Source organism: Sulfitobacter sp. M22 (assembly GCF_021736025.1).
Taxonomy (GTDB): Bacteria; Pseudomonadota; Alphaproteobacteria; order Rhodobacterales; family Rhodobacteraceae; genus Sulfitobacter; species Sulfitobacter litoralis.
The window spans coordinates 114,615-206,361 of sequence record NZ_WMEC01000002.1 but is presented as its reverse complement, the minus strand read 5'-3'; the positions used below and the strand labels follow the sequence as shown (position 1 = coordinate 206,361).

Annotated in this window: 91 protein-coding genes and 8 pseudogenes (1 of these 99 running past the window's edge); 41 read left to right on the top strand and 58 right to left on the bottom strand. The window is 58.6% G+C overall.

Annotation, left to right across the window (positions count from 1 at the left end):
- On the top strand, positions 1 to 1,075 hold a 1,075-nt coding region (tnpC, locus tag GLP52_RS16305; RefSeq protein WP_237273769.1), incomplete at its 5' end, for an IS66 family transposase.
- Between the two features lie 29 nt (positions 1,076 to 1,104).
- Here tnpC and GLP52_RS19545 read toward each other — a convergent pair.
- The 10 genes and pseudogenes from GLP52_RS19545 to GLP52_RS16260 form a co-directional block, all read right to left on the bottom strand.
- Positions 1,105 to 1,260: pseudogene (locus GLP52_RS19545) on the bottom strand (helix-turn-helix domain-containing protein); the annotation flags it as partial.
- Positions 1,261 to 1,571: 311 nt separating this feature from the next.
- On the bottom strand, positions 1,572 to 2,372 hold the full coding sequence (locus GLP52_RS16300) for an ATP-binding cassette domain-containing protein (RefSeq protein WP_237273768.1): 801 nt from the start codon (positions 2,370 to 2,372) through the stop codon (positions 1,572 to 1,574).
- A complete protein-coding gene (locus GLP52_RS16295) occupies positions 2,369 to 3,388 on the bottom strand; it encodes an ABC transporter ATP-binding protein (RefSeq protein ID WP_237273767.1) in 1,020 nt (339 codons plus the stop codon). The genes GLP52_RS16300 and GLP52_RS16295 overlap by 4 nt, the downstream gene beginning before the upstream one ends.
- The gene (locus GLP52_RS16290; RefSeq protein WP_237273766.1) at positions 3,385 to 4,215 is read right to left on the bottom strand and encodes an ABC transporter permease; all 831 of its coding nucleotides are present in this window, start codon (positions 4,213 to 4,215) and stop codon (positions 3,385 to 3,387) included. Before GLP52_RS16290 ends, GLP52_RS16295 begins: the two co-directional genes overlap by 4 nt.
- Before the next feature lie 2 nt (positions 4,216 to 4,217).
- Positions 4,218 to 5,228: an ABC transporter permease gene (locus GLP52_RS16285; RefSeq protein WP_272903640.1), complete on the bottom strand. Its 1,011-nt coding sequence runs from the start codon at positions 5,226 to 5,228 to the stop codon at positions 4,218 to 4,220.
- Between the two features lie 75 nt (positions 5,229 to 5,303).
- Complete coding sequence (locus tag GLP52_RS16280; protein WP_237273764.1) at positions 5,304 to 6,827, bottom strand: ABC transporter substrate-binding protein; 1,524 nt, start codon at positions 6,825 to 6,827, stop codon at positions 5,304 to 5,306.
- 114 nt (positions 6,828 to 6,941) lie between these two features.
- A complete protein-coding gene (locus GLP52_RS16275) occupies positions 6,942 to 8,363 on the bottom strand; it encodes a M20/M25/M40 family metallo-hydrolase (RefSeq protein ID WP_237273763.1) in 1,422 nt (473 codons plus the stop codon).
- Positions 8,364 to 8,371: 8 nt separating this feature from the next.
- Positions 8,372 to 9,193, bottom strand: a complete 822-nt coding sequence (locus tag GLP52_RS16270; protein ID WP_237273762.1) for a GntR family transcriptional regulator — start codon at positions 9,191 to 9,193, stop codon at positions 8,372 to 8,374.
- Positions 9,190 to 10,587 (bottom strand): amidase, encoded by a 1,398-nt coding sequence (locus GLP52_RS16265; protein WP_237273761.1) that lies wholly within the window; start codon positions 10,585 to 10,587, stop codon positions 9,190 to 9,192. The genes GLP52_RS16270 and GLP52_RS16265 overlap by 4 nt, the downstream gene beginning before the upstream one ends.
- A 1,230-nt stretch (positions 10,588 to 11,817) precedes the next feature.
- Positions 11,818 to 12,069: pseudogene (locus tag GLP52_RS16260) on the bottom strand (transposase); the annotation flags it as partial.
- Between GLP52_RS16260 and GLP52_RS16255 the strand changes: the two are divergent.
- Positions 12,050 to 13,186, top strand: a pseudogene (locus tag GLP52_RS16255) (transposase). The pseudogenes GLP52_RS16260 and GLP52_RS16255 sit on opposite strands and share 20 nt — an antisense overlap.
- Positions 13,187 to 13,486: 300 nt before the next feature.
- Here GLP52_RS16255 and GLP52_RS16250 read toward each other — a convergent pair.
- Positions 13,487 to 14,251, bottom strand: coding sequence for an IclR family transcriptional regulator domain-containing protein (locus GLP52_RS16250; RefSeq protein WP_237273760.1), 765 nt, complete (start codon positions 14,249 to 14,251; stop codon positions 13,487 to 13,489).
- 105 nt (positions 14,252 to 14,356) lie between these two features.
- Between GLP52_RS16250 and GLP52_RS16245 the strand changes: the two genes are divergently transcribed.
- Genes GLP52_RS16245 through pcaF form a run of 3 tightly spaced genes read left to right on the top strand, consistent with a single transcriptional unit; the run spans position 14,357 to position 16,967 of the window.
- Complete coding sequence (locus GLP52_RS16245; RefSeq protein WP_237273759.1) at positions 14,357 to 15,076, top strand: 3-oxoacid CoA-transferase subunit A; 720 nt, start codon at positions 14,357 to 14,359, stop codon at positions 15,074 to 15,076.
- A gap of 17 nt (positions 15,077 to 15,093) precedes the next feature.
- Entirely contained in the window at positions 15,094 to 15,771 is a 678-nt protein-coding gene (locus GLP52_RS16240) for a 3-oxoacid CoA-transferase subunit B (protein WP_443069453.1), read from the top strand.
- Positions 15,768 to 16,967, top strand: a complete 1,200-nt coding sequence (gene pcaF, locus GLP52_RS16235) for a 3-oxoadipyl-CoA thiolase (protein WP_237273758.1) — start codon at positions 15,768 to 15,770, stop codon at positions 16,965 to 16,967. The genes GLP52_RS16240 and pcaF overlap by 4 nt, the downstream gene beginning before the upstream one ends.
- 548 nt (positions 16,968 to 17,515) lie before the next feature.
- Here the strand turns inward: pcaF and GLP52_RS16230 are convergent.
- From GLP52_RS16230 to GLP52_RS16125, 22 genes and pseudogenes are all read right to left on the bottom strand, one after another.
- Positions 17,516 to 17,888 (bottom strand): annotated as a pseudogene (locus GLP52_RS16230) (IS6 family transposase); the annotation flags it as partial.
- A gap of 111 nt (positions 17,889 to 17,999) precedes the next feature.
- Positions 18,000 to 19,469: a sodium:solute symporter family protein gene (locus GLP52_RS16225; protein WP_237273757.1), complete on the bottom strand. Its 1,470-nt coding sequence runs from the start codon at positions 19,467 to 19,469 to the stop codon at positions 18,000 to 18,002.
- Positions 19,466 to 19,651, bottom strand: a complete 186-nt coding sequence (locus GLP52_RS16220; RefSeq protein ID WP_237273756.1) for a hypothetical protein — start codon at positions 19,649 to 19,651, stop codon at positions 19,466 to 19,468. Before GLP52_RS16220 ends, GLP52_RS16225 begins: the two co-directional genes overlap by 4 nt.
- A gap of 281 nt (positions 19,652 to 19,932) precedes the next feature.
- Entirely contained in the window at positions 19,933 to 20,856 is a 924-nt protein-coding gene (locus GLP52_RS16215) for a DMT family transporter (protein WP_237273755.1), read from the bottom strand.
- Positions 20,853 to 21,908 carry a 3-carboxy-cis,cis-muconate cycloisomerase gene (locus GLP52_RS16210; protein WP_237273754.1) on the bottom strand — a complete coding sequence of 352 codons (1,056 nt, stop codon included), beginning with the start codon at positions 21,906 to 21,908 and terminating at the stop codon, positions 20,853 to 20,855. Before GLP52_RS16210 ends, GLP52_RS16215 begins: the two co-directional genes overlap by 4 nt.
- Positions 21,905 to 22,690 carry a 3-oxoadipate enol-lactonase gene (pcaD, locus tag GLP52_RS16205; RefSeq protein WP_237273753.1) on the bottom strand — a complete coding sequence of 262 codons (786 nt, stop codon included), beginning with the start codon at positions 22,688 to 22,690 and terminating at the stop codon, positions 21,905 to 21,907. The genes GLP52_RS16210 and pcaD overlap by 4 nt, the downstream gene beginning before the upstream one ends.
- The gene (locus tag GLP52_RS16200; protein WP_237273752.1) at positions 22,675 to 23,304 is read right to left on the bottom strand and encodes a 3-keto-5-aminohexanoate cleavage protein; all 630 of its coding nucleotides are present in this window, start codon (positions 23,302 to 23,304) and stop codon (positions 22,675 to 22,677) included. Before GLP52_RS16200 ends, pcaD begins: the two co-directional genes overlap by 16 nt.
- 6 nt (positions 23,305 to 23,310) lie before the next feature.
- Positions 23,311 to 23,931: a protocatechuate 3,4-dioxygenase subunit alpha gene (gene pcaG, locus GLP52_RS16195; protein WP_237273751.1), complete on the bottom strand. Its 621-nt coding sequence runs from the start codon at positions 23,929 to 23,931 to the stop codon at positions 23,311 to 23,313.
- Between the two features lie 3 nt (positions 23,932 to 23,934).
- Entirely contained in the window at positions 23,935 to 24,663 is a 729-nt protein-coding gene (pcaH, locus tag GLP52_RS16190) for a protocatechuate 3,4-dioxygenase subunit beta (RefSeq protein WP_237273750.1), read from the bottom strand.
- Complete coding sequence (gene pcaC / locus GLP52_RS16185; protein ID WP_237273749.1) at positions 24,660 to 25,043, bottom strand: 4-carboxymuconolactone decarboxylase; 384 nt, start codon at positions 25,041 to 25,043, stop codon at positions 24,660 to 24,662. The genes pcaH and pcaC overlap by 4 nt, the downstream gene beginning before the upstream one ends.
- A gap of 57 nt (positions 25,044 to 25,100) precedes the next feature.
- Positions 25,101 to 26,381 (bottom strand): Rieske 2Fe-2S domain-containing protein, encoded by a 1,281-nt coding sequence (locus tag GLP52_RS16180; RefSeq protein ID WP_237273748.1) that lies wholly within the window; start codon positions 26,379 to 26,381, stop codon positions 25,101 to 25,103.
- Positions 26,382 to 26,472: 91 nt separating this feature from the next.
- Positions 26,473 to 26,709 (bottom strand): hypothetical protein, encoded by a 237-nt coding sequence (locus tag GLP52_RS16175; RefSeq protein WP_237273747.1) that lies wholly within the window; start codon positions 26,707 to 26,709, stop codon positions 26,473 to 26,475.
- Positions 26,710 to 26,780: 71 nt separating this feature from the next.
- The gene (locus tag GLP52_RS16170; RefSeq protein WP_237273746.1) at positions 26,781 to 28,685 is read right to left on the bottom strand and encodes a TRAP transporter permease; all 1,905 of its coding nucleotides are present in this window, start codon (positions 28,683 to 28,685) and stop codon (positions 26,781 to 26,783) included.
- Positions 28,682 to 29,665 carry a TAXI family TRAP transporter solute-binding subunit gene (locus GLP52_RS16165; protein WP_237273745.1) on the bottom strand — a complete coding sequence of 328 codons (984 nt, stop codon included), beginning with the start codon at positions 29,663 to 29,665 and terminating at the stop codon, positions 28,682 to 28,684. The genes GLP52_RS16170 and GLP52_RS16165 overlap by 4 nt, the downstream gene beginning before the upstream one ends.
- A 290-nt stretch (positions 29,666 to 29,955) precedes the next feature.
- Entirely contained in the window at positions 29,956 to 30,480 is a 525-nt protein-coding gene (locus GLP52_RS16160; RefSeq protein ID WP_237273744.1) for a MarR family winged helix-turn-helix transcriptional regulator, read from the bottom strand.
- Between the two features lie 120 nt (positions 30,481 to 30,600).
- Positions 30,601 to 32,361: a thiamine pyrophosphate-binding protein gene (locus tag GLP52_RS16155; RefSeq protein ID WP_237273743.1), complete on the bottom strand. Its 1,761-nt coding sequence runs from the start codon at positions 32,359 to 32,361 to the stop codon at positions 30,601 to 30,603.
- Between the two features lie 27 nt (positions 32,362 to 32,388).
- Positions 32,389 to 33,870 carry an aldehyde dehydrogenase family protein gene (locus tag GLP52_RS16150; protein WP_237273742.1) on the bottom strand — a complete coding sequence of 494 codons (1,482 nt, stop codon included), beginning with the start codon at positions 33,868 to 33,870 and terminating at the stop codon, positions 32,389 to 32,391.
- Between the two features lie 39 nt (positions 33,871 to 33,909).
- Positions 33,910 to 34,350 carry a hypothetical protein gene (locus tag GLP52_RS16145; protein WP_237273741.1) on the bottom strand — a complete coding sequence of 147 codons (441 nt, stop codon included), beginning with the start codon at positions 34,348 to 34,350 and terminating at the stop codon, positions 33,910 to 33,912.
- Between the two features lie 10 nt (positions 34,351 to 34,360).
- Positions 34,361 to 35,353 carry an ABC transporter substrate-binding protein gene (locus tag GLP52_RS16140; RefSeq protein ID WP_237273740.1) on the bottom strand — a complete coding sequence of 331 codons (993 nt, stop codon included), beginning with the start codon at positions 35,351 to 35,353 and terminating at the stop codon, positions 34,361 to 34,363.
- Positions 35,350 to 36,540, bottom strand: coding sequence for a Gfo/Idh/MocA family protein (locus tag GLP52_RS16135; protein ID WP_237273739.1), 1,191 nt, complete (start codon positions 36,538 to 36,540; stop codon positions 35,350 to 35,352). The genes GLP52_RS16140 and GLP52_RS16135 overlap by 4 nt, the downstream gene beginning before the upstream one ends.
- A complete protein-coding gene (locus tag GLP52_RS16130; RefSeq protein ID WP_237273738.1) occupies positions 36,530 to 37,471 on the bottom strand; it encodes a PDR/VanB family oxidoreductase in 942 nt (313 codons plus the stop codon). The genes GLP52_RS16135 and GLP52_RS16130 overlap by 11 nt, the downstream gene beginning before the upstream one ends.
- Positions 37,472 to 37,600: 129 nt before the next feature.
- Positions 37,601 to 37,812 (bottom strand): annotated as a pseudogene (locus GLP52_RS16125) (ATP-binding protein); the annotation flags it as partial.
- Between the two features lie 264 nt (positions 37,813 to 38,076).
- Here GLP52_RS16125 and GLP52_RS16120 point away from each other — a divergent pair.
- Together GLP52_RS16120 and GLP52_RS16115 are read left to right on the top strand one after the other, a co-directional pair.
- Positions 38,077 to 38,277 carry a hypothetical protein gene (locus GLP52_RS16120; protein WP_237273737.1) on the top strand — a complete coding sequence of 67 codons (201 nt, stop codon included), beginning with the start codon at positions 38,077 to 38,079 and terminating at the stop codon, positions 38,275 to 38,277.
- Between the two features lie 12 nt (positions 38,278 to 38,289).
- Entirely contained in the window at positions 38,290 to 39,456 is a 1,167-nt protein-coding gene (locus tag GLP52_RS16115) for a hypothetical protein (protein ID WP_237273736.1), read from the top strand.
- Positions 39,457 to 39,616: 160 nt separating this feature from the next.
- Here GLP52_RS16115 and GLP52_RS16110 read toward each other — a convergent pair whose 3' ends face one another.
- Positions 39,617 to 39,832 (bottom strand): hypothetical protein, encoded by a 216-nt coding sequence (locus GLP52_RS16110; protein ID WP_237273735.1) that lies wholly within the window; start codon positions 39,830 to 39,832, stop codon positions 39,617 to 39,619.
- A 49-nt stretch (positions 39,833 to 39,881) separates the two neighbouring features.
- Here GLP52_RS16110 and GLP52_RS16105 point away from each other — a divergent pair.
- A pseudogene (locus GLP52_RS16105) lies at positions 39,882 to 40,211 on the top strand (IS6 family transposase); the annotation flags it as partial.
- A gap of 66 nt (positions 40,212 to 40,277) precedes the next feature.
- On the opposite strand, the gene GLP52_RS16100 reads toward GLP52_RS16105, so the two are convergent.
- Positions 40,278 to 40,508, bottom strand: coding sequence for a hypothetical protein (locus GLP52_RS16100; RefSeq protein WP_237273734.1), 231 nt, complete (start codon positions 40,506 to 40,508; stop codon positions 40,278 to 40,280).
- Between the two features lie 123 nt (positions 40,509 to 40,631).
- Between GLP52_RS16100 and GLP52_RS19540 the strand changes: the two genes are divergently transcribed.
- The 14 genes and pseudogenes from GLP52_RS19540 (at position 40,632) to GLP52_RS16035 (ending at position 51,501) form a co-directional block, all read left to right on the top strand.
- Complete coding sequence (locus GLP52_RS19540) at positions 40,632 to 40,757, top strand: hypothetical protein (RefSeq protein ID WP_272903637.1); 126 nt, start codon at positions 40,632 to 40,634, stop codon at positions 40,755 to 40,757.
- Between the two features lie 160 nt (positions 40,758 to 40,917).
- Positions 40,918 to 41,982 (top strand): hypothetical protein, encoded by a 1,065-nt coding sequence (locus tag GLP52_RS16095; RefSeq protein WP_237273733.1) that lies wholly within the window; start codon positions 40,918 to 40,920, stop codon positions 41,980 to 41,982.
- Positions 41,983 to 42,002: 20 nt separating this feature from the next.
- Positions 42,003 to 42,359: a biotin/lipoyl-containing protein gene (locus GLP52_RS16090; RefSeq protein ID WP_237273732.1), complete on the top strand. Its 357-nt coding sequence runs from the start codon at positions 42,003 to 42,005 to the stop codon at positions 42,357 to 42,359.
- Positions 42,356 to 43,735 carry an acetyl-CoA carboxylase biotin carboxylase subunit gene (locus GLP52_RS16085; RefSeq protein ID WP_237273731.1) on the top strand — a complete coding sequence of 460 codons (1,380 nt, stop codon included), beginning with the start codon at positions 42,356 to 42,358 and terminating at the stop codon, positions 43,733 to 43,735. The genes GLP52_RS16090 and GLP52_RS16085 overlap by 4 nt, the downstream gene beginning before the upstream one ends.
- Before the next feature lie 5 nt (positions 43,736 to 43,740).
- Positions 43,741 to 44,217 (top strand): acetyl-CoA carboxylase biotin carboxyl carrier protein, encoded by a 477-nt coding sequence (locus tag GLP52_RS16080; RefSeq protein ID WP_237273730.1) that lies wholly within the window; start codon positions 43,741 to 43,743, stop codon positions 44,215 to 44,217.
- Between the two features lie 3 nt (positions 44,218 to 44,220).
- Entirely contained in the window at positions 44,221 to 45,702 is a 1,482-nt protein-coding gene (locus GLP52_RS16075) for a hypothetical protein (protein WP_237273729.1), read from the top strand.
- Positions 45,703 to 45,837: 135 nt separating this feature from the next.
- Positions 45,838 to 46,878, top strand: coding sequence for a C4-dicarboxylate TRAP transporter substrate-binding protein (locus GLP52_RS16070; protein ID WP_237273728.1), 1,041 nt, complete (start codon positions 45,838 to 45,840; stop codon positions 46,876 to 46,878).
- The gene (locus tag GLP52_RS16065) at positions 46,866 to 47,396 is read left to right on the top strand and encodes a TRAP transporter small permease (RefSeq protein ID WP_237273727.1); all 531 of its coding nucleotides are present in this window, start codon (positions 46,866 to 46,868) and stop codon (positions 47,394 to 47,396) included. The genes GLP52_RS16070 and GLP52_RS16065 overlap by 13 nt, the downstream gene beginning before the upstream one ends.
- Before the next feature lie 9 nt (positions 47,397 to 47,405).
- The gene (locus GLP52_RS16060; protein ID WP_237273726.1) at positions 47,406 to 48,740 is read left to right on the top strand and encodes a TRAP transporter large permease; all 1,335 of its coding nucleotides are present in this window, start codon (positions 47,406 to 47,408) and stop codon (positions 48,738 to 48,740) included.
- Positions 48,741 to 48,807: 67 nt separating this feature from the next.
- The gene (locus tag GLP52_RS16055; protein ID WP_336885947.1) at positions 48,808 to 49,578 is read left to right on the top strand and encodes a GntR family transcriptional regulator; all 771 of its coding nucleotides are present in this window, start codon (positions 48,808 to 48,810) and stop codon (positions 49,576 to 49,578) included.
- 264 nt (positions 49,579 to 49,842) lie between these two features.
- Positions 49,843 to 50,148: pseudogene (locus GLP52_RS16050) on the top strand (IS6 family transposase); the annotation flags it as partial.
- Positions 50,149 to 50,242: 94 nt separating this feature from the next.
- The gene (locus GLP52_RS16045) at positions 50,243 to 50,953 is read left to right on the top strand and encodes an IS6 family transposase (RefSeq protein WP_237273724.1); all 711 of its coding nucleotides are present in this window, start codon (positions 50,243 to 50,245) and stop codon (positions 50,951 to 50,953) included.
- Positions 50,954 to 50,996: 43 nt separating this feature from the next.
- Positions 50,997 to 51,335 (top strand): annotated as a pseudogene (locus GLP52_RS16040) (transposase domain-containing protein); the annotation flags it as partial.
- Positions 51,289 to 51,501 (top strand): hypothetical protein, encoded by a 213-nt coding sequence (locus tag GLP52_RS16035; protein ID WP_237273774.1) that lies wholly within the window; start codon positions 51,289 to 51,291, stop codon positions 51,499 to 51,501. The pseudogene GLP52_RS16040 and the gene GLP52_RS16035, both read left to right, overlap by 47 nt.
- Before the next feature lie 739 nt (positions 51,502 to 52,240).
- On the opposite strand, the gene GLP52_RS16030 is transcribed toward GLP52_RS16035, so the two are convergent.
- Complete coding sequence (locus tag GLP52_RS16030; RefSeq protein WP_237273723.1) at positions 52,241 to 52,702, bottom strand: Lrp/AsnC family transcriptional regulator; 462 nt, start codon at positions 52,700 to 52,702, stop codon at positions 52,241 to 52,243.
- Positions 52,703 to 52,803: 101 nt separating this feature from the next.
- On the opposite strand from GLP52_RS16030, the gene GLP52_RS16025 reads away from it, so the two are divergent.
- The 5 genes from GLP52_RS16025 to GLP52_RS16010 are packed head-to-tail and all read left to right on the top strand — an operon-like array spanning position 52,804 to position 55,212.
- Positions 52,804 to 53,523, top strand: a complete 720-nt coding sequence (locus tag GLP52_RS16025; RefSeq protein ID WP_237273722.1) for an AzlC family ABC transporter permease — start codon at positions 52,804 to 52,806, stop codon at positions 53,521 to 53,523.
- A complete protein-coding gene (locus tag GLP52_RS16020) occupies positions 53,520 to 53,807 on the top strand; it encodes an AzlD domain-containing protein (RefSeq protein ID WP_237273721.1) in 288 nt (95 codons plus the stop codon). Before GLP52_RS16025 ends, GLP52_RS16020 begins: the two co-directional genes overlap by 4 nt.
- 9 nt (positions 53,808 to 53,816) lie before the next feature.
- The gene (locus tag GLP52_RS16015; protein ID WP_237273720.1) at positions 53,817 to 54,527 is read left to right on the top strand and encodes an IS6 family transposase; all 711 of its coding nucleotides are present in this window, start codon (positions 53,817 to 53,819) and stop codon (positions 54,525 to 54,527) included.
- A 56-nt stretch (positions 54,528 to 54,583) separates the two neighbouring features.
- Positions 54,584 to 54,709 (top strand): hypothetical protein, encoded by a 126-nt coding sequence (locus tag GLP52_RS19535; protein ID WP_272903636.1) that lies wholly within the window; start codon positions 54,584 to 54,586, stop codon positions 54,707 to 54,709.
- Positions 54,706 to 55,212 carry a RidA family protein gene (locus GLP52_RS16010; RefSeq protein ID WP_237273719.1) on the top strand — a complete coding sequence of 169 codons (507 nt, stop codon included), beginning with the start codon at positions 54,706 to 54,708 and terminating at the stop codon, positions 55,210 to 55,212. The genes GLP52_RS19535 and GLP52_RS16010 overlap by 4 nt, the downstream gene beginning before the upstream one ends.
- Positions 55,213 to 55,299: 87 nt before the next feature.
- On the opposite strand, the gene GLP52_RS16005 is transcribed toward GLP52_RS16010, so the two are convergent.
- Together GLP52_RS16005 and GLP52_RS16000 are read right to left on the bottom strand one after the other, a co-directional pair.
- Positions 55,300 to 56,280: a glycine betaine ABC transporter substrate-binding protein gene (locus GLP52_RS16005; RefSeq protein ID WP_237273718.1), complete on the bottom strand. Its 981-nt coding sequence runs from the start codon at positions 56,278 to 56,280 to the stop codon at positions 55,300 to 55,302.
- Positions 56,281 to 56,905: 625 nt separating this feature from the next.
- Positions 56,906 to 57,547: an IS6 family transposase gene (locus GLP52_RS16000; protein ID WP_237273717.1), complete on the bottom strand. Its 642-nt coding sequence runs from the start codon at positions 57,545 to 57,547 to the stop codon at positions 56,906 to 56,908.
- A 230-nt stretch (positions 57,548 to 57,777) separates the two neighbouring features.
- Here GLP52_RS16000 and GLP52_RS15995 point away from each other — a divergent pair, with 230 nt between their 5' ends.
- The 7 genes from GLP52_RS15995 to GLP52_RS15965 all read left to right on the top strand — a co-directional run bounded on the left by GLP52_RS15995 (position 57,778) and on the right by GLP52_RS15965 (position 64,125).
- Positions 57,778 to 59,304, top strand: a complete 1,527-nt coding sequence (locus tag GLP52_RS15995) for an ABC transporter substrate-binding protein (protein ID WP_237273716.1) — start codon at positions 57,778 to 57,780, stop codon at positions 59,302 to 59,304.
- A gap of 66 nt (positions 59,305 to 59,370) precedes the next feature.
- Complete coding sequence (locus GLP52_RS15990; RefSeq protein WP_237273715.1) at positions 59,371 to 60,327, top strand: ABC transporter permease; 957 nt, start codon at positions 59,371 to 59,373, stop codon at positions 60,325 to 60,327.
- Complete coding sequence (locus GLP52_RS15985) at positions 60,324 to 61,163, top strand: ABC transporter permease (RefSeq protein ID WP_237273714.1); 840 nt, start codon at positions 60,324 to 60,326, stop codon at positions 61,161 to 61,163. The genes GLP52_RS15990 and GLP52_RS15985 overlap by 4 nt, the downstream gene beginning before the upstream one ends.
- Positions 61,163 to 61,972, top strand: a complete 810-nt coding sequence (locus GLP52_RS15980; protein ID WP_237273713.1) for an ATP-binding cassette domain-containing protein — start codon at positions 61,163 to 61,165, stop codon at positions 61,970 to 61,972. The genes GLP52_RS15985 and GLP52_RS15980 overlap by 1 nt, the downstream gene beginning before the upstream one ends.
- A complete protein-coding gene (locus tag GLP52_RS15975; RefSeq protein ID WP_237273712.1) occupies positions 61,969 to 62,721 on the top strand; it encodes an ABC transporter ATP-binding protein in 753 nt (250 codons plus the stop codon). Before GLP52_RS15980 ends, GLP52_RS15975 begins: the two co-directional genes overlap by 4 nt.
- A gap of 17 nt (positions 62,722 to 62,738) precedes the next feature.
- Entirely contained in the window at positions 62,739 to 63,521 is a 783-nt protein-coding gene (locus tag GLP52_RS15970; protein WP_237273711.1) for a DUF1684 domain-containing protein, read from the top strand.
- 157 nt (positions 63,522 to 63,678) lie between these two features.
- Entirely contained in the window at positions 63,679 to 64,125 is a 447-nt protein-coding gene (locus GLP52_RS15965; protein ID WP_237273710.1) for a hypothetical protein, read from the top strand.
- A gap of 39 nt (positions 64,126 to 64,164) precedes the next feature.
- Here GLP52_RS15965 and GLP52_RS15960 read toward each other — a convergent pair whose 3' ends face one another.
- From GLP52_RS15960 to GLP52_RS15930, 7 genes are all read right to left on the bottom strand, one after another.
- Entirely contained in the window at positions 64,165 to 65,880 is a 1,716-nt protein-coding gene (locus tag GLP52_RS15960; protein WP_237273709.1) for a peptide ABC transporter substrate-binding protein, read from the bottom strand.
- A gap of 822 nt (positions 65,881 to 66,702) precedes the next feature.
- Positions 66,703 to 67,311, bottom strand: coding sequence for an SMC-Scp complex subunit ScpB (gene scpB, locus GLP52_RS15955; protein WP_237273708.1), 609 nt, complete (start codon positions 67,309 to 67,311; stop codon positions 66,703 to 66,705).
- Between the two features lies 1 nt (position 67,312).
- A complete protein-coding gene (locus GLP52_RS15950; RefSeq protein WP_237273707.1) occupies positions 67,313 to 68,197 on the bottom strand; it encodes a DUF1403 family protein in 885 nt (294 codons plus the stop codon).
- A 715-nt stretch (positions 68,198 to 68,912) separates the two neighbouring features.
- Positions 68,913 to 69,248: a type II toxin-antitoxin system RelE/ParE family toxin gene (locus tag GLP52_RS15945; RefSeq protein WP_237273706.1), complete on the bottom strand. Its 336-nt coding sequence runs from the start codon at positions 69,246 to 69,248 to the stop codon at positions 68,913 to 68,915.
- Positions 69,245 to 69,502, bottom strand: a complete 258-nt coding sequence (locus GLP52_RS15940) for a type II toxin-antitoxin system ParD family antitoxin (protein WP_237273705.1) — start codon at positions 69,500 to 69,502, stop codon at positions 69,245 to 69,247. The genes GLP52_RS15945 and GLP52_RS15940 overlap by 4 nt, the downstream gene beginning before the upstream one ends.
- Positions 69,503 to 70,144: 642 nt before the next feature.
- Complete coding sequence (locus GLP52_RS15935) at positions 70,145 to 70,672, bottom strand: YcnI family copper-binding membrane protein (protein ID WP_237273704.1); 528 nt, start codon at positions 70,670 to 70,672, stop codon at positions 70,145 to 70,147.
- Between the two features lie 179 nt (positions 70,673 to 70,851).
- Positions 70,852 to 71,280 (bottom strand): DUF2946 family protein, encoded by a 429-nt coding sequence (locus GLP52_RS15930; protein ID WP_237273703.1) that lies wholly within the window; start codon positions 71,278 to 71,280, stop codon positions 70,852 to 70,854.
- Here GLP52_RS15930 and GLP52_RS15925 point away from each other — a divergent pair.
- Positions 71,264 to 71,473, top strand: coding sequence for a hypothetical protein (locus tag GLP52_RS15925; RefSeq protein ID WP_237273702.1), 210 nt, complete (start codon positions 71,264 to 71,266; stop codon positions 71,471 to 71,473). The two genes, GLP52_RS15930 and GLP52_RS15925, sit on opposite strands and share 17 nt — an antisense overlap.
- Positions 71,474 to 71,564: 91 nt before the next feature.
- On the opposite strand, the gene GLP52_RS15920 is transcribed toward GLP52_RS15925, so the two are convergent.
- From GLP52_RS15920 to GLP52_RS15890, 7 genes are all read right to left on the bottom strand, one after another.
- Complete coding sequence (locus tag GLP52_RS15920) at positions 71,565 to 73,061, bottom strand: AMP-binding protein (protein ID WP_237273701.1); 1,497 nt, start codon at positions 73,059 to 73,061, stop codon at positions 71,565 to 71,567.
- Positions 73,062 to 73,065: 4 nt separating this feature from the next.
- Positions 73,066 to 73,887: an enoyl-CoA hydratase gene (locus tag GLP52_RS15915; protein ID WP_237273700.1), complete on the bottom strand. Its 822-nt coding sequence runs from the start codon at positions 73,885 to 73,887 to the stop codon at positions 73,066 to 73,068.
- Positions 73,884 to 75,062: a CaiB/BaiF CoA transferase family protein gene (locus tag GLP52_RS15910; protein WP_237273699.1), complete on the bottom strand. Its 1,179-nt coding sequence runs from the start codon at positions 75,060 to 75,062 to the stop codon at positions 73,884 to 73,886. Before GLP52_RS15910 ends, GLP52_RS15915 begins: the two co-directional genes overlap by 4 nt.
- Positions 75,059 to 76,132 carry an ABC transporter ATP-binding protein gene (locus GLP52_RS15905; RefSeq protein WP_237273698.1) on the bottom strand — a complete coding sequence of 358 codons (1,074 nt, stop codon included), beginning with the start codon at positions 76,130 to 76,132 and terminating at the stop codon, positions 75,059 to 75,061. The genes GLP52_RS15910 and GLP52_RS15905 overlap by 4 nt, the downstream gene beginning before the upstream one ends.
- A gap of 1 nt (position 76,133) precedes the next feature.
- Positions 76,134 to 77,852, bottom strand: a complete 1,719-nt coding sequence (locus GLP52_RS19620; protein ID WP_237273697.1) for an ABC transporter permease — start codon at positions 77,850 to 77,852, stop codon at positions 76,134 to 76,136.
- A 2-nt stretch (positions 77,853 to 77,854) separates the two neighbouring features.
- Positions 77,855 to 78,892 (bottom strand): ABC transporter substrate-binding protein, encoded by a 1,038-nt coding sequence (locus tag GLP52_RS15895; RefSeq protein ID WP_237273696.1) that lies wholly within the window; start codon positions 78,890 to 78,892, stop codon positions 77,855 to 77,857.
- A gap of 113 nt (positions 78,893 to 79,005) precedes the next feature.
- Positions 79,006 to 79,674, bottom strand: coding sequence for a GntR family transcriptional regulator (locus GLP52_RS15890; RefSeq protein ID WP_237273695.1), 669 nt, complete (start codon positions 79,672 to 79,674; stop codon positions 79,006 to 79,008).
- A gap of 136 nt (positions 79,675 to 79,810) precedes the next feature.
- Between GLP52_RS15890 and GLP52_RS15885 the strand changes: the two genes are divergently transcribed.
- From GLP52_RS15885 to GLP52_RS15870, 4 genes are all read left to right on the top strand, one after another.
- Positions 79,811 to 80,794, top strand: coding sequence for a quinone oxidoreductase family protein (locus tag GLP52_RS15885; RefSeq protein WP_237273694.1), 984 nt, complete (start codon positions 79,811 to 79,813; stop codon positions 80,792 to 80,794).
- Positions 80,795 to 80,803: 9 nt separating this feature from the next.
- Positions 80,804 to 81,610, top strand: coding sequence for an enoyl-CoA hydratase-related protein (locus tag GLP52_RS15880; protein WP_237273693.1), 807 nt, complete (start codon positions 80,804 to 80,806; stop codon positions 81,608 to 81,610).
- Positions 81,610 to 82,332, top strand: a complete 723-nt coding sequence (locus tag GLP52_RS15875; protein ID WP_237273692.1) for a glutathione S-transferase family protein — start codon at positions 81,610 to 81,612, stop codon at positions 82,330 to 82,332. The genes GLP52_RS15880 and GLP52_RS15875 overlap by 1 nt, the downstream gene beginning before the upstream one ends.
- A gap of 229 nt (positions 82,333 to 82,561) precedes the next feature.
- On the top strand, positions 82,562 to 83,632 hold the full coding sequence (locus GLP52_RS15870; protein WP_237273691.1) for a tyrosine-type recombinase/integrase: 1,071 nt from the start codon (positions 82,562 to 82,564) through the stop codon (positions 83,630 to 83,632).
- Between the two features lie 83 nt (positions 83,633 to 83,715).
- Here the strand turns inward: GLP52_RS15870 and rfbA are convergent, their stop codons facing one another.
- The 6 genes from rfbA to GLP52_RS15840 form a co-directional block, all read right to left on the bottom strand.
- The gene (gene rfbA, locus GLP52_RS15865; RefSeq protein WP_237273690.1) at positions 83,716 to 84,609 is read right to left on the bottom strand and encodes a glucose-1-phosphate thymidylyltransferase RfbA; all 894 of its coding nucleotides are present in this window, start codon (positions 84,607 to 84,609) and stop codon (positions 83,716 to 83,718) included.
- Positions 84,610 to 84,615: 6 nt separating this feature from the next.
- Positions 84,616 to 85,482, bottom strand: coding sequence for a dTDP-4-dehydrorhamnose reductase (rfbD, locus tag GLP52_RS15860; protein ID WP_237273689.1), 867 nt, complete (start codon positions 85,480 to 85,482; stop codon positions 84,616 to 84,618).
- Positions 85,479 to 86,516, bottom strand: coding sequence for a dTDP-glucose 4,6-dehydratase (gene rfbB / locus GLP52_RS15855; RefSeq protein ID WP_237273688.1), 1,038 nt, complete (start codon positions 86,514 to 86,516; stop codon positions 85,479 to 85,481). The genes rfbD and rfbB overlap by 4 nt, the downstream gene beginning before the upstream one ends.
- A complete protein-coding gene (rfbC, locus tag GLP52_RS15850; protein WP_237273687.1) occupies positions 86,517 to 87,083 on the bottom strand; it encodes a dTDP-4-dehydrorhamnose 3,5-epimerase in 567 nt (188 codons plus the stop codon).
- 123 nt (positions 87,084 to 87,206) lie between these two features.
- Positions 87,207 to 88,253, bottom strand: a complete 1,047-nt coding sequence (locus GLP52_RS15845) for a ParB/RepB/Spo0J family partition protein (RefSeq protein ID WP_237273686.1) — start codon at positions 88,251 to 88,253, stop codon at positions 87,207 to 87,209.
- Between the two features lie 45 nt (positions 88,254 to 88,298).
- Positions 88,299 to 89,684 (bottom strand): AAA family ATPase, encoded by a 1,386-nt coding sequence (locus tag GLP52_RS15840; RefSeq protein WP_237273685.1) that lies wholly within the window; start codon positions 89,682 to 89,684, stop codon positions 88,299 to 88,301.
- A gap of 472 nt (positions 89,685 to 90,156) precedes the next feature.
- Here GLP52_RS15840 and GLP52_RS15835 point away from each other — a divergent pair, with 472 nt between their 5' ends.
- Together GLP52_RS15835 and GLP52_RS15830 are read left to right on the top strand one after the other, a co-directional pair.
- Positions 90,157 to 91,167 (top strand): replication initiator protein A, encoded by a 1,011-nt coding sequence (locus GLP52_RS15835; protein ID WP_237273684.1) that lies wholly within the window; start codon positions 90,157 to 90,159, stop codon positions 91,165 to 91,167.
- Between the two features lie 170 nt (positions 91,168 to 91,337).
- Positions 91,338 to 91,747, top strand: the beginning of a protein-coding gene (locus GLP52_RS15830) for an MraY family glycosyltransferase (RefSeq protein WP_237273683.1). It continues 706 nt past the right edge of the window; the window shows 410 of its 1,116 coding nt (coding positions 1-410); its start codon is at positions 91,338 to 91,340; the stop codon falls past the right edge of the window.

Genomic DNA, 91,747 nt, shown 5'->3' with positions numbered 1-91,747 from the left:
CCCGGGCAGCATGGCCGGGCCGAACCTCCTGGCGCATGTGCTGGTCTCGAAGTTCGACGACCATCTTCCTCTTTACCGCCAGCATGAAATCTTCGAGCGGATGGGGGCCGACATTCCCGAAAGCACACTCGTAGGTTGGTGCGGCCGCGCCATGAAGACACTATCGCCGCTGATCGAGCGGATCGATGCGGACATCCTGAGCAGCGACCTTCTACACGCGGACGATACCCCAATCCGGGTATTGGACCGTTCCCGAAGAGACAAAGGGTTGGGTAAAGGCGTGAAGCAAGGCCGGATCTGGGCCTACGTGCGTGACCAGCGCCCGTGGGCGGGAGCCGCGCCACCTGGCACTGTCTATCGGTTCGCGCCCAACTGGAAAGAAGAGCACGTTCTAAGCCATCTGGCCGATGCCCGCGGCATTCTGCAAGCAGACGGCTACAAGGGCTATGCCAAGCTCTACGCGCCTCAATCCGATGGCCCGCCGCGTTTGCGCGAGGCGGCCTGTTGGGCGCACCTACGACGAGACTTCCACGACTTTTGGACCTCAACCAAGTCCGAGATCGCGCACGAGGCGCTCGACCGGATCGGTAAGTTCTACGATATCGAGCGTGACATTAACGGCCAGTCCGCAGAGGCTCGCCTTGCGGCCCGTCAAAGGCTTAGCCGACCAAGGGTGGAGGCCTTCTTTGATTGGTCCGAACAACAGCTCATGCGCATTCCCGGCAAGAGCGATCTGGCCAAGGCCTTCCGCTATGGCCTCAGTCGAAGGGATGCCTTCAGCCTCTTCTTAACTGACGGTCGAGTGGCCATCGACAACAATCCAGCAGAGCGGGCTCTGCGCCCCATCGGTATTGGGCGAAAGAACTGGCTCTTTGCAGGGGCCGACACAGGTGCGGAAACCTTGGCCCGCGCTATGACTATTATCGAGACGGCAAAGCTAAATGGCCTCGATCCACAGGCCTATCTCGCGGACGTTCTCGACCGTATCCACGACCACAAGATCAACAAGCTGGATGAGCTGCTGCCGTGGAACTGGAAGGCGTTGCCACAAGAAGCCGACAATCAAGCCGCGTGAACCGCGGTATCAATGGCGTGGTTACTGTTTTCGTCCGAGAAATGGTTACGCTTTAGCTCGCGAAATATCGTTGATCTGCAGCGCTTCAGAACGCGCGCCATCTCGTCAACTGGGACCTTCGCGTGTCTCCAGCGTTCTATCTTGCGTCGTTCTGTGATACTCAGTTGCTCGTAAACGGCTCCCATACCGATTCCTCTCATTAGATAAACTACTGTTTTCTAACAAGAGTCGCACTTGAGGGTAGCGCGCGCCGCGACACAAGATTTGTACTTATAAGGTTAGTTATGTAATCGAAGAAAGATATTCTTAGGTTCGTCGTTTGGCCATCGGAAAAAGGACGGCTCTGTCACCTCAATCTGACCTACATCATCCGCAATCAAACTGCTTTGTTTCCGCAAAACTTAGCTAAGTGAGATCGACGGCACTTGCCTTTCGATGCGAGCCCGCAGGGCGCAAAGGATTGTTCCGGACCTGCCAATTGCTAGCCTGTGCAGAACTAATGGTGTAGACGCGGAACCGAGGAGATCAGTGAACGGGTGTAGCTGTCCTGCGGATTGTCCAGAACGTCCTGTGTACGCCCCCGCTCGACCGCCTGGCCTCTGTACATTACCATTACCGTATCGCAGAGATATTCTACGACAGAGATGTCGTGTGTAATGAATATGATCGACAGCCCGATCCGGTCGCGCAGATCTAACAGCATGTTCAAAATTTGCATCTGAACCGAGATGTCGAGAGCGGAAACCGCCTCGTCCGCAACCAAAAACGACGGTTCCATCACCAGGGCCCGCGCGATGCAGATGCGCTGCCGCTGACCGCCGGAAAACTGGAATGGGTGTTTCTGTGACGCATCCGGTGACAGCCCGACCAGCGACAGGGTCTCCGCCACCCGGTCGTCCCGTTCGGATTTCGCCGTGCCGGCAATCGCCAGTCCCTCAGCGATGGCCTCGCCAATGCGCATGCGCGGGTTGAGAGACGCATAGGGATCCTGGAATACCATCTGTATGCCGCGCCGCACCGGGGGTACACCCGAGACGCCGGGTCCGAACAGGTCGCGTCCGGCCAGCGATAGACTTCCGGCGTCAGGTTCCTCCAGACCTACAAGCACGCGGGCCAAGGTCGATTTTCCGCATCCGCTTTCGCCGACGATGCCGAAGATCTCTCCGGGTTGCACATCGAAACTAACTCCCTGCAGAGCCCTGGTCTCGGTCGGCGGGGCGAACCAGCCGTTGGAGCGGTGGAAGGTCTTCCGGATATCTCGGGCAGACATGGAGACGGTCGGACTGGTCTGTATCATTGAGAAGGCCTCAAGCATCTGGCGCACCATTGCGGGCTCAGCTCTTTGACGGGTATGGGAGCTTCGGTGCAGGCGGCATCTGCCTTGGCACAGCGGTCCCGGAACCGGCAGCCGACATCCCAGTCAAGGGGCGACGGAACGGTGCCGGGGATACCTTGCCGTCGTTTGCCATCGACCCGGCGCCCCGGCGCACAGTTCAGAAGCGCCTCGGTGTATGGATGCGCCGAACGGCCGATCACGTCTGTCTCAGTCCCAGTTTCCATCAGGACACCGCCGTACAACACCCCGACCCTATCCGTGTATTGATGTACTAGCGACAGGTCGTGCGAGATGAAGAGCACCGAGAGACCGTGTTTCTGGCGGAGCCTCTGGATGATCTCCATTACCTCGCGCTGAATGGTCACGTCCAGCGCGGTCGTCGGTTCGTCGGCGATCAGCAGCTTGGGATTGTTGGCCAGCGCCATCGCGATCATGGCGCGCTGGCGCATCCCGCCAGACAGTTCATGTGGAAACAGCCGCGCGATCTTGGCCGGGTCATCGAACCGCACCTCAGACAGCAACGTCTCGATTCGTTCGGCTCGCTGTTTCTTGGACTGCGTGCTGTGCAGTTCCAGCGTTTCCTCGATCTGGTGCCCGATCGGCATCAGCGGATTGAGCGAACTCATCGGCTCTTGGAAGATCATCGAGATCGCGCCGCCCCGCAGCCTGCGCATTCGCGACTCCGGCAAGGTGATAAGCGAGTCACCGCAGAAATCAAGTTCGCCCTCGATCTCCAGCAGTGACGACGGAAGCAGCCGCATGATTCCACGGGCGATCATCGTTTTGCCCGAACCGCTTTCCCCAACTAGAGAGAAAAACTCGCCCGCCTTGATGTCGAAGGACACGTCGGACACAATCTTGATCCGCTTGCGCCCCTCACGGACGAACAACGACAGGTTGCGCGCGGACAGTACCGGCGGATCGGTCCTGTTCGCGGCGCCCCGGGGGGCGGTTTGGGTGTTTGTATCTGGTATCATATCAGGTTCAGTGTCTTTTTCGGGTCATACTGGTCACGCAGCCAGTCCCCCAGAAGGTTCAGGGACAGCACGGTCATGAATATCCCCGCGCCGGGCATCACGGCCAACCACCAGGCTCGCGTGATGTAGGACCGGCCTTCGGCCAGCATGCCGCCCCAGGTGGCAATCTGCGGCGGGACACCCAGGCCGAGAAAGCTCAGCGAGGCCTCTGCCAGGATTGCGGTGGCCATGGAAAAGGTGCCGACGATGATCGCCGAAGCCATCAGGTTCGGCAGGATGTGCCGCCGGATGACCCACAAAAGCCCTCCCCCCATCACGCGGGATGATTCAACGTAGGCTAGTGACCGCAGGACCATCGCTTGCGCGCGGGCCATCCGCGAATAGGGAATCCACCGCTGGATCACGAGCGCGAAAATCACGTTAGTCAGGCTCTGCCCCAGGAAGGCGAGGATCGCGATGGCGAGCAGGATCGGCGGAAAGGCCCAGAAGGATTCCACGATTTTCTGCGTGACAAGATCCCATGCACCCCGCAGGTAGCCAGACAGCGCGCCGATGGTGACACCGACGACCCCCGAAATGACCACGACCGACGCCGCGATGGCGAGAGATACGCGGGCACCCGAGATCATGCGCGCCAGAATATCGCGGCCCAGGTGGTCGGTGCCCAAGAGATGCCCGTCCGTCAGTGGCGGCAGCAGCGAAGCCAGGAGGTTCTGCCGGTTGGCCCCGAAGGGCGTCAGCAGGTTTCCGAAGACCGCCAGGAACAGGATGAAGCCCAGCAGGAAGGCCCCGATGAGGAACTTGAGGTTGAAGAAATCGAACTTCATGGTCAGGCCTTGTTGTTGCGCAGGCGCGGGTCGATCAGGACGTAGAAGATGTCGATCAGCAGGTTCAGCGCGATGAACAGGATGGTGTAGGAAGCCACGACCCCGGTCGTCAGGGGCATGTCCCTCACGCTGATCGACTGGAACAGCAGGGTTCCGATGCCCGGCCACGAGAACACTACTTCGACGATGATGGACCCGCTGATCAGTGCGCCCAGTTCAAGCCCGATGATGGTGACGATCGGGATGGCCGCGTTCGGCATCAGGTGGCGCCGGACGATCGACCGCCGCTTCATGCCCTTGGCGACCGCGGTGAACACATGCTCTTCCTGACCCGCATCGATCACCGCAGCACGCGTGATCCGGGAAATTATCCCGATCATGGCAAGCGTCAGTGTCAGGGCGGGCAAGGCCAAGTATCGCAGCGCCTGGAAGCAGGTCTCGAAGGAGCCGGCCAATAGCGCATCAATGGTGACGAAGCCGGTCACCGTCGGCACGGAAACGCCATAGGGCAGCCGGCCGCTGGACGGGAACAGGTTCATGTATCCTGAGAAGAAGAGCACAAGAAGGATGCCGACCCAGAATGACGGTGCGCTTACCCCTGAAATGGACAGCACGGACACGATCGCATCGATCACCTTGCCCTTGTTCAGGGCCGCGAGCATACCAAGCGGCACGGCGATCACGATGGCCAGAAGCAGTGCGTAGAACGACAGTTCGAGCGTAGCGGGCAAGCGCTCTCCGATCAGTTCGAACACCGGCGCACGGTAGCGATAGGATTCACCCAAGTCGAACCGGGCAAGATTGCTTAAAAACTGACCGTATTGCACCCAAACCGGACGATCTAGGCCCCAGTCCTCGCGTGTTTCGGCGACCTGCTCCTCGGTCGCGTCGTCGGGCAGCAGCAATTCCGCCGCATCGCCCGGAGCCAACCTGAGAAGACCGAAGATGGCCATTGTCACAAGCAGGAGGACCGGGATCGCTCCGAGCAGCCTTGTCGTGATTAGGTGTAACAACCGTATGCTCCCAAATGTCGTTGCATGCCGACCCGCGACGATCTTGCCGCCGCGGGTCCTATGCAAGCCCATGGCTTACATTGACATTTTCACGTCGGACAGCCAGATTTCGCCGTCGGCGCTGGCATTCCACTCAATGCCCTTCTGCACTCCGTGCACTAGGCGGTGCGACCACATGAAGAACATCGGCACCTCTTCGGCGATTAGTTCGGCCGCCTGCCGGACGATCTGGCAGCGCTCTTCCGGATCCAGGGTCTGGCGTTCCTGCTGCAGCAGCGCGTCCAGCTCAAGGTTGGTGTAGCCGATCCGCTGCGTGATATCGGATTCAAGGTACTGCGACAGCGGCTCCGACGGGTCCAGAAACAGGCCCCGGCCGAGGTAGTACATCGGCAGTTCACCGGCGCGCATCGCGGCGGTCAGATTGGCGTATTCCGGCACCTGCAGATCAACTTCGAACCCGACTTCGGTCAACATCTGCGTCACGATTTCGGAAACCTGCCGGTCCGAGATGTAGCGGCCCGAAGCGGTCATGAACTCGATCGACGGTCCGCCGTCTTCGTACCCGGCCTCGACCAGAAGTTCTCGCGACTTCTCGGGATCATAGTCAATGACGAAATCGAGCGGCCCGGTGTAGCAGATCTGCTGTTCACCCAGGGGACCGTCCAGCTTGTCCGCAAGACCCATCAGGAACCGGTCGATGATCAGGTCCTTATTGATGGCATGAGCTGCCGCCTGGCGCACTCGCTTGTCGGTCCAGGGTTCGAACTTGGGGTTGAACGCCAAAAACATCTGTTCGATCGACGGGCTCTGCACTGTGTCGATGGACTCGCTCCCTTCGATCCGCGACACCAGCTGCGGCGGGATTAGGCGGGCGATCTGCACTTCGCCATTCATCAGCGCGGTCACACGCTGCTCCGCCTCGCGGATCTGCCGGTAAACGGCGATGTCGGGCGCGGTCTCGGCGATACCAGGGAAATCGTCGTTCTTCTCCAGCGCGATTTCTTGATCGAGCGTATAGGACGCGAGCTTGTACGGACCCCAGCCATAGGGCGCGTCCTCGTCCGGTGACGCGCTGTCCTCGGCCAGTTCGGCGCTGGTGATGATGAAACGGTCGAAGATGTAGGACAGCAGCGACGCCAGCGGCTTTGTCGTGACGATCTCGAAGGTGTGTTCGTCCACTTCGCGGATTGTCTTGACCTCGCTGAAGATGTTCTTCTGGGTGCTTGCCGGATCGTTCAGTACACGATGATAGGAATGCAGCACATCCGTCGTTGTCGGGCCGGGGCCACCATCGTGACGGACCAAACCCTCCCGCAGCTTGAAGCGCCAAGTGTTGTCGTCGACGATTTCCCAGGTTTCCACCAGGATGCCTTCATATTCTTTGGTGGCGTAGTTGTAGCGCCCCAGGCAGCCATAGGTCTGGCACCAGACCGAATACATCTGCGCGTTACTCTCGGCGTAAGGCGTCGGAGAGGTCATCGGGAAGGTGCTGGTCACCATCAGCAGCTTGTCGTCTTGGGCCGCGGCGGGAACCGCCGTACCGAGGACCGCAAGCGCGCTCATCGCTCCGGCAATCAGGCCGTTTCTGTTCGTCTTCATGTGGTTGTTCTCCCTTTTGGTTGTCGGATATGCCCCCATCTTGTGGGGGCCAAGATATACTTAGGCTTCTAAGTTTATGGAGATGAAAACCTGCTTGGGTCCCCTGCCCTGCGTTCACTTGTTTTTCAGTGGCTCGCGCTCGCTTTCCGCGACCTCGCCGATGTCCCAGAAGATCCCGGCCATCATGGCCAGCCCGTCATCGTACAGGTCAATCAGCCCATGTTCGTTCGGCCCGTGCTGGCCGCAGCCGCCATAGCTCTGAGGCAGCCACATGACCGGAACCCCGAGCGTCTGCTTGAAGAATTCCGACGGGCCTGAGGCACCAATGGTGGGAATTATGTTCGGATCATCGTCCATCGTCTGCGTCATCGACTTGGCGACCAGCTGCACCCAGGGATGCTCGGGATCGGTGCGCGACGGCGGAAACATGTCTCGTTCGGTGATCAGCTGCACCTCGACCTCGGAAAAGCCGTGCTCGTCCAGATGTTTGCGCAGCGCCGGAGCCACATCGTCGGCTTTCGTGTCGACCGTGTGTCGCAACTGGATGCGCGACTTGGCATAGCCGGGGACCGCGGGCACCGGGTTTTCCGGCTGGCCGCAGATCATGGACAGCACGATGGCGCTGTTCCAAGCATAGATACGTTCGGCCCGGCTCACCCCCGGCTCACCCCACCCTTCGTCCGGGGCGGGTGCGCCGGGCAGGTCCTTGACCTTCACCTTGCGGCTCGCCTCGCGTACAGACTGAGGAACTTTCTTGGGGCGCCATCCCTCAACCAGAATGCGGCCATCGCGAGAAATGATAGTGGAGATCGCATGGGCTAGGACCACCGCCGGATCCTTCAGAAGCCCGCCCCAGTGTCCAGAATGGTGGCTACCCTCGCGCAGGTTAACGACCAGATCGACACCTAGACCGCCACGTGTGCCCAGGGTGATATCGGCCACCTCCATACTCTGGCGCGGCCCGTCCAGCGCGATGAAGACATCCGCTGCCAGAATGTCCTTCTTGTCTTCTAAAAATTTTCGAAGCCCCGGCGATCCCGCCTCTTCGCCCATTTCGATCAGCACCGTGGCATTGAAACCAAGGGATCCGCGTTCCTCGATCACGGCGCGCAGGCCCTCAATTGCGATTAGGTGCTGGCCCTTATTGTCTACCGTACCCCGTCCGTAGACCCGCTTGCCCTCGACTTTTAAAACCCATGGGTCCAAGTCTTCGCGCCAGCGTTCGGGCATAGCGCGCACCACGTCGCCATGCCCGTAGACTAAGGTCGTCGGCAGGGCGGTATCCTCATGTCGACGCGCGACGAGAAAGGGGCCGTGCTGCGGCAGCGGGTTCTCGAAGATGTCGATCTTAAAGCCAAGGTTCTTCAGGTACGGGCCCATCACCTCGTGACAGTACCGTTCCAATTCGGGCTTGCGCGAGGGCGGATGGCTTTCGGTCTGCACCGCAACTAGCCTTCCAAGCGTGTCCAAGAACTCGCCAGAGGCCAAGTAATTCTTCGCTCTCGCGATGGTGCTATTTCGCGCGTCGACTACCATTGTCTTCTTCAGCCTTTCTTGCGGTCTTTTTTGGAGACGCGGGTATCTCGCCCAGAGGCCTTGCGATCCTCTATTATGCCGATGGCCCGGTCCTCTGCGCGCTTCAGATAACGGCAATAAGTATCGACCGCCGCGTTGGTCTCTCCGTCCGCCACAGATTGCGTGACCAACCGCAGAAGCCCGATGGTTATCCTGTGCTCATCCTGAGTTGTTGCGCGGAACAGCATGACCCGGACGTAATTTATCCGACTTCGAAGGGACTCCAAAATTTGCACGGCCATCGCATTTCCGCCACCGGTCCAGATCAGGTGGACAAACCGACTGATGAAGCTAGTGTAGTCTTTGCTGTTCTTTTCGGCCGCAACTAGGGCCTGGTCCAGCAGTCGGCTCATCTTTTCAGTATCTTCCTTGTTGGCCTTGGCGATGAATCGCCGCAAAAGGGTCGCTTCCAGGATGAGGCGCAAGTCGAAGATGTCGCGCACTTCGTCCGGCGACAGCTCGGTGACCACGAGGCCTCGGGAGTTTTCGCGTCGGACTAGCCCCTCGGCCTCCAGCAAGCGCAATGCCTCGCGAACCAGAGTCCGACTGACACCTGTCTCCTCACACAGGTGCCTTTCAATCAGCGCCTCGCCCGGCCGGTAATGAAGCGACATGATTGCTTCACGGATGGTGTTCGTCGCCTTGTCGCGAAATGTCTCGCTGTCGGCCCTCACGCGCATCTTCAAGTTCCAATTCCTCCTCCTCGTGAAATGCGGGGGCCGGTCCACCCGCACCTTCGACGCGCGCACTGGCAGACCGGCGCACACGGAGGAAGCAGGGGACAGGATCATACGACCGGCTCCATCTCGTCCCGAACCTTGACCTTCTCTAGGGCCACGAGGTCAGGAAGCGGACGAGCCGTCATCGGGTTGCGGGCCAGAAGCTGTTCCAGCGTGATCGCCGCGTGCATGACCCTCAGATCTTCGTTCCGGCGTCCGACGATCTGGATTCCGAAGGGCATGCCCTCGCGGTCGACGCCGCAGGGAATGGAAATGGCCGGATGGTTAAGCAGCGTGATCGCATAGGTCAGGCCGACATATTCGAAATAGTTCGCCATCGGACGGCCGTTGACGACCGAAGGATAGACCTCGTGCTTCGGCCAGGGTGACACGCCGACGGTTGGCGTGATCAACAGGTCAAATTCCCGGAAGAACAGCTGCGCGCGGCGGTACAGGTCCGTCTGGTCCGCCATCGCCTGGCCAACATCCGTGATCGAGAACTGCGAGGAATGTTCCAGGTTCTGGGCGACCAGCCGACCCCACTTGCCGGGGTGCTCCTGCTCCCGCTTGTTGTACATGCCGATATAGCTGACGGCCCGCAGCACTTCGTAGAGGTGATCGACATTCTCCATCTCAGGTGACGCATCCGCGACCTCGCGGAAGGCCGATCCGAACAGACCCAAGCGCTCGCGGAAGACCGCGCGCAGGCTGTCTTCGAGCGGGGCGAAGCCTAAGTCTTCCGACACGGCCACGCGCAGGCTCGACAGGTCGACGGGCCGGTCGTGCGAGTAATCCATGAATGAGGCCAGAGGATCCATTGGATCCGACGTCGCCATGGCCTTCAGCATGAACAGCGTGTCTTCTGCCGTCCGTGCCATTGGCCCCTGGACGGGAAAGTGCGTCGAACCGATCATCCGCTTGTCCGATGCAACGATGCCTGCTGTGGGACGCATCCCGACGACACCGCAAAAGGATGCCGGAATGCGAAGGCTTCCGGCATTGTCCGACCCATGGGCCAGCGGCATCATACCTGTCGCTAACGCCACGGCAGACCCGCCGGACGATCCGCCACAGGTACGCGAAGGAAAGAAGGGGTTGCCGCTGACGCCATAAACCGGGTTGAACGTGTTCCCCCCTGCCCCATGTTCCGGGGTGTTTGTCTTGGCAAAGATGTTGGCTCCCTTCGTCCGCAGGTTTGCCACAAGCGCCTCGTCCTTCTCGGGGACATTGTGGCGGAACATCTCGGAGCCATAGGTCGTGGTTAGTCCAGCGGTGTCCACGAGGTCCTTGATTCCAACCGGCAAGCCGTGCAGCGGCGGAAGGTCGTCCCCAGCCATAACCTGCGCCTCGGCTTCCTTGGCCCGGGCGCGGGCGGCTTCATAAGCTATCGCGACAACACCGGTGACCGGGGGGTTCACCGCCTCAATCCGCGCGAGACACGAATCCAGAAGTTCGACTGGAGACATGCCCTTATTGCCAATTAGCCTACGCGCTTCGACTGCGCTGAGATCGCAAGCCTGCATTTATGAATTTCCCTCAATCGACCCGGTGACTGACCGGGCATATAAGGCGCTCGGACCCAGGCGGAAGCCGACCCACCTTCCGTTTGCATACATCGACCATAAAATTAAACAGTGAGTTAGAGCAATAAAAAAGTTAGACTTCTACAATTATAAATTCTTGCGGACACAGAATCCGGGCAGGTTTCGCGCCTGGAACCTACTGAAATCCGTAAGGTTTCGTGGCAGCAAGGCGCCTCAAAACGGCCGAAAAGGATGCTCCGCGCGCGTCATGAAATTGCGGGCATCCGGGCGGGCAAAGCAATCCGAATCCGGGAATCGACCCGCGCTCAGCCGAGCGCGGCCGGTTCCGCCATCGTTAGCACCGAGTATACGGTGGAGGCGGGGGCCGCGCGCCGCGCGAAATATTAGCAGCAGGGCTGAGCGCCGCGCAGCCCTGAACATTTCGACCGATCCGATAATCGCCACCACGCTCGACTTAAGATTGTAGGTGAGTCAAGACTGCATCCGCTGACCGAAAAACACCGAGGTCAATGCGCTCATCTGCTACAGCGCCGTCAGCACGCGCCACCCTAACCGGGTGTTTGTATCGATCCGGATGCCTCGCAACAGATCGGGCAGCGGCCATAGCGGTGCGAAGATGCGCATATTTGTAGGCCTGCCCGCTGTCAATCGCCCAGCGTCTTAGCCGATACCCCACCCGCGTCTCTTGCGCTCCCCTCCCCAGATCACTACGATCGCACTCCCCCCCCCAAAAAATAAACTGGCCACGAAACCGACAGCGAGCGATACCCAAATTTGCTCGAATAGGATGGACAGGGATGCGGCGAACACCGAAATCAACCGCCGCATTAGGCCGATCTCGATCTCACGCACCAGTTTGACCGCACGGCCATTCCTGCGCTCGGAGACATTAGTTTTTCTGGGGAATGGGCGTATTTTGTTCTCTAATCTGTCAATGCGCTTTTCCAATTGCTGTCGATGTCTGAGGTTGCCTTTGTTCTTTTCGAGCTCCAGGGCTCAGGATGGGGTTGGCTGGAGGTAGGTCGGCAAGGTTGAAACCGCGATTTGGCCGAGGCCGCTGCTACAGAATACACGCTGTGTCCTACGCCCTCCCTCGGGCATCGTTCCCGCTGGGAACTGGTGTTTGGAATCCTCGCTTTGAACTTAGCAATTTCAGGCCGCTTTGAAGTTGGTTTGGTCTCGCATGATGGCATGAAGAATGACTGCGAGACGTCTGGCCAAAGCAACGCGCGCCTTTCGCATCGTAGACCGGGCGGCGATTGCCAGCGCCCATGATTTCAGCTTGAGCGGCGCGGCATATCTGGTCAGCATGACATTTGCTGCCTCGTAAAGGAGCGTCCGAACTTTGACATCACCTCGTTTCGAGATGCTCCCAGTGTAGTCGATCTCGCCAGAGGCGCAGCGGGCGCTGTTCTATGGGCTCTCGCTTGAGGATCATGTCCCGCAGGATCACCTCTTGCGCTTGATTGACCGGTTCGTGGATCTGTCCGGCATCCGCACCTATCTCGCCGATTTCTATAGCCACACCGGGCGTCCGTCAGTAGGCCCCGAATTGTTGATCCGGATGCTGCTGGCAGAACTCGACACCGAGGGAGGACTGGGACGCGGGGCTTATCAATCCGATCGATGCGCCCCGCGCGGTTCGAGAGTATCTCGACACGCTGGATGAGGCCTCTTTCGGCGCAGCCAGCGAGGTTGTGCCCAAGTTCACGTCGCTTTCCGACCCGGCCAGCCAGTGCCTCTCATGACCTTGCTGCGCAAGACACTGCCGGTAATAGACCGCGGCGCGCAAAGGACCGGCATTCTTCAGCTATTATGACAACTACCTGATCGATACGGATCACGGTGTGGTCGTCGCTGTTGGGACGACAATATCGATCCGACAAGCAGAGGTCGGCTCGACCAAAAACATGCTGGATCGGGTGAGGACTAGGTTCGACCTGCATCCCGAACGCCTGATCGCTGACACTGCCTATGGCACCGGGCCGATGCTGGGTTGGCTGGTCGAACGCAAGATTGCCCCGCACATTCCTGTCTTCGACAAGTCCGGACGCGCCGACGGCACCTGGAGCCGGGCGGACTTCGAGTGGGACGTGAGAACAACCAATACCTCTGCCTCAAGGGCCAGACACTGAAACAGTTCCGGCGAAACTACTCGGACCCGAACCGGGGGCCGAGCGGACAGGGCAGAACCAAATACCGTGCCCTAAAACTGACCTGCCAGGCCTGCCCGTCCAAGGCGAAATGCTGCCCGAACGCAGATGCAAGATCGATCACCCGCGAAGAACACGAAGACGCCCGCCAGATTGCCTGAGACATTGCGAAAACCAAGCAATACGACATACCCATGAAGCTTCGGAAGAAGGTCGAGATGCTCTTCGCGCGCCTCAAGCGCATCCTCGGTCTCGGAAGGCTCCGATTACGTGGCCCATGTGGCGCAAACGACGAATTCCTGCTCGCCGCAACCGCCCAAAACCTCCGGAAATTAGCCAAGATATTTCCCGTACCGCAGCAAGCGTGAAAAGCTTAACAGGAAAGGCGTTCGCGCCGCATTTGGAACAGCCATTTCTGCACTCGCAAACGTTAGTTTCCGCAGAATCGGCAGATCCCGGTCTTGCGCTGCACAAGCGGACCATTGATGCAGAAGGTCGAGAACCCAATATCAAACCTGCTCTCAGTGTTGCCGATATAGACTTTTCCGGGTCTAATATAGACTGTGGCCTATCTGCTCTGCGCGGGAAAGGGAGAGAACCATGCCTACTGGCCACGAAGGCCACTGTCGGCTATTGATCTGGGGGTGGGTAAAGATTTGTGGAGTGCCCTACCCAAGAATGCGCGCAATTCCAGCCTGAACCTTTAGCAGTGCGGGCAGGTAACCTTCAACCAATTCCTCCGGATCCGCCGGCTGCGTTGCTGCCATCCCGGTGTTCAGAGCGGCAACCACGGCACCCTTGCTGTTGAGCACTGGCACCGCGAGCGAGCGCAGGCTGATCTCAACCTCCTGATCGACCATTGCATAGCCGCGCCTCCGCGCCGTTTGTACCTGCGCCATGATTTCCTCCGGGTCCGTCAGACTGAACCGAGTACGCGGGGACAGATCGGACGCCTCAATGACGCGGCGCGCTTCCGCATCTGGCATCGCGGCCAACAGCACCCGCCCCATGGAGGTGCTATGTGCCGGCAGGCGTGATCCGGGCATCAGGCCAATCGACATGACCCGCCGCTGCGACGCGCGGGCGAGATAGACAATCTCGGTCTCGTCAAGAATGGCGACGGAGCAGCTTTGGCTGATTTGTTCGGTCAGTTGATCCAGCCACGGCTGCACGACCTGCGGCAGTTGCAAGCCACCAATGGCCCCGGTGCCAAGGCGCAGGCAGCGATGCGTCAGCGTAAAGAACTTCCCGTCATAGGCAGCGTAGCCTTCGGCATGGAGCGTCAACAGGCACCGGCGCGAGGTGGCACGGTCAAGCCCGGTCAGCGCCGCGACCTCGCTGATCGACAGCTTGGGGCGCTGTGCGTCGAAACATTCGATCACCCGAAGCCCCTTGGCGAGAGAGGAAATTGTGCTGCTGGATTTGTTCGTCATACGCACATGAAATTACGAATAGTGAACAAATGTCAACATACGCACAAATTTCTGGCTCTGCATACGCCTGACCGCTAGACCCTCGGCAACCTGAGGAGACCAGCAATGGACAAAGCACTTCCTGCCGTGGCCGAGGCCGTGGCCGATATCCCGGATGGGGCGACGGTGATGATCGGAGGGTTTGGCGGCTCTGGCGCGCCGATCGAACTGATCCACGCCCTTATCGACCGCTTCCGCGCCACCGGCAGCCCGACGGCCATCACTGTCATCAACAACAACGCGGGCAACGGCTATTGCGGCATCGCGGCGATGATCAAAGCTGGCATGGTCCGCAAGATGATCTGCTCTTTCCCGCGCAGCTCCAACGCCGAAGCCTTCAATGAAAAGTACCTCGCAGGCGAGATCGAGTTGGACCTCGTCCCCCAGGGGACATTGGCCGAGCGCATCCGCGCCGCCGGTGCCGGCATCCCCGCCTTCTACACGCCGACCTCCTTCGGCACGGAACTTGCCGAAGGCAAACCGACCGAGGAATTTGATGGCAAGATGTATGTCCGCGAAAGATGGCTGAAGGCGGATTACGCGCTGATCAAGGGTCAGGACGGGGATCGCACCGGCAACCTGACCTACCGCATGGCGGGACGCAACTTTAACCCGCTGATGGCCATGGCGGCAGCAAAAACCATCGCGCAGGTCAGCGTGCTGGGGGAGCCGGGCAGCATCGACCCGCAGGAGGTCATCACCCCGGGCATCTTCGTCGACGCCATCGTGGAAGTGGCAGAACCTCAACAGGAAGAAGTGCTTGTGCGCACAGGAGTGGTTTACTGATGGCGGAGTTCAACATCATGCAGGACAAGCTTTCGAATGCGCAGATCGCATGGCGCGCGGCGCAGGACATCGAAGACGGGTCTTACGTCAACCTCGGCATCGGCTTCCCCGAGATGATTGCCAAGTTCCAGCCCGAAGGCCGCGATGTGACCTATCACACCGAAAACGGGGTTTTGGGTTTCGGTCAGGCCCCGAAAGAGGGCGAAGAGGATTGGGATCTGATCAACGCTGGCAAGAAGCCCATCACACTCAAGCCCGGTGCCGCCTTTTTCCACCATGCCGACAGTTTCGCGATGGTCCGCGGTGGCCATCTCGATCTCGCCGTGCTGGGAGCCTATCAGGTGGCCCAGAATGGCGACCTAGCGAATTGGCGCGTCGGCACTAAAGGCGTGCCTGCTGTGGGCGGCGCGATGGACCTTGTACACGGCGCCAAACGCGTGGCCGTGGTCACCGATCATGTCACCAAGGATGGCGGCCCCAAACTGGTCGAGCGCTGCACCTTCCCGCTCACTGGCTTGGGATGTGTCACCCAAGTCTATACCTCGCTCGCGGTGATCGACATTGAGGACGGCAAACTCATCCTGCGAGAAAAAGTGCCGGGCTTAAGCATGGACGCTCTACAAGCCGTCACCGGAGCCACGCTGCACACCAAAGGCCATGTTGCCGATCTTATCGTACCGGAGGAACTGGCATGATCGACGTCTATATCTGTGACTACATTCGCACCCCCATTGGCCGATATGGCGGGTCGCTGTCCTCTGTCCGGGCCGATGATCTGGGCGCGGTGCCCCTCAAGGCGCTGATTGAACGCAACCCCTCTTTGGACCCTGCGGCGATTGACGAGGTGATTTTCGGCTGCGCCAATCAAGCGGGCGAAGACAACCGCAACGTCGCGCGCATGTCGTTGCTGCTGGCGGGCTACCCCGAGACCGTCCCCGGCACCACAATGAACCGGCTCTGCGGCTCTGGCATGGATGCGGTGATCACGGCCGCGCGGGCGATCAAGGCGGGAGAGGCCGAGGTGATCGTTGCGGGCGGGGTCGAGAGCATGACGCGCGCGCCCTTCGTGATGCCCAAGGCCGAGACCGCCTTTGCACGGAACAACGAGGTCTTTGACACCACCATCGGCTGGCGTTTCGTCAACAAGATGATGAAGGCACAATACGGAGTCGTTTCAATGCCTGAAACCGCCGAGAACGTGGCCGAGGATTTTAACATCGACCGTGCAGATCAGGATGCCTTCGCCCTGCGGTCCCAGCAAAAAGCGGGTGCCGCCATGGCAAGCGGACGACTGGCGCAAGAGATCGTGCCTGTATCTATCCCGCAGCGCCGGGGCGATCCCATCCTCGTGTCAGAAGATGAACACCCCCGCCCATCGACCACCTTGGAGGCGCTGCAAAAGCTCAAACCCTTCGTCAAAGCGGATGGCACGGTGACGGCGGGCAATGCCTCCGGCGTGAATGATGGTGCGGCCGCGTTGATCCTCGCCACGAAAGAGGCCGCAGAGAAACATGGGCTGACCCCCATCGCCAAGGTGCTCGGTGGCGCGACGGCCGGGGTCGCACCGCGCATCATGGGCTTTGGTCCGGCGCCTGCGTCCAAGAAGCTGATGGCGCGGCTCGGGCTGAAGCAAGAGGATTTTAGTGTCATCGAACTGAACGAGGCTTTCGCGTCACAAGGCCTCGCCACCTTGCGCGATTTGGGCATCGCTGACGACGATCCACGGGTCAACCCGAACGGCGGGGCTATCAGCCTTGGCCACCCGTTGGGCATGTCAGGGGCGAGGATCACCGGCACGGCGATGCTGGAATTGAAGCCCGGCGAGAGGTCTCTATCCACAATGTGCATCGGAGTCGGCCAGGGGATCGCAATTGCGTTGGAGGCCGTCTGAACCGCGGATGGTATTGCCTAAGCCTCTTTCGATACCACAGGTCATAGCTCAATCGTTCAATTGGTTTGCCATTCTCATGTTTATCGAAGGAACGCAGAGTGGTAACCACTGATCTGTGTTTCTTCGGGCTAGGCCGTAAGGGCAAGATCGATCTTTAAGCAGATTCCTGCTATCGATTTCATCTGTAGCGATGCGGTGCCAGTTCATTTTCAGGCCGATAAAATGGCAATTTGTGTCCGTACCCTCGGTTCGGTGACGCTCGTGACTATTTAGCCCATCCCGCAATAGAGTTTTTGAATTGCACTATTAGAGGGCTCATGCGGGGCGTCCACCATCCACGGAAAAGCTATGCCCCTCGTGATTCGGACATCATTACTCAGCCAGACGGCAACGCTCTGAGTGAACGGCACCGTAAAATTAACTTAAGTGAGCCAATACGTTATCCGTACCTGACGGCTAAACTGATCTGACCTGTGCGATTTCGCGCCCAGTTGGCGTCGCAAGTGATCTCATTTCACGGAAACCGATGGATGTCATTTCGTGGGGAAAAGCTGGAACAAGTTGGCAATCGGATCATGGATGGAAAGAAATCGTTGCAACTGTCTCTGGGATTTGTACCGCTTCATCGCCTTTCGCTGCTGCGTTGGCTGATGGGAATTCTCGGCTTATTATTCAGATCCTTGTGCGATGTTCGACACCGGGCATGATCTCTCGTTTTGCCGCCCCGTATGACCGCAATTTATTGGTGATCATGACACGCGGCGCCGATCCATGTCGCTTCCGAAGGTTGCGCATCAAGCGCTTGGCCGCCTTCGTATTGCGGCGGCTTTGCACCCAAATATTCAATACGAAACCATTTTGATCGACAGCGCGCCACAGCCAGTGCTTCTTGCAGCGCATCGTGATCACGACTTCATCGAGAAGTTACTTGCCATCGATCTGACCCGCCGAGCTGCGGCGGATTGACGGCCAAATTTCTCGACGCAAATTCTTTAATAGCTTCAGTTATCTGTTCGAGAGCTGTGACCTAGGCTAGAGTGTTTTCACAGGATCAAGTATTTCGTCAATGAACCCCGCAGTCACTGATGCGGCACTAGGCTTCGTGACAAGGCTGACCACAACGAACAAGAGAACCGACACTGGCAGGCCTAACACGCCGGCGTTTAGACCAAACAAGTTGTTGCCTGTCAGATACATGCAGACAACGAAGACCGCGCCCCCCACGATGGATGTCAACGCACCCATGGCTGTGCCACCAGTCCAGAAAAAGGCACCAACGATCGCTGGCACAACAACTACCAAGCCGGCCGAGGCAGCGACTGAGAGTACCACGATCATTGAGAATTCTGCTGCCGCGAACGTTAACGCTAAAATTGAGATTACTGGGATTACAAACTTGCCGATGATTAACTGGTGGTGGTCATTCTGCGATCCGCCCATGTTACCATACATGTCACGAGCGAAAATCGACGATAGCGTAAGCAGGATTGAGTCGATTGTCGAGACAGCGGCTGCCAGAATGCCCACCATCACGGTCACACCAAGAGCCGGGGGGACATAGTCCGACGCCAAGATGGTCGCGGTCGCAACGTCAGGCTGTTCGAGCATTGGAAAGGCCGCGAAGGCGGCAAACCCCCAGATAACTGACACGATCGTGTAAATCAGACCGAAGCACAAAAAGATTAGTACCATCCGGCGCAGCGCCACAAGGTTCGCCGGCATGAACAGACGTTGGCTGACCTGCGGGTTCGAAATTGAAAAAAAGAACCAAGGGATTGTTAGCCCGAGAAATGCCTTGAAGCTGAAAAGGCCGGGTCCGGGAACCTGCAACATCTCCGGCGCCCTTTCGGTGATCGTGCGAAACATGGCGGTGAAGCCGCCCAGCCCCTGCACAATCAAAACTGCCACCAGAACCGAGGCGATGATCATTACAAAAGCTTGAATGCTGTCAGTCCACGTCACGGATCGAATGCCAGCACTATAAGAGAAAGTGATCGCCAGCATGGTCGCAATGATGATTCCCGTCATAAAAGTTATTTTGCCATCGGTCATGCCCGAAAGAAGATAGCCAATCCCTGACAACTGTACGGCGGAATAGGGGATTAAGAACACAAGGCTTGTAGTCCCAGCTGCAATTGCGACGCTGCGTTCGCCATAGCGGTGGCCAAGTAGCTCTGACGGCGTGACGTAGCCGTACTTTTTCCCCACTCGCCAGAACCGCGGCCCGAATATTGCGACTAGAGAGACACCCGCGAAATAGACGATCTCGAATCCCAGTGCGCCAACGCCACCACGATAGGTCAATCCGGCTAGCCCAATCATCATGAAGGCGGAATAGGTTGTGGCCGAGTAACTGAGCGCAGATATAATTCCACCCATTGAGCGGTCACCAAGAAAGTAGCTTGACATTGAAGTCGCTTTTCCTTGCCGCGAGAACCAAACGGTGATCAGCGAGATGACTATATAGATGAAGATGCCAGTCACGATATAAGAGGTGGTCATTCGTCATCCTCAGTGAAAGCGGCCATGGCTGCGGCGTTGAGGAGGATGATGGCCAAACCAGCAAGACACCAAAACAGGAAACTGCCCGTCCAATCAGCGATCTGCCCCACAAAAAGATATGGCACGGCATAGCAAGCGATGATCATCACTCCGATCAACAGTAGCGCAACCTTCCGTAGCATATCCTCTCCCTTTAATATCTGGCGAGTAACGGTCTGTTTACAGTGCTACTTTTAGATTTTGTGTTCGAGAACTGCTTGATGTTATAGAGCATCTTAGTTTCTCTGACAGTGCAATAGATCTGGTTTGTGCGAAAGCGCCGCAACTTGGTTATTCAAGGAGATTGCGACAGATCCTGCGAACGAGCCCGAGCAGATAAACGAACTGCGCCGCGTGCTTGCCGAGGCCGCCGTTGGGAATACGGACCAGATCAATGTGAAGATCGCACCCGCGAACCGCGCCGTCAAACCAGCGCCAGCACCGAAACCCCTAGGAAGGCCAGCGCTGATGCCAGCGCGAAGGCGCCTCCGGGGCGCCGCTCCGTCCGAAAGACGAAGCCAGCCAGCCACGCTGCGAAGAACATCTCGACAGAGGCGACAATCGCCACCGTGGCCACGCCCGCGTATACCAATGCGAGGAAAAGCAGGATCTGCCCGATAGAAATCCCCGAAGCCGCCGCCAGTTGCCAGCCAGTTGGCCGCCGCCCTACTGCCGCCAGCTGCGCGGCGAAGCCCCGCGACACCAGCGCGGCCAAGCAGAAGAAAGCGATCCCCGCGCCAGCACCGATGGCGGTGCCCAGCATTGGGTCGGGCAGGCCCGCGATCCCAAGTTTACGCGCTACGTAGGCTCCGCCGTAGCTGGCGGCGGACACCACAGCCAGCGTGCGCCCGGTCATCCGCGCGACCGCGTCTCGCGCGCCTTCCGCCTCCCCAGCCATCGGCGGCGCTGATATCCATACGATCGCGATGCCTGCAAAAATCAGGGCGAAGGCCGCGAGGATCTGCGGGTTTAGCCGCTCGTCCAGCACGACCATGGCCAGCACCGTGGCAAAGACCGGGATCAGCCTGCGTAGCAGCGATGTCTCGATGACACCGGCTAGCTCGATCGAGCGAAAAAATGACACTCGTCCCAGCACCGTTGCCAGCAGTCCCGCCGTGCTAAACGCTGCGACACCGGTCCATAGCTGCGGCGACGCGGCGGGCAGCGGCGGGCCGACAAACAACCAAGCGCCCCCCGACAAGAGTGCGGTCAACAGCACCGAAAGCAGCACAGCCGTGCCGCGACCGCCATTGGCGCGCGCGTCTTTGGTGGCCGCGACCGACGCAAATGCATAGCAAAGCGCCGACAGCACGGCGAGAGCCACGCCCAGAGTAACGGTCGCGGTCATGCGTCGCCCATACTTTCGATTCCGTTAAAGAGCGCCTGCGCCGCGGTGACCGCCCGGCCGGTGGCCAGCGTCATCTGTGGCAACAGCGCCCATTCCAGCATCCACGCCGCACCTGAGCGTTCCTGTTCGTGAATAAGCGCATGCTGCATTCCCGAAAGTGACCCCGCGTTCAGCCGCGCCAGCGTCACCAGCAGTTCAGCCAGCACCGGGTTAGATTTGTGCGGCATGGCTGACGATCCGCCACCGCCCGCGATACGGATATCGTCGATCCCCTGCTGCGCCATCAGCGCGATGTCCTGCCCCACCTTGCCAAGCGCCCCCGAGAGGCCCGCGATACAAGCGGCATAATGAACGATACCGCCGCGGTCGCTGTGCCAAGCGTGATCTGGCGCCGACAGGCTCAGCCGCGTCGCCATGGCGTTGGCGATAGCCTGTCCTTGGTCGCCAAAGCCGTGTCGCGTGCCGACTGCGCCGCCCAGTTGCAGCCGCTCGACCCCCGCTCGGGCGGCGTCGAGCCGGTGCGCTTGGGCCGCCAGCGGTCCGCGCCAGCCGCGCAGGCGGTCCGTCACCCGGATGGACAGGGCCGCCTGCATCCGCGTCCGGCCCATTAGCGGTCGGTCCCCAAACCGAGCGTCAAGATCCCGAAGGGTGGCGTCCAAGCTGCGCAGCCGACGCGCCAGAAGATCCGAGACGGATCGGAGGGTCAGCGCCAGGGCGGTGTCCATCACATCCTGAGACGTCGCGCCGGTGTGGAGCGCGTCCTTGTGCGCGGGGTCGGCCGCGCGCCAGCGGCGCACCAGCGCGGGGATCGGCAAGCCGTCGCGAGCCACGTCCCCAGCAAGCGAAGCGGGGGCAATAATGCTGGTTTCAAGCGTCGCAGCGGCGGCGGCGCCGTGGCCCAGCGGCACCCGGCCCACGTCCTCCAGCGCGTGGGACAGCGCCATTTCGAAGGCGGTGTAATGGGCGAGCTGCACCTCGGGCGACCAGAGTGCTTGCACCTCTGGATCGCCGAAGAGGCTGCCCATCCAAGGATGGTTGAAGACATCGCTCATCCCAGCAGCCCGTGCATGCCCGACACCAGTTCCGCCACGCGGTCTGGCACTTCGAGGCACGGCAGATGCCCCACGCCTTCCAGTGTCACCAGGTCGGCGCCGGGAATTCGACGGGCCAGATCTGCGACGATACTGGGCAGAGTGACGGTGTCATCCGACCCGGTGATACACAAGACCGGGCAGCTCAAGCGCGGCAGCGCGGCCGCCAGGTCCGCGTCCCGGATCGCCGCGCAGGCGGCGCGATACCCTGCCTGAGGAGTGCGCGCCAGCATCATGCGCCAGCCCTCGGTATCGACTGGGTGCGCATCGCGGAACCCCGGCGACAGCCATCGCTCAATCACGCCGGCCGACATCGATGTCAAGCCTTGGATGTCAAGGTCGTCTATCCGCCTCTGCCACATCTCGGCGCTGCCGATCCTGTAGGACGTATTACTTAAAATCAGCCCGCCTACCAAGTCCGGGCGGGTGTCTGCCAGCTGCAGAGCGATCAGCCCGCCAATGGACAAACCCACCACCAGCGCGTCGGATAGCGCCAAGTGGTCCATGGTTTTGACCAGATCCTGCGCAAAATCTGCAATGCTATCGCTCTGCCCCGATGACAGGCCGTGCCCACATTTGTCGTGCCGTAGAATTGTGGCATCCACGGGCAGACCCGGCATCACCGCATCCCAGATCCGCAGGTCTGTGCCTAGGGAATTGAGAAAGACGATAGGCCGCGCACCATCGCCCGGCCGCAGATCAGTGTGCAGCACCTTCCCGCGCAGTCTCAGAAAACGGCGCATGGGGTCCTCCCCGGCTGCACGCGAGCCCTCACGCGACTGTGGGCCGCAGGCCCAGCAACGCGCGCGCTTCGGGCCTGGGTGGCCACGGGGCAACCGTTGGCCAAGCAGATTTCTGCTGTGCGCCTCACCAGCGCCGCGTTCGACGGCGCCAGTCGGTCTTTGTCCAGCCGCACGTCATCCTCGAGCCCCGTGCGCGCGTGACCGCCCGCGTCGATGGCCCATTCGTTGAGCGTCACCTGGTGCCGCCCAATGCCCGCCACGTACCACGGTGCGTCCTCGCCGAAGAGCCGCTTGAACATCTGCACGTAGAAATCGAACACGACGCCATCGACGGGCATGGCGTTCTGCACGCCCATGACGAACTGCACATAAGGCGACGCCTCGATCTCGGGTTTCACGTCGTATTCGACCATCTCAGCGGCCAGCCAGTCCACCAGATCTGGCGGGTTCTCGTCATCGTTGCGCACATGGGCGTGCAAGATGCTCGCACCGGCCTCAAATGCCTCATGTGTGTCTTCCACCTGTTCGGCCAGAGTAATCGGCACGGCGGGGTTGTTGGCCTTTCTTGGCAGCGAGCCGGTAATGGCAACGCAGGTGATGCAGGGTTTGGTCATGAAACCTCAGATGTCGAAGAATACGGTTTCGCCATCGCCCTGCAAGTGGACGTCGAAACGATAGACGGGGATTGGTCCGCTGTCGTCGCGGTTGGCAATCAGCGTTTCGCGTCGATGGGGCGGGTCAACACGTCCCAGCACTGGGTCGGCGTCGTTGGCAGCACGTTCATCGTCGAAATATAGCCGAGTGTTGAGACCGATATTGATGCCGCGGGCCACGATCCAAAGGCTGATATGAGGGGCCTGCACAGTACCACCCCGGCCTGGCACAGCGCCCGGCTTCACCGTCTCGAAGGACCATGCGCCACTTTCGAAATCGGCAATGACGCGGCCCCAACCGCGAAAGCCGTCTTCGACGTCACCGGAGCTTTCGGGGTGGGCGTAGACGCCAGCTGCGTTGGCCTGCCAGACCTCGATCAGCCCGTCCTTCAGGGTGGCACCGTTGCCGTCGATAAGAAGCCCCTCGATGCGGATGCGTTCGCCCGCGGCATTGGGCCCGGCGATGTGTCGGCCAAGCTCGTGATCGTAAATCTCGATGCCCGTGTCGCTGGGCAGCAGCCCGATATGGACGTAGGGCCCGGCGGTCTGGGACGCGGTTTCAGGCAGGTAGCTCTGCGGATAAAGCATGGCTCAGTTCCCCTCCAGACGGTTTTCGAACAGGGTCGACCGACGCCCGCGCAACACGATGTCGAAGCGGTAGGCGATGGCGTCGAACGGGATCGTCTGGTTCACGTCCAGGCGCGCCACCAGCCGGTCGATGGCGCTTGGGTCGGGGATGGTCAGCACGATGGGGCAGATCGGGATCAGCGGATCGCCTTCGAAATAGCACTGGGTTATCAGTCGCTGCGCGAAGGCACTGCCGAAGACCGAGAAATGCACATGGGCGGGCCGCCAGTTGTTCACCTGGTTGGGCCAAGGATAGGCACCCGGCTTGACCGTGCGAAAGAAGTAGTAGCCATCATCGTCGGTCACGGTCCGCCCACAGCCGCCGAAATTGGGGTCCATCGGCGCCAGGTAGTTGTCTTTTTTGTGCCGATAGCGTCCGCCCGCGTTTGCCTGCCAGACTTCTACCAACGTGTTGCGCACGGGCTTCGCGTCCTGATCCAGAACGCGGCCGTGCAGGATGATCCGCTCGCCGATGGCGGTTTCGCCGCAGGTGGCATAGTTCGTCAGCAAATCGTTGTCGCCGGGCGCGATGTCGGAATGGTCGAAACGGGGTCCGGTGATTTCCGACACAGTGTTTTCCAGAGAGATTAGCGCCTGTCGCGGGCTGCGCGCTACGGACGTCTTGTAGCCCGGCGCGTAGGCGGGCGGGTGCAGCCGGCGGTCACGCATGTAGTATTCGGCAGGTGTCTTCATTTGGTCTCGCCCTCCATCTCGGCAAAGGTGGCCTTAGCCAGCTTAATCGCGTGGTTGGCCTTTGGCACACCGGCATAGACTGCCACGTGCAGGAAGGCCTGCATCACCTCTTCCTTGCTTGCGCCGGTATTCCGCGTCGCGCGGATATGCATCGGGATTTCCTCGAAATTGCCGGTGGCAGCCAGCAGCGCGAGCGTCAGCATGGACCGTTCGCGGTGAGGGATCGTCGGATCAGACCAGAGTGTGCCCCAGGCGCCTTCATTGATCATTGTCTGGAACGGCACGTCGAACGCAGTCTTTCCGGCCTCGGCGCGGTCAACATGGGCGTCGCCCAGCACCTTGCGCCGGGTTGACATACCGTCATCGTATCGCTTGCTCACAATTCCCTCTCCCTAAACTTCGCCTCATGCGGGTGACGTTATATGATCATCGCGCGGTTACTCGGCCGCCTCGGTGGCGCCGCCCGGGGCTACCAGCGTGCGCCAATCGACCTCTTTCGGATAGACGCCCTCGTGCGACGCGATCTGCGCCTGCGGCACGTCCGAATCGGTCCCGATGGCGCGGCCGCCCTCGGCTACCTTAGCTGCCGCGTCGGCCATTAGGCGGCGGAACTCAACGATGGCCAGGTCAGATGCACCAAGTGTGTCGGTGTGGCGCTGTACTCGGCTGCCCATGGACACCCACATTATGATGTCCTCGTTCGGGATCCCGTTAACGCCGGTGAAATGACCTTCCTTCATTCGCTCGCGGTCTTGGTTGAAGTCGTTTTCAAGCGTGTTCTTGGTGCGCCATTTGTGATCCACGTCCTTGCCGGGCACCGCGTGGTTGAAAGCGCGCCATTCGTTGGTGGACGGCACGTTCGGGCCGCCGAAAGCCACGAAATGGAAAGCAGTTTCATCGTCGTTGATCGGCACGATGACGCTTGCCACCTTGTAGTTATTGTTGGGCGGGATCAGCGAATAGTAGGGCGCGATGAATTCCGTAACGCGTAGGTAATGATGCGTCTTGGCGTTCTTGATAGGTTTGCGAATTGCCGCGTAGTGGAATCCGTAGCTGGTGGTTTCCGTCTGCATGCGCGGCGATTTGTCGGTGGAAGGACGATACCACGATTTGTCGTCCGCCGATGCGCCCTCGACCCGAGCGGGCTTCATCGTCGACGAATGCAACGACGATGAATGAGCGCTGTCGATCTGGCCTTCGTGGATCTGCGCCCAGTTGGCGGGGACGCGGATCTTGAGGATGGCCACTGGCGTGTCCTTTTCCGGCGCGAAGGCAGGGGGCTGGAATTCGGGCATATCTTCCTTGTCGCCCAGCCACGCCCACACAAAGCCGCCCCATTCTTCAACCGGGTAAGACCGCGCCTTCACCTTGTCCATCAGCGGGCTGCCCTCGGGTTCGGACGACATAGCGACCACGTTGCCGTCTACGTCCATCTTCCATCCATGATAGAGACAGCGCAGACCGCAATCCTCATTCCGGCCATAGACAAGCGAAGCCTTGCGGTGGGGACAGAGCTCATCCAGCATACCCAGCCGGCCCTTGCTGTCGCGGAAGGCTACATAGTTTTCGCCCAGCACCTCAACGCGCAGGGGCTTGCCGTCGGGCTCAGCCACTTCTTCCCTCAGGCACACGGGCGTCCAGTGCTGGCGCATCAGCTGCGCCATGGGCGCATCCCCGGTGACGCGGGTTAGCAGTTCGTTTTCCTCAATCGTAAGCATTGCTTTCTCCTCGGGGGCGATACGAAATCAGTCGGCCCACACTTAGCTATCTAAGTTCTCTTCGTCAATAACGTGCTTGAACGCGCCGCGATCAGGTGTTGAGCCACCTATCCAACCGCCGATGCAGCGCGGGCAGGATCAGCCCGGTGGTCAGTGCAGTCAGGCAGGAAGCGATTAGGAATAGCGAAAGAAGAGCGGGCATGTCGTAAAACAGCGCCCGGAAAGCAAAGACCAACGCCACCAGCGGCGGATAGACTGCAACCATGCTGATCAGCCAGCGTTTCCAGAAAGCGGGTGCTTCCCGTCCTTGAGTGTTCTTGTCGGCCACGATGTACGGCTCCTGTGTTATTTGGATCATGCAGCCCGGCGAAGGAGTCTGCCTCGCCGCCGGGCTGCGCGTTACTCGGCTGTGGTCACGCCGGCGCCGCGACGCATGAGAAACGCGTACCGCAACCCGATGGCCAGGATCACCGCCATGCCGCAAAGCGATATCAGCGGTACTGGGAAGACCGCCGCCACAGCCGCCAGCGTCAGCGCGAACCGTTCCACCGTCTTCAACGCGATGCCCACCGATCCCTCGATTGAGATCGCGATGGCTGCGGTGGCCAACAACCCGCCGAGTAGCGCGAAGCCATTGGTCATCGTGTCGCCCAGCAACAAAAGGCCAGGGTTGAAGATGAACGCAAAGGGCAGAAGGAAGCCCACCGCAGCCAGCCGCACTGCCGAGAACGCGATCTTGAACGGATCCTCGTCGGCGATGGCCGCCGCGGCCAGCGCCGCGACCGCGATGGGGGGCGTAAGCGCCGACAACACCGCGTAATATAGCAGGAACATGTGACTTTGCAGGATTGGGTAGCCCAGTTTGGCCAGTGCCGGGCCCACCAGAACGGCGGCCAGGATATAGGCGCTTGGCGTCGGCATCCCGAGACCCAGGATGATCGTCACCACCGCCGCAATGATCAGCGTGACCGCCGGTTGTTCGCCGCTGATGGTCAGGATCACGTTGGCGGCCTTCATGCCCAACCCCGTCATCGACAGCCCGCCGATGACGAGACCAGCTGCCGCGCAAGCGCCCGCCACCGGTAGGATGCGAAGAGTCGTCTCGCCCAAGCCCTCGACTATCTGCCAGGGCGTGAGCCGCGTGGCGTCCAGAAGGGTGGCAGCCAGCACCGCGCCCATGACGCCAATGCCCGCCGTGAATGTCGGTGAATACCCAGCCATAAGAGCCGCGACGATGCCGATGATCGGGATCATGAAAACCCAGCCCACGCGGAACGTGCTGACGAGCGTCGGCACTTCGTCGTCGGACGGTCGCAAGTCCTCACGCACAGCGCGGAAATGCACCTGAAGGAAGACGCCGAGGTAATAGAGCAGCGCAGGGAGCAGCGCGGCAAGCACTACCTCCTGATAGGGAACGGCAGTATATTCCGCCAGAATGAACGCGGCAGATCCCATGATGGGTGGCATCGCGCTGCCCCCGGTGGATGCGGCGACTTCCACGGCGCCCGCGAAGCGGGGGGAATAGCCCAGGCGCTTCATCACCGGGATGGTGATTGAGCCTGTGGCCACCACGTCCGACGTCGGGCTGCCCGACATTGTGCCGTAAAGTCCCGACGAGATCACAGCGATCTTCGCAGGTCCCCCGCGCGACCGTCCCGTGAGCAGGGCGGCGAGGTTAAAGAAGAACTCGCCCCCGCCGGCCTTCGACAGGAAGGTACCAAACATCACGAAAAGGAACACGTAACTGGCGACTACTTGGATCGGCACACCAAATACGCCGTCGGTGGTGAAAACAAGGATATCCAGCAAGTAGCTGAATTCGTTGATGCCGTGGCCGAAGGGCGGCGGCAGCATCGAGCCGAACTGGTTATAAAGCAGAAACAGCACCACCACCCCGGTCAGCCCCATGCCGGTGGTGCGGCGGGTCGCTTCCAATGTCAGCAGCAACAGCGCAGTCCCGAAGATCAACTGTGCGGCGGTAAAAGGTTCAAGCAGGCTTATGCGGTCGGAAATCACGCCGGCGTTAACGAAGAAGAAGATGCCGCAGGCTAAGCTAAGAAGGCAAAGCGCCCAGTCATAGATCGGAATCTCGTCCCGGGCATTCGGCGTGGCTCCGATCGCGACAAACATGATGGAGTAGATGCCGCAAACGAAAAGGATCCCCAGAATCAGTGGGTCGGAGATCGTAAAGAGGTTCGCGTAGATGACCCAAGTGGCGAACACGGCCGCGACCGCTACCAGAGCCTTCTGCGAACCGGCCGCAAGCTTACGCCTGCGGCCCGTGGCAACGAGCGGTCCAATCAATTGATCAGTCCCGCGTCCCGATAGACAGCCGCCGCGCCGGGGTGGAACTCCAGCACGCTGGGAGTCGCCAGCAACTCGGGGCTGAGCGTGGCCATCGAGCTGTGCACGCCGCGCACCTCGTCGATATTGGCGATCAGCGACGATGCCAGCGACGACGCCACGTCGTCGGGCATTTCGGTGGTGGCGACCAATAGCGCACCCAGAGCCACGCTCGTCACATCTTCGGTCTGGTTGGAATAGCTGCCGCCGGGGATCACCATAGTGCCGGTGCCGAAGGCTTCATTGGTGGCATCAATCACTTCCCGCGGAACGCTCAGCAGCACCACATCGCTGTTCTGATCCACGGCCCGGAAGGACGAATGGTTGATGAAGATGCCATTGGTGATCATGTCGAGTCGCCCATCCTGGATTAGATCGGCCTGCTCGTTGGCGCCGGCGCGAACGAATTGCCCGCCGTTCCGGGAGATGACGTCGTCGGTCACACCCACTGCTTCCAGCATCGCCAGGGCGACGTTCGAGGTGATGTTGCCCGACCGGTTGATCCCAATCCGCAGCGGCGCGCCGCTTTCGGCGATGTCGGCTAAGCTCTGCAGGCCGTACTCCTCGGCGATGCCGCGATCCACGAAGAAATGCATAGGCGCCCAGTTATACATATAGCCGATGGCGCGCATGTTCTCGATGGGGGCTTTGAAGGGCTCGCCGCCCTGTAGGGCGATCTTGGCCTCGGCGTCGTGCAGAAGGCCCAGGTCGGTGCGATTGCCACCCAGGAGGCCGATATTGGCGAAGCCGCCGCCGGTGGCTTGGTAGGTAATGACCGAATCGCCGTCGTCGGCCTTTGCCGCGCGGTCAATGCCAGCGCCCAATAGTGACCACAATCCGCCGGGATTTCCGCCCGATAAGGTAAGATTCACCGGTTCCGCTATCGCCGCGCTGGACGACACGGCAATCCCCAGTGCCGCGATTAAAGCTGATAGTTTCATGCGTTCTCCTCCCAGATACGGGCCCGCCCTGTGAACGGGCTGTGACAGCCCACGCTCCCGCCAAGGGCAGAACGCCCACGCAAAGAACTTAGACATCTACATTGGTAGTGCGACGCATCATCGCAGTCAAGAAGTTAGATATCTTATTTCTTTAATTTGTCTTATGGCCAACCACCGGCGCCAATCTGCGCAATTTTCAACAACTCTGGAAGTATCAGGCCCCGCGCTGCCCCGTGCTCACTGAATGTGGCACGGAGCAGACGCATATCTGTCACCCTTTCGGGCTCAACTTAGCCATGCGAGCGGGTGGCGGGCACGCGTTGGCCCGCCGCGGCCGCGCGTTCCTCATCGCGTTCGAGGTTACGAATCACCGTGCTAAGCGCCCGGCGCAACAAAGCAACCTCGTTCTTGGTCAAACCGTCCACGGCCAAGTTGTTGGTCTCGATCGCCAAGGGCTCCAGCCGCTCCCGCAGCGCACGGCCCTTTTCGGTCATAAAAGCGTGCTGGCGGCGCTTGTTAGGGCCCACGCGGCGGCGTTCGATGAAGCCCAGCTCTTCCATGCGGATCAAGGCAGTGTGGGCTGTGGGCTCGGTCAAGTGGGCCTTCTCGCTTAGCTCGCGCTGCGACAGGCCATCATGATCCCACAGTATCCGCAAAAAAATCCATTGGCCGAAGGTTACCCCCTCTGTCGTCAATCGTAACTGCAAAGACCGGTTAAAGGACCGCGCAGCGAGCCGGATCAAACGCGCAAGACGTTCGTCCTGGTAGACATCATTGCCGGATTGCAGCCGGTCGGGATTTTTCTGTTCGTTCAAAGATCTGCCCTCTGCCAAGTCCATTTTCTGCGAAGACGCCACCACGTCGCGTGGTCCGGCGCCTTGACCCATAACAAGACAGACGCTGTTTGACGAACGCGCCCCGGAATTCGGCCCCCGTTACTCCTGCGTCATGCCCTCGGTCATCGCGGCACTGTAGCCTTGGGCGATGCGGACGTCGATCACTACCGTGCCGCCCGCGGCCACCCGATCGAGCGCCTGGGATAGAACGTCGTCCAGCGCTGCGTGCCCCTCGACCGGGCCGAAGGCAGTAGCGCCCTGCGCGCGAGCCATTGCCGCGATGTCGATGTCAGGCCCGGTGATCGCCTGGCCCACATGCTTGTTCTCTACCGGCCTATCGCGCATTCGCGCTACCCGTTCTTGGTGCACCTCATCGTTAAAATAGGACCGATTGTTGGCCACCACGATCAGCATCGGCACCGAATGGTGCACCGCCGTCCATATCGCCGTCGCCCCCATTAGGAAATCGCCATCGCCCAGCACTGCCACCGGTAGCCGGCCCGACCCTTGCAGCGCCAGCGCCGACCCCACTGCCATACCTGGCCCCGAGCCGATGCCTGCACCCCCATCATAGCCCAAGTAATCCAGCGGGCTGCGAAAGTCGCATTTGTCACCGTTCCAGCTGAGCGTCAGGCGCATCAGCGTTGCCTCATGCCCTACCAGCCGCGCGCTCAAATGATCGGCCAGCGCGTCGATGGTGACGGGCCCAGTTTGCGCCGCTGGATCGAACGCTGCCGCCGGGGCGGGTAACGAGGTTTTCCCCTGCCCCGAGATTCCGGCGACCTCGCACAGCGCCGCGATCACCGCGTCGGGATCGGCAAGCAACGAAAAGTCGCTTTGCGGCTGCGCTTGGTGATCCAGCGACCAGCCGTTCTGCAACAACGGCTCGAGCGTCACGTTCACGACTTTCGAGGAGGCGGCATCCACGCCGGCCTGTTTCATGGTTCCCGCCGGATCCACCCAATCGAAAAATACCAACAGATCGGCCTCCACGATGACCTTCGACGCCTCGGCCGAAAGGAAATAGCTGGGCGAACCCGCGTGCAGCGGGTGTTTCGTCGGAAAAGCGGCGGCAGTCTTGATGTCAGTCAAAACGCGCGCACCGAAAGCCTCGGCCAGACCTACGCGCCGATCCCAGTCGCCGCTGTCGCGTGAAACCCTTCCCATAAGGAAAACGGGTTGGTCCGCCTCTCGCAGCATCGCCAGTATGCGAGTCGCTTCGGTCTCAGTCACCTGGGGCAATTGTGGCACTGGGTGCTTCGCCGCATCAGGCAAAGGCGGCATCTCGTCAATCTTCTGCTCCTGCACGCTCACGTCGAAACATACATATGTGGGCGCTTTGGGTGCGGTTTGCGTGATTGTCGCCGCACGTTGCATTGACGCCAGCGATGCGGCCAGCGATGCGGGCTGGTCGTCCCATTTCACGTAAGGCCGCACGATGGCCGCTTGGTCACGCGAGGTATGCAGCCAATCGATCCAGGGCCGCCGCTTGTCGGCATCGACAGGCCCCGTCGCACCATAGACCAGCATCGGCACCCGGTCGCACCAAGCGTTGTAAAGCGCCATCGCCGCGTGCATCAGACCCACATTGGCGTGCAGAATCACCGCCAACGGCGTGCCAGTCACCTTGGCCCAGCCGTGTGCGATGGCGACTGCGTGTTCCTCGTGCAGGCACAACAACATCTGCGGGTTTCGGTTGCCCAAGTCGTTCACCAGGCTGTCATGTAGCCCTCGAAAGCTCGACCCCGGATTCAGCGCAACGAACGGCACGTTCAGGTGCCGCAACATCCGGCCGATGGCGTCGCTGCCGTAAAGCGTGGTGACGTCGCAGGCCACGGGCCGGTCCAGGTCATCGTGCATTTTCGCTGTCTCTCCTGTCGCCCGGTTTCATTGGCCGGACAGGTTGATGTGGACGTTCTTCTCGTGCGTGAAGGATAGCAATTCTCCGATGCCTTCCTCGCGGCCGATGCCCGACTGCTTGACCCCACCGAATGGCGCGCCCAGAAAATGGCGCCCCACCTCATTGATCCAGACGAAACCGGCCTCGACTCGCGCCGCAGTGCGATGCGCGGTGGCCAAGTCGCGGGTCCAGATCGCGCAGGTCAGGCCCACGTCCAGTCCGTTGACCTCGGCCAACATGTCAGCTTCATCAGACCAGCGGCGCACGGCCAGAACGGGGCCGAAGATCTCCTCGCGGGCGATACGCATGTCAGGCGTTACGCCAGCAAAGATCGTGGGCGCGATGAAATTGCCATTCGCCAGATCGCCGTCGATCACGGGGTGCCCTCCCGTGACCACGCGCGCGCCCTCCGCCTTGCCGCTGTCGATATAGGACATGACCCGGTCGAAATGTTCGCGCGAGACCAGCGCGCCCATAGTCGTAGCAGGGTCCGTTGGCAGGCCAGGGCGATAGCGCGCCACCGCATTAGGCAGCCGGTCCACCACCGCATCATACAGGTCGTCGTGCAGAAACGCCCGGCTGGTCGAACCGCAGGACTGCCCGCACCAGCCGAAATTCATTCCCGCCACGATAGCATCCGCCACCTTCGCGGGGTCGCTGTCGGGATAGGCGATAAACGCATTCTTGCCACCCAGTTCCAGCAATACAGGCTTCACGGTCGTGCTGGCGCTTCGCATCACCGCTTGCCCCGCGCCCACGGATCCGATCAGCGTGACCTTGGCAACGTCCTTGTGGCTGGCCAGCGCGGCGCCTGCCTCCGTTCCGCCGGGGAGCACGCTGAAAACACCCGCGGGCATCAGACCGTCCACCAGATCAGCAAGCCGCAGTGCCGAGAGCGGCGCTTGCACCGGCGGCTTGATGATGACGGCGTTGCCTGCAGCCAGCGGCGCGGCCATCTTGCCGCCGCAGAACATGAACGGGTGGTTGAAGGCCAAGATGCGGGCGACAACGCCCATAGGCTCGCGAACAGTCATGTTCACCCGGTCGGTGCCCATTGGTATCGTGTCGCCCTTCATCTCGGTCACAAGCCCTGCGAAGAACTCCATCTGCGCCGCCGCGATAGTCGCGTCGCCGCGCATTTCGGTATAAGGGTTGCCACAATTGGCCGCGTCGATCATAGCCAGCTCGTCGCCATGCACGCGTAGGAGCCAGGCGATTTCACGCAAAATGCGCGCCCGCTCCAACGGTGCAACGTCGCGCCACTCCAAATACCCGACCTGCGCGGCGGCCACAGCGGCATCCACGTCTTCGGCGCCCGCATCGGCGACGCTGGCCAGCACCGCGCCGGTGCCGGGGTTCAGCGTGTCGGCGCGGCGCCCCGACAGCGGGGCATGCCAGCCGCCACCCCTGTACAAGTTGGTCTGGACGGGGAGAACCCGCTGCGGATCGGGCGGGGCATCATGCTGCATCGTCGGTCCATCTGAATATCTGAGAATAAAAGGGGCGGCTCAGGCGTCCGACAACAGTGCAATTAGGCGTTGACCAGTCAGCACTTCGCGGATGGGCAAATTAGCGGCGGCGGCGTCCAGCTCGGTGTCATAACTTAAGCCCCGACCGTCCCAAAACCACCAGTAGACGGTATTGCCCTGCTTGTCGCGGATGGGCATACGGAAAGTCGGGAAATCACGATGATCCTCAGGGATCTCCGCCTGGCCGAGGTTCGTGTAAGGTGCCCCCACCCGCTCCAACGCGGTCTGCAGTGGGGTCATCGCCACGAATTTCGTGGCGCCCCCTGCCGCGACGGCCGCATCGACGGTGCCGCTGTCGTGCAGGCCCTCAATGGCGCGCACAACGGGCGGATAGCTCGGGTGCAGATGGGTCACCTGCACATGGGCTACGCGGCCCGAGACACCTATCTCAATCACATCGCCGGGTCTGAAGTCGGTCATGGTATCCTCCTCACAGGCTGTAAGCTTCACGGGTCGCGGAGTGGAACAGTTCGTCGACCGAGACGCGACGCGGCGACAGGCCCTGAGCGTGGTGATAGGACAGGAAACGGTCCAGCACGTGCTCATTGCCGGGCAGACCGTAGGTCCACGGGTCAGTCCCCATCAGAGCCTGTGCGCGGTTCAAATTGTCCTCGACGAAGGGCATGGTAACCTTGGTGGCCGAGGTGTCCTGCAACGCCTCCTGCGCCAGCGCTTTCGCCTGTGAAAACCCTTTCAGCAGCGCTCCGGGCAACCAGGGATGCGCGTCGGCGATTGACCGGCGGATACCCAGAACGTGCATGATTGGAAAGATCTTGGTTCGGGCATAGTAATCCTCTGCCGCGCCCACGCTGTCTGAGAACAGCCGCCCCACATTCGGATGGCCTTCAGCGAAGCAACGTGGCCAGCGCGGTCCGATAAAGCCGTCGATCTCGCCATCCGCCAACATCTGGTTCAACGTCGCGCCCTCCGGCGCGGCGAGCACTTCAACATTCGATGGCAGGTCGACTTTGATCTTTTCAGGGCGACCGGGCGTGTCCATGCCGCCGCGCACCCAAGTGACATCCGACGGCTTGACGCCGTAATCCTCCTCGAGGATGCCGCGCAACCAGACGTTAGCGGACAACTGGTATTCGGCGATGCCGATCCGCTTACCCTTCAGATCCTCTGGCTGATCAATACCCTTGTCGGTGCGGATATAGACCGAGGTGTGGCGGAACGCGCGACTCAAGAACACCGGGATCGCTACGTAATGCGCGTCGCCCCGTGCGACCGATATCGAATAAGATGACAGCGACAGTTCCGACACGTCGAAAGCTTGGTGCCGGAAGGCGCGGAAAAACATCTCTTCGGGCGACAGTAGCATCGGTATAGGATCGACGCCGTCGATCTTCACGCGGCCGTCGACGATGGCGCGGGTGCGGTCATAATTGCCCATGGCAATCGAAAGTGAAAGGTCTGTCAAAGCTGGGTCTCCTTGGTCTCGATTCCACATTGTTGGGTCAGTGTGACGGGTTGCCTGCGCGCGGCCGACGTCAGAATAGCATTACAGACCTCAAGGCTGGCGCGGCCCCAGCGTCCGGTCTGCGGGGGCGCGCTGTCATGGCGCACGGCCTCCACCAGCGCGTCGATGACTGGCTTGCGCGGCGCGGGGTCAAGCGGTGCCTCAACGAAGCTGCGGGCCTCGTCGCCGAACACTTCAACACCGCCCGGCGACAGGCGCAGATCGGCTCGGTCGCAGCTAATGATTATCGGCCCGAAATGCTCATTTTCTGTAGGTTGAGGCGGCTCAGCCCCGGCGCCATAGGTGCGGGTCTGTTTTAGTTGCGCTTCAGCATCAGGGTTCAGGTTGCGCAGCGCACGCCGGGCAGTGCCGTAGTTTGCCGGGTCCTTGCGCCCGCCCAGTTCAGCCACGTTATTCATCCATATGTCGCTATCGAAATGCGCGTAGCCCGAATAGGTGAGGCTGGCGAATGCGCCGCCCTCGAAATCTAGCATCGCGGTATAGGCGCCTTCGGTCGGTCGCTCCGGATCCCACGCGCCGGTCATGGCGTAAACGCTGCGCGCCAGCCCGCCGCAGAGCAGCCGCACGATGTCAATCTGATGCACCCCCTGGCTGAATAGAACGCCTCCACCTTCCTCGGTACGTAATTCCTCGGGGCGACGCGGCCGATAGAGAAAATCGGTATAGTTGAAGGCTTGGACCATCCGCACCTGGCCACAATCGCCTGACGCTATCATCTGGCGCGCCAGCGCTACCGGAGGGTCGAAACTGTGGCTCGGTCCCACGATCAGATGCACGCCAGCCGCGTCGGCGGCGGCCACCATGCGGTCGGCATCCTCCAAAGTGACAGCCAGCGGCTTGTCGACCAGAATATGCTTGCCTCCGGCAGCCAGGGCTTCCACGTGATCGGCATGCATCTGGTGTGGCGTGGCGATGTAAACGGCGTCGATCTCCGGGTCCGCCGCCAGCTCTTCCACCGACGCATAAGCGCGTCCGCCAAATTCGGCCACAAATGCGTCGCGGCTTTCGGCGCGGGGAGCCGCGGCGGCCACGAGCCGCACACGGTCGTCGTTGCGGAAGGTGGGCAGCATCAGCATGAAGGCGCGACCCAAACCAAGGACCCCAAGGCGGACGGGCTTATATGTCAAGAACCAACTCCTCGCCACCCTTGGATCGCGACACGCAAATCATGATCGTGTCCTCTTTTTCGTGATCCATCAGCACCATGTCGCGGTGGTCCACTTCGCCCGCAATGAGCTTGGTCTTGCAGGTGCCGCAGGTGCCGCTTTCGCATGAGCTCACAGTGGGCACTCCTGCGTCCCGGATCGCTTCCAAGATCGACCGGTCCTTGGGCACAGTAACGGTTTTGCCGGTCTTCTCCAGCTTAACGTCAAAGGGAACGTCGTCGTCACGCACGACTTCGACCGGCTTGAAATCCTCGAAAATCACACGACCCTCCGGCCAGTGGCCGGAAATTGCTTCTATTTCTTCCAGCATCGGCGCGGGACCGCAGCAATAAACCTTCATATTCTTCGGCTCTTCGAAATCGTCCCAGAAATCGAAAACCTCGTCGGGGTCACCGCCGTCATGGTGGATGGTCAGCTTATCGCCGAATAGGTCAGTCATTTCCCGCAGATATGCGGTGTCCTCGGCGCTGCGAGTGCAATAGATCACGCGATATGGCTTTCCCTCGCGCGCCAAATGTTGGCCCATGGCATAGATCGGCGTCACGCCGATGCCGCCCGCGATTAGCAGATAATCCTCAGCATCAGTTAACTCGAAGGTGTTTTCAGGGGGGCTTACGCGCAACTCTGTGCCTTCGGCCGCATCGTCATGCATTGAGGCCGATCCTCCGCGCGACTCGGCTTCGCGCTTCACTGCGATGACGTAGTGCGTTGGCGCGTCGCCATCATTGACAAGTGAGTAGCGACGCATGGCGCCCGACGGCGTCTCGATGGTCAAGTGCGCACCGGGACTGAATCCGAACAATTCTGTGCCATCGACAGGCTCCAACGTGAACTCGCAAATGTTGTCGGTCAGGGCGCGGCGGCCCGCGACCTTCATGTTCATATCGTCCATGCAATCCCCCTTGGCTCCTCCGGGACCCGCACGTGGTGGGCAGGTTCGGTATGCTACCCCTTTAATACTTAGGTCTCTAAGTTTTTGTCAAGTCCAAGTAACCTCAAATATCCGCGAGGCGCTTTCCGCCATTCTGGCCCACTTGCCAAAGCTTAAGTTGGTGGTGATGATCACGTTTGTGCGCTCGTAGTGTTTGCTGAGAAGATCGAACAGCATCGCACCGCCCGAGGCGCTGAACGGCTGGCATCCAGCTCGTCGAAGATCACCAATTCGCTCTTCACCGGTGCCTCGGAAATCTTACCGGTCTTTCTCTGCTCCAGCGTATTCACCAGTTCAACTGTCTAGAAGAAACGTTGAACCGCCCCGGTTTTGCCGGAGACTGTTAAGTTCTTCTCAAGCGACTTTATCGAGTGTGTTCATGTTTGCATAGAACGCCTCCTGAGCTTCTGTCGGTGTGATGTATCCGATAGGTTCAAGCAGGCGGCGGTTGTTGAACCAATCAACCTAAAGCAGCCGAATTTCGCTGCCGGACGCATCAACACTAACTGGCCCGAGGGCGTGACTGAGGCCTTCGTCGCCGCCGAGATCGTTTGAGGAAGGCTGAGATGGCCGAAGACGTCAAGATCATAGACACCACGCTGCGCGACGGGCAGCAGAGCCTCTGGGCGATGAACATGCGCACCGGCTGGATGCTCCCTGCGCTCGACCGCCTCGACCGGGCCGGCTACGAGGAAATGGAGTTCTTTGTGCCCGTGGTGCAGATCAAAAAGATGATCCGCGACCTTGAGGAGGACCCGTTCGAATAGCTACGCTTTGGCGTGGCGCGGGCGCAACAGACGCCGCTGCGGCTCCACGCGGGCTACCGAAGCTGGCTGGGCAAGGTGCCGGAATCGGCGTCCAAGCTGATGATGCAGAAGGTCATCGACAGCGGCATCGAACCGGCGCGGAATTCCGACCCCTGGAACGATTTCGAAACGCTCAAGGAAGAGCATGACGAGATGCGCCGCATGGGGATGGAATCGGTGGTCAATATCATCTACTCCGTCTCTCCGCGCCACACGACGGAGTATTTTGTCCAGCGCACTAGGGACGCGGCGTCGCTGAAGCCCTACCGGCTGTGCTTTAAGGACGTGGGCGGACTGCTGACGCCGTCCCGCCTGCGCGAGCTGTTGCCCAAAGTGCTGCAGGCAGCGGGGGACATTCCCGTAGAGTTCTACAACCACTGCAACAATGGTCTGGGCACCTTCAACGCGCATGAGGCTGTCGACCTCGGCATCCGGCACATCCATTCTGCCGTGCCGCCGCTGACGGACGGATCGTCACAGCCCTCAGTGCTTGACATCCTGCGCAACCTGCGTGCGCGGGGCCATGACGTGGCGCTCGACGAGGCTCCGCTGTCGGAGGTGTCGGAGTATCTCACCCGCATCGCACAGCGCGAGGGTCTCGCCATCGGACAGCCACGTGCCTACGACGAGACGCTCTATGCGCACCAGATCCCCGGCGGCATGATCTCCAACCTCGAGTACCAGCTCGAGAAGGTGGGCATGAAGGGCCGCATGGACCTGATCCGCGAGGAGGCCGCCAAGGTCCGGGCCGAGCTGGGTTATCCCATCATGGTGAGCCCGCTGTCGCAGTTCGACCGGAACGCGTTACAAGCAGGTGACGGACGAGACCATCCAGTACGCGCTCGGGCTCTGGGGCCGCGAGGCGCTGAAGCACATGGACCAGAACGTGCGCGACCCGATCCTCGACCGGCCCCGGGCGCGCGAGATCGCCGCGATGGAAACGCCCCAGCCCGATCTGGCCGAGGTGCGTCGCACGCTGGGGGCGGGCCTGACGGACGAAGAGCTGATCATACGCGCCTACGTGGACGAAACTGCGGTGCAGTTAGTCCGCCACCTGCCTCCGGTGCAGGAGGAGCCTGTTGGCCGGTCCCCGCTAGTGGAACTGATCGCCGGGCTCGCCTCCCAGGATGCGCAGCATGACGTTTCGGTCAGTATGGGCGACCTTAATGTCCGGCTGAGCAAAGGCTGAACGTCCAAAGATGCGCGCGGCGGCGCGGGGTACCCTGCCGCCGACATGAGAAGGCCCCGCCGGACCGGCCGGCGGGGCTTATTCTTTCTGCGTGCTCCGCAGAAGTGCCTGTCAGAACCAGAAGCTCGGCAGCCAGAGTGCAATCTGCAGGAACTGCATCAGAAACACGATTCCAAGCAGCGTTGGCAGGGCAAAGGCGATGGCCCCCCTTGCCGTGTCGCCAATCGCCAGGTCGGGAACCACCCTGCCCAGCACGAAAAGATTGAACCGCACCGGCAGCGTGATCGCGGCAATCTCGATCTGGATGGTGGCGATCGGCCTCGCCAACTTGTCGTCGCTTTTGATGGAGTTTAGGTGATCGTCATGAAAATATCAGCTGGAAGGCTACCGGTTCCCCCGCGAAGTCGTCGTTTATGCTGTCTGGGTCTACCACCGGTTTGCGCTGAGCACGGCGGATGTAGAGGATCTGCTCGCCGAGCGGGGCGTAATTGTCAGCCGGGAAACCGTTCGTAAATGGCTGAACCGGTTTGGCCGGCATTTCGCAGATTGCATCAAGCGCGACCGGTCCGCTGCATCAGATAGGTGGCACCTCGATGAAGTCGTCGTGCCGATCAACACCGTGAAGATATGGTCGTGGCGGGCCGTGGATGGGAACGCCAAGCGCCTGATACAAGGCAAAACCCGCCGCAGCTGCTTTGCCTTTAGGTCGGCGGGCAATGGCTGTGGGAAATAAGAATACTGTGTCACCTCCGGCCGTCCGTCGCGCACCGCATTATGCAGCGCGGTGGCCAGGGCCGCCAGCGGCGCACCGGTCAGCACATGGAACCGACCGGGTTGCAGATTGGCCCCGCCTGGGGGCGGCGCGGGCCAAGCGCAAAATACGCCCAATGTCGGCCACCGGCACCGCATCGGGCAGAAACCCCCGCTCCGAACGGCGATGCAGCAACAGCGCCACGGTATCCATCTTGGTCAAATTCTCGGTCATCTTCTCGGTCATCCCCATGAATATATCCTGTTTGGCCGCGCATGCTCCCCAAGGTGACGCCACCCGCCAAATCTTTGCGCCGCACCCCAACATCGCGCGCGGCGATATACTCCGTATTCGCAATGGCCCATGCGGACAACGGTGACACCGTCTTCCATCTGGCCCGACGGGGCAAATGCAGGCAACTTTGCCCTCGCACCGGGGGTGCCCATGGGCCTCTGGCCCCCTGATACCTATGTCACCTTTGCCTTGACGACGATCCGCTAACGCCGAGGCGCAAATAGGGCGTGCTTAAAAATGCATGCAAAAGATACACAAAAGGATTTACAGAAGGTCGGATATTCGTATATTGCATGCCAAACCTAATTGATAAAACCCCCGCGCGGCCCTAATCAAGCCGCAAGTGAACGTACCCAAGGAGCTTCTGATGGAATCAATCTCACGCTACGGCACGCCCAATACACGATTGATTTCTATGATGAAGTCATTTGAATACCCCTTTCGCAACGTCAAGGCCGGCGACAAATTTGCGATCTTTACGGACGACCAAATGGATCCGCTGATCTGGCAGGCGATGATGGCTTCTTTGCATGCAAAAGATGCCGAGGCCTGCCTTTGCCTTTACCCAAAGCGTGCATATCACTGCGCGGACCCCTCCGTGATGGCGGTTGGCGCGGCCAAAGAGGCGGACGTGGTTATCGCCCTAACCACAACGGCCCTAAACAGCGGCACGCCCGGCTTGCGCCAGATCCGATCTGAAGGGGGGGCCAAGGGAAAAACCCCGATCTGGCTGTGGGAAGAAATCAACCAAGAGATTCTGATCGACGGCGGCGGGTCGGCAACCGCCGCCGATGTCGAAGAAATGTGCGCGGTCCAAGCCCGAATGGGCGCGATCTGTGACGCTGGGTCGACGATCACCGTGACCACGCCAAGCGGCACAAACCTGACCGCGGACATCACCGGATATCCCGAAGGTGCGCTAGAAACCCGTTGGGGTGCCACCCCGTTTGAACGCGACCCCGAAACTGGCCGCTTTAGCCGCAGCCCGGGCACCTGGCCGTTTGGCGAATTCCATGTTGAACCAAAACAGGGGACCGCCAACGGTGTGGTGGTGTGGGAACACACAGGCCAACATCCGGCTGGGCACTGGAAGGACCCGGTTCGCGTCACCTTGAAGAACGGTCACGTCACCAGCATTGAAGGTGGCCACGAAGCCGCAATGATCCGCGAATACCTAAATACGCACGGCGATGACAATTCTTGGATTATGGGCGGAGAGATTTCGATCGGCACCAACAAATTGTGCCCGCCCTACACCGGCAATATGCGTAGCGAAAAGAAACGCTATGGCGCGATGCACCTTGGGATTGGCCATGGCGCGGATCGCGGCGATGTCGTCAGCAAACTGCGGTACGAGGCAATCGCCGACCGGGTCACCATGGTCGTTGATGACAAGCACGTTCTCGCCAAAGACGGGGTCATTCTGGTATGAGCTCTGCGCCCGAACCTACGTTGGGCAAGCATGAGATTGCCCAATTGATCAGTGCGTTCCGCACTTCGGGTGCGCAACGCCTGAAGGTGACCTCAGGCAATACGCATTTGTCGCTAGCGGTTCCGGCTGCGCCAAAACCTGCCCGCGGGGTTGCGCAGGTGTTATCGCCCTCTGTGGGCGTATTTACACCGCGGATCCGCCAGGGAAATCCCATCTCCTCAGGCGCTAAGATCGGCACGATAAAACGGCTGAACGCAGAGATCGACATAACTGCCGCGCAGGATGGAACGCTCCAGGCGATTTCACAGCCCGAGGGGGCATTTGTGGAATATGGCGCTCCGGTTTTCGAGATCGCATTGAACGAGACGGACAAATGAGCCTAAAAAAAGTATTCGTCGCCAATCGGGGTGAAATCGCGCTCCGGATCATTCGCGCTTGCGAAGCCGAGGGCATTGAAACCGTTCTGGGCGCTTCCGAGGCGGACCGGCACTCTCTTCCGGCGCGGCAGGCCACGCAAACGGTATGCATCGGCCCATCACAATCATCCGCCAGCTATCTGGACGTCGATGCGGTTGTGACCGCGGCAAAGGGAATGGGCTGTGACGCCCTGCACCCGGGATACGGTTTTCTAGCCGAAAATGCGGGCCTATCCGACAAATGCGCAGAGCACGGAATCATCTTTATCGGGCCTGATGGCGCAACGATTTCCAAGCTGGGTGATAAGATCAGCGCCCGGCGCATTGCCGACGCGGCGGGCGTCCCGGTGGTGCCTGGCCGCGATCAGGTAGAATCGTTCGAAGACGCGCAAGCCGCCGCAAAGGAGATCGGTTTTCCCGTTCTGTTAAAGGCCGCCTCGGGCGGCGGCGGGCGCGGCATGCAGGTTGTGCACGCCATGGACCACCTACGCACAGCCTATGACACAGCCCGCGCAGAAGCCCGCAATGCATTCGGTGATGACACGCTTTATATGGAACGTTTCATCGAAAAGGCCCGTCACGTCGAGGTGCAGATATTTGGCGATAGCAAGGGCAATATTGTGCACCTGGGTGAACGGGATTGCACCCTACAACGCAGACACCAAAAGGTGGTGGAAGAAGGCCCCGCCACGGCAGTCGCGCCCCAAACCATCGCCAAAATGCATACCGCCGCTGTGCGCCTTGCCCAATCCGTGGGATATCAAGGCGCCGGAACGGTAGAGTTCATTTACGACCAAACTTTAGAAGATTTCTTCTTTCTTGAGGTCAACACTCGCATTCAGGTTGAACACCCGGTGACCGAATTATTGACCGGTGTTGACCTGGTCCGGGAACAGCTGCGGGTTGCAGCAGGCGATCCCTTGTCCGTCACGCAGGATGACATTACACTGACGGGCCACGTCATAGAATGCCGGATCAACGCAGAAGACGCGCGTTCTGGTTTCCTCCCCTCGCCTGGTACCCTCGTCAACTGGCAAGCTCCAACTGGCGAAGGCATCCGTTTGGATAGCCATTGCCACCAGGGCTACGAAATCCCGCCATTCTACGACTCCATGTTGGCCAAACTTATCGTCAAGGCGGACAGCCGGGATGCCGCATTAACACGCATGGCCGAGGCGCTTGCTGTTTTTCAAATCGAAGGGGTCACAACAACGCTGCCCTTTCTAAAGACGCTCATCGCCCACGACGAATTCCGACGTGATGACGTCAGCACAAAATGGGTGGAGGCCGTCATGGACACTCCAGAATTCAACACGCAATTGGAGGCCGGATCGTGAGCAGCATGACCTATCAAGATGTTCTTTGGCTACTAGAGACAATTGACGCGAGCCAAGGCATTGATGTCGACCTCAAGATCGACGGGTTCGAAGTCAGTCTGAATTGGGCCAACGGTCAGGTGGCATTGGGCGCGGCGTCCCCCACCACCGGCCACGCACCAGCCGCCCAAGCGGCCAACGTCTCCAATACGGGCTCCGCCCCGGCGGCGCCGAAACCTGCCAGCGCAGCGACGGAAAACGACGTTGTTTCCCCAATGGGGGGCATGTTCTATGCCGCCCCTGCCCCCGGCAAACCGCCCTTTGTGTCCATAGGACAAACCGTTTCAGCGGGCGAACAAGTCGGGATTATCGAGGTGATGAAACTCTTTACCTCTGTCACCGCGCCGAAGGCCGGTACGATAAAGGCGATCCATGTGGAGGACCAACAGACGGTCGCCAAGGACGAAGTGCTCTTTTCCATTGAGCCCGGCAAGGGGGCGTGACGCGTGGCCAAGAAACGTAAAATCAAACTGCTCGACGAGACATTGCGCAATGCGCAGCAATCGCTTTGGGCGACACGCATGCGCACAGAAAGCATGCTGCCGATTGCCGGGGTGATCGGCGAAGCGGGTTTTGACACGGTTTGCGTCGGCGCCGGGGTCAGCTTTGAATCCGCCGCGATGTACCTTCAAGAAGACCAATGGGAACGGATGCGGCTGCTCAAAACGAAAATGCCGAAAATGCCCTTTGACGTGTTGGTCCGTGCCCGTAACCTCTGGGGATGGAAGGCACAACCATATGACGTGCAAACTCTCTTCCTCGAAGTGCTACAGCGCAATGGCGTTCAGGGGTTCAAACTGTTCGACGGGTTGAATGACCTGCGCAACATGCAGCACTTTCTTGACGAAGGGAACCGGTTGGGGTTCGCGGTCAAAGTGCTGCTGGGCTACAACGAAAGCCCCGCCCATACCGACGCCTATCTTGCTGACAAGGCGAAACAATTTGTCGATGCAGGGGCCAAGGCCATAATCTTGTCGGACAGCCCCGGTGTTATGCTACCTGATCGGGCGTTTTCATCCCTGGCTGCCGTGCGGAAGGCAATTGGCGACACTGAATTGCACTTTCACTGTCACACCAGTTCGGGCCAGGGCCGCGAAGCCTGCGCGGCGGCAATCCGTGCGGGAACCGACGTTTTCTGGACAGCTTCCCGCCCGCTTGCCTGGGGGTCCGCGCTCCCTGACGCGATGGCAATTGTTGATATGGCCGAAGACGCAGGTTGCGAAACCGACATGGACCGGGCGGCGCTCGCTGAGATTGCCGACTGGTTCTACTGGGTCGCTCACAAAGAGGGGCGCAAGGTTCCCGAAGACAAGCCATTTGATGCCGAATACCACCGGCGTTACTCCGGCCACCAAATTCCGGGGGGGATGATTTCGAACCTCATTCAACAGCTTGCCGACCGTGGCATGTCCAACCGGCTTGACGAGGTGCTAGAAGAGGCGGGACGCGTGCGGCGCGAACTAGGGTTCCCACATATGTCGACGCCCTTTTCACAATTCGTCGGCGTTCAATCACTGATGAATGTGGTTCAGGGCGAACGCTATGCCTCTCCGCCAGAAGCCTTGCAACTTTATGCACGCGGGGGATTTGGCGAAACAATCGCGCCGATGGACCCCGACGTAAAAGACAAGCTGTCTGGCGGACTGCCTGACCTCGACATGATGGAAGGTTTGGACGAACCGTTGTTGCCTAAAATACGCGCTGAATTTGGCCCCTTCGATTCCGACGAAGACCTGCTCACGTTTCTGTTTCTGCATCCTGCGGCCTATCAAGAGTTTCGCGCAAACCGCAAACCAATCGTAGATCGCCCGCGGCCCCATCCGGTGGCCTGTCTGATCGACGAGGTCGCCTCGAAACACAAAACCCTCAACAAGGTGAAGGTTCGGCAAAACGACGCCATCACCGTGGACTTTCAACGGACACAGTGAACCCAACATTGCATGCATTTAAAGAAAGATATGGAGATAATCGCGCGAAACGCTTAATTATAGCAAAAAATTCAGGTGATTTTTCTATAGACCAAAGTCAATGCATGCTAGAGATTGCAACCAGGGAGAAAGAAGATGAGTTTCATTAAACCACTAGGATTAAGTGTCGCGCTTTTGGCACCCATTGCCGCCCATTCGCAAAGCTTGACCTTCAGCGACTATGGCCCCAACCGCGGTGCACGCGCCGCAGCTTTGGAAACGTTCGGCGCAAATCTCGCAGAGCAAGGCATCGATCTGACGTTTTTCTGGGGCGGTTCATTGATCGGCGGACGCGGCACATTGCAGGGGCTTGCGGACAACGTGGCGGATATGGGGTCTGTGGTCGGGTTTTTCACCCCAGCCCAACTGCCGCTATACTCCATCGGGGACCTACCGGTTGAGAACAGCGACACCTGGATCGGCATGAGCGCGATGCATGAACTGGCCAAGACAAACGACGCCCTCAAGGCCGAGTTTGACGCCGCTGGCGTGCACTATGTATCGACCTATTCCACGTCACCTATCCAATTGATTTGCAGCGACAAAGTCGACAGCCTTGACGATATGAAAGGCCTCAGAGTCCGCGCATCTGGGCCCTATGGTGATGCGCTCACCGAACTGGGCGCAGAGGTCGTTCGGATGAGCCAGGCTGACGTGTATCAAGCATTGGATAGCGGTCTTTTGGACTGTAACCAAAACTACTATTACTCAATCGTCGCCTACAAACAGTACGAGGTTGCCAACCAAATTCTCGCGCTTGATTGGGGGCAGAACATGTCATTCGGCATCTTCATGGGCAAGGCCACATACGAAGGCCTGTCAGATGTGGCCAAGGCCGCAATTGACGCTGCCGGGGATGCGTTTATCGACATCTATTCTGAAAGCCTGATTGATGGTCTGAAATCCGACCGCGCCGCGCTGGAAGGCGAAATCGATGGCAACGCAATCGACATCACCGAATTGGCCGATGCCGATAAAAAGACACTGCGCGACGCCTCCAACACACAAATCGAAGCTTGGGTCGCACGTGTGGGCGAAACCGGTGGCGATGGCAAAGCCCTGCTGGCCGAGTATCATGAGATAATCGACCGGAAAAAAGCAGAGCTAGACAAACAGGGTTACCCATGGGCGCGGTAAACAACCACGCCACCCCTACGGGCAAAGACGACGCGTCTTTGCCCGAAATGCCCCTTGCGCCGCACGAACGCGTCTTGGAGGCCTTGGCGGTCATTTCCATCGGCGCCCTTTGCCTGACGATTTGCATTTCGATCTTATCGCGTGCCGCAGGCCGATCGATCATCCCCGACGAAGTGCAGTGGGTCGAATTGATGATGATTGTAATCATCACCGGGCCGCTTGCCGTGACCTTTGCCAAACGCATGTCAATTGGGGTTGAGGTCTTTACCGCCTGGGCGACCGGCAGTGCGTTAAGAATACTGGCCGTGCTGGGGCATGTAACCGGGCTTGGCTTTCTCAGTTTTCTTTTGTGGGCCGTTTGGCGGCTTTTGGCAAACGCATGGCAAACCGGAGAATATTACAAAGGCGTCGTAGATATCCCGAATTGGATCGGTGCCGCGTTGTTTTTGTTTTGCCTTGCTGTGGCTTGGGGTCGGCTCGCCCTGATGATTGTTCTCGACCTTAAGACAGAAAAGTAAACCCAATCCATGGACCCGATTACCCTCGCTATTCTTGCCTCTGGCGCAGCTTTTATCCTGCTCGTCTTGCGTGTTCCGATCGCTTTTTGCATCGGTATCGTCGCCTGTGTCGGGCTTTTGCTAAGGTTCTCTTGGGCACCGGGAACAGAAATGGACCTAGTCCGCGGCCTCCGGCCAACCTTGTCCATCATTGGGACAACTGCTTACGGATTTGTGTCGAACTATCCACTTAGCATGATCCCGATGTTCATCGCGCTTGGCCACGTGGCATTTGCCGCAGGTATTACCACAGATTTGTTCGACGTCCTGAACCGCCGCTTGCGGTTTCTACCTGGCGGGTTGGCTGTGGCCTCAGTAACGGGATGCAGCGGGTTTTCGGCGATTACCGGGTCTAGCGTCGCCTGCGCCGCCGCAATGGGCCGCATCGCGGTGCCCGAAATGGTGCGCCATGGGTATGACAAACGGCTTGCCACAGGGGCAGTTGCGGCGGGCGGCACATTGGGGTCCTTGATCCCACCAAGCCTGTTGTTCGTGATCTATTCGATTTTTACGGAACAGTCGGTTCGCGAACTGTTTGTTGCGGGCATCATTCCCGGCATTCTGTCATTGTTCGGGTTTCTTTTGACCATTTTCATCTGGTGCTGGCTAAAACCTTCGGCGGCCCCAAGGCTTGTCCAGCAAGACACCGCAAAAACTTCGGCAGCCCGCGATCTGATATCGCTCTGGCCCCTGTTTTTGCTGCTTGCCATCGTGATCGCAGGTATTGGTTATGGCTTTTTCACACCAACCGAAGCAGCCGCCGTTAGTTTGATGTCCGCCACGCTGATCGGCCTTGCACGTAAAAAACTGGATTGGCGCAATCTTACTGACGCGGCAAAAATCACGGTCCAACAAACCGCAATGATCTTTGCGGTTGCGATGGCGGCCAAGATATTTGCCACCTTTGTGTCCCTAACCCGCATTGTCCCGACGGTTCTGGACATGATCCAAGGCGTCGATCCGTCCATTTTTATCGTCATGGGGGCGATTGTTTTGCTCTACCTCGTGATCGGTATGTTTCTGGATTCAATCGGCATTTTGGTCCTGACATTGCCATTCACCGTGCCTCTGGTTGAAAGTATGGGTATGGACCTGATCTGGTTTGGCGTCATTGTGATCAAACTACTTGAAATCGGGCTGATAACCCCGCCAATCGGCCTAAATGCGTTTGTTATCAAATCAGTAGCCCCAAAAGACACCTCGCTTGGCGCGGTATTCCAGGGATGCGCCGCCTTTCTTGCGCTTGATTTCGTCGTCCTGGGTCTGTTGCTAGCATTCCCGGTGCTGTCTTTGATCCTCCTTTAAATTGGGCCGCGACGGGAAAAGGGTGGTCCGAATAGACTGGCCGCCGTAAAGTTGCGGATAGCACCGGATTACCGGCAGTCATTTAAGGAAGATCACCCTGTTACTTGTAGACGCAACGGCAGCATTAAGAAGCAAGATCCTTTCAGGGACATTTGATGTTGGCAAAAAGCTGCGTGAGGTCACGGTCGCCGAAGAACTTGACGTTTCCAGAACCATTGCACGGCTGGCAATGAGCACGTTGGAGCACGAAGGTTTGCTTGTCCGGGAACCAAACAGAGGCAGTTGGATACGCCTGTTTTCGATAGAAGAGATTGCCGACGCAATCGAAGTCCGAGGCGAACTAGAAGCCATGGCCGCCCGCAAAGTTGCCGAGCACGGGTTGAGCGACGAATCCATACGGACCTTTCAAGCCATCATTGACGACTCCGACACCTTGCTAAAAGCCGGGGTCAGAAGCGCCGCCGATCAAAGCACTTGGAGGGAGTTGAACGTCTCCTATCATGCCACGCTCATTTCCGCATCACAAAGCCGGGCTTTGCCGAACTCAATCGAACAAATCTCGCACCTGCCCTTGGTTTCAACTTCGGCAATCGTCTTTGACAAAACCGACGACGCCTTGGGTCAACACCAACTAGAGGACGCGTTTGCTGATCACGTCGAAATATTTGACGCCATGAAGGCCCGCCAGGGTATGCGAGCCGCCGACCGGATGCGTGAACATGCCTATAAGAACGCGCAAAACAAACGACGAAACCTGGCTGATCCCAAAGCAATGAAAGCCGCACGGGCCTTGCCTGGCGGCGCATTGATTGCACAATCGAACCACACCGAAACCTGATCCCCTGTAACGGGTGCTGCCCCTTGGCCCATCATGGGCCATGTGCATTCCCCAAGGATCACACACACAGGACCCATGCCCCGCCATATGGACCAAATCAATTGAACTGATCTCGCGTTGCTGGCACCTTGATGCCCGCCTCTAGTGCCAATTTTTCATCTTGTTCCAGATTGGTCAGAACACCAAGCAATGCCTTTCGCAGGGCCCGTTGCATTAACTTGGCGAAGCAGTACCCTATTCATCTTTTTCGTTGATGTGGCACCCATGACGCAGCGCACGAATCCGTTCAAACGACACCGGTTTCCTCGTGAGATCATTCTGACGGCGGTTCGCTGGTACTGTCGTTACCCACTGTCGTGCAGGGATGTGCGCGACATGCTGGCAGTGCGCGGAGTGACTGTCGATGCCTCCACGATCCATCGCTGGGTTTGCAAGTTCGGCCCCGAGATACGGAAACGGGCTTATGGCGCACACCGTTGGTGGCGCGGAATGCAGTGGCATGTCGACGAGACTTACATCCGGGTTGGCGGACGTTGGTGCTATCTATGGCGCGCCGTGGACCAGTTTGGTCTGTTGACTGTCACCGAGAACTGATGGGGTGGCTCTGTTGCATTAGCTTCTACGAAGCGCAACACTGTTCCGCACTGATGTAGGAGGAGGCCACATGTCGCGCCGAGATCCGTTTAAACAACACCGCTTTCCTAGAGATGTGATCCTCCTGGCGGTTCGCTGGTACTGCCGATACCCACTGTCGTACCGTGATGTGCGGGATCTTTTGGCCGAACGCGGGATCACGGCTGATGCGGCGACGATCTACCGGTGGGTTCAGAAATTTGGGCCAGAGATCCGGAAACGAGCCTACGGTGCGCATCGTTCCTGGCGCGGGCTGCAGTGGCATGTGGACGAGACCTACGTGCGGGTGAATGGCCGTTGGTGCTACCTGTGGCGGGCTGTCGATCAACACGGGCAGCTGATCGATTTTCGGCTCACCGCTCGCAGAAACGCCAACGCAGCAAGGGCATTCATGCGCCAGGCAAGTGAAACAGCGCGGTGCTACTCTCCCATGACAATCGTCACGGACAAGGCGCACAGCTATGCAAAAGTGATTGAGGAAATGAACTTCGGTAACGGGCCGGATGAAAGGATCCGGCACGTTGACCGGAAATACCTCAATAACCGGATCGAAGCTGATCATGCCGCGCTGAAACAGCTCCTGAGGCCGAAACGGAGCTTTAGAAAACTCACCGCCGCCAAGAACACGCTGAAAGGCATCGAAACCCATCGCGCAATCAAGAAAGGTCATTTTGCGAACAATGAGCCTGGCATCTTGAGCGAGATCGCCTTCGTTGCAAACCTGTTTGATGCGGCAGCTTGATAGGCCGGTTCAAATTTCTTGTACAACGCGGACTAATGCAACAGAGCCCTTCAGCCTGTTCCTGTCCGATGGTCGGGTTGCAATCGACAACAACCCAGCAGAGCGGGCTCTGCGCCCTATTGGTATTGGGCGAAAGAACTGGCTCTTTGCAGGGGCCGACACAGGTGCGGAAACCTTGGCTCGCGCCATGACCCTCATCGAAACAGCCACGCTAAACGGCATCGATCCCCAGGCCTATCTCGCGGACGTTCTCGACCGCATCCACGACCACAAGATCAACAAGCTGGATGAGCTTGCGGCTGGACGCCAACGACCATCACCCAAAAGGAGTCACGATGACACTGGAAACGCTGATCGTTATCTTTTTTGGCATCGCGGGTAGCGTTGGTGCAATCTACGTTGCTTGGCGCGCTCACAAGAATGCCTTTAAGCCAACGGGTCCAGATGAGGAGCTCGTAGAACGTTTTGTGGAGACCGCTCCCCTGCACCTTTTGCACGGCCTCACCGAGACCTCTGAGCCTCTGCCAGATCAACCCAAAGGCGTCTAAAATCCGGGAACGGGTTTTATGTTAAGCGATTTTCCGGTTGCGCTGATGCCTCATAGGTTGTGCAGTGGCGTTGCTTGCCACGGGTGTATGTGCGTCGATTATGCCCATCTTTATCGCTGTAACCGTCTGGATGCTCAGCCGAAGCTGAGCCCGAAATAGTCAGTCCATTACCGTGGTGTACGAGACCGAGACACACATAAGTACTGTCTTGGTTGACATGACGGCGACATTGAAGTCAGCCCGTCTAATCATAAATATGAACCTTTCAGCGCTCCGCATCAAGGCTTTGGAAGTATTGCTTATTTTATGTGGCCAAACTTCCCCACTCTTGGCGCTCGTAGGGCGAAGCACTGCGTGTGTAACGGCCTCGATGACCAGCTGCCGATAGATTACAGATACTTGCCTGTCGACTTAGAGCCACGAGCACTCGAGATTAACACTACTAGTAATACGGTTTCACACCACATTGTTTTGGCCGAACCTAAAAAGTGTTAAACTGCTTTCCACCGAGCCTTCGCGCACCATACAAAGGCGGTCGGATTTGAGCCAAAAGCGACAGCCTTTGGTGAGGATGGATTCCTCGTTGTCATATAGAAACACCTGTAGAGACCGGCCAGGAGCCGATATTCATGCAGTTTGCGGCGAAAGTCCGGTTTGAGCCCGTTTGGACCAGCGCCGCACGCAGCATGAGCGTCCGCATTAAGAGGGAGTCTGGCGTATAGGGTCAGATTTGGGCTATTCACATTCCCGCCGTAACCGGAACGTGAACCGAGGTTTTCACCCGACTGACGACAATGGACGAGCGGTAGTGTCGCACGTTTTCATCCTGAAAGAAACGTGCGGTGAACGTCTCGTAATCGTCCATGTCGCGTAGAATCGCGACCACCACGAAATCGCTGTCGCCAGCAACGCAGTAGCATTGCTGGACACGCGACTCGTCCAGAGCGCGGCGCTTGAACGCGTCCGTCCGGTCGGCACTATCACGTTCCAACTCAACCGTGATCAGAGCGGTTATGCTGAACCCTGACCGTCTGGGGTCGATTACAGCCACTTCGGCCTTGATCGTGCCGTCGGTTCGCATCCGCTTAAGCCGTCGCTGAACCGAGGCAGTCGACGCGCCGACCCGTTCTGCGAGATCGGCGATCGCGATGCGGGCATTGTGCTGCATGGCATCCAGTATGAGGCAATCGACGCGATCCATGATCTTCCACTTTCTATTTCAGCTTAAATTTGATCGTAGAAAATCGCCTATGGACCAAATACGATGCATGACTGTTATGATTTACTTCTATTTCTTACAGCATGTGGCACGGCGCAAGAAAAATCATTCCATTTGGTCTTGGAGCGGCGGCCTACGGGTTCGCGTTCGGCGTACTGGCGGCTCAGGTCGGGTTTCCGTTTTGGGGTGTCGGGCTGATGAGTGCAGCGACATTCGCTGGATCATCGCAGATCGTAGCGGTCGAGCGGTTTGCCGACGGAGGGTTGATCGCGGGTGCTGTCGTCGCGGGCATGGCGCTTAACCTGCGGTATATCGGCATTCTGGCCTCGCTCAGCGAGGTGCTGCGGCACACGCCGCTCCTCAAGCGCCTGCTTGCCGTTCACGTCACCAGCGATGAAAACTGGGCCCTCACTGTGGCCGAGCGCGCACGCGACCCGAATGTGGGCGACGACTTCCTGATCGGGTCCGGCCTAATGCAACTTGCCTTTTGGACCGCGTCCACCGCCCTCGGTGCATTGGTCGGCTCGGGCGTGCCGAACCTCGATGTGTTCGGGATCGGATTCGCCTTCACGGCCGCGTTCATCGCCATGGCGCGAGGCATCTGGCGCGGGCGGCAGGACCTGTTTCCGTTTGGGGTCAGCTTCAGCGCAACAATTCTGCTGGTGCTGTCCGGGTGGCAGGCCGCGTTTGCGATTCTCGGCGGTGCGGGCGCAGGCGTCACGGTCGCGACGATGCGGCGTGTGCTCTTTCAACGATCCGGTGTTCAAACGCCCCAGAACGATAGACCCGGAGCAGACGCATGACCGGCACGCAATGGACGCTGATCTCGGCGCTGGCCGTCGGCACATATGCAATCCGCTACATCGGTTTGCTTGCAGGAGATGCGATAGAACGTCGCCCGGCGTTGCGCGCCGTCCTGCGTGACCTCCCCGGTTGTCTTGTCGTCGCCCTTGTCGCGTCGTCGCTGGCCGGGGAGGAACCTGTCGTATGGCTGGCCGCTGCCATTGCCCTCGGGGTCGCGTCGTGGACGAACCATGTGATTGCGAGGGATCGTCAAGTTATTGCCCTCCGCAGGGCAGTTATGTAGCTCCGTGCGATGATCAGTCAGATTTCGGCACCGCGCCTGAAAGGCCACCGCTTTCCGCGCTCCATCATTTCCTACGCGGTCTGGGCGTATTATCGCTTCTCGCTTAGCCTGCGTGATGTCGAGGATCTGCTGGCCGAGCGCGGTATCGTGGTGAGCTATGAGGCGATCCGGGCATGGGTGGGGAAATTCGGGCCGCAGATCGCGAAACGGGTCCGCGCTACGCGCCCGCGGCCCACCGACAAATGGCACTTGGACGAGGTGGTGATCATGATCAACGGCGTGCGACACTGGCTGTGGCGCGCCGTGGACAGCAACGGCGAAGTTCTCGACATCTTCGTGCAAACGCGCCGCAATGCGCGGGCGGCGAAGCGTTTCATTTCACGGCTGATCGCCAGCTGGGGTGAGCCCCGCGTCATCGTGACGGACAAACTGCGCAGCTACGGCGCGGCCCTGCGGCGGCTCGGGCTGAACGTGGATCACCGGGCGCACAAGGGACTGAACAATCGTATTGAGGGATCGCACAGACCCACTCGAAAGCGCGAGAAAATCCAAGGCCGTTTCAAATCGGCAAGACAGGCGCAAAGGTTCCTCTGCGCCCACGATGAAACCGCAAACCTGTTCCGCCCTCGCCGCCACAAGATAACCGCCTCCAGATACCGTCAGAGCCTCGCCGCCGCGTTCGAGCGCTGGAACGACTGTGCGAAAAGCATGGCCGCGTGACAGAAGGTAGCGCACCCCCACTTTCGATCCCGGACAACAACTTGACGATCCCAGTATTGGCTATCACGGACTATATTCAGACGAACCTCGGCAATGACTATGAGGCCGATGGTACGCTCGACGCCGTGGCCGATGCCCGTCCCGTCGAACCAGTAGATCAGAACACGGAGGAACACGAATGATCCGCAAATTTATCTCCCCCTTCGCCGCTGTCGCAGCGCTTATGACCACGAGCGTATATGCGCAGGGTTCGGAAGTCGTTCGCCACGGCTTGCCGGATTCAGACTTCCCGATCTTGCAAGCAGTCAAAGTGCCCGCGGATGCAACCTTGGTTTACCTCAGTGGCACCGTGCCGACGGTCGCCGATGAGGCGGCCGAAAAGGGCTCACCCGAATACTTCGGCGATACAGCGACCCAAACCGCCAGTGTTCTCGCTTCAATTGAGAAAAAGCTTGCCGGGCTTGATCTTGATATGGGGGACGTCATCAAAATGCAGGCCTATCTTGTTGCTCCAGAGGGTGGCGATGGGATGGATTTCCAAGGCTTTATGGAGGGTTACATTCAATACTTTGGTACCGAAGAACAGCCTGAGCTCCCAACTCGCTCGGTCTTTGAGGTCGCAGGCTTAGCAAACCCCGCATGGCTGGTAGAGATTGAGGTAGTGGCTGTAAGACAGGGTTCTTGAATACCAGTTGTACCTTCTAAGATAAGGAAAAGCGGTGGCCCATATCGGCCCCCGCTTATTTTTTAACCGGTCGCTAATAGCTAACCCTCAATTCTTCTCCAAGACTGCGGATAGCTTCCGGCGTGCGTCTTCATTGAGCCAGTCACGCCAAACATCCTTATTATTCAATAAAAAATGCACAGCGGCTTCTTCCGTAGACGCGTTGTTCTCGTCCTTCCAAGCCAACAGCGCGCTCATTTCGGAAGTCTCGAAGCTAATATTGCTCATCAACTTAGCGACTTCCGGGTACTCATCGATAAACTCCGTAGTCGCGACCGTGTAAACCAAACTGGGAGGATAGGCGCTTGGCTTGGGGTCGGCGACATCAGCGTTCAAGTTAGCCTTGTGTGCATCTAGGTCTACACCCCCGATATCAACCATGGTCATATCAAAGCGCCCCATAAGAGCCGTAGGCTCCCAATAATACCCAAACCACGGCTCTTTGGCTTCATATGCTGAGGCAAGGGACGCGGCTAAAGTTTCGCCGCCTCCGTGATCAAACACTTCAATGCCAGCTTCCTCAAAGCCATATGCGCGAGCAATATTACGGTTAATCGTGCTGCAGACCCACCCTCCTGTAGGACAGTTGTTGAAGCGGTTCCCTACAAGCTCGGGGTTGTCCAATATGCCTTGGATCGTTTTGAGTTCTGGATGCTCTTCTGCAAGATAGGTGGGGATCCACCAAGCCTCGAGACCGCCTGGCTGCAACACCTGTGTCATGTCATTGATCACGTCATCCTGCTTAAGCTTGTCGTAAACGTTGCCTGCAGAGTTGACCCAAAGCTCAGTGACAATATCCGGCTCATTGTTTTCAGCGAGTGATGTAAGGGCGGGAATTGTATCAGAAGGTACCCGGGTGACGGTGCAACCATAGCCTTGCTCCATCAGAAATGTTGCAATCTCTGTCGTGATAATTGCAGAAGAGAACGTCATCTCGGTGATGCTGACCTCTCCGCATTCGGCTGCCGCAATATTGGGCGCGGTGACCGCGATCGCTGCGGCTGAAAGCCAAAGTTTCAGATTTTTCATTTTAGTATTCTCCCGTTTGTCTACACGTTCCCGGCAGGTGGTGCGCAAACCCTCGACCGGCCCGCTCTCTGCTCATTTTCGTTCTATCGCGCGGTTGGGTTTAACTATAACCTTATTGATCATTCAAAGAACAGCTATGCGTACCGATCCGACGCCCATTCCTATCATTGCAGGACACTTGGAGCATGAGAGCGCCTCCTTAAGGGCCCAACGATCTTGTGGGGTAAGTTTCGGAAACTGGTCCGCTCAGGGGCCATAGCCCTCGACCGATTGGTTATCTCATAGATCTTCAGTCTTTCCGGGACTACTAAAGGTTTGCTTTCCAGCGCGGCATATCTATCTATTAAAGGTGGGCAACAAAGCTGCCCATCTGTCCCGTGACCTCCTCCCCGTCACTAGACTGTACTGCGGCGGCCTGCACCATTTTCAGGTCGCCGCGAATTTTGAGCTATTTTCACTTTATCCACTATAAGTGGGGATCAAACTGTTAGTAACCTTGGTCAAGCGTTGTATTTAAAGGCAAATACGGGCTGCCTAAAATTTAGGCAAAGATTGTAGAGGTTCGCGCGGACGGTTCTGTCGCAAAGATTTCGCCTGGCAGAAGAGGAGTCTTCAGTGGACACAATTATGCTGCGAGGGCCGTGAACTGCTTGAATCCCAAGATGCCTGTTTGTGCTAGCTGGCCCTTACGGATCATATGCGCGGTTTCGATCCCAGCAAGCGTTGCTGCCGCAGAATGGAACGCTTTGAAGCCGAGCATCGACCGTGTGATCCGTTTGATGAAGCGATGATCCTGCTCGATGATATTGTTGATGTATTTGGATTGAACGGTGTTGATAATCCGTCCAACCTCCGTGAATTTGAGGATGACGTTTAGACTTTGCAGACCAGCTAAGTTGGCGCCGCTCTTTCGCTTGAAGAACCTTCGCGCGGCAGCTGTATCGCGGCGCTCAGACAGCATAAAATCAAGGGTTTGACCGTCCCGATCTACAGCACGGTACAGATAGGTCCACTTGCCGCGAACCTTGATGTAGGTCTCGTCCATCCGCCAAGAGATGGCTGTCGGCTTCTTTCTGGCCTGCGCGCTTGCAGCGATCAGCGGCGAGAATTTTACTACCCAGCGGTTCAGCGTCGCATGATCGATTTCAATACCGCGTTCGGCCATGATCTCAAGATCCCGATACGAGACACCATAGCGGACATAGAAAAACACAGCATAAAGGATCACGCTCTTTGGGAAATGGTTACCTTTGAAATCAATCGTCACAGTTGGGTGCTCGCTTCCAAATTCAAAAGTCCGCTCCTACCACGCGCGAGCCAGTCCAACCAACCGCGAAAACTTTGCGATAGAACCAGTGATTGTCCCAAAGTCTCTTTGTTATTCAATGCCTACTTGCGTTGTTTTCGCACCAACGCCGTGATTTCATAGACACGTTCGCGCCAAAGCTGCCACTTCTCTTTTGGCCGGATCAACAACATAGACGAATAGGGAACCACATGCTCACCACAAACAGCCACCCTCCCCGCCGCGCCTCACGGTCGCGTGCCGCCATTGCCGCGCTCACTATCACCTCGGCGCTCACCTTCTCGGCCTCTGCCGCGCTGGCACAGGACTATAACCCGACCGCTGTGATCAACATCGGGTCCCTCTACGAGCCACAGAACCTCGACAACACCGCGGGCGCAGGTCAGGGCATCAACGAAGCCTTCAACGGCAACGTCTATGAAGGGCTGTTTGTGCTGACTGATGCGGGTGACGTAGAGCCAAAGCTCGCTGAAAGCTACGAGATCAGCGACGACCAACTGACCTACACCTTCACGCTCAAAGACGGTGTGACCTTCCACTCGGGCAACCCGCTCACCTCCGCCGATGTCAAAAAATCGATCGAACGGGTCACCGCAGAAGATTCTGCCAGCTCGCGCAAGCGGACGCTGGCCAACATCGAAAGCATCGAGACCCCCGACAACAAAACGGTTGTGATCACACTCACAACGCCGTCGATCTCCCTGCCCTACAACCTCTCCTATGTCTGGATCGTCAACGACGAACCGGGCGACATCACAGCCAGCGAAGACGGCACTGGCCCCTACACCTTGCAGGAATGGCGTCGCGGCTCCGCACTCGCGATGGTGCCCTTTGAGGACTACTGGGGCGAGGCGCCGAGCAATGGCGGCGTTATGTTCCAGTATTTCACCGATGCAACCGCACAGAACAACGCGCTTCTGACTGGCGCTGTCGACATCATTACATCGGTGCAAAGCCCTGACGCCTTGTCGCTGTTCACCGACAACCCCGATTTCACCGTCGCCGAAGGTGCCTCCACAACCAAAGAACTGCTAGCCTACAACGACCGCATCGAACCCTTCAACAAGGTCGAAGTGCGTGCCGCTCTGGCACGTGCGGTGAACAGGGAGAAACTGCTCAAAGCAATCTGGGGTGACTACGGCACCCTGATCGGCTCCTTCGTGCCGCCCACGGACCCGTGGTATGTCGATCTGACCGATGTGAACGCCTATGACCCCGAAAGCGCGAAAGAAATGCTGACGAATGCCGGTTATCCCGACGGATTCTCCTTCACCCTCGACACGCCCGATTATGACCCACACCCCGTGGTGGCGCAATTCGTGCAAAACGAGCTGGCCAAGGTGGGCGTTGACGTGAAAATCAACATCATTACGGCTAACGAGTGGTATACTAAAATCTACAAGTCGCAGGATTTCAAGGCGACCTTGCAAGAACATGTGAACCACCGCGACATTGTTTTCTACGGCAACCCCAACTTCTACTGGGGCTATAACAACCCCGAGGTTGTGGAACTGATCGCAGGTTCCGAACGTGCAAGTTCGGTTGAGGAGCAAACCACGATGCTGACCGAGGCGAACAAGATCATCGCTGAGGATGCTGCAAGCATGTGGCTTTACCTCTACCCACAGATCGTCGTGTCCAAGTCGAACGTGACGGGCTATCCCCTGAACGGGCTGAACGCACAGTTCTTCGTCTCCGACATCAAGAAAGCTGAGTAAGGTCGCTTGTCATGGGGGCCGCGCGCCTTTGCGGGGCCCCATCACCTTTGGGAACCTGAACAGACTATGCTGGGATATATCATAAGGCGGCTGTTTATCCTGCTGCTGTCTCTTTTCGTTGCCGCGATTGTGCTTTTCGTGCTTTTGCGCCTGCTGCCGGGCGATCCCGCGAATGCGTTGGTCGGCGTGGGCGCCACGCCAGAGCAAATTGCCGCCGCGCGGACGCAACTTGGTTCGGACCAACCGCTGGGGATGCAGTTCCTGACCTATCTACGCGACCTCGCGCATTTCGACCTTGGCAATTCCTTTGTGTCTCGCGCCTCCGTTCTCGACGAAATTTCGCGCCGTTTGAGCGTCACCCTACCGCTGACCTTTGCCGCCTTCTTCCTTGCTCTAGTAATTGCCATCCCCTTGGGCATCCTCGCCGCCGTGAAAGCCGACCGCTGGTTCGGCCTGTTGCTCTCGGTCGTGTCACAAATTGGGATTGCGGTGCCCGTGTTCTGGCTGGGTATCCTTTTAGTCTATGAATTTTCGCTCAACCTGCGCCTCCTGCCCTCGGGGGGCTTTCCCTTACGCGGCTACGCTGACCCTATCCCCGCGATCAAGGCGATGATCCTCCCCATTCTCACCATTGCCATTGTCATGTCCGCCTCTCTCATGCGCTATGTGCGCGCCTCCACGCTCGACGTTCTCGGCTCCGATTTCCTGCGCACGGCCCGCGCATTGGGCGAAAGCCGCACTGAGGCCCTGATGCGCCACGGCATCCGCAACACCGCCGTGCCCGTGATCTCGGTCCTCGGCATTGAACTGTCCACCGCCTTTCTGGGAGCGGTCGTGGTCGAGCAGGTCTTTTCGCTTCCGGGCATGGGGTCCATGCTGCTTCTCGGCATTCAACAGCGTGACTATCCAAGCATTCAAGGCGTACTGATCGTCTCCACGCTTCTCGTGCTCATGACGGGATTTCTGGCCGATCTTTTGCAGCGCGTGCTTGACCCCCGCCTGCGTCAGGGAGGCCGCCGATGAGTAGCGACCCCCACCACACCCCCAAGCGCAAGAACATCACCTTCTGGCTCAGTCTCGTACTGGTTGGCGGCATTGCCTTGGCTGGCGTCCTGTCCTTCTTCTGGACCCCCTATGCTCTGTCGGACATGGTGGGCGGGCGACTTGAAGCGCCGAATGCCACCCATTGGGCGGGGACGGACAGGCTGGGACGTGACGTCTTTACCCAGTTGATGGTCGGCGCGCGTATTGCGCTGATCGTAGGGCTTGGCGCCGTGGCCATCGGGGCCGCGATTGGCGTTACAACGGGAATTCTGGCCGCCTTTGCCACGCGGTTCCTTGACGATGCTCTTGCCGCCTTTTTCGACATCCTGATTGCCTTTCCCACCCTACTGGTGGCGATGTTGGTCGTGGCCGCGCGTGAGGAATCCTCGCTAGACACAGCGATCCTTGCACTGGGCATCGGCCTGTCTCCCATCGTGGGGCGCATCACCCGCATCCTCACCAAACAGGTTCTGGGTCAGGACTACATCACCGCGGCGCGTGTCTCGGGCACCTCGTGGCTTTCGATTGTGTTCTGGCACATCCTCCCCAACATCGTGCCCTTCCTCGCGGTCAATCTGGCGCTGCAGTTCGGTCTGGCCGTGATGGCGGAAGCCTCCCTGTCCTATCTCGGGCTCGGTGCGCCGCCGCCGAATGCCTCGTGGGGTCGAATGCTGCAAGAGGCGCAGGGCACGGTCTATACCGCCCCGTGGGGAGCCATCTTCCCCGGACTGGCGCTTTTCGTCCTTGTCATCGGGATCAACCTGATGGCCGATGGCCTGCGTGACAGCTTTGACCCGAGCAAGAGGGGCGTGTGATGAGCAACCTGCTGACGGTGAACAATCTAACCCTCGCCACCGCCGACAAGGTGCTGGTCGAGGTTCTCTCCTTCTCCATCGCCCACGGTGAACGCTTCGGCCTCATCGGGGAGAGCGGGTCGGGAAAATCACTTACCTCGCTTGCCATTCTGGGCCTTTTGCCCCCCGCGATCCGTCCGATGGGCAGCATCACACTCGAAGGCGAAGAGATCGTCGGCGCGCCCGAGCGGCTCTTGGGCGGGCTGCGCGGCTCTGTTGTGGCCAGCGTGTTTCAGGAACCTCTGACGGCACTGGACCCGCTCATGCCCCTTGGCCGTCAGATCGCAGGGCCAGTCCGCCGCCGCCTCCAACGTGAAGGGCGCGACCGCGACCGCGCCACTGTGAAGGGCGAAGTGCATGACCTGCTCGACCAAGTGCGCCTGCCCGACCCCAAACGCCTCTACGGCTCCTACCCGCATGAGGTCTCGGGCGGGCAACGTCAGCGTGTGGCGATTGCAATGGCTTTGGCCTGTCAGCCACGTCTGTTGATTGCCGACGAGCCGACCACGGCGCTTGATGTCACGACACAGGTCGAAATCATCCGCCTGATCAACACGTTGGTCGAAGAGTTGGATATTGCGCTTTTGTTTATCAGCCACGATCTGGCCGTTGTAGGTCAGGTCGCCGAGCGCGTGATGGTCATGCGCCACGGCCGCGCCATCGAGACGGGCGACACACAACAGGTTCTGACACGCCCCCAAGACGATTACACGCGCAACCTCGTTACTGCCGCGCGTCGGTTTGACGACGCCTTGGAGGGACAAAAATGACCCTAATGACGGTTGAAAATGTCGGCTTTTCCTATGGCACGGGTCAGCGGGTGCTTAAGGACATCTCCTTCACCGTCCCGCGCGGCTCCAATGTGGGGCTTGTTGGCGAGAGCGGGTCGGGCAAATCAACGCTTCTGCGTCTGCTGCTCGGTCTGGAAAGCCCGCAATCGGGACGCATCCTCTTCGACGGAAAGCCGCTTGAGGCGAAAAACGCCCGCTACATGCGCGACTATCGCAAGTGTGTTCAGGCCGTGTTTCAAGACCCCTACTCCTCGCTCAATCCCGCGCACCACATCCGCCGCATCGTGACAGAGCCTTTACGCTCGCTCAACGTGCCCGGAGACCATCTTGAAATGGCGCGGGATGCGATTGCCGCCGTTGGCCTTTCCCCCGACACGCTGGGCCGCTACCCGCACCAGTTCTCTGGCGGTCAGCGCCAGCGCATTGCCATTGCCCGCGCCATTGTCGCACGCCCCGAACTTGTGCTGGCCGACGAAGCAGTCAGTGCGCTTGACCTGTCCACGCGGGTGCGGGTCGTTGATCTGTTCGAAGAAATCTCCGAGCGTATGACAATGATCTTTGTCTCGCATGACATGGGCGTGGTGGCGGCCCTGTGTGACCGGATCGTGGTGCTCGACCGTGGCCACATCGTCGAGGCGGGCGAGACCGAGACAATCCTCAAAGACCCGCAACACCCCTATACGCGCAGCCTATTGGCCAGCATCCCACGAATGCCCGCCACAACATGACAGATACAGGACCAAAGATGACAGCTTCCAAAGAGTTCCAAGACGCCCATGCCGAGTGGTTCGAAACACGCCTGAGCAAACTGAAAGCCCCCGAAGGCTGGCTCAATCTTCTTGGGCGCTGGTGGGTCACGAATGGCGCCTACACCATCGGCAGCGGCGCAGATAGCGACGTCATTCTTCCTGTCGGCCCGGAGCGCGTGGGAACACTGAATTTTAACGGTGATGACGCGGGCACCTTTACCCCAACCGACGGCGGGGCGGTGACGCTCGATAAGGCATCGGGCAAGATGTCATGGCGTTCGGGGCGCTTCCTGATGGAGATCACCGCACCGAACGAACGGCGCGCGCTGCGGGTCCGCGACACCGAATACGACACCGAGGCGGCATGCAAGCCGATCACCTTCTTTCCGCTAAACCCTTCGCTTCGCATTACCGCCCGCTGGGAGGCCCTGCCCGAGCCAATGACCATCGCCCTCGACACGGTGATCAGCGTGCCGACCAAAGTGACCGTCACCCATGTTGCCAAATTCGAATTGCGTGGGCAAGAAATGGCGATGCTGGCCACCTACGGCACGGCAGACAGACCGCAATTCGTGTTCCGCGACCTGACCTCTCTGGACGACACCTATGCTGATATGCGGTTTGTCTTCGGCGAAGAGGTGACAGAGGACAGCGTGGTGATCGACTTCAACCGTGCGATCAACCCGCCCTGTGCCTTCACCGACTACGCAATCTGCCCGCTTGCACCGCGCGAAAACCTCTTTCCCTTCCGGATAGAGGCAGGCGAAAAACGCCTTTGACCTGACCACTCAGGCGCGAGGGTCGACGCACTCGGCTTTCATGTCCCCTGATTTTTGGGTCGTGTCCCGCACCAAAAACATAGAGGCCTGTAAGCGGTGGTGTCACGTTAACGGGCCTGAGGTTGCGGGTTAATTGATCCGGGCGTAGGCGGCATTGATGCAGACACAAAAGATGGGACGGGGTTGTCCGCCATGGGTTGCCGGATTCCGACTTCCCGATCCTACAAGCAGTCGAGGTGCCAGCAGATGCGACCTTGGTCTATCTCAGCGGCACACCGTGCCAGAGGTCGCTGATGAAACGGCCGAGAAGGGCTCGCCTGAATATTTCGGGGACACGGCAACCCAAACTGCCAGCGTTCTGGCATCGATTGAGAAGAAACTCGCTTGGATTGACCTCGATATGGAGGATGTCATCAAAATGCAGGCCTATCTCGTCGCTCCCGAAGGCAACGATGGGATAGACTTTGAAGGCTTTATTGAGGGCTATACCCAATATTTCGGCACCGAGGAGCAACCCGAATTGCCAACCCGGCTTGGCTGGTTGAGATTGAAGTTGTGGCAGTCCGTTCTGGCCCTTAAAGTTTGGAGGCAGACAATCGTCTGAATGTTGAAGCGGTGGCCCGATAAGGGCCACCGCTTTTTTTCAGCCGTCGATGCGATACCAGTCCGCGACGTTCCAGAGGTCGCTGTCCCAAGCGTTCAGCTTCACACCACCGAGCGTGTTACCCTGTGCCGCCACCGCTGCGCGGTTGATTAGCGGCAGCATGGATTTGCTTTCGGTGGTAATAATGTCGTTCAGACGTTTCACCAGACGCGCCCGCTCTTCGATCTTACTGGTGCGAGAAAGCTCATCAAGAAGCGTGTCATATTCCTCATCGCAGAAGCGGTTGATATTCTCGCCCTGCCACTGTGTTGAGGGCTTTGGCTCATTCCCACAACGGCGTTGCGCAAGATAGGCTTGCGGGTCAGTGCCGTCATAGAGGTTCGCATACATTTCAACATCGGCGTAGAACTTGGGGAATGTGTCGGGGCTGCCGGGATCGCCGCCGAAGAAGACCGACGCGTCGATGTTACGCAACTCGACCTCAATACCGATCTGGTTCCACCAATCCTTGATCAGTGCCTGAAAGTCTTGACGCACGGCGTTGGTAGAGGTCTGAAACACGATCGACAGACGCATACCGTCTTTCTCGCGTACGCCGTCCCCGTCTTCGTCCAGCCAGCCTGCTTCATCCAAAAGTGCTTTCGCAGCTTCCAAATCCTGCGTCATACATTCTGTGTTGTCAGAGCTATAAATCGGCGGCGCGGGGACCAGATTGCAGGTTGGCCGACCTGCCTGACCGTAGCCGATTTCGTTGAGCAATTCGCGATCGATTGCCATGCTCATGGCTTGCCGAACGCGCCGGTCGATGAGAAAAGGATGCGGCTCCTCCACCGTGGCTCGCGTTTCCGGGGGCAGGTCCGGAGAAGGGTTCGTCATGTTGATTTCGATCCGCTCGACAAGGGGACCGAACTCAAAAATAGGCTTTCCCGTACCGCCCTCAGCGATTGTTTGCAGCACATCAGGTGCCATCAACAGATCCCACGCGTAATCAAACTCACCGGTTTCCATTACGGCGCGCGCGGCTGAAACGGCGTCTCCACCGCCTTTAAAGTTCAGCTTGGCAAAGGCGGGCTTGCTTGGATCGCGATAATTGTCGTTTGCAACAAGCTGGATAGAGTCATTTGGCCGAAAGTCCTTGACCACAAACGGGCCGCTGCCAATCGGATTAAAGTTTTCCTCGGTACAGCCCGGCGCCCGCGCACCGGTGCATTCAGCAAACTGTGCAGCCTGAACGATGGGCGAGGCCGCCCCGACAAAAGGCAGATACGGGTAAGGTTTCGGCTCATCGAAATGGATTGTTATTGTGCGATCATCAATAACTTCAACATTTTTGACGTCATTAAACTTTGACAGCTGGGCGCAACCGCCTGCGGGGTTCATGCAGTAATCTGCCGTGAATTTTACATCGTCGGCTGTTAAAGGCGTGCCATCTGACCAAGTCACCCCTTCTTTCAGTTTCCAAGTGATGGCCGTCAAGTCTTCGGTCATGCCTCCGTTCTCGACCGTTGGGATTTCGACCGCCAGTTTTGGGACGAGTTCGCCCTTTTCATCCGCGTTGGCCAAAGGTTCCAGCACCATGCTGGAGGCATCGCGCTCTTTCACACCGCCGGATAGATAGGGGTTCAAGATTGAGGGCGCTTGCCAATAGATAATGTTGAGTTGATCATCGCGACCGCGCTCGCTCTCTTGGGCAAACGCCATTGATGACAGCAAGGTCATCGAGGTTGCTCCGAGTAAATGTGCTATGAACCGCATGGTCTATCCTCTGGTCTGTTCGTGTTTAACGGGAATAATTATTTAACCAATCAAACAGATTCATACCGATTTGCAAGGCTGAGGACTTCCGGTGCCGAACGAACAGGCATCTTCCGGACAAAGCCACATCATTACCGAGAACCATTTAAGCCCGAATCCAAGGACATCACGAGTTCCACTTTAAATCACGGACCGTCTCAAACGCTATTTTGAGGGACAGTGAAAATGCGCAGGCAAGCCTGCCCCTATGGTTTCGGTGGCGGTGAATCGCGCGGAATATTCCCCGACAAGCTGCCCTGATACTGAGCCGACCGTCACCTATGAAGCGGCTGCCAGCCTCTACACGCACACCAAACGAAACTATCATACTAAGGTCTAAACTCACCGCGTGTACTTGTTTCGGCTCGCGCAGGCAGCGCAGTCTGCAGAAAAAGTGGCGACGACCCACCTGAGGTAAAAAGGGGAAAGGGTCGCCGCAGTTATTCGGTGCTACAGGGAGGATGCACCAGCGTGAATGAACCACAACTGTCATTCACAATTTGCATATATGTGCGCTGAAGGAAAAAGCGAATACGGTGGCAGGTTTTCACCGGTATGCCCAACCTGATACGCTGTGGGTACGGGAAGAAAGGCGACGACCCCCAAGAGCCAGGGAAGGGCTAGCGGCCGCCGCAGTTTTACCGCAGCCCATGGAAGTTCAAGCCGAAGTAGAATGGGGCGTCACCCGACACCCTACACCCTACACCCTACACCCTACACCCTACACCCTACAGTTGCTTAGGCCAAAACCATTCACAAGACAAACAGTTCAAGTAAATCTATTCACCCAGCTTCCGCGTTTTCTACGCTTAAACCGTCATCCAACAATTGTTCCTTGTCCGGAAGATCTCGTAAGCTAGCAAGATCAAACGCGACCAAAAACTGCTCTGTTGTCACAAAAGTGTAAGGTGCCCCTCTTTGAGGTGATCGTGGACCCGTTCCAATCAAATCGCGCGCATGTAAGCGGCCAATTAAATCGCGGCTGATCTCCTTGCCAAAAATATCCTTCAGCCCGTCACGTGTGATCGGTTGATGGTAAGCGATGGCCGCGAGCACCGCGAGGTCGAATTCATTCAGATCCAGCAGTTGTTTTCCGAGATCTGCAGCAGCGCGGATCGCAGAGGCATAGGCTGATCGTGTGCGCATCATCCAGCCGCCCGCCACCTTTGCGACTTCAAATGCGCGCCCCTCCAGATCGGCGGCCAGATCCTCGATGAGCAGATCGACTGACGCCTCTTTCCCCACCACCCGCGCCAAATCCTCGCGCGGCACAGGAGAGGCGGAGGCAAAGAGCACTGCCTCGATCCTGCGCATCCATTCCCGCCAGCGCAGCTCTGGCGGAAGGTCGGCCAACTCGCGGTCCAGCCCGGCTTCAGAGCGCTGTCTGGCCATACTATACTCCGTAGAGCCGGAACGTGTCGCGGCCTGTGAGCTCGCGAACGGCCCCCAGATCAACCAGCCGATCGCAAAGCCGCCGTGCCGCGCGCGGCGGTAGAGGCAACTCAGCCGCTGCCACAGCATCGTGTGTTAAAAACATTTCCACGGCTGCCCCGGCTCCTTTGGCGCGGAGCTTCGGCGCAACCGCTTTCACATGTTCTGCCCGCCGCGTGAGATCGGCCGCGAGGCGTGTCGTCTCGACCGCCGAAGCCACGACGGCGCGATGACAGGCGAGGCGAAGGTCGTCACCCTGTTTGCGCAGGTCCGCGCGTTTTAGGCCCGGGGCCAGCAATGGTACGACATGTTTCCATCTGAGCGACTGAGCGAGGGATGCCTCCGCCAAAACCAACGCCGGCACATCGGCACGCGGCGCTTCCCTCAGCACCGTCTCCAGCACCGTCGCGGCCCGGGGGACGGGAGTCCCCTGCCCCGTATTTAGCCACGTCGCAATCTGGCCCGGCTCGAAGGTCGGCAGGGCGCGGCCGAGAGCCTTGACCGACACCGCGCGTTCAGTCGCACGCCGCCAAGACAAGTAGATCTCACCCGCCGGTCCGGGCAGGTCGCCGGGGCGCAGCAGATGGAGCAAGTCGCGCAGTTCCCTGACCCGGTCCGGACGGCCAGAGAACGTTACACAGGCCTCGGTTGCACGCAGCGTCAAGCGGTCCCGAATCAAGGCGTGGGGCACGTCCTCGCGTCCCAACACAAGGTGCAAGTGGCTCAGCGCCGCGCCCGACAAAAACGCAACATCTTCAAGGGTTTCAGAACGCACGGAGGTGACCCAGGGGGGCATCCGGGGTAGTGTATCGAGGTCGCTGATGTGATCCGGTCGGGCAAACGGCATATCCAAAGCCTACACCTGCGCGGCGCTTTATTCCAGATAATAGCAAGCCAACCGCCCCACCTTGCCGTCTTACTTTATGTCCAATAGATTTGCATTATCGGACGTCAAAAAATATGCTCGGCGACATGTCAGTGTCATTTTAGTTTCATGGCCGGACTCGCCCTAAATCAGCTCTCTCGCCCGCGAAATTTCCACTCCATCGGTGGACCGAGTTCTTGCTCAATCTCTGGACTCGCAGCACCAGAGACAATTTGTTCAACAGAAACATCATATCCAATTTCCTCTGGCGTTTATGGGTTCGCAAACGCATCGACCCGCGGTCCCACCACCGAAGATGGCAGAATCCACTCATGAACTGTGAGTCCACCTATGACGCAAGAATGGGTATCGCAACAATTCAACACCTTAGAGTCCGGCCATGAAGCAAGAACGACAGCAGAAAACATGTCGCCAGTCTCACAAATACTGACTCGGTAGAACAGGCGCGCTTCTGGTAAGCCATTGAAATTAAAAGAACCGCAGTCTCATGAATTCTGGCAATCCGACAATCACGCTATAAGGCGGAAATCGGGTCTTCATCGACGAGCATGACGAGAAAGTCTCCGCATCCAAAGGCAGCTCGGACAAACCTCGGCTGAAATGACCCGTCGCTATCAACGCAGACGGAGCTGCCTCCGGGTGAACCGCACGCTGGCGCATGTGGTCGCGGCGTTGATCAGATACCTTCTTTCTTCAACGCCGTCAAAGCTATCACATGACGCGGGAGATCACTGCGGGAACGCATGATATCCACGATGATGACCTCGTCGGGCTTGTCCAGAAAAATCAGAAAATGCTCCCCTGCCCTTACGAACCGCAGGTCATCGGCCGCGTCCACGACGACTGCGCAACTCCGGCTATGCGCCTGCCCGCTCAGAATCCCCTCACAGCGGAATAGCAGTTCTGCCTCGTAAAGTTCTGCTTGGCGCAGCCCAAAATTCTCGATCGTCCATCTGGCGATTTCGGCAATGCTGGCTTCGGCACGACGGGTCAGCCGGAAGGATCGGCTCATGAACGAACGCGCGCAGTCTCAAAGGCCCTACGGATCGCATCTTTGCCGCTGCCTTCCGCAAGATCACCCGTTTTAGCCTGCGCCAGACCTTCAAGTAGACCCTTCCGGATCCCGGCCAGCTGTGCTTCTTCCTGCTCGAGCAGCCTCAGGCCAGCGCGCATCGCTTCGCTCACATTCTGGTAGCGCCCGGACTTCACCAATGCTTGGACCAGATGGTCTTGGGTTTCGGTCAGGACAACGTTGCGTGTCACCATGGTACATATCTCCTTTATTGGCAATATATGCCAATGCGCGATTTTGATCAATGGAATTTGTTCTTGGTCTGCAAACAGCCCATGATGCAGCCTCTTCTCTCGTCGCTATCAAACGGTTGTTTATTGATGATATCCAAAATTCCAAAAGGCCTGTTTTTATGCCATTGATAGGCTGCGCGCGCGTCTCAACCGAGGATCACCCCCCCCCCCGCCCCAGTCGCATGCTCTGAAGACTGCGGGTTGCGTCGAGATATTTGAGGAGAGGGGTGGTTCGGTTGATTTGCCGATTTCAGCCGCTTTGATGAGATTGCGCACCAACTGCGTCATGCTGGGCGTAAAGGCTTCGCCAAGGCTGGTTAAAAAGATCGCCGGATCATGGCCGCCCAAATCAAACTGCGGACGGATTTCATGCAGATATTTCTGCGCACCACGCAAGCGTCCGCGTCCCCCAACCGGCACCGTGCGTTTATATGAACGACAACGGCGGCAGCGCCATTTTATTGATGAGCAAGCCCAGGATCTGCCCCCGTCCCTCTAACCATCTCGACCCCTCCGCGCAGCACAGTCTGGCTGCACCCTTGCAACCAAACATCGCAAAACACGGGGCCTTGAATCATCTGCAAGGCCCCGCCTCATCGCCCCTTAGTGCCCGCTGTGACCCGGTGCCGTGATCTTCACGCCGGGTGCGGGATAGCGCAGATCATGCGGGTTCTGTCCTTCCGCCGGGATCTCGATCCAGCGGGCAGATCCATCAGCACAGTCCTGCAGGACCGGGAAAAACACGTTGCTGCCCACGGGCAGCGCATCCGTCAGACGAGCGCTGAAGACGAACTCGTCATACCAGGCATCCGGCAGATCACCGCCGGCCCAGATGATCTCCGTCACACCTTCGGTCACCGGCACTCCGTGATAACTGTAAGTCGTCTCATAGGTGCTGGTCACAGTCTCCAGTTCCCAGCCTGCCTTGGGCATCGGCTTTACCGCAATCACGCCCTCAGGGATCTGAACCCGCAGCGTGTTGGTTGCCTGACCGTCGCAGCCGTGACCGATGCGCACGACCGCTTTGTACGTCGATCCTTGAGCCGCTTCACCCTTTTCAAGTGAGGCATGTGCAAAAGCTTCAGGCGCGCTAAGGCTCAGCGCGGTGATTGCAAAAAGAATAGCTTTCATGTTCGTTCTCCAGTCGGGCAGAATAAATTGTTGGATCGTATGCCCAGCCGATCCGGCACGCGCGGCAAACAGCCGGGCGCACTACCAAAAATTGGTAAATCGGTGAAAGACCTGATGCCGCACAAGGATGCCGATCTGCAGCAATTGGCAGATGGATTGCACCAGTGGTCAGGCTGCGATCAGATCAAGGAAGGGGGCGCACGAGGCTGGTGCGCGGCGGAGACAGGCGCACGGACAACCCGCAAATTGCCTGCCTCAAGCTGGTAGGCCGCGTATCCGGCATCGAGCGGCACAGACGCAACCCAATAGGTCAGCGCGGCCATTGCCAGCATGAAATTCAGACATTTCGGGCCTGAATGTTCTTCTTCATGCGTCGGTTGATCCTCGTGGATTTCGCCATCGGCGGTCATCCAGAGTTCTTTGGGGCCATCAGGCGTACAGAGCACAAGCTCCATGCCATCGGCACGCGCCGTGCGCATCAGCCCCTGAGGCACCGTGCCGGCCACCATCAACGCGACCAGGAGCAGGACACGCAGCATCGTGCCAGCGACATCCGCTTTGCGCTGGCTCAGCGATTTACCGACAGGGACAATGGACGCACGCAACAAGATGATTTCTCCGAACGCGCGATCTCTAATCCTCCACGGCGACCATCACAAGCGCATGAATTCCTCGCAGTCAGAAACGACAGTTCTGAAGGTGATCAATCGCCCTGCCTACTCCGGCAAGCTCGACCGGCTGGTCGAAACTGGATTAGATGGACAACGTCAGCAAATTATATTGGCCGGCCCCAGTATTTAGATTACTTCATTCCAATGCCTTGGCAAATGAGGTCAGTACTTGAAAAATCGATCAGTAATGGGCGGCGAGAATGTAGAGCCACGCTTCAATCTCAAGGCGGGCTGGTAAGCTTTTGTTGCGAAGCGATGTCCCGTAGATCCTTCTTCATCACCTTACCCATGGCATTTCGAGGGAGGCCGCTGACGGTGATCATCTCTTTGGGAAGTTTGAATTTAGCGAGCGATTGCGCAAGGACTTTGCTCAATGCACCCTGATCAAGGGTATGTCCCGGTGCTTCAACGATCATCGCAATCACGCGCTCTCCAAAGTCGGGATCAGGCAGGCCAATAACCGCACTTTCATAAACGTCAGGCTGGGCATCGATGATGGTCTCAATCTCTTTCGGGTAGATGTTTAATCCTCCTGAAATGATCAGATCCTTGGAGCGACCGACGATCGTTATGTAGCCGTCCTCGTCGATTTCACCCAGGTCACCGGTGCGGAAGTAACCGTCTTCGGTGAAGGCTTCAGCAGTTTTATCTTTGAGACCCCAATAGCCCTTAAACACATTCGGCCCTTTGACTTCGATCTCTCCGGTCGTCTCATTATCGGTGGTCTCGATACGGACATCCACACCTGGAAGTGGCAGGCCGACAGTCCCCGATTTGCGCGGCCCAGTGAGCGGATTTGAGGTGTTCATCGACGTTTCGGTCAATCCATAGCGTTCAAGGATCCGGTGGCCGGTTAAAGCTTCGAATGCTTCATGTGTCTGCGCAAGCAAGGGCGCGCTGCCGGAAATGAATAGACGCATGGATTGACTGACCTCTCGGTCGAAACCATCGCATGCCAACAGACGCGTATAGAAAGTCGGCACGCCCATCATCACCGTGGAGCGCGGCAGTGCGTTGATCACATGATCGGGGTCAAATTTTTGCAGATAGATCATCTGCGCCCCGGCCAGAATGCTGACGTTGCACGCCACGAACAGCCCGTGGCTATGGTAGACGGGCAGGGCGTGCAGCAAGGTATCGGCGTCTGAAAAACCCCACAGATTAACCAGCGTACGTGCGTTCGAGAGCAGATTATCATGGCTCAACATGGCCCCTTTGGGCCGGCCGGTCGTTCCGGACGTATAAAGGATCGCGGCGAGGTCATCGCCTGTGCGGTCGGTGATGCGCGTTTGGGGGTCACCTGCTGTTTGCCAGTCACCTGTGCCGTCAGGTGCCATCGTCAGGATTTTCAGCGTGGAGCCCGAAAGACCTTGGCGCAATTGATCCGCCCGAGAGGGATCGCAGAAGAGGACTGAGGCAGCACAATCCTTGAGAAAGAACGCGACCTCATGATCGGTATAGGCGATATTCAACGGCAGAAAAACAGCGCCTACGCGCAGGCAAGCGGCATATAATGCGAGCGATGTCGGGGATTTTTCGACCTGTGCTGCCACACGGTCACCGGGCCTGATGCCTAAGGCTGCCAGCATTCCCGCCAAGGCGGCTGTGATCTGAGCAAATGATCGGTGGGTCAGGACGGTGTCATCGGGCAGGTGCAAAAAGGCGTGGTCAGACGTTTCATGCCGCGCAAAAAGCGCGTCATAGAGGTGGTTCGCCATGGATCTACCGGCCCTTGAATTCAGGTTTGCGCTTTTCAGAGAAAGCAGCCCGGCCTTCGGCATAGTCCTCGCTTTGGAAGCAGGCCGCGACGGCCTTTTCAATGCTTTGCAGCGTGGACGGATCAGATTGCTCGCGCACGCCCTGGATCGCCATTTTCACCGCCTTCATTGTCAGCGGGGCATTTTGCGCGATCGTTCTAAGGTAGGCATCTGCGGCGTCATCAAATCTTTCGATCGGCAGAATGCGGTTGATCATCCCCATGCGCAGCGCCTCGTCAGCATCATACTGTCGGGCAGAATAGAAAATCTCTGCTGCATTTGCGGGCCCGACAGTATCGACGAGCGTTTTGATCCCGGCATATCTGTAGCCCAGACCTAACTTTGCGGCCGGCACCGCAAAGCGGGTATCGGAGGACGCAATGCGCAGATCGCACCCAAGGGCGGTGCCAAGTCCACCGCCCACGCACCACGTGCGGATAACGGCAACCGTGGGTTTCGAAAGGCCTGCGATCGCTTCACCGGCGGCTTTGCCTGCGGCATCATAGGTTTCAACCTGCTCGGGCGTATTGCGCTTTTCGGCAAATTCACTGATGTCCGCACCGGAGATGAAGGACGAGGTGCCCTCACCCCGCAGTGCCACGACGCGCACGTCGGTGTCGCGCTCGAACTGACTGATGATCCCCGGTATCTGTTGCCACATATTGAAGGTCACGGCGTTGCGGCGGCGAGGGTTGGAAAAGATCATCCAGCCGATACCATTCTCGACCCGTGCTATGACCTGCGGGGTGTAGCCGTCTGCTTCAGCAATCGGTGAGACATCGTTCATATTACTTTCCTTTCCCTTAAATCCGCCAGCTCGGCATCTGAAAGGCCAAGTTCCTTAAGAATTGCGTCACTATGCTGACCTGCATCCGGTGTTGCAGAGTGCATGACGGGTGTGGCCCCGGACAAAATAATAGGCTGACCCAGAACCTTCTGGGTGCCGCGCTTGGGATGTTCAACCTCCACCACCATTCCAAGCTCGGCAACCTGCGGATCTTCGAACACTGCATCAATTTTGTTGATGGGTCCACATGGGATGCCCGACGCGATCAACGCCTCGGTGAGATCCTTGCTGGTCCGGGTTCGGGTAATTTCGAACAAAAGAGCATTCAGTTCGTCACGATGCCGGAGCCGCAGGCGCCCGGTGGCAAAGCGTTCATGATCCGCAAGATCAGGCCTTCCGATGATGGTGCAAAAGTCCTGCCACATGCGGTTGCCGGTCACGGCGATGTTCATGCTGCCGTCAGATGTCGGGTAAACGCCCATCGGCACCGCCGTTGGATGGTTGTTTCCAGCCTGTCCCGGAACCTCGCCGTCAATGAGCCAGCGGGCGGCCTGAAAGTCGAGCATTGCCACTTGGGCCTGCAGCAAACTGGATTGCACCCATTGGCCGACGCCGGTGCGTTCGCGGTCCAGCAAAGCCATCAAAATGCCGGTCGCACAGAACATGCCTGCAGTCAGATCCGCGACAGGTATGCCGACACGCACCGGCCCTTGTCCCGGCAAGCCGGTGACCGACATCAACCCGCCCATACCTTGGGCGACCTGATCAAAGCCGGGACGTTCCGCATAGGGACCGGTTTGGCCGAAACCAGAAATCGACCCCAAAACCAGTTTGGGGTTGCGCGCATGCAGAGTCTCCCAATCCAGCCCCAGCCGCTTTTTGACACCGGGGCGGAAGTTTTCGACCAGAACGTCAGCCTTATCGACAAGGCACATCAGAATATCGCGCCCTTCGCTGCTTTTGAGGTCGAGCGTCAGGCTGCGTTTATTGCGGTGCAGGTTCTGAAAATCGGAACTGTCCCGATCAGCATAACCACTATTGTCTTCGGGGGGTTCGATCTTGATGACGTCGGCCCCCCAATCCGCGAACTGCTTGACGCATGTGGGACCAGAACGGATGCGCGTCAGGTCGAGGACAAAGAAACGATCAAGCGGGCCTGTGATGGTACCGGTCATGCCGCGTTCTCGACCGGTACGATCCGATCCTCCTGGATGGAAATCCAGACGGGGGCATCCATATCAAAGACCTGCTCGGCGGGTGCCGCTGCACGCAAGTTCATCTTGCGGCCATCCAGCGATAGCCCATAGTCCCATCGTTCACCCAGAAAAACACGCTCATCAATGCGCGCAGGCAAATGCAGTTCACCTTTTATCGGCATGGGTGTCGTGCCATTTCGCGAGCTTAGCTTCAGGTTTTGTGGCCGGACTGATGCAAGCACATTGCCGCTTCTTGCTTCGGTTGGGGGAATGCTGAAGCCTTCGAAATGCATGCCGCTTGCGTCTGCCTGTCCTTCTATCAAATTGGTCCGCCCGATAAACTCAGCCGCGAAGCGGGTCTTTGGCCGTGCATACAGTTGATAGGGGTCGTCGATCTGTTCGATCCTTCCGGCTCTGATAACCGCGACGCGATCAGAGATGGCCATCGCCTCTGACTGATCATGCGTTACGTAGACGGTCGTGATGCCAAATTCGGTATGCATGCGCTTGATCTCGGTCCGCATTTCTTCACGCAGGTTTGCATCGAGGTTCGACAAGGGTTCATCCAGCAGCATCACTTTGGGCTGCACGGCGACAGCGCGCGCCAGTGCCACACGCTGCTGCTGCCCCCCCGAAAGCTCGGAGGGATACCGTTCGGCCAGATGATCAAGCTGCACCACGCAAAGGATCTCTCTCACCCGTTTCTTGATCTGATCGGAGGGCAGCTTTTTCATGCGAAGACCAAAGCCCACATTCTGCGCCACCGTCATGTTCGGCCAGATCGCATAGCTTTGGAAAATCATCGACATGTCACGGTTTTCGGGCGCTACAACGCCTTTTGGCGACGAGATTTCGCGGCCATCAAGTTCAATGCGGCCTTCAGTCGGCGTGATGAAACCCGCGATCATCCGCAGTGTCGTCGTCTTGCCGCAGCCCGAGGGGCCCAGAAGGGAAAGGAATTCACCGTCCGCTAGTGTCAGCGAAATGTTGTCGGCTGCCCGGAAGCCGCCGTAGTCCTTCACCAGTCCGTCAAGTATCAGTTTGGTCATTTCAATTCCTTCTCAGCATGAAGTCGCGGCCAAGCAGGCGCATGCCGATTGCGACGACTGTCGAGGTCACGACAAGCAGCACGACCCCCATGGCAGCCAGTGTTTCGTAGTCGCCCTGTTCGCTCATATCGAGCGTCAGGATCGAGATGACGCGGTTCTCGTGGCTGGTCAGGAACATCGCCGTAGAAAGCTCGCGCGAGCAGATGACAAAGACCAGGATCCAGATTCCCAAGAGCGATTTCTTGAGCACGGGTGCCACCACTTCGACCAGGGCGCGAAGCCTTGAGCCGCCATGAATGCGCACCGCTTCCTCCAGTTCAGGATTAAGGCTGCGGATGCCGGACGCGCAGGACACAAAGGCGATCGGCAGGAACCGGGTGATGAACGCAAGGATGATGATCGCGCTTGAGCCATAGAGCGAGAAGGGCGGGCCAGCGAAAGCGGCATAGAAGCAAATCGCCAGAACGATGCCGGGCACGGCGACAGGTGCGACGGCCAGGAACGCGAGGGCGGGCGAATAGGGTATCAGTTTTCGGATCACCACATAGGCGGTCAGAAAGCCGAGTATGGCGCAGGCAGTGGCCGAGGTCAGGGCAAAGAAGACCGTGTTGATCATTGAATCCCGGACCGTCGCCTGTTCGAACAAGATCGCATAGTAATTGTCCAAAGTCAGGTTCGACAACGTCGGCGCCTTGGCCCAGGCGATCTGAAACGAGGTCGACAGCAAAATGCCAGCGGGCAGGACAACAGCCAGCAAGGTGATGGCGAGACCATGGGCCAGAAAAAGCCACTTCCAGCGGCCGACACGCATGGGCGTGCGCGCACCGCCCTTGCCGCTGACAGCCACGTGGCCACCGCGCAAAAGCAGCCGTTGGGCACCAAGCAAAAGCACGGTGATCAAGACCAGCGGGACAGAGAACGCCATGGCGAGTTCGATCTTTGACGGATACTCAAAAAACGTCGTCAGCTGGGTGGTTGCGACGTTGAAACGCGCGGGGATGGCAATCAGCGCGGGCGTTCCATACAGCGCTATCGTCTCGAGAAACACCAACATGATCGCGCCAAGGATTGCAGGCAGTGCGAGCGGCAAGGTGATGATCCAGGTGGTACGCATCGGGCCGGCACCATGGATTGCGGCGGCCTCCTCCATCTCAGAGGAGATGAGATCAAGTGCGGACGTAGCAAAGATGAATATCAGCGGGAAAACATTGAGAGCGATGACAAAGGCAAGGCCCCAAAGGCTGAAGATATTGACAAGAGGATCTTCCAGCCCGGTGAGCGATGTCCAGATCTGGTTGATCCACCCGGCGTTCGGACCGGCCAGAAGGATCCAGCCGATTGCGCCCAGAAACGGCGGCATGATGAACGCGCCCAGTGTCCCGAAGTAAAACAGGGATCGCCCCGGAATATCGGTGCGTGAGACGACCCACGCCATCGGCAGGGCCATGAAGACAGACATGACCACGGTCACAAATGCCAGCTGAATGGTGTGCCAATAGGCCGTAAGGTAACGACTGCGTGTCGCAACATCGACGAAGTTTTGGAGTGTGAAGCGACCCGTTTCCGGATCGCTGAAGCTTTCGATAAACAGACGCGTCATCGGATAGACGACCAGACCTACAAGAATTGCGGTTAACAAGCCGAAGATGACCAATGACCAGTCAAAGCTTGGTCTGCGCGACGCCAGGCGCCGACCATCTGTGTTCGTTATATCGGTCACAATCAGATTCCGAACGTGTCGCGAAACTTTTCGGAAAGCTCGGGGATGTCATTCACAATCTGGTCGGACGTTGCCGTGATAACCTTGATCTCATCAAGTGCTGGAACCCCTGGCTGCAGCGCGACACCCGACCTGATCGGTGTGCCGAACTGAACTGCAATCACTTCGTTAAATTCTTCTCCCAACAGAAACTCCGAGAATAGCTTTGCAGCATTCGGGTGAGGGGCATTCGCGAGAATTCCGCTTGGGGAGGTGATGATAACGGTCCCGTCTGTTGGATAGACGTTTGCAATCGGGTTCCCCTTGGATGCGGCCGAGAGCGAAGATGCAGCAGGGCCGGCACCAACGATGGTTTCGCCGGAGACCGTAGTAGTTGTGACGTCGATGGATGACCGCCCGATGTAGGGGTCTTGATCGAGCATCTTTTCAAAGAATTCATAGCCGTAAAGCTCTTCCATCTTTACACCCCAAATGCCCACGTATCCCGAGAAGCCAGGGTGCCCGATCGCGACTTTGCCTTTCCACTTTGGGTCAAGAAGGTCTGGCCAGTTCTTGGGTGCATCAGCTTCTGCCACGTCATCAGTGTTGTAAACGATACACATCGGGCCTGCCGTCGTGACGTGAAACATGTCGTCCGCATCGAGGTTCTGAAACTCGGGGAAAACTTCGTTCTTTCGGATCGGGGCATATTGCATCAGCAGATCGCGTGATTTCAGATCGAGGGCGTGGGCAATGCTGGACGTCGTAAGAACATCGCAGTTTGCAACGCCGGAATCGATGTCCTGATTAAGCCTTTGAAACGCAACACTTGCGGTCGAACGAACGACGTTCACCGTGATACCCGGAAACAGCTCCGTGAACTTCTGGCCGACAATCTCGGCGCTTTCCGATGCCAGAGGCACGACATACCACGTGATTTCCCCTTCGGATTTCGCGGCTTCATAAAGCTGCTGAATGGCATCTTGAGACATCGCAAATCTTGGTGCCAGCGCCGAGGCGGCAAGTCCGGTAACGACAAAAGTTCTTCTGTTGATCGACATGGTATTCCTCCCAGAATAGTTGTTTTGCAACGAAGCCTGACCCAATCGGATAATGGCCGTGTTGCGTGATGCCTGTGCTGCCGATCAAATGATCTTTGTCGTTCGACCGGGTCTTATGCGGTGTCTTTGATCTCCTTGTTGTGGGTCATGGTCGCGACAAGATCAGCATAGACCCTGCCACCCGACAGGATGTGATCACGCATTGCTGCCTGCGCTTCGGTCGGGTCACCCTTCTCGATGGCACTGACGACCTTGCCGTGTTCGATCCACGATCTCTCTACGCGCGAGCGCTGGTAAAGGCTGGACGTGTGGTAATAAGCGAGACGGCTGCGGGTCTGCCGGATCAGATCGGCGATATAAGTGTTGCGCGCCCCGGCATAGATCAGTCCATGGAACTGTCCGTTGAATTCAATATATCGCTTGCTGTCGTTGCTGTGAGCGGCATCTTCGCTTTCCGCATGAACTTTGATCAGTTGGTCCAGCTCTTCCTGCCGGATCCGTTGTGCCGCCAGAGCCGCAGCTTCGGATTCCAGACAGGCAAGCGTTTCCAACATGGCAACCGCTTCGTCTGCGCTGAGCTCACTTACCACCGCACCATGACGGGGGCGCATCTGGACCAAGCCGGTGGCTGCCAGTTGCATGATGGCCTCACGCGCGGGCGTTCGGGACACCTGAAACCTTTCAGAGAGCATTTTCTCGTCGATCAGGTCACCCGGGCGCAGTTTGCCACGGCTGATTTCCTTCTCGATCAATCCTCTCACTGTATCACTGGCACGGGCCATACGATTCTCCCCTTGGCTATATGTATACGTATTGATCTTATATGTATTCAAGCTAAATCTTTACGCGTACCGATAGGCAGCGTATTAAGCAGCACTATAACGCTACGAGATAACTTTCACTATGAGGAACAGCGCCATGAAAGCACGAGCGATACGTATACATAAGCATGGCGGTCCAGACGTGATGCAATTGGATGAGGTTGATCTTGCTGGCCCTGAACCCGGGCAGGTGCGTGTGAAGAACACCTGCATCGGTGTAAACTACGCCGATATCTACGAGCGCGAAGGCGACCATGGCGGCCCGCATTCTGCCAAGGAGATGCCGATCACGATGGGGCATATGGCCGTTGGCGTCATTGATGCGATTGGTGAAGGTGTGTCGGGCCGGCGAAACGGTGAACGTGTCGGTTATATTGGACCGGACAGCTATGCCGACTATACCAACGTTCAGGCTGCACGGCTTTTCAGCCTGCCTGATGCCGTGTCGGATCTTGTGGCAGGCGGATATCTGCTGCGCGGGCTGACCGCGGAATACCTGTTGCGACGGCTTTATAAGGTAGGGCCCGGAACGACAGCATTGGTTCACGCGGCGGCAGGCGGCATGGGGCTTATCCTGGGGGAATGGGGCAGCCTGCTTGGCGCGCGCATGATCGGGACGGTCAGCAGCCCGGAAAAGGCAGAGGTTGCGCGCGCGCACGGCTATGAGACGGTCATCAACTATTCCTCGGAAGATTTCGCGGTCCGCACACTGGCTGAAACAAATGGCACAGGTGCAGATGTGATCTATGACGGCGTGGGTAAAATGGCCTTCCTGAAGTCGCTCGACTGCATTCGACCGCGCGGTATGGTGATCAGCTACGGGACTGCCTCGGGCAACGTGGGCGAGTTCGACTTGCAGCGGCTGCACTCGAAGTCGATCATCGTAACCCGACCCACCTTGCGAAGCTGGATCGCGGACCCTGAGGAGGCGGCGCTCGCATCCAAAGCTTTATTCGATGTGCTGTCAGGCGGGGAAATTCAAACGCCCATCGGCAAGCAGTTCTCGCTTGATCAAGCGGTGGAGGCGCATCGCCATCTTGAAAGCCGCAGCGCCACTGCACCAATCGTACTTATTCCGTGAGGATCCAATATGACTGAACCAAATTTTCCCCCGGGATGGGTGCCCGACCAGACATTCGGCGATGGTCGCATTGGCCTGACCCTGCGAGATGGCATTGCTGTTCTGGCAGTTCAGATCCCACATAAGATGAACGCGCTGGACGTGCAGGCGACCAAGGGTATGGTTGATGCACTTGACGCAGCACGCGCTGAGGCCCGAGTGCTGATCTTCACTGGCATCGGCGGCAAAGCGTTCATTTCGGGGGCCGATATCGGCGGCTTCGATACTGAGAGGGAACAGGGCAACAGCTTTCTGGACCGACAGCAGGTGTTGGCCAACTATCCGATCCCCACAATTGCGGTGATCCGTGGATATTGCATCGGTGGCGGACTGATGACTGCGTTGAACTGTGATTTCCGGCTTGCCGGCGAAGATGCAAGCTTTGGCATTCCTGCCGCCAAGCTCGGGATTGCCTATGGCTTTGAAGGGCTCTCCCGCCTTGTAGAAGTGGCTGGTCCCGCAAAAACCCGCTATCTGCTCTACAGCGGTGACAGAGTGTCAGCGCGCACCGCCCTAACGTGGGGGTTGGTCGAACAGGTCTACGGTGCCGAAACACTTTGGGATGAAGCGTTAGCGCTTGCCCGCAGGATCGCCGACAATGCACCGCTTTCCATCCGTGCAACCAATCAGACAGTGGCCCAGATCATGCGAGATCCGGAGGATCGCGATATGGAGGTGATTAAGGAGCTGTCGAGGCTCTGCCAAACCAGCGCCGACTTTCGCGAGGGCCGCGATGCCTTCCGCGAAAAGCGCGCCCCAAAGTTTACGGGTGAATAATGAACCTGATCCTTTATCACGCCTGGAAATCCAGTGCGTCCCGCCGGGTTCGCTTTTTTCTCGAGGAGAAGGGTCTGCATTATGAAGCGCATGAGATTGACCTCGCAAAGCAGGAACAACATCAACCTGCTTTCCTGAAGGTGAACCCCTTAGGGGTCGTTCCCGCGCTGATCCACAACGGTCGCGCGCTGCATGAAAGTGGGACGATCTGCGAGTATCTGGAGGCCGCATTTCCCGAGCCGCGCCTCTGCCCGACTGATCCTTATCATCTTGCACAGATGCGCAATTGGGTCCGTCATGTCGATGGCTTGATTGGCAACCTGATCCGCTACAACTGGCGATATACAATTCAGGACCGCGCAGCAAAACTCTCTGAAGCCGAGCTCGAAGCGCTTCTGGCCAAAATCCCCAGCGAAGAACGGCGCGAAGCCTGGCTCAGGGTCGCGCGCAATCCCTACACGGCAGCCGAACTCGATCAGGCACGCGATAATCTGATTGGGATGCTTGACCAAATGGAAACGATGATGGTAGATGGCTGGTTGATACGCGGGGGCTTTTCGCTCGCCGACATCGCGGTAGCCCCCTTTGTTCGTCGGGTGGGCGAAGAGATTGCCCCTGAGGAACTGTCACATATAAAGCGGCCAGCCGTAGCCCACTGGTGGGCGAGCATACAAGAGCGGCCGGGATATCAACGCGCGAAGTTCGATCCGTTTCTATCTTGAGAGACCTAGAAGCGGTCATTTTTCAGGGCTAGCCATCGGCAAGCGATTGGTTGCGCGGGTACAGTCAGTAAAGACAAGTCTGCGGGTGGTAGAGAGATCCGGCATACCCAAATGCGCCCAGATGGTGTTTTATGTCCGATAATTGGTCTGCCGTGACCGACTATAAAATATATTTTATTACTTAGCATCAAAAAGTTATAAAATAACCAATCAACCAAGGCAGCAAACCATGCCCTCAAAGTCGCCCGAAGAAATCAAGCAAGATGCCACAAACGGCCCTGAAAATGCTGGAGCGATCACCCTGCCAGCGCATCTCGTAGGCTCAGGCACACTTGACCGGCTGGTCGATGCCGCACGCGGATATGCGGCAGCGGCAGCATCCGAAAACACTCTAAAGGCCTACAGCAAAGACTGGTCGCAGTTCGCACGCTGGTGCCGAATAAAGGGCGCGGACCCCCTGCCCCCGTCCCCGCAGATGATCGGTCTTTACCTTGCCGATCTGGCATCGGGCTCGCCCACCTCCCCTGCCCTCACAGTCTCCACCATCGACCGTCGCCTCTCCGGCCTCGCCTGGAACTACGCGCAACGCGGCTTCGCATTGGACCGAAAGGACCGCCACATTGCGACAGTCTTGGCGGGCATCAAACGTAAACACGCCCGCCCCCCGGTGCAAAAAGAGGCAATCCTTGCCGACGACATCCGCGCCATGGTCGCCACCCTGCCCTTCGATCTGCGTGGATTACGGGACCGGGCGATCCTGCTATTGGGCTATGCTGGCGGGTTGCGCCGCTCCGAAATCGTCAGCCTCGACGCAGGCAAAGACGACACGCCGGATTCCGGCGGATGGATCGAGATACTGAAGGATGGCGCACTCCTGACGCTCAACGCCAAGACCGGTTGGCGCGAGGTCGAAATCGGCCGCGGCTCGAGCGACCACACCTGCCCCGTTCACGCCATCGAACAATGGCTCCATTTCGCCAGGATTGACTTCGGTCCCATCTTCACCGGCACCTCCCGCGACGGCAAACGTGCGTTGGAAACCCGGTTGAACGACAAGCATGTCGCCCGCCTGATCAAACGCACTGTGCTCGACGCCGGGATCCGCGCCGACCTGCCTGAAAAAGACCGCCTCGCCCTCTTCTCCGGCCACTCCCTCCGCGCCGGACTGGCAAGCGCTGCCGAAGTTGACGAGCGCTACGTGCAGAAACACCTCGGCCACGCCTCCACCGAAATGACCCGCCGCTATCAACGCCGCAGGGATCGCTTCCGCGTTAACATGACAAAGGCTGCGGGACTGTAACTCATAGAGTCTGAATTGTTTCGCGCGCGAAACAATTCAGACTCTATGACGGCAGGTCGATTGTGCAGCGCAAATAAAAATCACTAGCCGAGCAGCTTCCCGAGATACATCCCATACTCATTCTTTGCGAATACCTTCGCGCGTTCTTCCAGTGCTGCTCTGCTGATCCAGCCTTGATTGAAGGCGATCTCGTCGGGGCTGCCGGTTTGCAGGCCTTGGCGGGTTTCCAGTGTGCGCACGAAGTTGCCGGCGTCGAGCAGGCTGCCGTGGGTTCCGGTGTCGAGCCAGGCATAGCCGCGGCCCATGCGTTGCACGTTGAGCAGGCCGTCATGCAGGTAGGTTTCCAGCAGCGTAGTAATCTCAAGCTCTCCGCGCGCTGAAGGTTTCACGGTCCTGGCACGGGCGGAGGCGGTATTGTCGAGGAAGTAGAGCCCGGTCACCGCGTAGTTCGAGGGCGGCACCTCCGGCTTTTCGATGATCTGGCGGGCCTGGCCCTTCTCGTCAAAATCGACCACACCATAGCGTTCGGGGTCGGACACGCGGTAGCCGAAGACCGTGCCGCCGGCTTCCTCAGCGTCGGCGGCGGCGAGGATCTCGGGCAGGCCGTGGCCGAAGAAGATGTTGTCGCCAAGCACCATGGCGGAGGCTGCGCCATCGAGGAAATCCTCGGCCAGCAGATAAGCCTGGGCCAGCCCGTCGGGGCTGGGTTGCGTGATATAGCTGAGCGACACGCCCCACTGGCTGCCGTCGCCAAGCGCGCGTTTGAACTGATCTGCGTCCTGCGGCGTGGTGATGATCGCGATCTCGCGGATGCCGCCCAGCATCAGCACCGACAGCGGATAGTAGATCATCGGCTTGTCATAGACTGGCAGCAGCTGTTTCGACACGGAAATCGTGATCGGATACAGACGCGTGCCGGAGCCGCCAGCGAGGATGATCCCTTTGCGTTTGGGTGTCTGAGACAGGGTCTGGGTCATGGGAAATCAGTCCTTGGGGGTATCAAGTTGGGTCAAAATCTGGGTGAGGCTCTCGCGCCAGTCTGGGCGCGGGATGCCGAAGGCCGCTTGCGTGGCGCTGCAGTCCAGCCGCGAGTTCAGCGGGCGTTTGGCGGGCGTCGGGTAATCGCTCGAGGGGATGTCGGTGACATCACAGGTGATCCCCGCCTGATCAAAGATCGCGCGGGCGAAGCCGGCCCAGCTGGTGTCGGGGGTGCCTGCGAAGTGGTAAATGCCTGCCTTATGCGGCTCTGACACGAGGGTTTGCGCGATGGTGATGCAGGCGTGGGCAATCTCGTCAGCCCCGGTCGGCCCGCCGATCTGGTCGGCGACGACGGTGAGCGCATCGCGCTCCGTCCCCAGCCGCAGCATGGTTTTGACGAAGTTATTGCCATGGGCAGACACCACCCAAGAGGTGCGCAGGACGGCATAGCGCCCACCCTCCGCTGCAATCGCGATCTCGCCCTCGCGTTTGGTGCGGCCATAGACGCCTTGCGGATTGGTCGGATGATGGGGGTGCCACGGGGCATCCCCTGCGCCGGAGAACACATAATCGGTCGAGATCGAGACAAACGGGATGTCGCACGCGGCACAGGCGCGCGCCATGGCGGCGGGAGCTTGCGCGTTGATCAGATTTGCGGTGACCTCATCGCTTTCGGCCTTGTCCACGGCCGTGTAGGCGGCGGCGTTGATCACAGCGTCGGGGGCATGCGCGTTGATAGCCGCGGCGCAGGCGTTGGGGTCGGTCAGATCTGCGTCGGCGCGGGCAAGGGCGGTGATGTGGAGACCCGTCCCCGCAAGCGCGCGCAGCTCCGTGGCGACCTGACCGCTATGACCGAAGACGAGGATCTTCATGCCGTGCCCAACCGCTCGCCAACGCCGCTGCGGTCCTGCAAAGCCCGCCACCAGTCCTCATTGCTGAGATACCAATCGACGGTGCGCGCCAGACCTTCCTCGACCGTGACCGAAGGCCTCCAGCCCAGTTCGGACCGGATGCGCGAGGGATCAATCGCATAGCGCTGGTCGTGGCCGGGGCGGTCGGCGACGAAGGTGATCAGATCGGCATGGGGCGCACCGCTCGGGTGGCGGTCGTCGAGCAGGGCGCAGATCATCTTCACCAGTTCCAGATTGCTGACCTCATTCTCGCCGCCGATGTTGTAGCTGCGGCCCAGTGCGCCATTGGTCAGCACGGTCAGCAGCGCATCGGCGTGATCTTCGACATAGAGCCAGTCGCGCACATTGGCGCCGTCGCCGTAAACCGGGATCGGCTGCCCGGCGAGCGCCTTGAGGATCACCACAGGGACCAGCTTCTCGGGAAAGTGGAAGGGCCCGTAGTTGTTGGAACAGTTCGTCATAACGATCGGCAGGCCGTAGGTCTCGCCCCAAGCGCGCACGAGATGGTCGCTGGCAGCCTTGGACGCGGAGTACGGACTGCGCGGATCGTAGGGCGTACTTTCCGTAAACTGACCCGTCGGCCCCAGCGAGCCGAACACCTCATCGGTCGAGATGTGGTGGAAGCGGAAACCCTGCGGCTTGCCTGCCCCCTGCCACCAGGCGCGGGCCGCTTCGAGCAAGGTATAGGTGCCGGTCACATTGGTCTGGATAAACGCCCCCGGCCCGTCGATGGAGCGGTCTACATGGGACTCTGCTGCCAGATGCATCACCGCATCGGGTTGGTGATCGGCAAAGATCCGGTCGAGCGCTGTGCGGTCGCAGATATCGGCCTGCTCAAAGGCATAAAGCGGGCTGCCTGCAACGCTGGCCACATTCTCGAGACAGGCGGCGTAGGTCAGCGCATCGAGATTGACCACACTGTGTCCCTGCGCAATTGCCAGCCGCACCACGGCAGAGCCGATAAACCCCGCACCACCCGTCACCAAGAGCTTCATCTATACCCCCTCAAAGGTAAACGGACTGTCAAGATCCGCGAGGGCGGGCGCCTGCGCATCCTTCTCCGACAGTACTGGAGAGGTCTCGCCCAACCCCCAGTCGATCCCGATCTGCGGATCATCCCAGGCAATCGCGCCCTCGGATTCTCGCGCATAATACTCCGAACATTTGTAGATGATCTCCGTCTCGGGCGCGCGCGTCACAAAGCCATGCGCGAACCCCGCCGGCACCAGAAGCTGCTTGCCGTTCTCGAAGCTCAGTTCCACCCCGAACCACTGTCCATAAGTCGGCGAGCCCTTGCGGATATCCACAGCCACATCGAACAACGCCCCCCGCCCGCAGCGCACCAGCTTGTCCTGCGCATGCGGCGGCGCCTGAAAATGCAGCCCCCGCACCGTGCCCGGCGTCATCGACAGCGAGTGGTTGTCCTGCACGAAAGGGATGGTGATCCCCTGCGCCGCGAGCGCCTTGGCGCTGTAGCTCTCCGAGAAAAAACCGCGGTGGTCGCCGAAACGCGCAGGCGTGATGACAACAACGCCAGAAAGAGGGGTGGGAGTGATCTGCATGGGCTCAGCCTTTGGTCCGGAAACGTGTCGTAGTCCTAGCCAAACAGCACCGGTCTGTCGACAGACCGTTTATTTGCAATAGAGCCAAGCGTCTGACCCCTAAATGTTTCGCGCGCGAAACATTTAGGGTTTGAGCGCATCCCGGATACGGGCTTCAATTTCAGGCGTGAGGGCAGGGCCTCCGATGGTCACGGTTGCCTCGCCTCTTTGGAGCCAGAGACCAGGTGCCAAGGGGTCGCGCACGGGTGCTTCTCGTCTGGATGATGACGTCGATGCATCTTTAGAGTGCAGTGCCTTGCCAAGAAGATTTTGTTCAGCCTCAGGCGTGAGGCTTTCTGTCTCCGCTTTCAATACTCTGATGACATGTGCGCTGAATTCAGCATCCAACTGGAGCTTCTGCGACAGCGCCAAACCTAGGCGTTCACCGATGGCTGCCGGGTGGGAAAGATGCGACCCGAGATGTTCGACGACTGGCAAAAAGCTTTTGATCTTTGACCGCTTTGCACGGCTGCCATTTCCAAAAAGGCTGCTCAGAGCCTTTTTGGCATCAGGGTAGACGCCTTCTTCCACCGCGCGCGAAACAATGCGGGCACGCTCGTAATAGGATAGACCCACACGAATTTCGTTTTCTTCGACCATTGCGACATAAGCATCCGCCGCATCGACAGGTCGACGGACCAGCGCGAGAATGGTACTGAAACGGATATCGCCAGTTTCAGCATATAGCTGGGTCAGGGCGGAGAGGCGCCGCCAGCCTGAAATAAGACCATAGCCGGCTTGCTCTGTCGCCACGACCTCGATCGGCGTTTGCTGCCCCCGTGACGAGAGCGAGGCACGCAGGGCGGCCATGTCATCGTCATCGACAATAAGCCGGTCCCGCACAAGGTAGCGCGCGTCGATCTGATCCAGAGGCAGAGATTGCACCATGCGGCCTTCAGTCCGCGCAGCCTGCAACTCTGCTGCAACCTCCGCCAATGCAGCACTAGTGGCCGCGTCACCGGCGACATGGGCGATCGGGGGGCTTGTGGGGCGTATCTTCGGCGCGACACCTTCAGGATATGTCGGGAAAATGGCTTTCGTTTCTAAGGGTGGCACTGCCTCTGCATCATGTGCAGAATCTGTACCAAAGTAATCGCTGCGGGGCGGGGTCAGTCTTTTGCGTTTGGCCATGTCTTATCCTCTCTCCTGAGCGGTAGGATGGTGAAATAGGCAGGGTTAACCAACTGTTTTCTCTGCAGTCACAGCCTTTGCATCACGGTGCCAGGCTCCGATAAGCAGACGCTTGAACGCGGCATAAGTTGAATCGAATGTCTGGCGCCCACGGGCATAGGTCTCACGATTGAAATCGCGGTAATCAGCCTCGTAGATACCATTAACGCTTTCACCTGCCTGTCCAATCAATGCGGTGAAATCCTGACGGTGGGGGGACAAGGTCTGTCCCAGATAGGCCTGTATCAGGGCCGCAAGTTCAGCTTGCTGAGCACTATCGTAGCGAGTGATCACGGCGCGGACGGCATCCCATTCGAATTGCAGTCCTTCACGCCCCAAGGCGCGCGCGGCCATATTCTCACCCTCTTCGATCGAATTGAAGGTGGAATGCAGCATGTCGAAAAACCGGCCGGTGCTGTCAAATTCGAGAAAGGATGCGCCAAGCGGCACGAGCAGAATGTCGGCTGCGGCAAGACCGTTGATCGTGAGGTAGCCGAGGGCAGGGGGGGTATCTACGAAGATGATATCGTAGCTGTCGAGCACACCGTCTGCTTCAAGACGATCGGTCAACGCATCCCAAAGCTTCCAGCCACGGGTTGCGATGCGCCATACGGGGATCTGGAACTCGGCCCAATAGAGGTTTAGCTGGGCACCAATCAGATCGATGTTGGGCCAATGGGTAGGCCGTATCAGATCCCCGGTGCTGATCTTGAGCGCTTCAGAGAGCGTATCATCAAGCGGGGTCGGTACATCGCCCCGGGCAACTTTGGCGCGATTTTCCGTCTGGGCAGCTTCCGCATAATGGCGTGCAAGGACCGGAAAAACCGTGCCCCACTCATCCTCAATACGCCCTCCGAAGATCGAGGTCATCGATCCTTGACTGTCCAGATCAATGACGAGGACCTTGTAACCATCCAATGCTGCTGACATTGCGAGATGAGCAGCCGTTGAAGTCTTGCCGACTCCGCCTTTGAAATTCGCAACTGACACGATCTTTGCAGGTAGCCCTTCTGGTCGATAGGGGCGGTACTCTTTCGATTTCGACCCTTCTGCCCCGAAATGCGCTCGCAGACGCAGGACTTCGTCCATGGTAAACCACTTGGCACCGCCAACAGTTTCCGAGGTACCTTGGGGCAGATCAGGGTTATTGCGCAACACGCGGCGAAAATGGGGCTGGGCCACAGGGATCAAATATTTGGTGATTTCCCAAGTAGAGAAAAGGCGAAGGCGCTTTTGGCCGGCTTCATCCAATCCGCGCCCTGCCAGATCCTCTCGCCCCCGAGAGCATGCTTCGGCGATGGCACGGAAGTCCCGGGAAGAGGTAGGTTCACCCAGCTCTGCCATGGCCTGGTCAGGGTCAATGTTGAAATAGGGAGGTAAGGGCTCACTCATAGGAATATGGCTCATGTAATGCGTTTATACCTATGTACCAGAAAACCTGTCACATGGAAGAAAAACCGTACAATACACGTCTTTTCTAAGCAGATTTGATGGGTTCGCTTGGGATATTCCGGCTGAAAACAGGATGTGATGCAAATCTGCCCCAGTGTTATGATGTGTTATTATGAAGTTAAGGTTCTCAAAGCTATCATATTTTCTTTTATTTACAGTATCTTTCAGTCCTTTTTCCAACAGGTGGTGACTCTGAACCCCCGAAGCTGTGACTCTGAACCCCCGATAAAGCGACTCTGATCCCCCGATCAAAAGCGGGGGGGGGACATGCTCAAAGATGGACAAGTAATGTGGATAACTTTTAGGGTGGTGTTACTAAAACCACGATTCCCAAAAAGGGAACATTGAGCAGTGATCACGGCATTGCGTCGCACGAAAGAGGCGGGCTCTACCGGCAGGCAAAGGACAGGACATGTTAGACCCCGTGCCCGCAATGGGACTGTTGCCCGACCGGCATCAGTCGGATTTTTTTGTCTGCGATATTTTCGATGCCATCCCGAAAGACGATCTGGCGACCATGGAGCATCCGATTTTTTCGCTCTCGACCAAGCCCGATCGACGAATCCTGACCTATACCCATAACGGCACGGACATCACTGTTGTTCCAAGCATGCGCGGTTTGGCGACGATTCACGATAAAGATGTCCTGATTTTTTGCATTAGCCAGTTGATGGCAGCGCTGAACACGGGCCGTGCGGTGGGGCGCACGCTGACCCTGCGGGCCTATGACATGCTGGTGGCGACGAACCGTGAAACCTCCGGCGATGCCTACCGGCGGTTGCGCGAAGCGCTCGAGCGGCTCGCGGGAACGCGGATCACCACCAATATCGAGACTGGCGGGATGGAGGTGACCAGCGGTTTTGGTCTCATCGAGAATTGGGAGATCGTGCGCCGTGCCCGTGGTGGCCGGATGGTAAGTGTTAAGGTTACTCTCTCGGAATGGCTGTACCGTGCAGTTCTGTCGAAATCAGTGCTGACCTTGAGTCGCGATTATTTCCGGCTGCGCAAACCCTTGGAGCGGCGGGTCTATGAGATTGCGCGTAAACATTGCGGTCGTCAGCCCGTCTGGCGGATCTCGGTCGAGTTGCTATTGAAGAAATCCGGTTCCGCCTCTCCCCGCCGTGTTTTTCGGAAGATGCTACGTGACATGATCGAGGCGAACCACTTGCCCGACTACGATATCGAGGAAGAAGCTGGCGATATGATCCGCTTTACGCGCCGCACTGTGATAGAGGATGGGCCGGAAGCGCCGCCTCTGTCCGAGCGCGCACTGGAAGCTGCACGTTTGATCCTCCCCGGGGCGGATGTATACGCGCTGGAGGCGGATTGGCGGGCTTTCTGGGCAGCCTCGGGCCGTCCCAAATTGCGCGCAGCGGATGCGGCCTTCGTGGGATTTGTGAAGATGCGCGCACAGAAAAGTTAGAAGGGCTTTGCTTTTAAGCAAACTGCGCTCTTTTTCGCCCACGCGGCTTTGAAACTAACCGTGTCTTGCCTCTGGCTCTACCACTTCCCGGCATAGTCGTATATGATACGAGAATGACGACGAGGTCTAAATTGGCCTAATAAGATTCAATTTAGTATTGGCGTGAGATAATGGGATACTTTGAAACTGCCTTTATTTTGCCTTATTGTCTTATAATTGGCCTGTTATGTTCTGCACTCTGCGTCGTATTGGTTTTTTCAGCACCGCGCTTTCCGCGACTGGCAGGGAAAGCAGATCACACATGCGCAGTACAATCTATGCATGTGCGACCTACCGCTCGGGTGGGTGGTCTGGCGATCTTTATTGCCTTGGGTGTCAGTACGCTTTTTGCGCCAAGCACAATTTCGGCTGACTATGTTTGCTTCATTCTCGCCACAATAATCGTTTTCCTGGCTGGGTTGTTTGAGGATTTAGGCTTTGGGGTTTCACCGACTCAACGATTGATTGCTACCGGTATCTCAGGAATCTTGATGGTCTTGTTCCTTGGAGCTTGGATCCCACGGTTGGGATTGCCGGGTAT

What these genes read in the sequence shown, in the direction of transcription:
- GLP52_RS16300 (WP_237273768.1), bottom strand. Translation starts at nt 2,372, where the DNA reads ATGATACAGACCAGTCCGACCGTCTCCATGTCTGCCCGAGATATCCGG.
- GLP52_RS16295 (WP_237273767.1), bottom strand. Translation starts at nt 3,388, where the DNA reads ATGATACCAGATACAAACACCCAAACCGCCCCCCGGGGCGCCGCGAAC.
- GLP52_RS16290 (WP_237273766.1), bottom strand. Translation starts at nt 4,215, where the DNA reads ATGAAGTTCGATTTCTTCAACCTCAAGTTCCTCATCGGGGCCTTCCTG.
- GLP52_RS16280 (WP_237273764.1), bottom strand. Translation starts at nt 6,827, where the DNA reads ATGAAGACGAACAGAAACGGCCTGATTGCCGGAGCGATGAGCGCGCTT.
- GLP52_RS16275 (WP_237273763.1), bottom strand. Translation starts at nt 8,363, where the DNA reads ATGGTAGTCGACGCGCGAAATAGCACCATCGCGAGAGCGAAGAATTAC.
- GLP52_RS16270 (WP_237273762.1), bottom strand. Translation starts at nt 9,193, where the DNA reads ATGATCCTGTCCCCTGCTTCCTCCGTGTGCGCCGGTCTGCCAGTGCGC.
- GLP52_RS16265 (WP_237273761.1), bottom strand. Translation starts at nt 10,587, where the DNA reads ATGTCTCCAGTCGAACTTCTGGATTCGTGTCTCGCGCGGATTGAGGCG.
- GLP52_RS16250 (WP_237273760.1), bottom strand. Translation starts at nt 14,251, where the DNA reads ATGACGAACAAATCCAGCAGCACAATTTCCTCTCTCGCCAAGGGGCTT.
- GLP52_RS16245 (WP_237273759.1), top strand. Translation starts at nt 14,357, where the DNA reads ATGGACAAAGCACTTCCTGCCGTGGCCGAGGCCGTGGCCGATATCCCG.
- GLP52_RS16240 (WP_443069453.1), top strand. Translation starts at nt 15,094, where the DNA reads ATGCAGGACAAGCTTTCGAATGCGCAGATCGCATGGCGCGCGGCGCAG.
- pcaF (WP_237273758.1), top strand. Translation starts at nt 15,768, where the DNA reads ATGATCGACGTCTATATCTGTGACTACATTCGCACCCCCATTGGCCGA.
- GLP52_RS16225 (WP_237273757.1), bottom strand. Translation starts at nt 19,469, where the DNA reads ATGACCACCTCTTATATCGTGACTGGCATCTTCATCTATATAGTCATC.
- GLP52_RS16220 (WP_237273756.1), bottom strand. Translation starts at nt 19,651, where the DNA reads ATGCTACGGAAGGTTGCGCTACTGTTGATCGGAGTGATGATCATCGCT.
- GLP52_RS16215 (WP_237273755.1), bottom strand. Translation starts at nt 20,856, where the DNA reads ATGACCGCGACCGTTACTCTGGGCGTGGCTCTCGCCGTGCTGTCGGCG.
- GLP52_RS16210 (WP_237273754.1), bottom strand. Translation starts at nt 21,908, where the DNA reads ATGAGCGATGTCTTCAACCATCCTTGGATGGGCAGCCTCTTCGGCGAT.
- pcaD (WP_237273753.1), bottom strand. Translation starts at nt 22,690, where the DNA reads ATGCGCCGTTTTCTGAGACTGCGCGGGAAGGTGCTGCACACTGATCTG.
- GLP52_RS16200 (WP_237273752.1), bottom strand. Translation starts at nt 23,304, where the DNA reads ATGACCAAACCCTGCATCACCTGCGTTGCCATTACCGGCTCGCTGCCA.
- pcaG (WP_237273751.1), bottom strand. Translation starts at nt 23,931, where the DNA reads ATGCTTTATCCGCAGAGCTACCTGCCTGAAACCGCGTCCCAGACCGCC.
- pcaH (WP_237273750.1), bottom strand. Translation starts at nt 24,663, where the DNA reads ATGAAGACACCTGCCGAATACTACATGCGTGACCGCCGGCTGCACCCG.
- GLP52_RS16180 (WP_237273748.1), bottom strand. Translation starts at nt 26,381, where the DNA reads ATGCTTACGATTGAGGAAAACGAACTGCTAACCCGCGTCACCGGGGAT.
- GLP52_RS16165 (WP_237273745.1), bottom strand. Translation starts at nt 29,665, where the DNA reads ATGAAACTATCAGCTTTAATCGCGGCACTGGGGATTGCCGTGTCGTCC.
- GLP52_RS16155 (WP_237273743.1), bottom strand. Translation starts at nt 32,361, where the DNA reads ATGCACGATGACCTGGACCGGCCCGTGGCCTGCGACGTCACCACGCTT.
- GLP52_RS16150 (WP_237273742.1), bottom strand. Translation starts at nt 33,870, where the DNA reads ATGCAGCATGATGCCCCGCCCGATCCGCAGCGGGTTCTCCCCGTCCAG.
- GLP52_RS16145 (WP_237273741.1), bottom strand. Translation starts at nt 34,350, where the DNA reads ATGACCGACTTCAGACCCGGCGATGTGATTGAGATAGGTGTCTCGGGC.
- GLP52_RS16130 (WP_237273738.1), bottom strand. Translation starts at nt 37,471, where the DNA reads ATGGACGATATGAACATGAAGGTCGCGGGCCGCCGCGCCCTGACCGAC.
- GLP52_RS16120 (WP_237273737.1), top strand. Translation starts at nt 38,077, where the DNA reads ATGGCCGAAGACGTCAAGATCATAGACACCACGCTGCGCGACGGGCAG.
- GLP52_RS16100 (WP_237273734.1), bottom strand. Translation starts at nt 40,508, where the DNA reads ATGGGGATGACCGAGAAGATGACCGAGAATTTGACCAAGATGGATACC.
- GLP52_RS16095 (WP_237273733.1), top strand. Translation starts at nt 40,918, where the DNA reads ATGGAATCAATCTCACGCTACGGCACGCCCAATACACGATTGATTTCT.
- GLP52_RS16085 (WP_237273731.1), top strand. Translation starts at nt 42,356, where the DNA reads ATGAGCCTAAAAAAAGTATTCGTCGCCAATCGGGGTGAAATCGCGCTC.
- GLP52_RS16080 (WP_237273730.1), top strand. Translation starts at nt 43,741, where the DNA reads ATGACCTATCAAGATGTTCTTTGGCTACTAGAGACAATTGACGCGAGC.
- GLP52_RS16070 (WP_237273728.1), top strand. Translation starts at nt 45,838, where the DNA reads ATGAGTTTCATTAAACCACTAGGATTAAGTGTCGCGCTTTTGGCACCC.
- GLP52_RS16065 (WP_237273727.1), top strand. Translation starts at nt 46,866, where the DNA reads ATGGGCGCGGTAAACAACCACGCCACCCCTACGGGCAAAGACGACGCG.
- GLP52_RS16060 (WP_237273726.1), top strand. Translation starts at nt 47,406, where the DNA reads ATGGACCCGATTACCCTCGCTATTCTTGCCTCTGGCGCAGCTTTTATC.
- GLP52_RS16045 (WP_237273724.1), top strand. Translation starts at nt 50,243, where the DNA reads ATGTCGCGCCGAGATCCGTTTAAACAACACCGCTTTCCTAGAGATGTG.
- GLP52_RS16035 (WP_237273774.1), top strand. Translation starts at nt 51,289, where the DNA reads ATGACACTGGAAACGCTGATCGTTATCTTTTTTGGCATCGCGGGTAGC.
- GLP52_RS16030 (WP_237273723.1), bottom strand. Translation starts at nt 52,702, where the DNA reads ATGGATCGCGTCGATTGCCTCATACTGGATGCCATGCAGCACAATGCC.
- GLP52_RS16025 (WP_237273722.1), top strand. Translation starts at nt 52,804, where the DNA reads ATGTGGCACGGCGCAAGAAAAATCATTCCATTTGGTCTTGGAGCGGCG.
- GLP52_RS16020 (WP_237273721.1), top strand. Translation starts at nt 53,520, where the DNA reads ATGACCGGCACGCAATGGACGCTGATCTCGGCGCTGGCCGTCGGCACA.
- GLP52_RS16015 (WP_237273720.1), top strand. Translation starts at nt 53,817, where the DNA reads ATGATCAGTCAGATTTCGGCACCGCGCCTGAAAGGCCACCGCTTTCCG.
- GLP52_RS16010 (WP_237273719.1), top strand. Translation starts at nt 54,706, where the DNA reads ATGATCCGCAAATTTATCTCCCCCTTCGCCGCTGTCGCAGCGCTTATG.
- GLP52_RS16005 (WP_237273718.1), bottom strand. Translation starts at nt 56,280, where the DNA reads ATGAAAAATCTGAAACTTTGGCTTTCAGCCGCAGCGATCGCGGTCACC.
- GLP52_RS15995 (WP_237273716.1), top strand. Translation starts at nt 57,778, where the DNA reads ATGCTCACCACAAACAGCCACCCTCCCCGCCGCGCCTCACGGTCGCGT.
- GLP52_RS15990 (WP_237273715.1), top strand. Translation starts at nt 59,371, where the DNA reads ATGCTGGGATATATCATAAGGCGGCTGTTTATCCTGCTGCTGTCTCTT.
- GLP52_RS15985 (WP_237273714.1), top strand. Translation starts at nt 60,324, where the DNA reads ATGAGTAGCGACCCCCACCACACCCCCAAGCGCAAGAACATCACCTTC.
- GLP52_RS15980 (WP_237273713.1), top strand. Translation starts at nt 61,163, where the DNA reads ATGAGCAACCTGCTGACGGTGAACAATCTAACCCTCGCCACCGCCGAC.
- GLP52_RS15975 (WP_237273712.1), top strand. Translation starts at nt 61,969, where the DNA reads ATGACCCTAATGACGGTTGAAAATGTCGGCTTTTCCTATGGCACGGGT.
- GLP52_RS15970 (WP_237273711.1), top strand. Translation starts at nt 62,739, where the DNA reads ATGACAGCTTCCAAAGAGTTCCAAGACGCCCATGCCGAGTGGTTCGAA.
- GLP52_RS15965 (WP_237273710.1), top strand. Translation starts at nt 63,679, where the DNA reads ATGCAGACACAAAAGATGGGACGGGGTTGTCCGCCATGGGTTGCCGGA.
- GLP52_RS15960 (WP_237273709.1), bottom strand. Translation starts at nt 65,880, where the DNA reads ATGCGGTTCATAGCACATTTACTCGGAGCAACCTCGATGACCTTGCTG.
- scpB (WP_237273708.1), bottom strand. Translation starts at nt 67,311, where the DNA reads ATGGCCAGACAGCGCTCTGAAGCCGGGCTGGACCGCGAGTTGGCCGAC.
- GLP52_RS15950 (WP_237273707.1), bottom strand. Translation starts at nt 68,197, where the DNA reads ATGCCGTTTGCCCGACCGGATCACATCAGCGACCTCGATACACTACCC.
- GLP52_RS15945 (WP_237273706.1), bottom strand. Translation starts at nt 69,248, where the DNA reads ATGAGCCGATCCTTCCGGCTGACCCGTCGTGCCGAAGCCAGCATTGCC.
- GLP52_RS15940 (WP_237273705.1), bottom strand. Translation starts at nt 69,502, where the DNA reads ATGGTGACACGCAACGTTGTCCTGACCGAAACCCAAGACCATCTGGTC.
- GLP52_RS15935 (WP_237273704.1), bottom strand. Translation starts at nt 70,672, where the DNA reads ATGAAAGCTATTCTTTTTGCAATCACCGCGCTGAGCCTTAGCGCGCCT.
- GLP52_RS15925 (WP_237273702.1), top strand. Translation starts at nt 71,264, where the DNA reads ATGGACGCACGCAACAAGATGATTTCTCCGAACGCGCGATCTCTAATC.
- GLP52_RS15920 (WP_237273701.1), bottom strand. Translation starts at nt 73,061, where the DNA reads ATGGCGAACCACCTCTATGACGCGCTTTTTGCGCGGCATGAAACGTCT.
- GLP52_RS15915 (WP_237273700.1), bottom strand. Translation starts at nt 73,887, where the DNA reads ATGAACGATGTCTCACCGATTGCTGAAGCAGACGGCTACACCCCGCAG.
- GLP52_RS15910 (WP_237273699.1), bottom strand. Translation starts at nt 75,062, where the DNA reads ATGACCGGTACCATCACAGGCCCGCTTGATCGTTTCTTTGTCCTCGAC.
- GLP52_RS15905 (WP_237273698.1), bottom strand. Translation starts at nt 76,132, where the DNA reads ATGACCAAACTGATACTTGACGGACTGGTGAAGGACTACGGCGGCTTC.
- GLP52_RS15895 (WP_237273696.1), bottom strand. Translation starts at nt 78,892, where the DNA reads ATGTCGATCAACAGAAGAACTTTTGTCGTTACCGGACTTGCCGCCTCG.
- GLP52_RS15890 (WP_237273695.1), bottom strand. Translation starts at nt 79,674, where the DNA reads ATGGCCCGTGCCAGTGATACAGTGAGAGGATTGATCGAGAAGGAAATC.
- GLP52_RS15885 (WP_237273694.1), top strand. Translation starts at nt 79,811, where the DNA reads ATGAAAGCACGAGCGATACGTATACATAAGCATGGCGGTCCAGACGTG.
- GLP52_RS15880 (WP_237273693.1), top strand. Translation starts at nt 80,804, where the DNA reads ATGACTGAACCAAATTTTCCCCCGGGATGGGTGCCCGACCAGACATTC.
- GLP52_RS15875 (WP_237273692.1), top strand. Translation starts at nt 81,610, where the DNA reads ATGAACCTGATCCTTTATCACGCCTGGAAATCCAGTGCGTCCCGCCGG.
- GLP52_RS15870 (WP_237273691.1), top strand. Translation starts at nt 82,562, where the DNA reads ATGCCCTCAAAGTCGCCCGAAGAAATCAAGCAAGATGCCACAAACGGC.
- rfbA (WP_237273690.1), bottom strand. Translation starts at nt 84,609, where the DNA reads ATGACCCAGACCCTGTCTCAGACACCCAAACGCAAAGGGATCATCCTC.
- rfbD (WP_237273689.1), bottom strand. Translation starts at nt 85,482, where the DNA reads ATGAAGATCCTCGTCTTCGGTCATAGCGGTCAGGTCGCCACGGAGCTG.
- rfbB (WP_237273688.1), bottom strand. Translation starts at nt 86,516, where the DNA reads ATGAAGCTCTTGGTGACGGGTGGTGCGGGGTTTATCGGCTCTGCCGTG.
- rfbC (WP_237273687.1), bottom strand. Translation starts at nt 87,083, where the DNA reads ATGCAGATCACTCCCACCCCTCTTTCTGGCGTTGTTGTCATCACGCCT.
- GLP52_RS15845 (WP_237273686.1), bottom strand. Translation starts at nt 88,253, where the DNA reads ATGGCCAAACGCAAAAGACTGACCCCGCCCCGCAGCGATTACTTTGGT.
- GLP52_RS15840 (WP_237273685.1), bottom strand. Translation starts at nt 89,684, where the DNA reads ATGAGTGAGCCCTTACCTCCCTATTTCAACATTGACCCTGACCAGGCC.
- GLP52_RS15835 (WP_237273684.1), top strand. Translation starts at nt 90,157, where the DNA reads ATGTTAGACCCCGTGCCCGCAATGGGACTGTTGCCCGACCGGCATCAG.